This is a genomic window from Undibacterium pigrum, assembly GCF_003201815.1.
Classification (GTDB): domain Bacteria; phylum Pseudomonadota; class Gammaproteobacteria; order Burkholderiales; family Burkholderiaceae_D; genus Undibacterium; species Undibacterium pigrum.
Window position 1 is genome coordinate 634,386 of sequence record NZ_QJKB01000001.1, and the last position, 115,343, is coordinate 749,728.

Annotated in this window: 78 protein-coding genes and 4 pseudogenes (2 of these 82 cut by a window edge); 25 read left to right on the plus strand and 57 right to left on the minus strand. The window is 51.1% G+C overall.

What is annotated here, in order from left to right:
* Nucleotides 1-1,432 carry the 3' portion of a response regulator gene (locus DFR42_RS02855; RefSeq protein WP_170133398.1) on the plus strand. It extends 1,091 nt beyond the left edge of the window, so 1,432 of the gene's 2,523 nt are visible here — the last part of the coding sequence; the start codon falls outside the window, past its left edge; the stop codon is at nt 1,430-1,432.
* 50 nt (nt 1,433-1,482) lie between these two features.
* Here DFR42_RS02855 and DFR42_RS02860 read toward each other — a convergent pair whose 3' ends face one another.
* The 12 genes from DFR42_RS02860 to DFR42_RS02915 all read right to left on the minus strand — a co-directional run bounded on the left by DFR42_RS02860 (nt 1,483) and on the right by DFR42_RS02915 (nt 16,848).
* Nucleotides 1,483-3,048, minus strand: a complete 1,566-nt coding sequence (locus tag DFR42_RS02860; RefSeq protein WP_342766828.1) for a sensor domain-containing diguanylate cyclase — start codon at nt 3,046-3,048, stop codon at nt 1,483-1,485.
* Nucleotides 3,049-3,216: 168 nt separating this feature from the next.
* Entirely contained in the window at nt 3,217-5,052 is a 1,836-nt protein-coding gene (locus DFR42_RS02865) for a nickel-dependent hydrogenase large subunit (RefSeq protein ID WP_110253426.1), read from the minus strand.
* Nucleotides 5,053-5,091: 39 nt separating this feature from the next.
* On the minus strand, nt 5,092-5,886 hold the full coding sequence (locus DFR42_RS02870) for a M15 family metallopeptidase (protein WP_110253427.1): 795 nt from the start codon (nt 5,884-5,886) through the stop codon (nt 5,092-5,094).
* A gap of 14 nt (nt 5,887-5,900) precedes the next feature.
* On the minus strand, nt 5,901-6,806 hold the full coding sequence (locus DFR42_RS02875; RefSeq protein ID WP_110253428.1) for a phosphoribosyltransferase family protein: 906 nt from the start codon (nt 6,804-6,806) through the stop codon (nt 5,901-5,903).
* Nucleotides 6,806-7,417 (minus strand): hypothetical protein, encoded by a 612-nt coding sequence (locus DFR42_RS02880; protein WP_110253429.1) that lies wholly within the window; start codon nt 7,415-7,417, stop codon nt 6,806-6,808. The genes DFR42_RS02875 and DFR42_RS02880 overlap by 1 nt, the downstream gene beginning before the upstream one ends.
* A gap of 37 nt (nt 7,418-7,454) precedes the next feature.
* On the minus strand, nt 7,455-8,570 hold the full coding sequence (hypE, locus tag DFR42_RS02885) for a hydrogenase expression/formation protein HypE (protein ID WP_110253430.1): 1,116 nt from the start codon (nt 8,568-8,570) through the stop codon (nt 7,455-7,457).
* Nucleotides 8,567-9,721 (minus strand): hydrogenase formation protein HypD, encoded by a 1,155-nt coding sequence (gene hypD / locus DFR42_RS02890; protein WP_110253431.1) that lies wholly within the window; start codon nt 9,719-9,721, stop codon nt 8,567-8,569. The genes hypE and hypD overlap by 4 nt, the downstream gene beginning before the upstream one ends.
* A complete protein-coding gene (locus DFR42_RS02895; protein ID WP_110253432.1) occupies nt 9,708-10,439 on the minus strand; it encodes a D-sedoheptulose-7-phosphate isomerase in 732 nt (243 codons plus the stop codon). Before DFR42_RS02895 ends, hypD begins: the two co-directional genes overlap by 14 nt.
* Before the next feature lie 28 nt (nt 10,440-10,467).
* Nucleotides 10,468-10,746 carry a HypC/HybG/HupF family hydrogenase formation chaperone gene (locus DFR42_RS02900; RefSeq protein ID WP_110253433.1) on the minus strand — a complete coding sequence of 93 codons (279 nt, stop codon included), beginning with the start codon at nt 10,744-10,746 and terminating at the stop codon, nt 10,468-10,470.
* Nucleotides 10,737-13,214 (minus strand): carbamoyltransferase HypF, encoded by a 2,478-nt coding sequence (hypF, locus tag DFR42_RS02905; RefSeq protein WP_211324129.1) that lies wholly within the window; start codon nt 13,212-13,214, stop codon nt 10,737-10,739. Before hypF ends, DFR42_RS02900 begins: the two co-directional genes overlap by 10 nt.
* A 139-nt stretch (nt 13,215-13,353) precedes the next feature.
* Nucleotides 13,354-15,090 (minus strand): hypothetical protein, encoded by a 1,737-nt coding sequence (locus DFR42_RS02910; RefSeq protein ID WP_110253434.1) that lies wholly within the window; start codon nt 15,088-15,090, stop codon nt 13,354-13,356.
* 576 nt (nt 15,091-15,666) lie between these two features.
* Nucleotides 15,667-16,848 (minus strand): tyrosine-type recombinase/integrase, encoded by a 1,182-nt coding sequence (locus DFR42_RS02915; protein WP_110254209.1) that lies wholly within the window; start codon nt 16,846-16,848, stop codon nt 15,667-15,669.
* A 174-nt stretch (nt 16,849-17,022) separates the two neighbouring features.
* On the opposite strand from DFR42_RS02915, the gene DFR42_RS02920 reads away from it, so the two are divergent.
* The 6 genes from DFR42_RS02920 to DFR42_RS02945 all read left to right on the plus strand — a co-directional run bounded on the left by DFR42_RS02920 (nt 17,023) and on the right by DFR42_RS02945 (nt 25,530).
* Nucleotides 17,023-18,120, plus strand: a complete 1,098-nt coding sequence (locus tag DFR42_RS02920) for a DNA-binding protein (RefSeq protein WP_110253435.1) — start codon at nt 17,023-17,025, stop codon at nt 18,118-18,120.
* A gap of 184 nt (nt 18,121-18,304) precedes the next feature.
* Nucleotides 18,305-20,467 carry a S46 family peptidase gene (locus DFR42_RS02925; RefSeq protein ID WP_110254210.1) on the plus strand — a complete coding sequence of 721 codons (2,163 nt, stop codon included), beginning with the start codon at nt 18,305-18,307 and terminating at the stop codon, nt 20,465-20,467.
* A 651-nt stretch (nt 20,468-21,118) separates the two neighbouring features.
* Nucleotides 21,119-23,212 carry a TonB-dependent siderophore receptor gene (locus tag DFR42_RS02930; protein WP_425450868.1) on the plus strand — a complete coding sequence of 698 codons (2,094 nt, stop codon included), beginning with the start codon at nt 21,119-21,121 and terminating at the stop codon, nt 23,210-23,212.
* Between the two features lie 4 nt (nt 23,213-23,216).
* Complete coding sequence (locus DFR42_RS02935) at nt 23,217-23,513, plus strand: iron uptake protein (protein ID WP_110253436.1); 297 nt, start codon at nt 23,217-23,219, stop codon at nt 23,511-23,513.
* 15 nt (nt 23,514-23,528) lie between these two features.
* Nucleotides 23,529-25,220: a PepSY-associated TM helix domain-containing protein gene (locus DFR42_RS02940; protein WP_110253437.1), complete on the plus strand. Its 1,692-nt coding sequence runs from the start codon at nt 23,529-23,531 to the stop codon at nt 25,218-25,220.
* 4 nt (nt 25,221-25,224) lie between these two features.
* The gene (locus DFR42_RS02945) at nt 25,225-25,530 is read left to right on the plus strand and encodes a DUF3325 domain-containing protein (protein ID WP_110253438.1); all 306 of its coding nucleotides are present in this window, start codon (nt 25,225-25,227) and stop codon (nt 25,528-25,530) included.
* Nucleotides 25,531-25,582: 52 nt separating this feature from the next.
* Here the strand turns inward: DFR42_RS02945 and DFR42_RS02950 are convergent, their stop codons facing one another.
* From DFR42_RS02950 to metE, 3 genes are all read right to left on the minus strand, one after another.
* The gene (locus DFR42_RS02950; protein WP_110253439.1) at nt 25,583-26,200 is read right to left on the minus strand and encodes a phosphohydrolase; all 618 of its coding nucleotides are present in this window, start codon (nt 26,198-26,200) and stop codon (nt 25,583-25,585) included.
* A 62-nt stretch (nt 26,201-26,262) separates the two neighbouring features.
* Complete coding sequence (locus DFR42_RS02955) at nt 26,263-26,952, minus strand: epoxyqueuosine reductase QueH (protein WP_170133399.1); 690 nt, start codon at nt 26,950-26,952, stop codon at nt 26,263-26,265.
* A 113-nt stretch (nt 26,953-27,065) separates the two neighbouring features.
* The gene (gene metE, locus DFR42_RS02960; protein WP_110253441.1) at nt 27,066-29,375 is read right to left on the minus strand and encodes a 5-methyltetrahydropteroyltriglutamate--homocysteine S-methyltransferase; all 2,310 of its coding nucleotides are present in this window, start codon (nt 29,373-29,375) and stop codon (nt 27,066-27,068) included.
* Nucleotides 29,376-29,485: 110 nt separating this feature from the next.
* On the opposite strand from metE, the gene DFR42_RS02965 reads away from it, so the two are divergent.
* The 7 genes from DFR42_RS02965 (at nt 29,486) to DFR42_RS02995 (ending at nt 39,672) form a co-directional block, all read left to right on the plus strand.
* Complete coding sequence (locus DFR42_RS02965) at nt 29,486-30,406, plus strand: LysR family transcriptional regulator (RefSeq protein WP_110253442.1); 921 nt, start codon at nt 29,486-29,488, stop codon at nt 30,404-30,406.
* A 354-nt stretch (nt 30,407-30,760) separates the two neighbouring features.
* The gene (locus tag DFR42_RS02970; protein ID WP_110253443.1) at nt 30,761-32,197 is read left to right on the plus strand and encodes an MFS transporter; all 1,437 of its coding nucleotides are present in this window, start codon (nt 30,761-30,763) and stop codon (nt 32,195-32,197) included.
* A 369-nt stretch (nt 32,198-32,566) separates the two neighbouring features.
* Nucleotides 32,567-33,550, plus strand: a complete 984-nt coding sequence (locus DFR42_RS02975) for a LacI family DNA-binding transcriptional regulator (RefSeq protein ID WP_110253444.1) — start codon at nt 32,567-32,569, stop codon at nt 33,548-33,550.
* A 70-nt stretch (nt 33,551-33,620) separates the two neighbouring features.
* Nucleotides 33,621-34,850 (plus strand): AGE family epimerase/isomerase, encoded by a 1,230-nt coding sequence (locus DFR42_RS02980; RefSeq protein ID WP_110253445.1) that lies wholly within the window; start codon nt 33,621-33,623, stop codon nt 34,848-34,850.
* A complete protein-coding gene (locus DFR42_RS02985; protein WP_245936809.1) occupies nt 34,840-35,754 on the plus strand; it encodes a carbohydrate kinase family protein in 915 nt (304 codons plus the stop codon). Before DFR42_RS02980 ends, DFR42_RS02985 begins: the two co-directional genes overlap by 11 nt.
* Before the next feature lie 48 nt (nt 35,755-35,802).
* Entirely contained in the window at nt 35,803-37,179 is a 1,377-nt protein-coding gene (locus DFR42_RS02990; protein ID WP_110253446.1) for a glycoside hydrolase family 47 protein, read from the plus strand.
* A gap of 60 nt (nt 37,180-37,239) precedes the next feature.
* A complete protein-coding gene (locus tag DFR42_RS02995; RefSeq protein WP_245936810.1) occupies nt 37,240-39,672 on the plus strand; it encodes a GH92 family glycosyl hydrolase in 2,433 nt (810 codons plus the stop codon).
* 105 nt (nt 39,673-39,777) lie between these two features.
* Here the strand turns inward: DFR42_RS02995 and DFR42_RS03000 are convergent, their stop codons facing one another.
* From DFR42_RS03000 to DFR42_RS03020, 5 genes are all read right to left on the minus strand, one after another.
* Complete coding sequence (locus DFR42_RS03000) at nt 39,778-40,512, minus strand: copper homeostasis protein CutC (RefSeq protein ID WP_211324131.1); 735 nt, start codon at nt 40,510-40,512, stop codon at nt 39,778-39,780.
* A complete protein-coding gene (locus tag DFR42_RS03005) occupies nt 40,512-41,486 on the minus strand; it encodes a glucokinase (protein ID WP_110253447.1) in 975 nt (324 codons plus the stop codon). Before DFR42_RS03005 ends, DFR42_RS03000 begins: the two co-directional genes overlap by 1 nt.
* A 1-nt stretch (nt 41,487) precedes the next feature.
* The gene (locus tag DFR42_RS03010) at nt 41,488-43,920 is read right to left on the minus strand and encodes a glycoside hydrolase family 31 protein (RefSeq protein ID WP_110253448.1); all 2,433 of its coding nucleotides are present in this window, start codon (nt 43,918-43,920) and stop codon (nt 41,488-41,490) included.
* Nucleotides 43,921-43,943: 23 nt separating this feature from the next.
* On the minus strand, nt 43,944-46,580 hold the full coding sequence (locus DFR42_RS03015; protein WP_245936811.1) for a beta-mannosidase: 2,637 nt from the start codon (nt 46,578-46,580) through the stop codon (nt 43,944-43,946).
* Between the two features lie 144 nt (nt 46,581-46,724).
* The gene (locus DFR42_RS03020; RefSeq protein ID WP_110253449.1) at nt 46,725-48,617 is read right to left on the minus strand and encodes a beta-N-acetylhexosaminidase; all 1,893 of its coding nucleotides are present in this window, start codon (nt 48,615-48,617) and stop codon (nt 46,725-46,727) included.
* 849 nt (nt 48,618-49,466) lie between these two features.
* Here DFR42_RS03020 and DFR42_RS03025 point away from each other — a divergent pair.
* Both DFR42_RS03025 and DFR42_RS03030 read left to right on the plus strand, forming a co-directional pair.
* Nucleotides 49,467-52,589, plus strand: coding sequence for a TonB-dependent receptor (locus DFR42_RS03025; RefSeq protein WP_211324133.1), 3,123 nt, complete (start codon nt 49,467-49,469; stop codon nt 52,587-52,589).
* A gap of 205 nt (nt 52,590-52,794) precedes the next feature.
* A complete protein-coding gene (locus tag DFR42_RS03030; RefSeq protein WP_110253450.1) occupies nt 52,795-54,315 on the plus strand; it encodes a tryptophan halogenase family protein in 1,521 nt (506 codons plus the stop codon).
* 9 nt (nt 54,316-54,324) lie between these two features.
* Here DFR42_RS03030 and DFR42_RS03035 read toward each other — a convergent pair whose 3' ends face one another.
* Nucleotides 54,325-55,341: a sensor domain-containing diguanylate cyclase gene (locus DFR42_RS03035; protein ID WP_110253451.1), complete on the minus strand. Its 1,017-nt coding sequence runs from the start codon at nt 55,339-55,341 to the stop codon at nt 54,325-54,327.
* Nucleotides 55,342-55,792: 451 nt separating this feature from the next.
* Here DFR42_RS03035 and DFR42_RS03045 point away from each other — a divergent pair, with 451 nt between their 5' ends.
* Nucleotides 55,793-56,287, plus strand: a complete 495-nt coding sequence (locus DFR42_RS03045) for a hypothetical protein (protein WP_146218777.1) — start codon at nt 55,793-55,795, stop codon at nt 56,285-56,287.
* An 87-nt stretch (nt 56,288-56,374) separates the two neighbouring features.
* On the opposite strand, the gene DFR42_RS03050 is transcribed toward DFR42_RS03045, so the two are convergent.
* From DFR42_RS03050 to DFR42_RS03080, 7 genes are all read right to left on the minus strand, one after another.
* Complete coding sequence (locus tag DFR42_RS03050) at nt 56,375-66,838, minus strand: peptidoglycan-binding protein (protein WP_110253454.1); 10,464 nt, start codon at nt 66,836-66,838, stop codon at nt 56,375-56,377.
* Between the two features lie 67 nt (nt 66,839-66,905).
* Entirely contained in the window at nt 66,906-68,399 is a 1,494-nt protein-coding gene (locus tag DFR42_RS03055; protein WP_110253455.1) for a hypothetical protein, read from the minus strand.
* Nucleotides 68,400-68,435: 36 nt separating this feature from the next.
* Nucleotides 68,436-72,113, minus strand: a complete 3,678-nt coding sequence (locus DFR42_RS03060; protein ID WP_110253456.1) for a hypothetical protein — start codon at nt 72,111-72,113, stop codon at nt 68,436-68,438.
* A 224-nt stretch (nt 72,114-72,337) separates the two neighbouring features.
* Nucleotides 72,338-72,718 carry a hypothetical protein gene (locus tag DFR42_RS03065; RefSeq protein ID WP_110253457.1) on the minus strand — a complete coding sequence of 127 codons (381 nt, stop codon included), beginning with the start codon at nt 72,716-72,718 and terminating at the stop codon, nt 72,338-72,340.
* A 695-nt stretch (nt 72,719-73,413) separates the two neighbouring features.
* Nucleotides 73,414-73,848, minus strand: coding sequence for an EamA family transporter (locus DFR42_RS03070; protein WP_110253458.1), 435 nt, complete (start codon nt 73,846-73,848; stop codon nt 73,414-73,416).
* 703 nt (nt 73,849-74,551) lie between these two features.
* Nucleotides 74,552-74,908, minus strand: coding sequence for a hypothetical protein (locus DFR42_RS03075; protein ID WP_110253459.1), 357 nt, complete (start codon nt 74,906-74,908; stop codon nt 74,552-74,554).
* Between the two features lie 24 nt (nt 74,909-74,932).
* Nucleotides 74,933-75,949, minus strand: a complete 1,017-nt coding sequence (locus DFR42_RS03080) for a DNA-binding protein (protein ID WP_110253460.1) — start codon at nt 75,947-75,949, stop codon at nt 74,933-74,935.
* Between the two features lie 206 nt (nt 75,950-76,155).
* On the opposite strand from DFR42_RS03080, the gene DFR42_RS03085 reads away from it, so the two are divergent.
* The 3 genes from DFR42_RS03085 (at nt 76,156) to DFR42_RS03095 (ending at nt 79,157) form a co-directional block, all read left to right on the plus strand.
* On the plus strand, nt 76,156-77,142 hold the full coding sequence (locus DFR42_RS03085) for a site-specific integrase (RefSeq protein WP_110253461.1): 987 nt from the start codon (nt 76,156-76,158) through the stop codon (nt 77,140-77,142).
* Nucleotides 77,143-77,197: 55 nt separating this feature from the next.
* Nucleotides 77,198-77,650 carry an HAD domain-containing protein gene (locus DFR42_RS03090; protein WP_110253462.1) on the plus strand — a complete coding sequence of 151 codons (453 nt, stop codon included), beginning with the start codon at nt 77,198-77,200 and terminating at the stop codon, nt 77,648-77,650.
* A 256-nt stretch (nt 77,651-77,906) separates the two neighbouring features.
* On the plus strand, nt 77,907-79,157 hold the full coding sequence (locus DFR42_RS03095; RefSeq protein ID WP_110253463.1) for a hypothetical protein: 1,251 nt from the start codon (nt 77,907-77,909) through the stop codon (nt 79,155-79,157).
* Between the two features lie 19 nt (nt 79,158-79,176).
* Here the strand turns inward: DFR42_RS03095 and DFR42_RS03100 are convergent, their stop codons facing one another.
* From DFR42_RS03100 to DFR42_RS03210, 25 genes and pseudogenes are all read right to left on the minus strand, one after another.
* A complete protein-coding gene (locus DFR42_RS03100; protein WP_110253464.1) occupies nt 79,177-82,320 on the minus strand; it encodes an efflux RND transporter permease subunit in 3,144 nt (1,047 codons plus the stop codon).
* Nucleotides 82,317-83,897, minus strand: a complete 1,581-nt coding sequence (locus DFR42_RS03105) for an efflux RND transporter periplasmic adaptor subunit (RefSeq protein ID WP_110253465.1) — start codon at nt 83,895-83,897, stop codon at nt 82,317-82,319. The genes DFR42_RS03100 and DFR42_RS03105 overlap by 4 nt, the downstream gene beginning before the upstream one ends.
* The gene (locus DFR42_RS03110; RefSeq protein WP_245936812.1) at nt 83,894-85,240 is read right to left on the minus strand and encodes a TolC family protein; all 1,347 of its coding nucleotides are present in this window, start codon (nt 85,238-85,240) and stop codon (nt 83,894-83,896) included. The genes DFR42_RS03105 and DFR42_RS03110 overlap by 4 nt, the downstream gene beginning before the upstream one ends.
* 74 nt (nt 85,241-85,314) lie before the next feature.
* A complete protein-coding gene (locus DFR42_RS29620) occupies nt 85,315-85,551 on the minus strand; it encodes a hypothetical protein (RefSeq protein WP_245936813.1) in 237 nt (78 codons plus the stop codon).
* 294 nt (nt 85,552-85,845) lie between these two features.
* Nucleotides 85,846-88,182 (minus strand): heavy metal translocating P-type ATPase, encoded by a 2,337-nt coding sequence (locus tag DFR42_RS03120; RefSeq protein WP_110253468.1) that lies wholly within the window; start codon nt 88,180-88,182, stop codon nt 85,846-85,848.
* Nucleotides 88,183-88,198: 16 nt separating this feature from the next.
* The gene (locus DFR42_RS03125; RefSeq protein ID WP_110253469.1) at nt 88,199-88,852 is read right to left on the minus strand and encodes a methyltransferase family protein; all 654 of its coding nucleotides are present in this window, start codon (nt 88,850-88,852) and stop codon (nt 88,199-88,201) included.
* Nucleotides 88,839-89,126, minus strand: coding sequence for a DUF2933 domain-containing protein (locus tag DFR42_RS03130; RefSeq protein WP_110253470.1), 288 nt, complete (start codon nt 89,124-89,126; stop codon nt 88,839-88,841). Before DFR42_RS03130 ends, DFR42_RS03125 begins: the two co-directional genes overlap by 14 nt.
* Before the next feature lie 11 nt (nt 89,127-89,137).
* Nucleotides 89,138-89,575, minus strand: coding sequence for a hypothetical protein (locus DFR42_RS03135; protein ID WP_110253471.1), 438 nt, complete (start codon nt 89,573-89,575; stop codon nt 89,138-89,140).
* A gap of 254 nt (nt 89,576-89,829) precedes the next feature.
* Complete coding sequence (locus DFR42_RS03140; protein WP_110253472.1) at nt 89,830-90,420, minus strand: flagellar basal body rod protein FlgB; 591 nt, start codon at nt 90,418-90,420, stop codon at nt 89,830-89,832.
* Between the two features lie 90 nt (nt 90,421-90,510).
* Nucleotides 90,511-90,939, minus strand: coding sequence for a nuclear transport factor 2 family protein (locus DFR42_RS03145; protein WP_110253473.1), 429 nt, complete (start codon nt 90,937-90,939; stop codon nt 90,511-90,513).
* A gap of 83 nt (nt 90,940-91,022) precedes the next feature.
* A complete protein-coding gene (locus DFR42_RS03150; RefSeq protein WP_110253474.1) occupies nt 91,023-91,364 on the minus strand; it encodes a copper-binding protein in 342 nt (113 codons plus the stop codon).
* A gap of 68 nt (nt 91,365-91,432) precedes the next feature.
* A complete protein-coding gene (locus DFR42_RS03155; RefSeq protein ID WP_110253475.1) occupies nt 91,433-91,954 on the minus strand; it encodes a cupredoxin domain-containing protein in 522 nt (173 codons plus the stop codon).
* Between the two features lie 25 nt (nt 91,955-91,979).
* The gene (locus DFR42_RS03160; RefSeq protein WP_110253476.1) at nt 91,980-93,392 is read right to left on the minus strand and encodes a multicopper oxidase family protein; all 1,413 of its coding nucleotides are present in this window, start codon (nt 93,390-93,392) and stop codon (nt 91,980-91,982) included.
* A gap of 67 nt (nt 93,393-93,459) precedes the next feature.
* Entirely contained in the window at nt 93,460-94,860 is a 1,401-nt protein-coding gene (locus tag DFR42_RS03165; protein ID WP_110254217.1) for a TolC family protein, read from the minus strand.
* An 11-nt stretch (nt 94,861-94,871) separates the two neighbouring features.
* Nucleotides 94,872-95,240 (minus strand): hypothetical protein, encoded by a 369-nt coding sequence (locus tag DFR42_RS03170; protein ID WP_146218778.1) that lies wholly within the window; start codon nt 95,238-95,240, stop codon nt 94,872-94,874.
* 157 nt (nt 95,241-95,397) lie between these two features.
* Entirely contained in the window at nt 95,398-95,796 is a 399-nt protein-coding gene (locus tag DFR42_RS28940; protein WP_146218779.1) for a hypothetical protein, read from the minus strand.
* Between the two features lie 77 nt (nt 95,797-95,873).
* The gene (locus DFR42_RS29625; protein WP_110253478.1) at nt 95,874-96,329 is read right to left on the minus strand and encodes a DUF305 domain-containing protein; all 456 of its coding nucleotides are present in this window, start codon (nt 96,327-96,329) and stop codon (nt 95,874-95,876) included.
* A 12-nt stretch (nt 96,330-96,341) separates the two neighbouring features.
* Nucleotides 96,342-96,671: a four-helix bundle copper-binding protein gene (locus tag DFR42_RS29480; protein ID WP_110253479.1), complete on the minus strand. Its 330-nt coding sequence runs from the start codon at nt 96,669-96,671 to the stop codon at nt 96,342-96,344.
* A 251-nt stretch (nt 96,672-96,922) separates the two neighbouring features.
* Nucleotides 96,923-97,123 (minus strand): annotated as a pseudogene (locus tag DFR42_RS29985) (hypothetical protein); the annotation flags it as partial.
* Nucleotides 97,124-97,223: 100 nt separating this feature from the next.
* Nucleotides 97,224-97,709, minus strand: coding sequence for a MerR family DNA-binding protein (locus tag DFR42_RS03185; protein ID WP_170133400.1), 486 nt, complete (start codon nt 97,707-97,709; stop codon nt 97,224-97,226).
* 400 nt (nt 97,710-98,109) lie between these two features.
* Nucleotides 98,110-98,304: a heavy-metal-associated domain-containing protein gene (locus tag DFR42_RS03190; RefSeq protein ID WP_110253481.1), complete on the minus strand. Its 195-nt coding sequence runs from the start codon at nt 98,302-98,304 to the stop codon at nt 98,110-98,112.
* A 324-nt stretch (nt 98,305-98,628) separates the two neighbouring features.
* A pseudogene (cueR, locus tag DFR42_RS03195) lies at nt 98,629-99,009 on the minus strand (Cu(I)-responsive transcriptional regulator); the annotation flags it as partial.
* A 50-nt stretch (nt 99,010-99,059) separates the two neighbouring features.
* On the minus strand, nt 99,060-100,082 hold the full coding sequence (locus DFR42_RS03200; protein ID WP_110253483.1) for a 2Fe-2S iron-sulfur cluster-binding protein: 1,023 nt from the start codon (nt 100,080-100,082) through the stop codon (nt 99,060-99,062).
* A 9-nt stretch (nt 100,083-100,091) separates the two neighbouring features.
* The gene (locus tag DFR42_RS03205; protein ID WP_110254218.1) at nt 100,092-100,358 is read right to left on the minus strand and encodes a glutaredoxin family protein; all 267 of its coding nucleotides are present in this window, start codon (nt 100,356-100,358) and stop codon (nt 100,092-100,094) included.
* A gap of 55 nt (nt 100,359-100,413) precedes the next feature.
* On the minus strand, nt 100,414-102,969 hold the full coding sequence (locus tag DFR42_RS03210; protein ID WP_110253484.1) for a heavy metal translocating P-type ATPase: 2,556 nt from the start codon (nt 102,967-102,969) through the stop codon (nt 100,414-100,416).
* Nucleotides 102,970-103,809: 840 nt separating this feature from the next.
* Here DFR42_RS03210 and DFR42_RS03220 point away from each other — a divergent pair.
* Nucleotides 103,810-104,440: pseudogene (locus DFR42_RS03220) on the plus strand (efflux RND transporter permease subunit); the annotation flags it as partial.
* A gap of 45 nt (nt 104,441-104,485) precedes the next feature.
* Here DFR42_RS03220 and DFR42_RS29635 read toward each other — a convergent pair.
* A pseudogene (locus tag DFR42_RS29635) lies at nt 104,486-104,614 on the minus strand (arsenical resistance protein ArsH); the annotation flags it as partial.
* A gap of 39 nt (nt 104,615-104,653) precedes the next feature.
* On the minus strand, nt 104,654-105,094 hold the full coding sequence (cadR, locus tag DFR42_RS03230) for a Cd(II)/Pb(II)-responsive transcriptional regulator (RefSeq protein WP_110253485.1): 441 nt from the start codon (nt 105,092-105,094) through the stop codon (nt 104,654-104,656).
* An 84-nt stretch (nt 105,095-105,178) separates the two neighbouring features.
* On the opposite strand from cadR, the gene DFR42_RS03235 reads away from it, so the two are divergent.
* The 3 genes from DFR42_RS03235 to DFR42_RS03245 are packed head-to-tail and all read left to right on the plus strand — an operon-like array spanning nt 105,179 to nt 110,638.
* Entirely contained in the window at nt 105,179-107,584 is a 2,406-nt protein-coding gene (locus DFR42_RS03235; RefSeq protein ID WP_110253486.1) for a heavy metal translocating P-type ATPase, read from the plus strand.
* On the plus strand, nt 107,581-108,666 hold the full coding sequence (gene lspA / locus DFR42_RS03240; protein WP_110253487.1) for a signal peptidase II: 1,086 nt from the start codon (nt 107,581-107,583) through the stop codon (nt 108,664-108,666). The genes DFR42_RS03235 and lspA overlap by 4 nt, the downstream gene beginning before the upstream one ends.
* Nucleotides 108,667-108,721: 55 nt before the next feature.
* The gene (locus DFR42_RS03245) at nt 108,722-110,638 is read left to right on the plus strand and encodes an FTR1 family protein (RefSeq protein WP_110254219.1); all 1,917 of its coding nucleotides are present in this window, start codon (nt 108,722-108,724) and stop codon (nt 110,636-110,638) included.
* Between the two features lie 290 nt (nt 110,639-110,928).
* On the opposite strand, the gene DFR42_RS03250 is transcribed toward DFR42_RS03245, so the two are convergent.
* Together DFR42_RS03250 and DFR42_RS03255 are read right to left on the minus strand one after the other, a co-directional pair.
* Nucleotides 110,929-111,270 (minus strand): YnfA family protein, encoded by a 342-nt coding sequence (locus DFR42_RS03250; RefSeq protein WP_110253488.1) that lies wholly within the window; start codon nt 111,268-111,270, stop codon nt 110,929-110,931.
* A gap of 1 nt (nt 111,271) precedes the next feature.
* On the minus strand, nt 111,272-111,793 hold the full coding sequence (locus DFR42_RS03255) for a MerR family transcriptional regulator (RefSeq protein WP_110253489.1): 522 nt from the start codon (nt 111,791-111,793) through the stop codon (nt 111,272-111,274).
* A gap of 760 nt (nt 111,794-112,553) precedes the next feature.
* Between DFR42_RS03255 and DFR42_RS03265 the strand changes: the two genes are divergently transcribed.
* Nucleotides 112,554-115,343: the 5' portion of a Tn3 family transposase gene (locus DFR42_RS03265; protein WP_110253491.1), read on the plus strand. Its footprint extends 297 nt past the window's final position; the window shows 2,790 of its 3,087 coding nt (coding positions 1-2,790); its start codon is at nt 112,554-112,556; its stop codon lies beyond the right edge, outside the window.

A 115,343-nucleotide genomic window follows, 5' to 3' on the forward strand; every position in this document is an offset into this window, starting at 1 on the left:
TGGTGAACTTGTATATGAGGCGGATATCAGCAAGATTGATTTTCCTTTCCCGCAAAGAATGGCAAGCGGTGGTTTGCGTGCGCTGGTGATGGCCCCTTTGCGCGCGGAAAGCACCGTTTTTGGTGTGCTGGTTGTGGCAAAGCGACAAGCACACAGTTTTAATAGTGGCGAGTGTGAATTCTTGCGACAATTAAGTGAGCATGTCGCCCTCGCTGCCAATCAGGCACAACTGTATACTGCACTACAGCAAGCTTATGATGATTTGCGCCAGACTCAGCAATCCATCATGCAGCAGGAACGTTTGCGTGCGCTGGGGCAGATGGCGAGTGGTATTGCACATGACATCAATAACGCAATCTCTCCCGTTGCGCTTTATACCGAGTCCTTGCTCGAAACGGAAAAAAATCTCAGTACCAAGGGCCGCAATTATCTGGAAGTCATTTCACGTGCAATAGATGATGTGGCGGCTACCGTTGCCAGGATGCGAGAATTTTACCGCCAGCGCGCACCTCAGTTGACACTATCGCCTGTCAATGTCAATAGCCTGGTGCAGCAAGTCATCGACCTGACACGTGCAAGATGGAGTGATATGCCTCAGCAACGCGGCATCGTTATTAGCGTTCAGACTGAATTCGCGCTGGATTTGCCCGATATCATGGGCGTGCATGGCGAAATTCGCGAGGCTTTGACCAATTTGATTTTTAATGCAGTAGATGCAATGCCAGAGGGTGGCACCCTGACATTGCGTACCAGCGTGGTACAGGATCTGCTTAAATCAACAAAAGAAGTCATTTTGAAGCAGGTTTGCATTGACGTTTGCGACACTGGTATAGGCATGTCTGATGACACCCGGCGTCGTTGCCTTGAACCTTTTTTTACAACCAAAGGGGAACGTGGCACTGGCTTGGGTCTGGCCATGGTTTATGGCATGATAGAAAGACATAGTGCGCACATAGAAATACTGACTGAAATTGGCAAAGGCACGACCATGCGCATGAGTTTCCTGGTGCCGACTACGGCGAGCTCAGTATCGCATTCTCCTGCGCCGGATATTATTCCCACACAAAGGCGCATCCTGGTGGTTGATGATGATCCCATGGTACTTAAATCTCTGCGTGACATACTGGAAATTGATGGTCACAGCGTTATCTCGGCAGATGGTGGTCAGGCAGGGATAGATTCGTTCAAAGCCGCGCACGAGCAAGGGGATTCATTTGCGGTTGTCATCACTGATTTGGGTATGCCGTATGTAGATGGTCGCAAGCTCGCCAGTTCGATCAAGCAGCTATCGCCAGATACCCCCATTATCATGTTGACTGGTTGGGGGCAGCGTCTGGTTGAAGATGGTGACTCGCCATCGCAAGTGGATTGTGTCTTGAGCAAACCACCAAAATTGTCAGAGCTGAGAGAGGCGCTCAGGAAAATACTATAAAAACGCTGATTTACCGCTGGCTTTGATTTGTAGTAGTTTTGATTTGATTGTCAGGTTTTTCCATCGCTTGCACAAACGCGATTGCGGCCACTAGATTTCGCACGATACAAAGCCTGATCTGCGGCTTCTATTAATTCCAGCGCTTGATTATTTTCACGAACAGGCACAAAGGCATCCACGCCAGCACTGACTGTGACGACACCGCATGCATTTCCCGCGTGTTTCAAATCCATGCGGAATATGGCCTGCCTTATGCTTTCCGCAACCATCAATGCACCTGCCACATCGGTTCCTGGCAATAAAACGACAAGCTCTTCACCTCCATAGCGTGCGCTTAAATCACCTGGACGGTTTTTGCCTGCTGCAACGATCTTGCCTACCTCGCGCAAGCATTCATCCCCTGCTGCGTGGCCGTAAATGTCGTTGTACTGTTTGAAACAGTCAACATCAATCATGATCAGGGCCAGGGAGCTTCCGTTGCGCATCGCACGGGTAAACTCGTCTCTTAGCGTGGTATCAAATTGCCTGCGATTTGCAAGTCCGGTTAAGCCATCCTGCATGGCGAGTTTCTCCAGTGTACGGTTCATGGATTGCAAAGAATTGCGTGCCAGTAGCAATTCATTTTCTACTTGTGTCCGTAATCTAATTTGCCTGATCAGGCGCGATCCCATGAAGGCCAGGCCAAGTATGAGCAGCCCCACACCTATAGATTGTATGATTGCATTTGATCGCCAGTCTGCCAATACTTCATCTCGCGATAAGGCTGCAGAAACGACCAGGGGATATTTTTCCAGGTGCAGGTAGCTATTGATGCGCGTGATACCGTCCTGTCCTGAAGTAAAGGTTTGTGTACCCATCCTGGCATGGGGGAGGAAATCGCGAAATAAGGGCAACTGGGAAATATCCCTGCCTAACGATTTTTCCTCGAATGGTCTCCTCAATAAGAGTGTTCCATTATCCAAAGCGACAAAGATGGCACCGGTTTGGCCTATCTCAAATTGTTCATAATGTCTTTTGAAGTACTCCATCTTGATTGTTGAAAGCACGACTCCGGCAAAGCTGCCATCGCCGTCATTCAGACGCCGTGATACTGTCACTATCCATTCGCCTGTGGATTTACTTTTGATTGGTGGACCTATGTGTACGCTACGATCTGCATGTTCACGGTGAAAGATGAAATATTCCCTGTCCGAGTTATTTGCATTTTGCAGCATCTTCGATTGCGAATTAGCTACCCAGCGACCATTTTTGTCATAAATGAATAAGCCATGAAGTTGTGGTAGTTCCTGCGCACTCTTGACAAGTAATGTGTGCATGCGATCCATATTGGATTCGGTGATGCCATCCACTTCAACTCTCTCAACCAGACCAACAAGTATGGTGTCTGCAGCTTTGATGGTATCGTAGGCATGCTGTGCGACAGAGCGCGCCAGATTAGTTGATGCTCTTTCAGTTTCTGCCAACTGCACTTCCCTTGCATGCCAGGTAACCCAGGCTTGCATTACGATCAGGGAAGCACATACCAGGATTACAAACCCTATAGCAAGTGAGGTCAGGGGGAGTTTTCTTGGGGCCGGGTCAGGAAGGCCCGTAGAAACTGCACTCATGCTTGTCATGAAATATCCCTTCCTCTGCTAATTACGAGAATTAGAAGTACTATCGGTAAATTATCTAATGAGGTAGAAAATTAGATAATAATTATAGTCTTCAAGGATAAAATATGCCCAAATTCTTTTTTTGCTCATGGAATGAGCAAAAATTTATAAGCGACCTTTTACTGTTGATCAGTTAATAGCAGGAAATTGCGTATCCACTTCTCTGGTGATTACTTCATTTGTCTCGTCGATCAGGATATGTGAGCTACAGCTCATGCAGGGGTCAAAACTCTGTATGGTTCGCTGTATGTCTATGCCGCTAAAATCGCTGGCATTCGTGAAATGAGTTTCAATAATCGGTGTGTTCAGTAAAGCTAGTTCCAATGGCCCCAGTGTATTTGCCGACCTGCGGGTCCCTACGTTGATACGCGAGGGTATCGCGATCTGATAATTGTCAATAACATTATCTTTGATCACCGCCCAATGCGCTAAAAAACCACGACTGGCGCCCCATAGACCAACGCCTAATTGCAAACCAGAGTGCGCCTGTTCAAGCGGGACACAGGTTTTTGTATGGCCATCGCACAGCAACTGTTCTGCGATGTGGATGTTTTCCATGGTGACAGACAAGTTAAATGCCAGGGAATATGCGCGTGCACGATTGCGCTCGAAAGCATTCCAGATTGCTGGAATTTTCCATTCCATATCCAGCAATTTCTCATCGGATGAGGGCAGGCTGAATTCCACGCTGTGACCAGTAGCGGCAACGTAGGGGTTATCTGGTAACGCCCTTGCTTTTGCAGTCAGGTATAGGCGGGCATAGGCTCCGACCTCAAAATTATGTCCACGCCAGCTCAGGCTGGAACCCCAGCTATAAGCTTGCGCATGCGCGGACCTGGGGCTTTGCGTTCTTTTATTCCATGGGTGAAGAACTGAAATGGGATTGCCATTCGGGTCGGTCTTGATGATATCTTGCTGATGTTCACAACGCTCCTGGTATGAAAAGTCCAATGACTCTTCCATACCAGCGTTCAATTGGCTCAGGCAAGTATTCAACAATTCGCCTTCAATAATGACTCCAGGCGTGGACCAGCGTTTGCGCCCCCAAATATCTGAATTCAGGTAAGTCCCATCGTAATAGTCAGGATGGTCCCATTGACCAAAATCCAGCATAGACGCAGGTGCACGACCCAGTTCTTCATAAAAAGGATTGGCGTCAAGCATGAAATCAAAGACATCGTCCCAAACAGCCGCTGCCTTGTGGCTATATGCAATAAAGGGTTGCAGGATTTCCCTGAATTGTCCGATGACCTCAGTATTGGCTTGTATCGTCACACCGCCGGGTATGATGGACTCTGAATGCGGATACTTGCCACCTAGTAGGCTATAGGCACGACGCGCTCTGGCAACCATTTGCAAGGCTTCTTTGTATAGCGCACCACTTCCTTTATTTAATGCAAGAAGGATGTCGCTGATGCTGTGATACCCATGGATTTTTGTGTGACGGCAATGGCTTTGTCTTGCTGTGTTCCAGATTTCCGGATTACTTTGCTCTACGCGTTGTTGCGAATAATCAGGCCCAGCCAATACGAACAGATGCATGCAATTATCATTCAAGTATTGGCAGCTTAATAGCAGGTTGCGCAAGACGATGCCAAGAGGCGGAGGCTTAAGCCCCAGTGCCATTTCCAGGCAAAGTGCCGAGGCAGTTGCATGGACGCCTCCACATATGCCGGATGCAGTGGCGCTCACCATGCCGACTTGTTGCAAGTCGCGACCAGGCAATAAAGACTCATATCCCTTGAATAAGGTAGCCATTGCAGCGCTGGACAGCACCTTTCTATTGCTCAGATCAACACGGCAATGTACGGCTAAAGCACCTTCCAGGCGGCTCAATGGATCGGTTTTGGCATTCAGGCTGACTTTGTTTCTTTCTTTGATGAGATTGAGCAAGTCCTTGTCCAGGCCATTTGCGTCCGCAGTACCCGTAATTGTTTCCGGTATTTGTTCTTCAGCCAAATCCATATGAAGTCCTTGTGCATTTAAGAATGAAAATATCTGGTGCTATGCTGGCGCACCGACATAGCCATACCAGGCAGCGGTAGGAGATGAGCCATAGAGTGCCGTTTTTACCTTGATCCAGATTTGATTACCCCAGTCATGGTGCCAGTACAGGATAGGGTCATTGGTGATGTCTTCAGTATGCAAGGCCCAGTGTAATAAGCGTCGGTTCCACAGGCGCTCATCATCTTCACCAATTTCCCCCTGTTGTAATTGCCGCTCAAAATAATCAGTGACACTGACTTCGCTATACTCTTCAAACTTTGATCCCATATTTAGCCATTCCCCGGTTTGACGGTGCCGTAGAATCAGATCTGCAGAAGAGCCTGTGCTGTGTATGCCAAAACTACGCGCATTACCTGGGTCAAAATTGCGCGGGTCACGTACATAGCGCAAGGCATATCTTTGCAATTCTTCTTCGCTGGCCGCGGGATTTTCTCTCTTGCCCCGTTCCCAATAGTAGGCCCACAGGCCACGCTGACATGCTATGGAACGGTAAGCGTCGAGGATCAGTAACTCAACCGAAAAGTCTTTCAGCAAATGATTCACGCGTGCCAGTTTTTCGGCGAAGCTTTTTCTGAGCCAGCCCACATTGCTGCTGCCCTCGATAAATTGCCCGTATGGTGCATTGCTGCCATCTGTCATCGCATACCATGAACTGAATGCCAGACCATAGTCGCTGACGTTCACCATCGCCTCATCAAACAAGGCTGCTTGCCTGTCGACTGGAATTTGAAAATGGGGCTGCCTGATCAAATTGAAGTCAGCAACAGGTATCTGGTATCGAATATCGTACATGCTGTGTATTTAATTTAAGTAGCAATGGAAAGGGACTTGCTGGCCTGAGTTGCAGCCAGTATGCTTAATTTTTCGGCAAAAAACGCAGCCGTATAACGATCCTCAAGCTTGGCCAGTTGAATTATCTTTTTGATGGTGTCTGGTCGCAAAAAATTGATGACATGCTGGAAATTTTGTATATCTTCGCTAAACAAACGTGATAAGCAACGCGTGGTATGTACAGTGTGTTCATCGTTCATGATGGCGGCAAAATTATCAGCATTGCCCACCATGTGATTATTTATTTGGAATTCAATTTCCGGATGCTGCTGAGCCAATTGTTGTTTGACGTGGAAGATGTATACCCAGTGGACATCCTTGACTTCAAGCTGGTCCAGCATTTTTTGCATGAATGCTTGTTGCGTGCCAGTCACGTAAATATCATTGATGACTAAAAGTCTTTGTCCTTTAAGCGCCTGCATCTGCACATTGCTTTTTGCCAGGTCATAGATTCTTTGCCTCTCAGACTGTCGCTGCTGAACCTGGCTTTTGCTGTAGTCATTGGCTTTTTTAAACGCTTCCATACTATGGACCGCATTTTGCTCCTGGCTCAAGCGTGGTTCGTGGAGATGAATGCCGTATCCTTGCTTACGCAACAGGTTGTGCACACGCCGGGCCAGCAGGTTGGCAGCAGAGGGCAGGTAATAGAAGGCGGGGGCTGATACTATCCAGTCCTTGGCAGATGTATTGCTCTCCTGATTGAGGATACTTGTAACCAATGCTGACAACTTGTCGCCAAAGAAAACCAGGTCCCTGAAACTGCCCAGTTTCATGCCTGGATAATGAGAATATAAATCCCCATCAAGCCGCAAGGGCAGGGCATTGATCTGTTGCAGGCACCAGGTCTTGGCAGGATTGGCAATATCGGCAGAAATGAGCATCAGGCAGGTACTTTATTCCAGACATGATGCGATGGCAGTTCACCTTTACTCAATGGCGGAAGCATTTTCACTGTAAAGTTTTCCTCCAGAGCGGCAACCCAGATGCGTGAAGAGAGATTGACTTTATATAGCTCGAATAATTTATCGTCGTCTGCCCTGGTTTCGCTATATACCCGTCTGTCTATTAATTGGTAAAACTCATCCGGTACGAAATCTTCATTGAGCATGACGTGTGCAGTTTGTTTTTCATCGCTGACCCACCATTCGAATTTCATCTGGCTATTGCAGCGACTGACACAGTTGTCGTTTTCCATGACAGTCAAGCGGTCTCTGTCGGCACATTGTGTAACGTAATTCACTGAGTCCAGCACACCCGGACCTGGATGGGCGCTGACTACTACCAGGTTTTCTCTGTGCCAGAGCTGGTCTTTTGACAGGGCAATTGCTGCAACTTGCATGGCGCGGTAACCAACAGCGGTCCCCCACCACAAAGAGCGCTGGTGTTGAGCCGTTGCTTCTTGATAATCCAGTGTCAACACACGGTCCTTGTCGACGATGCGTATCAGCAGGCCTTGCGCAGGGATGTATTCTTTGGAAGAAAAGTAAGTCATGCTTATCCTTTAGATCATGGTCAGTTTTTGGTATTGATTAGCAGATGCGGGGTAATTGTTCGCCAACCAGCATGTCAACAATGCGTTTTCCACCAAAACTGGTTTGCATATGCACGCGCCCAGCACGGCCTCCTGGCAAAACGCTTCCTATATCTGCGGAGTATTTGCCCAGAGGGTGGTCGCGCATGGCAGACAGTGCCGCCTGTGATTCGTTGGCGGGTACAACGGCAACCAGCTTGCCTTCGTTTGCGAGGTACAGAGGATCAAGCCCCAGAATTTCGCAAAAACCTTTTACCTCCTGGCGTATAGGGGTTTTTGTTTCATGGATTTCAATGGCACATTTAGAGGCAGCGGCAATTTCATTGAGCACCGAGGCTATGCCGCCGCGCGTAGCATCGCGTATGAAGCGGGTATTTGGTGCTGCCGTCAGCAAAGTCTGAATCAGCTCATGTAGCGGGGCGCAGTCACTTTCTATAGGGCTGGTCAAGTGCATATCGCCACGGGCATTCAAAATGGCTGCGCCATGGTCACCCAGATAGCCATTCACAAGTATGTGATCTCCATCCTGAGCCTTATCGGCCCCCAGCTTGAAATCCTGATGTATGACACCTATGCCAGCCGTGTTGATAAAGATTTTGTCGCAACTGCTACGGCCAACTACTTTGGTATCACCTGTGACGATAAACACACCTGCAGCTTTTGCTGTATCTGCCATGGATTTTACAATTTGCCGCAAGGTGCTGACTTGCATGCCTTCTTCTATGATCATGGCGCAAGTCAGATACAAGGGCGTTGCTCCGCCTACAGCAAGATCATTTACCGTACCGCAAATTGCCAGTTTGCCTATATCACCACCAGGAAAAAAGATGGGGTCGATGACATAAGAATCCGTCGTCATGGCCAGCCGGTCACCATATCTGGCCAGATCACTTAACTGAAAACGCGCCTGGTCTTCCAGGGTATTCAAGGTTGGGTTGCTGAACGCTTCAATGAAAACATCATCAATCAGATCTCGCATGGCTTTGCCGCCACCACCATGGGCCAGGGTGATGACGGGGCTGACCAGCTTGCCATGGCGGGTGCGTGTATCCGGAGAATTAGCGGCCAGTTCATCACTGCCGACTCTGGCAAGGTTTTTATCTGCCACGTTCATACGCTGGTCTCCTCAAGCTGATGTATTTGTATGATGTCTTTAGGCGCACCACCGTATTGGTAATAGGCAGCACAAGCGCCTTCGCTTGATACCATCAAGGCACCCATCGGTGTTTCAGGTGTACAGGCTTTGCCATAGACCTTGCACTGCCAGGGTTTGATAGCACCTTTCAGCACTTCTCCACACTGACAAGATTTTGGGTCGGCGATAGAAATTGCAGGCAAAGCGAATTTTTTCTCGGCATCGTAGGCAGCATATTTTTGGTTCAATTGCACGCCTGAATTATCAATCGAGCCCAGACCGCGCCATTCAAAAAACTGGCGCAATTCAAACACTTTGCTGATCGCTTCCAGAGCCATGCGATTGCCATGTTCTGGTACGACGCGGTTGTACTGGTTTTCTATCCGTGCCTCGCCTGCATGCAATTGCTTCAAGACCATCCATAAGGACTGCAGTATGTCTAAAGGCTCAAATCCTGAAACCACAACTGGGCGCTGGTAATGTTCTGCAATAAAACCATAGGGCTGGTTGCCAATAACCATGCTGACATGGCCTGGCCCCAGAAAACCATCGAGCTGCAGATCGGGAGAATCCAGCACCGCCTTGATGGTGGGGATGATCGTGATGTGGTTGCAAAACAGCGAGAAATTTTTAATGCCATCGGCCTCAGCCTTCAATACCGTCAGTGCAGTGCTGGGCATGGTGGTTTCAAAACCCAGTCCAAAGAAAACCACTTCCTTGTCAGGATTTTTTCTTGCGATACTTAATGCATCCAGCGGTGAATACACCATGCGCACATCTGCTCCCAGGGCTTTTGCTTGCAGCAGACTGCGCTTGGAGCCCGGCACCCGCATGGCATCCCCAAAGGTGGTCATGATGGTATTGGCTTGTTCTGCGATGGCTACGCAGTCATCGACGCGTCCCATGGGAAGTACACAAACGGGGCAACCTGGGCCATGTATCAATTCCAGGCTGGATGGCAACATATTTTCTATGCCATAGCGAAATATCGAATGCGTATGTCCGCCACATACCTCCATGATATAGACAGGACGCTTGAGGTCTCTGGCAAGCTGATCAGATAATTTGGTGATTTCCCGTATCAGGGTCTTGGCCTTGTCAGGATCGCGAAATTCATCAACGTATTTCATGTTCGGCCTCTGTTCTTTCCTCGTATTGCTGGGTTTTACTACTCAAGTAACCACGTTCATCAGCTAATAAGGTATGCACCAGATCCCACAAGACGTGATAAATGGCGACATGGCATTCCTGAGTGCGGTGGATGCTGTCAGAGTCGACAACCAGGCAGTGATCAAGGTCGGTCCTGGCCATCTCACCACCATTGCCACCAGCCAGACCTATCGTGGTGGCACCTATTTTTTTTGCTTGCGCAAAGGCGCGAAGCAGATTGTCAGAGTTGCCACTGGTTGAGATCCCGAAAAGCACATCGTTTTTTTTCATCAGATTGGCTACCTGACGTGAATAGACATGCTGGTAACCGACGTCATTGGCAATCGCCGTCATGACGGTTTTATCGCAACTCAAATCATAGGCAGGCAGGGCAGGGCGCCCGGTCGTGACCGGATGCAAAAATTCGACGGCAACATGGGATGCATCTGAACTGGAGCCACCATTACCCATAGTGAATAATTGCCCATGCTTTCGATAAGAATCTGCGATGGCATTGGCACAGTCGACCACCGCCTGTTGATGCGTTGAAAAAAATTGGTCGACGATTTTGTGGTGCTGCGCCATTTTTTGTTCTATCGAATCAAGGAGTGCCTGATTGATGCTGACTGCATCAGATTTCTTCTTCGTCAGAAATGGATACAGTGCTTGCAGATGGCTGGTATTTTCAGTGTCGTTCATGGCTGTCTCTGTGGTTAGCGTAAATCATTCAGGAATCACCTTCCTGCATGGCGACCAGTTCTTCCTGCATTTGCCCCAGCTCATTCAATATGGCCAGCGTCGCCTGCGCCTCAGCCTCATCAATCACGCTCATGGCAAAGCCCACATGCACCAATACCCAGCTATCGATGAGGCCATGTAGCTCTTCGCCTTCCTGGGCCACGCAGCTGAGATCCACAGCACGCTGTATCCCGCCAACATCGACCATGCCTAGCTGTTGCTCAACATCGGTGATGCTGACTATCTTTCCTGGAATTCCTAAACACATACATTCTCCTTTGGGGTAAAGCGTAATTCATGGGATAGGTCGGATACGGTCGTTTTATCATTTACAATGATTCTGGCTGCCGCAATGGCAGCCTGTCCCAGCGCGATGCCACCATCGTTGGCAGGAATCAGGCTGTGACTCAAACAGTTCAGGCCCTTTTTATGCAGGCTGTGAATCAAGCCTTCCAGAAGCACAGCGTTTTGCATGCAGCCACCAGACAGTGCGACATCATTGAAGGTGTAGCTTTGCCTTAGCTGCAATAACATGGCGACAATGCCTTTAATCAGGCCGGCATGGAAACGGGTGGAAATCAGCGTGGTTGAGATTCCCTGCCTCACGTCATCCAGCAACTGTGGCCACATGCTGGCGGCATTTAGTTCGGGTAAACCAGATGAAGGAATATTGGGAATGTCGATAATCAGGGTGTAACTGAGGCTCAGGTCATCGTCGGCAAGATAGTGTGACAGCAGGTCTTTATCGACCAGCATTTCAAGTTCTATTGCTGCTTGCCCCTCGAATTGCACTTGCTCTGCATGAATGCCTATCGCTGCGGCAACTGCGTCAAATAAGCGACCTGCAGAACTGGCGAGCGGACAATTAAGCGCCCCTTTCATCATTTTTTGCAGAGTCGCGGTGGGATGACTGGCGAAGCAGGCAGCCAAAGCGGTTTCACCATAGTGTGTCTGGAAGCTTTCCCAATCCATGCTGTTTAAAATATGGGCATAGGCATTGCGCCAGGGTTGCTTGACGGCCTGGCCTGCGCCTGGCATGGCGACGGGTTTGAGACGGGCCACCCTTTGGTAAGTACGATAATCTGCCAGTAAAAACTCCCCGCCCCAGAGCGTGCCATCGTCACCGAAACCCAGACCATCCAGCGCCACACCAAGCACTGGCGAATGATCTATGGCTAACTGATTTTCTGCCATGACACAGGCAATGTGGGCATGATGATGTTGAATTCTGATGGCCGGCATGCCGTTAGCGCCAGAATCATTTTTAGCCAGTTTGCTGCTGATGTATTCCGGATGTTGGTCAAACGCCAGATAGCGTGGTGTAAATTCAAACAGGCGCTGATACAGCGCTAGATTATGTTCATAGTCATCAAAGGTGGAAACGTCTTCCAGGTCACCCTGATGTTGGGACAAAACAGCCGCCCCTTGTTTTACCAGACAAAATGTGGATTTAAGCTCTGCTCCATAAGCCTGTATGCCATCGGCTGTTTCAAATCCTGATGGCAGCCTGATTGATCTCGGCGCATAGCCACGTGCCCGTCTGAGTATGCGAACTTTGCCTGCCACGCAACGAACCACGCTATCATCAATGCGATTGGCAACCGCACGGTTATGACAAACCACCAAGTCAGCAATGCTGCTCAAATTTGCTATTGCTTCATCATTGTCTATGACTTGTGGCTCGCCAGATACGTTGCCACTGGTCATGACCAAGGGGCCGCCAAATTGCCTGCAAATCATATGATGCAAAGGTGTATAAGGCAGCATGAAGCCCAGTAAGCGACTGCCAGGGGCGATGGCTGCAGACAAGATAGTCGACTCTGGATTTATTACCTGCCTGGCTTCAAGCAAGACTATAGGGGCGATGCTGCTGCTCAATATGTCTTTTTCCAGCTCAGATACCAGGCAATAATTTTTAATTGTCGCAAGTTCGTGCGTCATGAGTGCGAACGGTTTTGCATATCTTTGCTTGCGTTCCCGCAGTGTTTCGACTGCCGCATGATTGGATGCGTCGCAGCACAAATGATATCCACCCAGTCCTTTTACCGCGACGATTTCCCCTGCCTTCAAAACCGTACAAATATGGCTTAACTGCGCCGCGACCTGCTTATAAGGGGAAGATGTAGCAGGGCAGGGATATATGGTTTGTCCTGCACTATATAAAATCAGACTGGGGCCGCAGGCATGACAGGCTATGGGTTGGGCATGAAAACGCCGGTCCAGCGGATTTGCATATTCAACCTTGCATTGTTCGCACAGATCGAAACTGGCCATGGTGGTAGTTTCCCTGTCATAGGGAATGCCCTGAATAATGGATAACCTGGGGCCACAATGCGTGCAATTGGTGAAAGGATATTGAAATCGTCGTTCTTCGGAATTGTTAATTTCAGCCAGGCAGGCTTTACAAGTGGCGGCATCCGGCACTACTTCTGTACTTCCCCGCAAGTGTGTAGAACCGGTGATACGAAAGCCGGAATAATCCCAGTTATCATCACCCTTAGTCATGCTGATGGAATCTATCTGCGCCAGAGGTGGTGCTTCTTGCTTCAATCTGGCCAAGAAATTTTGTATGCTCTGTGATGTGCCAGACAGACGTATCAACACACCATCGCTATCATTCGCTACTTCGCCACGTAGCAGGCATTCCATCGCCAGGCGGTAAACAGCAGGACGGAAACCGACACCCTGGACAGCTCCCCTGACACGTATTTCCTGGTTTTCCATCATGGCTGGCATGCTTTGTTCTCACGTTGAGACAAGGGCATTCACAAAGACATGCTTACCTGAAAATCTGGCAAACTGTCTGTGGGCTGGCTATCTAATGTAATCCGTGACTGTGCGGAGCTGGTTCGCCCCGCACAGTCACAGTGTCTATTTACTTGTTTTTTGGATACAAGGGAATCAAGGTGTTATAGATATGGCTGACAGAAGTATTGGCAGGCTGGTTGACTGGCTGACTGCCATTTGAGTGACAGCTAAAGCAATTCGAGCCTGAACTCTTCGTGCTACCTATGCCCTGGTCATAAGTTTCCATGGTCGTATTGTTGAGCAGGTTGGTGCCGACCTGGTTGGTAGCGGTAACGGTTTTGCCGCCTATGGTCCAGGTTGCACCTGTCAACATATAGTTGGCCCGTACATCACCTTTGATCAGTTGGTTCAGGACACTGCTGGTGGTGGAAATGACTTCAGTATTCTCCAGCAGTACATTGGCTGCATCCGAACCACTGCCCCAGGCTTTCCAGCGTAGAGTATCGCTTGGGCCTATAGGTGTGGATGTATTGGCAGTGATATTCGGCGAAGCTTTGAAGTTGGCCAGTTGTACATTTGGGGTAGCAGACTTCAGCGAAGAAAATAACCATGCGCCAGTCGTGTCTTGTGCAACATTGACAGTCGCACCAGTATTGCTGGTGTAGCTATAGGCTGCATTTGGTGTATTGCTCAGGTGCTCAAATGTTGCCCAGATCATTTCTGGATGGCCATTGGTGCTTCCCACTACATGCATGCCTACCAGTGCCAGCTTAACAGGTTTGTTTTGACCTGTAGGTATCCACAAAAGTGGGTTGGATTTATTGTAGAGTGGCACAGAGGTGTTCACTGTGATGTAGTTACTGGCCTTTAAACCAAGTGCATCAAGGCCGGTGGTATCTATCCATGCAGTTTTTACTTCCATGGTCAAGGCTTCCTGATCAGGGATCTTGACCCCTTTGGATGCAGCATAGTTAACTACAGCGTTAACTTCTGCCTGTGTCGTCGGGAACACATTATTGGGATTGGAAATATTGCCGTTGGCAACACCAGTCTGGAAGAAGGCAAACACATCGTTCACCATGGTGGCGTAGTATACCAGTGACTGATTTTGCCCCAGCAAAACGCCAGACAAGCTGCCAGCCTGACCCTGAGTAGGTTCTATGGTATTGCCCAGGCTATCAACAAAAACAGTTTTTCCGTTGGCCTGGAAAGCCTGCACCATATTTTTTGCCACTTTGGTATTCATGGTCAAAAGATGCGGTGCAACTTTCGCAGCGACTGTTGCATCCATGTTTTGCTGAGCAGGCACAGCGATTTTTTTGTTGGCAGAATCAAAGAAACTTGGTTTCTTGCCTTCTTGCGCTTCGATGCGATTAATTTCTACAAACTTGCCAGCGCTGTTTTTAATGAGGGATTGCCCTTTTTCTGTCTGCGGTGCTGGCAATACTTCAAACGAGTGACCGGTCTTGTCTGTAATACGTTGCAAGCCGTTCGGACCAACTTGTGCGCTGCGAATATTGAGTAGCGGTAGCGGAACATTAGGCAAGTTTTGACTATAGGTGCGTTTGTTCTCGGCGTTCAGGCCAGATACATTGTAGAAAACTGGCGAATTGAAGACCATTGAATTACCGCCGTATGTGCTGGGGGCAGGCGAAGTCAGCCACAAAAACATTTGCGCCGACCATTGATAAAAATCACAGTCTGTATTGTTGGTGGGGAAGGCAATGCTATTGGCAGGATTGACGACGCCATTCAAGCTGACATTGCCGCCAAACCATCCAGCAAATGTCTGTGGAGACACAGCACACAAAGCTTGAGCATTTGTTGGCACTACGGTCTGTGCCTGGGCTGTAGTCATCAGCATTGGAGCAACTGCGATAAGGCCACATGTCAGACATTTGCTGAGAGCTGAATTTTTTTGCCTGCTTCGATTAATTATTGCTGATCCGTTCATTGTATTTCTCCCTTTTATAAGCAAGGTCAGAAAATCTCTTCACCTGCTTGATTTGTCATGAGACTACCCGGCGACCAAGGTGTATCCAGTTCTATGCCAGAAATACCAAAGCCGTGTTTTTGTTGCATTTTCCACATCAATAAAGACAGCGAACTACAAAACAGAAAATGGTGTAATCAGCGTGGACAAGCTGAAAGGGAGTTTTGGAATTTCTAATTCCTCACGCCTGAAGTGTAAAAAAGACAATGAATTAATTGGGTATTAATTTAACATGCATTTTGCAAAAAAGAATAGATGAAATAATAATTAATGTGACTTTTTATCTACTATTTTTAAAAACATGTCAGAGGGGAAATGAACGCGTTGTTTTTTGCGTTGTTGACTTGCCTGGTGTTGTTGGCATGAAATTCAACTGAGCAAGTGCAATTTGATGGGAGGTGTATGATGCGGCGCAGATATGTCAGGCGAATGCATTCAGTGCGGGGGTTACCAGTCAATTTTATGTCCTGCCTCTGTCTCGCGATGGCGAGCATCGTCTGTTGAGTGCAGGTAATTGTTGGTGGTGCTCAGTGATTCATGACCTAAATTGTCACGGACATGACGCAGATCGATATCATTGTTTGCCATATGCGAGCCTGCGGTATGGCGTAACCAGTGGGCAGATGCTTGCTCGACCCGGTCGGCAAGAGGGATAAATTGCTCACCGCGTTGCCTTAATTGCTCAGCAGTTTGCTGGAATACTTTTTTTACTATGGCATGCAAGGCGCCGCGTGTCATGGCGTCGGTCCTGCTGCCTATGGGTAGTAGTAAGGGCAGGGTCTCTGCTGGCAGGGGCAGGGGAGTCAACCCCTTGGATTGACGGTAGCGACTCAGTTCTACCATCAACTCATTCGTTGCTGGCACGATTCTCAGTTTGTCACCTTTACCCAAAATTTCCAGCCACCAGCGCTCCTTCCCATCCTTGTCACGTCTGCAAAAAAAACTGCCCATAGTATTGCTGATCACTTCAGAGATCCTGAGGCCGCACAGATACAAGAGTGAAAAAAGCCAGCGCAGACGGTAATACTGCTCGAGATTGCGGGAGGTTTCCCTGGGCATGGATTCTATGGTCTGTTTGACCTCCAGCCACAAATCTTCTTCCAGATAGCGCGTAATGCGCGGCCGGGCTTTTCTGGCACGTTGACGTGACAAGGACAGTGGGTTGCCTGCCAGGTAGCCCGCATTTACCAGCCATGAAAACATCACATTCAATATGACCGCTGCCTGACGCTGGCTGCCAAGCGAGAGTGGCCCTGAAAATGGCCGCCATTCAGGATGATTGCGCGCGAATTTTCGCTTGTCGCGCATGATCCAGCGTGCTGCCGGCTGAGGATTGGTCAAAAACATTTGGTAACTGAGCCAGTCTTCATGTGTCAAAGAAGATAAAGGCTTGCCCAATTGCATGGTTGACCATAAAAGCAGGCGTTCAGCCTCTTTCCGATAATTGTCAAAAGTCGTCTTGGTATCCCAGAAGCGCGCCAACCATGCCTTGATGGCCTCAATATCGTTTGCCGCCTTGATTTGCGGCCGGTTTCCCATGGCACGGTTGCTACCTTGGCTGCCATCCATATTGGCTGGCAATAAGACATTTTCCAGAGTTGCCAGGGCGGGCGAATTATCGATATTCATTTGATTTTCTGCAAGGTATTTGATGAAACGCCTTGTCATTGCTCAAAAATTTGCGTTTCTATCTATGTGCGAAATTATAGTGACATTATAAAAGTAATGTCATATTTAATTTAATTGAAGTTGGATATTTAATGTAATACGTTGTATTATTAATTAAATTAAGAGAGGGATATTATGGATACGCCCGCACAGAACGAACGCATGCTTTTGGCTGATATTGAGACGCTGCGTGAGCAATTCCCGCAGACGCAAGATCTTTACAGAGAGGTATGTATCGCCATGTTCTTTCGCTATGGCATCACGCCAACGGCGAACAAGCTCTATCAATTGGTGCGAAAAGGCAGCATGTCGGCGCCAGCTGAAGCCTTGGGGCGCTTCTGGGAAGATTTGCGTGAAAAAAGCCGGGTCAGGATAGAGCACCCGGATTTACCTGAGGCCTTAAAACAGGCAACGGCAGAAATGGCAGTCAGCCTTTGGGCGACGGCCCTGGGGCAGGCACAAGAGTCGCTCACAACTTACCGATCAGAAGTTGCTGGGCAACTTGTTGAGGCGAATGCGGCAAAAGAAGCTGCTGAACTGGCTGAGCAGACTGCAAACACAGCTCTCGAGGCCATTTTGCTTAAACTGAAGTCGACCGAAGCCATTGTTCAGAGCCTGGAGCATCGCGTTACCGCGCTACAAACAAAAAATGAGGGGCTAGACTCACAATTAGCGGCAGGAAAAGCGGAAATAAGCAATTATCAATCGGAGTTAAAAGAACGCAGCCAGGAATTCACTTTGGAGCTGGAAAAGCAACGTCAGATAGCTGTGCTGACAGAGGAAAGATTCCATGCTTCAGAAAAGCGTGCCTTGATGGAGATTGACAGGGAAAGGCAGCATTCTGGAAAGTTGCAAAAAGAACTGGATCAAGCGCGAACTCAGCTAGCAGAACTGATTAAAAATCACCAAAAAGAATTACTCATCAAGCATGATGATATTGGTGGCTTGAGGCAAGAAATAGGTGCTTTGCAGGGTAATTTGTCTGCGCTGGCCGAGAGCCGGGACTTCATGCTTAAAGAATTGAGTTCAGAAAGAGGGCGCCTGGAATTATCACAAAACCAGCTTTCTTCCGTTACGGTGGAGATGGGGGAGTTGCAAAAGCAACTGCACCTGGCCGAAGGCCGGATTACCTCCTTACATGCTGAACTGGCTGAGGAGCGGGCCGCAAGGCAAGCAGAAAAGCAACTTGAATCGCAAATCAAACCTGCGACCGAGGGTGAGGGTGCTGCCTAATTTTATTTGCAAAGCCGCATGCGGCTCTTGGCGATAATTTTAAAATCGTGCAAATGGCAGATATTTGTACAAAATACTGAACTTTCACCTCAGTTTTCAGACTAAACTGGCCGCGCTTGAGGCTTGCCAAAAAGCACGTCGAGGGAACCCACCTATAATTTTCACATCTTTTTATAACAATATGATGAAAAAAACACTTACCACGCTGGCGGTCATGAGCCTTTGCCAGTTAGCTAGCGCAGATGAAGGCATGTGGATGCCACAGCAATTGCCACAAGTTGCCAAGCAACTTAAAGCTGCTGGCCTGAAACTGGATCCTGCAACTTTAACCAAACTGACAGAATTCCCCATGGGAGCCATCGTCAGCCTGGGCGGTTGTTCAGCTTCCTTTGTATCTCCACAAGGCCTGGTCGCGACCAACCATCACTGCGTCTACAATAGTGTTGCCCACAATTCAAAGCCGGAGCGTAACTTGCTGGCTAATGGCTTCCTGGCGAATAGTCTGGAAGAAGAATTGCCTGCTTCGCCAGGCTCACGCATTCTGGTCACTAAAGATGTGCTCAATGTCAGTGACAAAATTATCGACAAGAACACTGCTAAATTGCAGGGCAAGAGCCGCGTTGATGCGATTGAAAAGGCGTCCAAAGCCATCGTCGCCGAATGCGAAAAAGATGTTGGTCATCGCTGCAATGTCTATCCTTACTATGGCGGTCTGGAGTTTTACCTCATCAAGCAATTGGAAATCAAGGATGTGCGCCTGGTGCATGCGCCACCTGAAGGCGTAGGTAAATTTGGTGGTGACACTGATAACTGGATGTGGCCGCGCCACACAGGTGACTATGGTTTCTACCGCGCGTACGTGAGCAAAGACGGCAAATCTGCCGACTTCAGCAAAGACAATGTGCCTTATGTGCCCAAACATCACTTGAAATTGGCCAAAGATAATTTGAAAGAGGGCGATTTCATCATGGTGCTGGGTTACCCAGGCCGCACCAATCGTCACCGTTTGCCATCCGAGGTCGCCTATACTTTTGACTGGAATTATCCGGCATTTGTCAAAGGTTCTGGCGACATGTTGGCGATTATCGCAAAAGAAACCAGCGACAATCCCGATGCAAAACTCAAATATGCAGGCCAGGTTGCAGGCATCAATAATTACTATAAGAATCGTCAAGGCATGCTGGATAGTTATGCTGGCAGCGATTTCCTGGCACGCAAAACCAAAGAGCATGATGAGCTGAAAGCCTGGATCAACAGCAATCCTGCACGCAGCAAAGAATATGCTGCTGATATCGAGCAAGTTGAAAAATTGATCGCCGAACGCGATGCCATGGGCAAGCGTGATTTCTACTTGGGCAATTCTTCGCCACGCTTCCTGGGTACAGCGCGTAGTTTGTATCGCCTGGCAAATGAAACGACAAAAGCTGACGCAGAGCGCAAAGCCGGCTTCCAGGTACGTGATTTGCCGCGCTTCAAGGCAAGTATCGATGCAGTTGAGCGTAGCTATGATGAAAAAGTCGACAAGGCCCTGGTCTTATATAGTCTGGGCAAATATGCTGCGCAGCCCAAGGCTGAGCGCAATGCCAATTTTGATGCAGCTATCGGCATCAAGGATGGCATGACAGAAGCTGAATTGAAATTACTGCTCGACAATCTGTATGCCGGTAGCAAGCTTGGTGATAAAGCAGTGCGCAGCACCTGGTTGAATGCCAAGCCGGAAGACTTCAAGGCAAGCAAAGACAGCTTCATCAAAGCCGCAGTGGCTATGTATGAAGGTAGCCTGAAGCGTGAAGCTGATGACGAGGAACTGGCAGGTAAAATCCAACAAGCCTATGGCAATTACATGAAGGCAAAAATCGCTTTCATGAAGAGCAAAGGTCAGGCTGTTTACCCTGATGCCAATAGCACCCTGCGCGTCACTTTCGGCAAAGTTACTGGCCGTGACCATGGCACTGCAGATGGCCTGGCATGGAATGCCTTTACGACGATCAACGGCATCCCGCCTAAGGCAACCGGTACTGGTGATTTCAATGCTCCGGCAGCACAATTGGCGGCAATCAAGGCAAAAGACTTTGGAAAATTTGTAGATCCGCAACTCAAGACTGTACCTGTGAACTATCTGGCAACTATGGATATCACCGGTGGCAATTCTGGTTCGGCAGCATTGAATGCCAAGGGTGAGTTCATCGGCCTGGCTTTTGATGGCACTCTGGATTCCATCATCTCTGACTGGGATTACAACAAGGCCAATACCCGCTCCATTCAGGTTGACTGGCGTTACATGCTGTGGCAGATGAAACATGTGGATAAGGCAGATCGTCTTATCAAGGAAATGGGCGCTGAATAAGTTTTTAGCTTTGATCAGTTGCTATTGAAATGGGCCGCAAATTGCGGCCCATTTTTTTGTTCTGCCAAATTTCCTGGAGTCACTTGAGTTCAAGTTTGTCGATAAATTTGCTGGCAGCGCGACGGAACTAAGACTGTCGAGACAAATGGGGTGGAGCTACGGTGTCTGATAAACGCTAGCACCCAAAGACAGGTGTTATTTGTTTTGTATATTTGCTACTTCTGTTGACGTGTAGCTGATGCAATCTACATAGATTGTTAAATCTGAATAAATATTTCTTGTAATTAATATATAATACGAATAGTTCTCATTTGCATTCATTATATTTACACTTATATTAATTAAGCTGAGCTCATGCACCTCCTTACACCACGCCTTGTACCCATCTCGTTTTCCCTGACTATTTGTGCTGCCATGGTTGCCAGCACTTTCATAGCGCCCGCTGCCATGGCGCAGACATCGACTACGGCTGTCCGTCCCTACAATATTCCAGCGCAAGCCTTGGGTGGGGCCTTGAGCACCTGGGCAGCTCAGGCTGGCGTGCAACTAAAGTTGCAGCAATCCGTGGTGGCAGGCAAGACTGCGCCAGCAGTTCAGGGCAATTATTCTGATCGTGAAGCACTTGATTTGCTGTTGGCTGGCAGTGGTTTGATGGCTGCGCAAGATGGCAGTGCGGTGAGCATCCAGGCTGTAGCTCAGCCCGCGACTGTCACGATGCAGAACGTCAATGTCACAGCAAACCGGCTTGGTCGTATCACTGAAGGAAGTGATTCTTATACACCCGGCACCATCGCCACAGCGACCCGCATGGTGTTGACGCCGCGTGAAACTCCGCAATCGATCAGCGTAGTCACGCGACAAGAGATGGATGACTTCAATCTGAATTCCATCGATCAGGTAATGATGCATACACCCGCCATCAGCATCGTGACTTATGACAGCGAGCGTACTGAATACTACGCACGTGGTTTTGCCATCCAGAACTTCCAGTATGACGGTATCCCGATGACGCGCAATTCGTCTTACTCGGCGGGTAACACCCTGAGTGACATGGCGCTGTACGACCGTGTTGAAGTGCTCAAAGGTTCAACTGGTTTGTTGACAGGCAGCGGCATGCCTGGCGCGACAATCAATCTTATCCGCAAAAAACCTACACGCAAATTCAGTGGCAATGCTTCATTGTCGGCAGGTACATGGAACACTTATCGCGGCGACATCGATGTTGGCGGTACAGTGAACGATAGTGGTAGCGTGCGCATGCGCGGTGTGGCCGCCTATCAGGATAAACAGTCCAATCTTGACCGCTATTCTCGTTCTACATCGACACTGTACGGCATACTGGAAGCAGATGTTGCACCCAATACCTTGCTGACCGTTGGTGCTGATTTCCAGAACAATACGCCGAAGGCATCGACTTGGGGTGGCATCCCCTTGCTGAATGCAAAAGGCGAATTCAATGACATGCCGCGTTCCCACAATAATGGCACTAACTGGAGCCACTGGGATCAATACACCCGCACCGCCTTTGCAACGCTGGAGCATAAATTCGCCAATAGCTGGATCGCCAGATTGCAGTATAACCACCAAATTAATGGTTATGATGCCGCACTGGGTGCAGCTGCCAGTGGTTTTCCCAATCCTGCAGATGGTAAAGGTGTCTCCATGTGGGTGGGTAAATACGTAGGGCGCACAGTCAGTGATGCATTTGATGGCTATGTCAGCGGCCCGTTCAGTCTGGGCGGGCGTGAACATGAACTGGTGATAGGCGGCAGCTTGTCTAAATCCCGTTGGACCAATAACGGTTACAGCGCACCATCCAGCTATAGCACTACAGTGCCAGATTTTTACCACTGGCAGGGCAATGTCGCAGAACCGGCATGGCCTGCGACGCCAGGTTTTGGCAATGATGAAACTACCCGTGAACGTGGCTTGTATGCCGCTGCACGCTGGGATTTGCATGACAGCACAAAGCTGATCACCGGTGGCCGCTGGTCCAGTTACCGCAACCGTGAACAGAATATGGAAGAGTCTGGCGTATTCGTGCCTTATGTCGGTGCAGTCGTCGATATCAATAAAAACTACTCGGTCTATGCCAGTTATACCAATATCTTCAGCCCGCAATCCAATCAGGATGCGCAAGGCCGCACCTTGGCACCGGTTGAAGGCAAAAATTATGAAGTAGGCATGAAGGGCGCATTCTTTGATGGTCGCCTGAATGCTTCTGCCGCCATTTTTGAATTGGTGCAAGATAACTTCGCCATAGAAACCAGTGGCAAGACTCCTATGGGTGGCGTGGCCTATCGTGCTGCGCAAGGCGTCAAAACCAAAGGTTACGAACTGGAATTGTCTGGCCAACTGGCAGCAGGCTGGCAAATGCATGCGGGCTATTCACATAATGTCTCCCGCCAGCAGGGGGAGCAGGTTGCTACGCTGACGCCATCAAATCAGTTCAGTCTGTACACCAGCTATAAACAAAATGCCCTGACGCTGGGTGGTGGCGCACGCTGGCAAGACAAGACCTGGGGGGATATCAGCAAGCCTAATGGCGAAACCATACGCCATACGGTCGATAGTTACTGGCTGTTTGACGCCATGGCACGCTATGAGTTCAGCAAACAGCTGTCGGCCTCGGTTGGAGTGAAAAACCTGTTCGATAAAAAGTACTACACCATCTTTAACTGGTATAGCACTTATACCTGGGGTGAGCCGCGCAGCGTGAATATGAACGTCAACTACAAGTTCTGACGCCATGGCGAGCCACGCGCCTGCCAGGCTGGTTCTGGCACATCGCTTTGTAGCCGCCATTTTTGGCGCTTACATCTTCGCCTGGGGCTTTATTGCCCTGGGTACGGCTGGCTTGTTTGCGCTCGGCATGCCATTTCATGATGCCGAGCACCTCAGCAGCATGCTGGTTTTTCTTGTGTATCTGGGGGCCTTCCTGTGGGCCTTTATCGCAAAAAGCATGCTGCGACTGTGGTTGCTGCTAGCTGGGGGAGGGGGCTTGATGGCTGCAGGCGCCTCATTGTTGCAGCATTTCCTGGTTTAAAGAGAGTAGATCCTCATGTTCCAAAATTCCCGCCTTGCACTGGCATGGCTGCACACCTGGTTAGGCTTGTTGCTGGGTTTTGTCCTTATCGTGGTTTTCTTCTTCGGTGCACTCTCGGTATTTGATCGCGAGATAGACCGCTGGGCCATTCCGCAATCGCGTTTTGCACCTCAGCCCATGCCATCTTTTGACAAAGTGCTGCGCCCGGTGTTTGAAAGCATGCAGCCCACACCAGCCAGCGTTGACTCCATGCGCGAGCGCGTCAATGGTGCCATGCCTGAGCGTTTCGATACAGTGCGTCGCTGGGGAGCATACACCACCCATCGCGACCCGGTGCTGGGCATTTTTTCTGGCTATGAAATCCCCAATGCCAAAGACCCGGAAGACGCAGTCTGGGGTTCACGCACCATAGACCCACGTAATGGCAATCCACTGCCCGATGACCGCCTGAAAATCGGCAGCCAGTTTTTTTATCCGCTGCACTATAGCCTGCATCTGAACTGGCTGAGTCTGGGTTACTGGATAGTAGGATTCTCTGCCATGGTCATGTTGATTGCCTTGGTCAGCGGCATTGTCATGCACCGTAAAATATTCCGCGAGTTGTTCACGTTCCGGGCTAAAAAGCGCGGCCAGCGCCGGGTGCTAGATTTGCACAACCTGACTGGCGTTGTCGCATTGCCTTTCCATTTTTTCTTTGCATTGACGGGCCTGATTATCTTTGCCGGAATTTATTTTCCAGTCACTCACACCCAGCTTGAACCTTTGCATGAGTTGCACGAAAAACTTGAGGCCAAAGAAACAGGTTTGCCGCAGCATCGTTCAGGCACTGCTGCGCCCCTAGCATCGGTAGATGCCATGATGGCCGAGGCGCAAAGGCGCTGGGCAGCGCGTGGTATGGCAGGTGAAATCGGCTTTTTGGCCCTGCAGCATGTTGGTGACAGTAATGGCTATGTCAGCATCTACCGTGCGGGTACTGACCGTATTGCGCTCACTGGCGAGGGCATACATTTCAAGGCATCGACAGGCACGGTACTGCGCGAAGACCCGCCGCAAACTGCAGTTGCCAGTGTCAATGAATTTCTCACTGGCTTGCATCTACAACATTTTCGTCACTGGCTGCTGCGCTGGTTATATGTATTTGGCGGCCTGGCAGGTTGCGTCTGTATTGCTACGGGTTTCATCTTCTTTGTTGAAAAGCGCAAGCAGCAGCATGCCAAGCAAGCTAGCCAGGGCGTGCGCGTGGTTGATGCAATGGCGGTTACAACCGTCACAGGCACACTGATTGCTACACTAGGTATGCTGATAGCAAACCGCCTGTTGCCGGACCAGCTGCCTGTCAATTGGCCAGCACGTGGAGACCTCGAGCAATACCTGTTCTGGGCCACATGGTTATTAGCCATGATCCACGCATTCTGGCGTTCCGCACCAGTCGCCAAAGCCCGGCCATCGCCAGCATGGTTGGAGCAATGCTGGGCCATAGCCGCGATGGCGGTAGCTGCCGTTTTGCTGAACTGGATCACGACAGGCGATCACCTTGTGCAAACTCTCAGCAAAGCTTATTGGCCGGTGGCTGGCGTAGACCTGTTCATGCTGGCAAGTGCTGGAATGGCTGTGATTACCGCAAATAATCTCAGATACCGTGCAGGCGATACTTCTACGTCTCAAAATACTAAACCTGCTACAGACAAAGAGGTTAGCCGTGCTTGATTCTATGTTCTTAGCTGGAGCACTGATAGCAAGTGTGGCTGGCATGGGCTGGCTGGCGCTGGCAATGGAAACACACTGGGAGCAGGTGCGTGGAAGTGATCTCCGGTCTTTGCGCATCACTACCCAGTTGCGCTGCATGGGCGCTGCAGGTTTATTTGTGTCCTTGCTTTTTTGCCTGAAGGTCGACCATGCTTCCATGGCGGCCCTGGTATGGGTAATGACATTGGCCATCGCTGCAGTAAGTACGGCCTTCACATTGACCTGGCGTCCGCGCTGGTTGCGGATTCTGGTGTTTTGGGTTCGCCGCTGAAAAACTGCATGTCAGCATGCAGTTCGATAAAGTCCGTTCAGTCTTATATCGACTATGTTGACGAAGGCTTCAGCGATATTAGTTTTTCTAAAAATCGTTCGCAGGCAACATCTGGTGCCCATGGTTCCCAGGGCTGGCAATCATAGATTTCTGCGAGTGGATCTTCTTCCAGTATGGGCAGTTTGATTTGCAGCACATCCAGCACTTCGTTGCGCGGCCAGCCGGCACAATGCACGGCTTCTGAGGCGGCGATCAGTTCATCTGCAAGTTTGTGCAGGCGGTAATCCATATCATCCCAAGCCGGGAGCTGATAACGTTGAACGATGGCATCTGTCAATCTGTCGCTGACTGCCTTGAACGGTGCGCCCAGTACAGCCTTTAGCGGTGAAATGCAATCGAAGGCGAGCAAGCCTTCTTCTCCATCATGCAGGAGTTCGCGCAGCGCAGCCCCGTTGCTTAAGGCCGGGTCCGCCATGGTACTGCGCAAAGCCAGTACATTCAGGCTATGCTGCGCGACTGACAGTGGCCTTGCCCAGCAAGATTCACCACCCCAGCGGTAAGTGCGGGACAGCCTGTCGGCCAGGTCACTATCCAGCCATGCCTGGGGATCGGGATTAATCAGATCCAGGTGCTTGCCCGATGGCAGCCTGATCCATGCTCGTGTTTTCAATAGTGTGTCCTGACGCCACGCAAATGCGCAGCCCGAAAACTACTATCTTATCTTATTCAGGCTTACTGATCTTGAGGAAGATGAGAATCAGGCAAGCTGGAAAGCAGTTTTTCCTTGCCATAAAATTTCACGCCCATCTGTATCCTTTCCCTGCCGGTTTCGCGACGGTGGCGGTTGGTGTCTCGCAATGAGTAAACGCAACCACAATATTCCTGCTGGTAAAAATTCTCGCGCTTGCTGATCTCTATCATGCGTGATGAACCACCGCCCTTGCGCCAGTTGTAAGTCCAGTAGATCAGATCATCATAACGCGCTGCGGCACGCTCACCACAACCATTGATCTGATTCATGTCTTTCCAGCGTGAAATGCCGAGTGAGCTGGTGATGGTGTCAAAACCATGCTCATGCGCATACAGCGCCGTGCGCTCAAAACGCATGTCAAAGCAGGTGGTGCAACGCTCGCCACGTTCAGGTGAATTTTCCATGCCATTGACGCGTTCAAACCAGTTATCGAGGTCATAATCGGCATCAATGAACTCTATGCCATGTTGTTCGGCAAAGCGGATATTTTCCTGTTTGCGGATTTCATATTCACGTAGCGGATGAATATTCGGATTGTAAAAGTAAATCGCGTAGCTGATGCCGGAAGCCTGCATCGCTTCCATCACTTCACCTGAACAAGGTGCACAGCAAGAATGCAAAAGTACTTTGCTGCGGCCTTCTGGCAAAATCAGGGGAGGGCGCTCAGTCATGTTAATCCTGTCCGGAAAATGAAATGTCCCGGAGAAATTTCCGGGACGGTTTTAGTGCTTGAAGAATTGACATATTGACGAAACAAGTCAATTCTTACTCCTATACTGCGCTTTTACGCTGCATTACGCAGGGCTTTAGCCGCCGCCACCATATTGGTCAGCGCAGGAATTACTTCTTCCCATGCGCGTGTCTTCAAGCCGCAATCCGGATTGACCCACAGGCGTTCAGCCGGGATACGTTCAGCCGCTTTCTTCATCAATTGCTCAATATGCGCCTGGGTCGGGATATTCGGCGAATGGATGTCATACACACCAGGGCCGATTTCGTTAGGGTAATTAAAGTGATCGAAGGCATCCAGTAACTCCATGTCAGAGCGTGAAGTTTCTATGGTAATCACGTCAGCATCCATGCCAGCGATAGATTCAATGATGTCATTGAATTCTGAATAGCACATATGGGTATGAATCTGGGTTTCATCCTGCGCACCGTTGGCCGTGATGCGGAAAGATTCTACTGCCCAGCCCAGGTATTCCTGCCATTGTGCTTTACGCAGTGGCAGGCCTTCGCGCAATGCTGCCTCATCGATCTGGATTACGCGCACGCCTGCTTTTTCCAGGTCCAGCACTTCTTCGCGTATTGCCAGGGCAAGCTGGTAACAGGATACCGAGCGCGGCTGGTCATCACGCACGAAAGACCAGTTCAGGATAGTGACCGGGCCAGTCAGCATACCCTTCATCGGCTTTGCAGTCAGGGACTGGGCATAGCGGCTCCATTCCACCGTCATGGCTTTGGGGCGGGCAATGTCACCGAACAGGATTGGCGGTTTCACGCAACGTGAACCATACGACTGTACCCAGCCAAACTGGCTGAAGGTGTAACCGTCAAGCTGCTCACCAAAGTATTCAACCATGTCATTGCGCTCCGCTTCGCCGTGCACCAGCACGTCCAGGCCCAGTGCCTCCTGTTCACGCACACTGCGGGCAATCTCTGCCTGCATGGCGACTTTATAGCCAGCTTCATCCAGTCTGCCTGCCTTGAATTCACTGCGTGCATGGCGGATTTCTGCCGTCTGCGGGAAAGAACCGATAGTCGTCGTCGGATACGCGGGCAGCTTCAGCAATGTGGCCTGCTTGCTGGCGCGCTGCGCATAGGCGCTCTGACGTTGTCCCATGCCTGCAGTAATGGCGGCAACGGCGGCTTTGACGGCTGCATTGTTCGCCCGTGGTGAGGTGCGGCGTGCTGTAATCGCTGCCTGGTTGGCCTCCAGCTCATTTTTGACGGCGGCGCTACCCTGATTCAGAGCAGTTGCCAAGACCTTGAGTTCATCGAGCTTTTGGATCGCAAAAGCCAGCCATGAACGGATATCGGCGTCCAGTTTTTGTTCACTGTTCAGATCAACTGGTACATGCAGCAATGAACAGCTAGGCGCTATCCACAAACGGTCGCCCAGTTTTTTTGCTACCGGCGTAAGCCATTCCAGCACGGCGTTGAGATCAGTTTTCCAGATATTGCGGCCATTGATGACACCCAGTGACAATACGCGGTCTTGTGGCAATTGTTCTACGACAGCACTGACTTCTGCGCGTGCATTGATGGCATCCAGATGCAGGCCTTGTACAGGTAATTGGCATGCCAGCGCCAGGTTTTCTTGCAACTGACCAAAGTAAGTTGCCAGCAGCAGTTTGACTTTGCCAGTCGTCTGCTTGACCAATATGGTGTATGCAGTCTTGATCGCATGTTGCCATTCTGCGGTCAATTCGGTGACCAGTATGGGTTCATCGATTTGTACCCATTCAACGCCCTGTGCCGCAAGCTGGTTCAGCAATTCTGCATAGACTGGCAGCAGGCGCGGCAGCAGGGCCAGCTTGTCAGTATCGTCCTTGGCTTTTCCCAGGGACAGGTAAGTGACCGGGCCAATGATGACTGGCTTGGCTTTCACACCCAGGCGTTTGGCTTCTGCCAATTGTTCCAGCAGGCGTGTAGCATCCAGCGCAAACTTTGTTTCAGCGGTAAATTCTGGGACGATATAGTGATAATTGGTATCAAACCATTTGGTCATTTCGCCAGCCGCAACACCATCACCTGCGCCACAGCAGGCACTGTGGTCTTCCAGCCCTTTGGCAGAACGGCCACGGGCAACACGGAAATAATTATCCAGCACATCGCCATGAAAACCGCTGACACGTTCAGGCAAATTGCCGAGCGTGAAGCTCATGTCCAGCATCTGGTCGTAAAACGCAAAGTCGCCAACCGGTGTCAGGTCCAGTGCAGACTGGTGACTCCAGTGGCGCTGGCGCAATTCTGCACCCAGACCCTTCAGTGCATCGCGTGAAGATTCACCTTTCCAGTAAGATTCCAGCGCAAACTTGAGTTCGCGTTTGGCACCGATGCGGGGAAAGCCCAGATTATGTGTAATGACCATGATGTTGTCTTCATTCCATTGAGATTATTGAATGAGGCCTATGCTATAGTCAGCAAATCATGAAGTAAAATGATGTTTTCTCATTATTCGATTACTTTTATTCATGCATTATGCTCGAACGCATACATCTTTCCATCATCCAGGAAGTGGAAAAACAGGGCTCACTGACTGCTGCGGCGTCTGCCTTGTTCCTGACCCAGTCAGCGCTTAGTCATGCCATCAAAAAGCTGGAGCTGCAACTGGGCACCGATATCTGGCTGCGTGAAGGACGCAGCCTGCGACTGACACAGGCAGGTGAATATCTGCTGGCCGTCGCCAACCGCGTGCTGCCGCAGCTGGCAATGGCAGAAGAACGCATGAGCCAATATGCCTGCGGTGAACGCGGCACCTTGCGCATAGGCATGGAATGCCATCCCTGTTACCAGTGGCTCTTGAAGGTGGTGTCACCTTATCTGGCAAGCTGGCCCGATGTTGATGTCGATGTCAAACAAAAATTCCAGTTTGGCGGCATTGGTGCCTTGTTTGGTTATGAGATAGATTTGCTGGTGACGCCTGATCCGCTCTACAAACCTGGCCTGCATTTCGAACCTGTATTTGATTACGAGCAGGTGCTGGTTGTCAGCCGCAAACATGCGCTGGCCAAGGTTGCCTATGCGCAGCCAGCACAGCTGGGCGATGAAGTGCTCATCACTTATCCCGTAGCAATAGACCGGCTGGATATCTATAACCAGTTTTTGATGCCAGCCGGAATCAGCCCACAGCGGCACAAGACTATAGAGACTACCGACATCATGTTGCAGATGGTAGAAAGTGGCCGTGGCGTTGCCGCCTTGCCGCGCTGGCTGGCAGAAGAATATGCAGAGAAAATGGATGTAGTGGCGGTCCGCCTTGGCCGCGAGGGTATCGCCAAACAGATATTTTTAGGTGCGCGCGAAGCGGATGTCGATATCGATTATTTGAAAGCCTTCGTTGAACTGGCACGGCGCTTTGATGGCATCTATATTCAAGCTGGTCAATCGAATAAAAAATAAGCGTTATCCCGGCTACTTGAATTCTGCATTGACATCCTCTCCAGCATTGCCAACTGATCGCTGCTTTGGTTTCAGCGTTCGTTGTGTATGCCGCACTGCAAAATATTTGCTTGTTGCCACAAGTCTTACATAAACTTTATGTTTAGTAAAAACTATAAACATCATTCAAATATAAAACTGAAATTGCATGTCTGCTCATAGAGCGGTATATATGCAAAAGCAGTTTCCTAATCAAAGTGCTGATGATGGTAATTTTTATCATGGCACCGGGATAAAACCGCTCTTCCAAGAGAGAGACAAACCAAGCCTGGCAAGTGCAACATGTGCAGTCAAACCTAAACTACTTATATCACTATGCATGCGACAAATACAAAAACACAATGGGGACAATTTTTACCACTGGTGACGGTGTTCTTCTTCTGGGGCTTCGTTGCCGCCAGCAATGATATTCTCATCCCTGTCTTTAAAGAAGCATTTCATCTCAGCCAGGAACAAAGCCAACTTGTTTCCCTGGCTTTTTATGTAGCATATACCGTGGGATCGCTTATTTATCTGGCGGTTTCCCGCATCATTGGTGTCGATCTGGTCAATAAGCTGGGATACAAGAACGGGTTGGCGCTCGGGCTATTGATCTCTGCAGCGGGCACGCTGTTGTTTTTACCTGCGGCTAATACTGGCTCTTTCACTTTGATGCTGTCAGGATTGTTTATTGTCGGCCTGGGGTTTTCATTGCAACAGACAGCCGCCAACCCGCTTGCTATTGCCCTGGGATCATCGGAGACGGGTTCGCAACGACTGACTCTGGCAGGCGGAGTAAATAATTTTGGCACCACGATAGGCCCGCTTATCGTCAGTTTTGCCATCTTTGGAGCACCAACGAGCATGGACCGCCAGCTCAGTATAGAAAGTGTCAAGTTCCCTTATTTGATGCTGGGCGCAGCGTTCTTGCTGGTTGCCATCATGCTCAAGTTTTCATCACTGCCGGACCGCCCGGCCGTACAGGTCAATGAAGAAGCCGGGCATGGCTCTGAACGGCAATCGGCCTTGCAGTTCCCGCAACTGGTCATGGGCATGCTGGCAATTTTTGTGTATGTGGGAGTGGAAGTGTCCACGGCCAGCAATCTGCCTGCCTATATGGAGAGCAAGCTGGGCTTGCAAACCAAGGACGTCGCGCCGTTTATCTCGCTGTACTGGGCCAGTCTGATGATAGGGCGCTGGACTGGAGCAGTTGAGGCTTTTGATTTACGTGCTGGCCTGGGCAAGTTGCTTAAATTCCTGGCACCTTACCTGGCTTTTAGCGTGTTCCTGGTGGTGAATGCAATTGCCCAGCATGAGCTCAGTCATTTTTATGTGTATGCGGCCATCGTACTGATACTGATCGCCGCTGACATGCTAAGCCAGGGTAACCCCGCTAAAATGCTGGGCATTTTTTCTCTGCTGGGAGTTACTGGCCTGGTCATAGGTATGAGTACCACTGGTATGGTCAGTGTGTATGCTTTCACCAGCATAGGTCTGTTTTGCAGCACTCTCTGGCCTTGTATTTTTACCCTGGCGATCAGTGGCCTGGGCAAGCACACAGGGCAGGGCAGCAATTATCTGATCATGATGATCATGGGCGGCGGTATTGTCAGTTGGCTGCAGGGATTTGTAGCTGACAAAATAGGCATACAAATGAGTTATTTGGTGGGTGTGGTTTGCTTTGCGTATCTGGCATTCTACTCCTGGAAAGTGCAGGGCATCCTGCATACACAAGGTATTAAGCTGGGTAAAGCAAGCTCAGCCTCACACTAGACATGGTTTTATGAATTGCATGGCGCGCCTCATATGGCGCGCCATTTTTTTATCCGAATGAGATGCATTTTTTTGAGTCTGTTTACTAAAATTAATAAACTAAAACAGATTGCCAGCAGTTGATTGACCCTCGAATTTGCCACCTGTATAAAAGAGTTACTCTGTAAAACACGATATTTTCAAGTGATTTATAGCTTGTTGAAAAGGCAGATTCGTTTATTAAACCTCTCTTAAATGACAAGTGTGTAGCAGGTAGTCGAGGCCGGCATCTGATACTGATAAACGCAAAAACGAATTAAGCACAATGAACAAGATGAATGCCCGTTTTACAGATATTGAAACTGACTTAACCAGCAAGGAGTTCACAGTATGAGTGTAACCATACGCGACATTGCACAGGCGACCGGACTGTCGATTGGTACGGTATCACGCGCGTTGAAGAATCAGGGAGGGCTGACCGAAGCCACCCGTGTGCGTATCAGCAAAGTGGCACGTGAGCTGGGCTATGACTTCGGCAATCTCAAGCAAGGCCGTATCAGGCGCATTGTTTTCCTCTTGCATCGCCAACATAATACCTTGTCAAGCAGCCCGTTTTTTTCTCCCGTACTGCATGGTGCTGAAGAAGCCTGCCGCAGGGAAGGCATTGCACCCTCTTTCGTGGCAATAGGCCCCTCTGAACCAGTCATGGAACAGATACGCCTGCACCAGCCAGATGCGATTTTGTGCGCCGGTTTTTTTGAGCCAGAGTTACTGCAAGCACTGCTGCACACCAGTAAACCCATCGTACTGGTGGACATGCGTTTGCGCGGCTATACCTCAATCAATCCCGACAACCGGCTCGGTGGTTTTTTGGCGACCCGGCATCTGATACAGACCGGTCGCAAGCGCATCGCCATGATCTCAGGCTCGCTGGCACATTTCAGTATCCAGGAAAGGGCGCGTGGCTTCCGCCAGGCTCTGTATGAATCCAAGACATTGGCAGATCCCAGCCTGGAAGTCAGCATTCCCGACCCCAGTGATATTGAAGGTGGTGTGCGTGAAGCCATGCGCGAACTGCTGAGTCTGAGTCGTCCCCCTGATGCCGTATTTTGCTACAACGATAGCGCCGCCCTGGCAGCGCTGCATTATTGCCTTGACCTCGGTATGAAAGTGCCACATGACATTGCCATTGTGGGCTTTGATGATATCAGCGCCGCAGCCAAGTCGATTCCACCTCTCAGCAGCATCAGGGTGAACAAGGAAGCACTTGGTGCCACTGGTGTGGATTTACTGATACGCAAACAGACTGACGACATCATAGAAAAAATCCTGGCTGTTGAATTGATCGTGCGAGAAAGCAGTTGTGATGATTAGCTTTAACTCTTAGCTGTAAAGCCTGGCTGTAAAAAAATTTTGGCCCTTATTGACCACCACCCATACCCGTATGCATCCCTTTCCCGACTTCAAATCCATTTCTGTGCTGACTGAGCATATCAGTGACACGCTGAATTTTTACTATCCTCGCAGCATTGATGACAGTGGCGGTTTTTATCACTACTTCAAGGATGATGGCAGTATTTATGATCACCATAGCCGCCATCTGGTCAGCAGCACTCGCTTTGTTTTTGTGTATGCCATGGCCTATCGTCATTTTAACAATCCGGCTTATCTTGAGCAGGTCAGGCATGGCGTGGACTTTTTGCGACAGGTACACCGTGATCCTGTGACTGGTGGTTACGCCTGGCAATTGCGCTGGGAAAATGCCAGCAAGACCGTCATTGATGGCGACAATCACTGCTATGGACTGGCTTTCGTCATGCTGGCTTATGCCCATGCCTTGATGGCTGGCGTAACAGAAGCACGCGGCTATCTCGATGAAACCATGGAGTTGATGGAACGCCGCTTCTGGGAACCGGACCATGGCCTGTATGCCGACCAGGCCAGTGCGGACTGGCAGGTTTTGGACAACTATCGCGGCCAGAATGCCAATATGCACGCCTGCGAAGCGCTGCTGGCCGCTCATGAGGCAACGGGCGAGCTGCACTTTTTGCATCGCGCAGAAACCGTGGCACACAATATCACCCAGCGCCAGGCCGCTCTGGCCGATGGCATGGTCTGGGAGCACTATGATGCTAACTGGAACATAGACTGGAACTACAACCTGAATGATAAGGCCAATCTGTTCCGCCCCTGGGGATTCCAGCCGGGTCATTTTACTGAATGGTCCAAGTTATTGCTGCAACTGGAAATCCACGCCCAGCATCTGCAACACGACAAGGAATGGCTATTGCCTGCTGCCGAAGCCTTGTTCCAGAAAGCCCTGCAATTTGCCTGGGATGAGCAGTATGGCGGTATCTGCTATGGCTTTGCGCCCGACGGCAGCATCTGTGATGGCGACAAATATTTCTGGGTGCAAGCCGAATCCATGGCTGCCGCAGCCCTTCTAGCAAAACGTACAGGCAAGCAAAGCTATTGGGATAGTTACGAACATCTGTGGCAGTACAGCTGGCAGCATATGATAGATCATGAGTTTGGTGCCTGGTTCAGGATACTGTCGCGCGAAAATCACAAGCTTAGTGATGAAAAAAGCCCGGCTGGCAAAGTGGATTATCACACCATGGGTGCCTGCTATGAAATCCTGCGCGTCCTGAAGGAGGAAAAACATGAAAGCTGAATTTCCAGTCATGCTCAGTGCAGGCGAAGCCCTGACCGACATGATCACCTGTGGCCCTGGTCAATGGCGTAGCGTGGTCGGTGGCTCAACATGGAATGTCGCACGTAGTATGGCCAAGCTGGGCATGGCGACTGGTTTTGCAGGCGCAGTCAGCCAGGATCTGTTTGGTCAGGAACTGGTACGCGCCAGTGCCGATGCCGGGCTCGATCTGCGCTTGCTACAGCAATACGATCGCCCCCCATTACTGGCGATAGTCGGCGAAAGCACGCCCCCCAGTTACTTCTTTATTGGCAGTGATAGCGCAGACCTGCATTTTGACCCGTTACAGTTACCAGTTGGCTGGAGTGCGCGCCTGCAATGGGCGCACTTTGGCGGCATCAGCCTGGCCCGCCAGCCGCTGGCTGGCAAGCTCCTTGGTCTGGCACGGCAATTGAAGGCACAAGGTGTGCGGATCAGTTATGACCCCAATTTTCGCAACAATATGAACGCCGACTATGACGCCATCTTGCATGAAATGGGGCAACTGGCAGACCTGATCAAGGTGTCCGACGACGACTTGCGTGGCCTGTTCCGTTGCCAGGATGCTGAGTTGGCATTCACACAATTGCGCGCGATCAATCCTGCGGCCACCGTCTTGTATACCCGTGGTGAAGTGGGTGCATCACTGCATGTCGCAGAACAGACATGGCAGGCAGATGCCGTGAAGGTAACTGTGATCGACACCATAGGTGCCGGTGACGCCAGCATTGCAGGCCTGCTCTACAGCCTGAGCATGCATCCAGAAAGAGAACACGCCAGCCACCTGCAGTTTGCCCTTGCTGCGGGTGCCGCGGCCTGCCTTGCAGCAGGCGCACAAGCGCCCAGTCTGCAACAGATAGAGGCTTTGTTCAATGGCATTGAATAGCAGTTCTGACAAAAAATAATATCCATATCAGTGATTGAGGAGAACAACATGCGTATCAAACTATTGCCCGGCATATTGCTGGCTGCCGCCCTGGGTATCAGTAACCTTAGCCATGCCGCCAAACAGGAAGCCATTACCGAAAAAGAAGCTGCCCATCTGGCACTACAAGTAAAAAAAGAAACCCAGCATGCCTGGCAATCCTACAAGCGCTATGCCTGGGGCCAGGATGCTTTGAAGCCCTTGAGTAAATCTGGTCATAACTGGTATGCCCAGTCATTACTAATGACTCCAGTGGATGCGCTTGATACCCTGCTGCTGATGGGGCTGAAGAAAGAGGCTGACGAAGCGCGTGAGCTGATTGCCAGTAAGCTTTCTTTCGACCAGGACATGGAAGTCCAGAATTTTGAAATTACCATACGTTTGCTGGGCGGCTTGTTATCCGCCTATCAGATGACCGAAGACCCGAGATTGCTGAGCCTGGCAACCGACCTGGGTCAGCGTTTGTTGCCGGTGTTTGAATCACCCACAGGCATGCCTTATACCCATGTCAATCTGCGCACCGGCAAGGTGCGTGGCAAGGTCAGCAACCCGGCTGAAACAGGCACCTTGTTGCTGGAGTTTGGCATGCTGAGCAAGCTGACCGGCAATCCGGTTTTTTATGATAAGGCCAAACGGGCACTGGTGGCCACCTACGATCTGCGCTCCAAACTGGGCCTGGTTGGATCAGCCATTGATGTCGAAGCAGGCGTCTGGGTCAACAAGGACGCCCATATCGGCGGCGGCATCGATTCTTACTATGAGTATCTGTACAAATGCTGGAAGCTGTTTGGCGACCAGGATTGTAAAACCATGTGGGAGAAGAGTATTCCTGGCGTCAACCAGTATCTGGGCGACGAAGTCCGTGGTGAACTCTGGTACGGCCATGCTGACATGGAGACCGGCAGTCGCAAGGCCACACAATATGGCGCACTGGATGCCTTCATGCCAGCTTTGTTGGCCCTCGGCGGTGACATGGACAGGGCAAAACGCCTACAGGATTCGAATCTGAAAATGTGGCGTCTGTATGGCATAGAACCAGAAGCCCTGAACTACCAGACCATGCAAGTCACATCGCCAGAATATGCACTTCGACCTGAGATAGTTGAATCTGCCTATTACCTCTATTACTACACAGGTGACAACAAGTACCGCTCAATGGGCAAGGAATTTTTCCTCGACTTCGTCAAACGCTGCCGTAGCGAGGCGGGTTTTACTGCCTTGAAGGATGTCCGCAATACCAGCCGGGAAGACTCGATGGAAAGCTTTGTATTTGCCGAAACCTTTAAATACTTCTACTTGCTATTCGCCCATAAAAAGACTCTCAATTTTGATGCGATCACCTTCAATACAGAAGCTCATCCATTCAAGTTGAATCAAAAAAAATAAATCAAGAAGATAAAACTTGCCGCCTCTGTTGCGGTGTCAAGACAAAACACAGGAGACAAATTGAATACACTATCCACCTTCAGGTGCGTGGCTGTTGTGGGCATGATGGCGGTACTGGCCGGTGCAAACAACATCGCGCACGCAGACACGGCAAAAGACAAGAACTTCCCGGTCAATACCTTTATTGGCACCCAGGATGACGGCAATACCTTCCCTGGAGCCGTCGCCCCCTTTGGCATGATACAACTCAGTCCCGTCGGCGAGCACTATTCAGGCTGGCGCTATACCGATCAAAAAATTCGCGGCTTTGGTCATTCCTTTCTGTCTGGTGCAGGGTGCTGGGAGCAGGGTGGGCAACTCTCAGTTCTGCCTGTGACAGGAAGCATCAAGCCCGGCGGCAATTTTGATACGAGTAAGGCGGGCAGTTTTGATCATAAGGTATATGGGTCCCGCTACACTCATGATGGTGAGATAGGCCATGCAGGTTATTTCAAGGTCAGACTCACTGATTATGGCGGCATTACCGCCGAGACTACAGCGCTTACCAGGGCTGGAGCCGAGCGTTATACTTTTCATGAGACGACTGATACAGGTCATATTCTGGTCAATCTTGGTCAGGCAAATGAACGTCACTCGGTAGTCGGCAGCCATATACAAGTAGTAGACAGTCATACGCTGGAAGGCAAGATAGTTACGCGCAGCTTTTGTGGCGGCGCGCAATATACAACCTGGTTCAGGATGGAATTTGATCAGGCTTTCCGTACCCATGGCATCTGGGATGAGAGCGGCGGGACTGAAGCCAGCATGCAATTGAGTCAGCAAGGCGACAGCAAGCCACATGGGGCCTGGCTGAGCTTTGATCTGAAGGCGAACAAGGCGGTCACCGCCATCAGCGCCATTTCTCATGTTGACGCAGAAGGAGCAAGAAAAAATTTGCGGGCAGAAGGCAAAGCCAATGGCAAGCTACGTAGCTTTGACAGTATGCGCAAGCAGGCGCAGGACGAGTGGAACAAGGAACTCTCCAGCATACGAATAGAAGGTGCCAACACCGATGACCGCACTGTCTTCTATACCGCGCTTTACCATGCGCTGCTACAACCACTGACAGGTAATGATACTGATGGCCGTTATCGCGGTTATGACGATGTCATCCACAAAGTCGATAACGGTAACTACTACGAATTTTTTTCGCTCTGGGATACGTACCGCGCCCAGAATCAACTTATTGCCTTACTGCGTCCAGCCAGGGCGCGGGATATTGCCGAATCGGTTTTGAAAATACAAGAACAGGCTGGCTGGTTGCCACGCTGGGGTTATGCGAATTTTGAATCGAATGTCATGACGGGTGACCCAGTCACGCCTTTTCTGGTTGACCTGTGGCGCTATGGCGCTCTGGCTGGAAAGGAAAAAGCTGCCTATGCAGCATTGCGCCAGAATGCCTTTGAAGTACCCAGCTTTAAACTGCGCTCAGAGGGAAGGGCAGGCAATCCACAATACCTGCGCGATGGTTTCGTGCAATACGACAAGGGTTTCAGGGCAAAGGGCATGGACGTAGACCCGCATCATGGTGCTTCGGCAACGCTGGAATATGCTGCAGCTGATGGTGCGCTGTCCTACATGGCAGAGGCATTGGGTGAAAAAGCAGACGCTGCTGTATTGCGCCAGCGCGGCCAGAACTGGCGCAAGCTGTGGGACAAGGACGCTGCTGACAAAGAGCTGGGCTTTAAAGGCTTCCCCCGCCCACGACTGGAAAATGGTAACTGGTATACAGAGCTGCAAGGTCATTACAATCCACGCGCCGAGCATGGTTTTCATGAGGGTACGGCCTGGCAATATCAATGGCTGGTGCCGCAGGATGCGCAAGCCCTGTTCGCAGCTATGGGAGGGCGTGAGGCGGCAGCCAGGCGCCTCGATGCCTTCTTTGCCTTTGATGAAATTGAGAAAAACGATTACCAGGCTGTGCGCAAGGACTGGGTTGTAGGGCCATACAGTTACTATAACCAGTATCGCTACAATCCCAATAATGAACCGGATTTGCATGTGCCATGGATGTATACCCTGGCAGGCCAGCCCTGGAAAACCACGACAGTTCTGCGTGCTGCTGAAACCCTGTTCAGTAATGCTCCCAATGGCGTGACTGGCAACGATGATCTTGGCACTATGTCAGCCTGGTATATCTTCAGCAGTCTGGGTATTTACCCTTGGATGCCGGGCAGTGGTCAGTTCCTGCTGCATGCACCCAAGTTTTCCAGAATAGATATTGACCTGGGAAATGGCAAGACGCTCAGCATAGACAGCAAGGCTGCAGCACGTACCCCCATACGCTATATCCGCCAGGCACAGTGGCAGGGCAAGCCTTTGTCGCAAGTGTGGCTATCCTGGGAGCAGATACAGAGCGGTGGCAAACTCAGTCTGGATTTGAGTAGCGATGACAAGGCAAAGTCATGGGGTAGCAGTTTGCAGGCATTGCCTCCAGGTGCGCTGGATAAATAATAAGGATAGCTAAAATTTCTTTGACGCAGCAAGTTTAAAAGCAGGACAGCCCCCGGTTCTGCTTTCTTTTTTTGTTGCATGTGTATCAGCTTTTCTGCATATATATCAGCAATCCAGCTGATCCAGCACCTGGCGTAGTGCCCTGACGATACGGGTTTGTGTTTCCAGAAAATCCGGCGCAAGTCCGTGCAATTTTCTTTTGTGATGCATCGTCCCAAGATGCGGGCCGCTGGCTGAAGCATGTATCTCCTTGACACCACTTGCTGCCAATACGGCGGCGAGATTATCCGGCCTAATACCTGCACCAGCCATGATGCTTATGCGCTTGTCAGCCAGCGCTACCAGACTGGCGAGTTGGGCATGACCTGTTTGGGCGTTATCTGCCAGACCCGAACTCAAGATACGCGCAAAGCCAAGCGCGATAAGCTCTTCCAGGCTTTGCTCCGGTACAGCACAGAGATCAAAGGCGCGATGAAAAGTCACTGACATCTTGCCAGCCGCTGCGCACATGGCACGACAGAATTCTGTATCCACTCTCGCTTCTGAATTCAGCGCACCGACCACCACCGCATCGCAACCCAGACGCGCGCAGTGTTCTATGTCATAGAGCATGACTTCGCGTTCTGCCCCGGTATACAGAAAATCGCCATGGCGTGGCCGTATCAGGACATGGATCGGCATGCGCAAGCGTTCACGCGCAATGGCAATTGTCCCATGGGAAGGGGTCGTGCCACCTTGTTCCAGATTATTGCAAAGCTCTATGCGGTCTGCACCACCTGCCTCGGCGGCCAGGGCAGATTCTATAGAATTCGCAGCTATTTCCAGCAGGATGCCAGCCATCAGCTTACTCCTTGCATATACCAATGGGCTGCGCCCAGCAGGGCAAGCTGGCCAGGTTCTATCAGATAGACAGCACAATTTTCTACTACGGCACGCATCACACCCTTATTCAAAAAACGATTTCTGAATTCGCTTTTTTGTAGTAGTTCAGTGATTTGCATGGGTACACCGCCCGTCAGGTAGACTGCCTGTGCCCCGTAGTAAATCGCCATGTCGCCAAGCAGGCTGCCCAGCATGGCGCAAAATATCTCTACGGCTTCCTTGGCAATGGCATCTTGCCCTGCGATGGCGGCAGTCGTTACCTCAGCAGCTTGCTGCAGAATAGCTGCTTTACCCTGTATAAGCGCGATTGTGCGATACAGACGCAACAAGCCAGGACCAGACAAGAACATTTCATTATCAACGTGGGGCGTCGATTTCCAGCATTGCGCCAGCAACAAGGCCTCACGCGGATTGCCCGCCGCCAGTGCTGCATGTCCCGCTTCTGTCGCCAGTATGGAGGAGGGTGGCCCAGGCAGCCAGACTGCTGCACCCAGACCTGTTCCCGGACCCACCACAAGCACAGGGCCAGCAGGCCTTTCTGCATGGCCTTGATTGAGAATAATCGCATCCGCCGGTTTGATGAGCGGTACTGACCAGGCGAGTGCCGCAAAATCATTGAGGAAGCGCAGTTGCGCAAGCCCACTATCCTGCATGGTTTGCTTGTAAGAGACTGGCCAGGGCAAATTGCTATTACGCACATGGTCTGCTTCTATCACACCGGCAATGGCGATGCTGGCATGGCTGAATGACTGTCGCGTTATTTCACGATAGGTGCAAATAATCTCTGCCAGACTGGCAAAATCTGTACAGGCAAAGCGATGATAGTCCCTGAGTTCCACTTCACCATGGACATTCAGCACGGTGATGGCAAAACGCGCATGAGTGCCCCCTATATCAGCGACAAGCAATTGACTGTATGACAGACCAGTCATCTCAATACCTGAGCGTGATTTTTTCGGCACTGTTGGCGATCGTCACAGCGGGTAAATTCAGATCTTTGTATCCCTTGCCGAGAAAGCCAACAGTATGCACTTGTACGGGTAGGGGCTTGCCATTCAACTCTACATTGTTGATATCATGAAATCCGTGCAAGAGGATTTGCAGCTTACGGAATTTGGATACATATTTTCCATCTACGGCATCGAATTGTATTTCCTTGCGCTGAGGTATAAAGCTGATCTGACGTTTGTAGTAATCGCCGTTCTGGTAAGCATAGGTTTTACCGTCATCTTCGTAATAGCTGATGCTGTTTCCCTGTTGTCCGTGATACACGTGGATGAACAAAGTGTCCTCTGGTTGTTGTGCCGTGCTTTGCACCAGTGACTGCATTGGTACGATGCTGCCTGCCTTGACATAGACTGGTAAGCGCTCCAGTTGCAACTCCAGGGCCTTGGCTTGTTTGCCATGTTCCAGCTTATCGCTATACAAATCGTACCAGTCGCCCTGAGGCAGGTAGAGGCGGCCAAATTCCTTGTTGCTGGTGAAAGGCGCAATCAGGAAAGCATCGCCAAACATATACTGGTTTTGATAATGCCTGCTGTAGACCTGTTCATCATGGGTGTAATCTATCGCCAGTGAGCGCATGACGGGTAAGCCAGAGGTGCTGGCCTGGTAAAAACTTGAATACAGATAAGGCATGAGGCGGTAGCGCAAATTAATGTAATTGCGGCTGATGTTGAGCACACCCTCGCCATAAGTCCATGGCTCGGAAGAGCGGCTGTCACTGGCTGCATGATTGCGGAAGTAGGGCGTGAAAGCACCTATCTGCATCCAGCGTGCATACAGACCAGGTGTGGGCGTGCCGGTGAAGCCACCGATGTCCATGCCGGTAAATGGCATGCCACTCAGACCCAGGCTATTGAGCAGGCGTACCCCGAGCAGCATATGATCCTCATCTGCTGTATTGTCGCCAGTCCAGATCGCCGCATAGCGCTGCAAGCCCGCATATCCTGAGCGTGACAAGGTGAAGGGGCGTTCTCCCGTCGCCAGCTTCATGCCTTCATGACTGGCCCTGGCCATTTCCAATGCATATACATTGCGACCCTGCTTGTGGGTGGTGAGGTGTCCATCATAATCGAAGAGTATATTATTGGGCATTTTCTGGCCCCAGGTGGATATCTCATTCATGTCATTCCATATGCCCGCAACACCTTGCTTGACATAACTGGCGACTTCAGCCTGCCACCAGGCACGGGTCGCAGGGCGGGTAAAGTCAGGGAAATACACCCAGCCAGGCCATACTTCGCCAGAATACGGCGTGCCATCGGCATAACGCAAATATACATTTTGCTGTAGACCACGCGCATAGGTGGCATAGCCTGGATCTATCTTGATGCCAGGATCAACTATCACGGTGGTTTTAAAGCCCAGTGCGGCCAGCTTGTCTGTCATCGCCCTGGGGTTGGGGAATGCCTGTTTGTCCCAACTGAATACCCGGTAGCCATCCATGTAGTGGATGTCAAGGGTGATGCCGTCTGCCGGGATTTTCTTTTCGCGCAGGGTATTTGCTATCCGCATCACTTCTGCTTCTGGATAATAAGACCAGCGGTTTTGTTGATAGCCCAGGCTCCATAAAGGGGGCAAAGGCATACGTCCGGTCAGGTCTGTATAGGCACTGATAATGTCGGTCACGCTGGGCTGGAAAATAAAATAATAATTAAGCTCACCACCCTGAGCAGAGAACGAAGAAAAACGCCGGTTGCTGGCCCCAAAATTGAAATCAGTCTGGTAGCTGTTATCGAAAAATATTCCATAACTTAGGCCATGATGTATGCCGATGTAAAAAGGAATACTCGCATACAAGGGATCGGTATCTCCAGTATAGCGAAACGCATCGGTATTCCAGTTGGTGTAGGCACTGCCACGCCTGTCGAGATTGCCGGTTTTTTCACCCAGTCCGATAAAACGCTCACCCTCTTGCAAACTCTTGTAGCTGCTGACTTCATCACCTATCCATGCATTCGACAAGCCAGCTTCATCCTGGTTGATGAGCATGCCATCCGGTGTTTCAAAGCGCACAGAAAATGGCCGCTTCTGTATCTGTACCTGTAATGCGGCTGTCTTCAGGAGCAACTTGTCTTCCAGTTCGGTGAGCTGAAAATCCGTTTCGCCAGGCTTGCCTATGACGGCATAAGAAAAATCCGGCCCCAAGGCTTTCTTGTCCATACGCACCCGTATCACGCCTGGTGAAAATACCGTCAGCGCGACATGGGCATGCTCGGTTGCTATGCTCACACCGTCGACATTGCGCGTGAAAGATGTCAGCTTGCCTGCCTGTATGACGGGCTGGGCAGAGGCCTGATTCAAATCCAGCAACAGGCAGGCACTGCATAGCAGGATAGACAAGGCAGTTTTTAGATGGAGCATTTTTCCTTGCATATGATTTCTCTTTAATGGGACGTAGCTAATTGGGCCAGATGACGTATGCGCAGGCTGGCACGCAGAATAGCCAGGCTTTGCTTGCTATCCAGGCGCAGGGAGATGCTTTCACCAGGCAGCAAGCTCAGAGCATTGTCCGACAAGTGGTGTTGATGGCCGCCAAAATCCAGCCAGACAGCACGGGCCAGCTTGTCAGTCTGCAAGTCCAGGCGATAATGATCGGCTTCGGCAACTATGGTCGCTACCAGCCCCGGGTCGGGCAATTGCATGAGTTTGGATGGCAGCAGATAGGCAATGCTGCGGGCGATGCTTTTGCCATCTTTCATTAACTCGACCACGACATAGGTAGTTTTCGCATCTGTTGCGGCTGGCAAATCTGCATCCTTGATTTGCGCCAGCTCCATGGCGCAGTTGGCAGGCAGCTTGAGTGGCTGGGTTTCATCACGCAAGACCTTGCCATGCACGTCCATGATGCGCATTCGCCATGCCAGGTTTTGCTCATGCTGCAAATCGGATATCGCACTCAGGCGGGTGATGCCCTTGTCATGCAAAGCGGCAATGGTCAGGGGAGCGAAGAATCGCCTGGCATGAAAATGCAAAGCCTTCCAGTGGCCAAAATAATCGATGCTGGACCATGAGGCACCGGGCCATACGTCATTCAACTGCCAGTACAGCGAACCCATGGTGCGAGGCATGCTGCTGCGGTGATGCAGGGATGCCATCTCTATACCTTCTGCCTGCATCAACTGGCTCAGGTAAATAAAGTCAGCAAAATCTTTTGGTTCGTGATAATTAGCGCGTATGTAGAGCAGCAAACGCTGATTGCCATCACCGGCCAGAAACTTTTGGTGGGCGCGGATCAGCGGACCATCTATTTTTTGTTCACTACGTGGCGCAAAGGCATCGACCGTGCTTTGTACCGGCCAGGCTTGCAAGCCAAATTCCGACATGAACCTGGGTGTTTCGGATAGGTAAGCTTCGACTGGCTGCGAACCGGCCCATACATCCCAGTAGTGCTTGTCACCATTGTTACTATCATTCGCCTTGTCAGCAAAGTCGTTGCTGGGTGAGCTGGACCAGTAAGGGACACCTGCACCATACAGCGCGACCTGTTCACGCAAATCCTTGCCAAACAGAGCGACATAGCCTGCCCAGACATGCTCGGCAAAAATCGGATTTTCTTCCCTGAGTTTTTTGCCTATTCCCCAATCCTTCCAGGCGGTTTCTTCTTCATTATTGCCGCACCATAGCACGATACTGGGGTGGGAACGCAAGCGCAATAACTGGTCCTTAGCCTCGGCGACGACATTCTCACGGAATTTTTTATCGTAGGCAGGGACTACGCCACCACCAAACATGAAATCTTGCCAGAGCATCAGGCCCATTTCATCTGCCATGTCGTAAAATGCATCGCTTTCATAGTAACCGCCACCCCATAGCCGTAACATATTCATGTTGGCGTCTTTGGCTGACTGCAAAATCGCGCGCATCTGTTCAGGCTTGACGCGGTTGGGAAGCATATCGAAAGGGATCAAATTGGCCCCTTTGGCGAATACAGGAATTCCATTGATGACAAAGCCAAATGATTGCCCCCATTGATCTTTGTTGCGGCGCAATTCAATCTCGCGCAAGCCCGTGCGTTTTTTTACTTCAGCTATCAGTTGCTTGTTCTTTTTCAGGCTAAGGTCGAAACTGTACAGAGCTTGCTCACCCATGCCATGTGGATACCAGCGACGTGGATTTTCTATCTGTAGTGGCAGCGAAATCTGGTTCTGGCCCTTTTTGACGCTGGCCTGCAAGCTTTTCGATACAAGCAGCTTACCGTCCGGGTCTGAGATGTGCAGTTCCAGATCAAGTTGCGCATCTTTATCGGCTTGCACTTCAAGCCGTGCTTGCAACTCTGCACTTTGTGCATGCAGTCGGTCTTGCTGTATATGGAAATCCCGTAGCAGGATATCGTCATAGCTGATAATTTTTACGCTGCGCCAGATACCGGCAGTGACATAGCGTGGTCCCCAGTCCCAGCCATAATGATAACCAGGCTTGCGGGCAAAATTGCCTGTCATGGCATCGCGTGGCTCATCACCAAAAGGGGATGGGTAGTTGCCCGCCAGTTTGATGGGCATGGCTTGTACTTGTGGCAGCAGCCTTTGTATGGGGGAATGCAGAATGATTTTCAATTCATTCTGGCGCTTTTTTAGCAGGTTTTTTGCAGGTAATACCCAGCGCCGGAAGGCATTGTCTGTCGCAGCAATCTTCTTGCCATTCAAGTAGATATCTGCAAAAGTATCCAGTCCTTCAAATACCAGATCCTGGTGTTTTGATTTCAGTACTTTTTTATCCAGATCAAATTCAAGCTTGTATTCCCAGCCTGCATTGCCTATCCATTGCAAAGCCGCTTCGGCATCGCCAACATATGGGTCGTCAATCAATTGATGCGCCAGTAACTCCGTGTGGACATGGCCTGGCACTTGTGCTGCATGCCATTGAGTGGCCTTGGCTTGCTGAGCGGCGGCGGGGTCGCCGGGAAGCAGGCGAAAATTCCAGTTGCCGGATAATTCCTCAATGCGTGTGGTGACGGCCTCGGCTTGTGCGGGCATGAACAGGCTGGACGAGGCCGCCAGTAAGGCCAGACAAGTGTTGTGCATAAATCGCCTGAAGGAATAGCCGGATGTGTTCATATTGAAATCCAATGATGAAAGGAGTGAGGGAGGATTGGCCCGGTTAAATAGACGCCTGCCACGTGAAAATGGCAGGCGTTACCGCGAGTCCATGCGCTTACATTGCTCAGCTTACTTTTGCACTGCGCCTGAAGCTCGGATGATACTGCGCTGTATGGCGCTATGCCTGCCGTCAGGGCTGACCGTAAGCACTTGTAAGAGCCTATCCTGGCCTGGCTTGACCTTTACCACTAGCGGTCGAAGATACCGAGCCGAGCTGGTATTGGGGACTGTGCCGTCAAGGGTGTAATACATTTTGCTGCCCGCCACAGGCGAGTCCAGGCTCAGGGTATGTGTTTTATCTGTCGCATTGATTTGTTCCGGCAGGCCAGTTGGGCGGGGTATGCGGTATGCCAGCCCGGCTTGTTGCAATCTGGGATAGTGGGCGCCCAGCCTCTTTGTAAAGCTGGCATATTCCTTCCCTTGTTGTGCAGTCCATGCGACTTCTGACATTGCCAACAGACGGGGAAATGTCATGTATTCAATCATCTCGGGCTTGCTCAGGTATTCAGTCCAGATATTGGCTTGTAGGCCCTTGATATGACGCTGTTCTTCGCTGTTGAGTATGGCAGGTATGGGATTGTAGGCATACACTTTTTCTATACCCAGTTCACCGCTCAACTCCCATGACTCTTGTTCTTTTGGCCCTTGACCCGCATCAAAATAGCAGTGACTGGTTGGACTCATTATCACATCATGGCCTTGCCTGGCTGCCGCGATGCCTCCATCTTCGCCACGCCAGGACATGACGGTGGCGTTGGGTGCCAGACCACCTTCCAGTATTTCATCCCAGCCTATCAGGCGCTTGCCTTTGCTGTTGATGAATTTTTCTATCCGGCGTATGAACCAGCTTTGTAATTCTTCTTCATTTTTCAAACCTTCGCGGCGCATGACATCCTGCGCAAGTGCACTGTTTTTCCAGCGTGTCTTGGGGACTTCATCTCCACCTATATGCAGGTACTGACCAGGGAACAAGGCCATGACTTCGGTCAGCACGTTTTCAAGGAAATGAAAGGTCGCTTCACTTGGACAATAAATATCGTCAAATATCCCCCAATTTGTCGCTACCTCGAATGGCCCGGGTGTGCAGGCCAGCTCAGGGTAGGCCGCCAGGGCCGCCTGGGCATGGCCGGGTAATTCTATTTCTGGCACCACCGTTGTATGGCGGGCGGCAGCATAGGAAACGACTTCCTTGATCTGTTCCTGGGTATAAAAACCGCCATAGGGCTTGCCATCACCAATATAAGGTTCTACATGGCGTTTTAGCGTGCTTTCCTTACGCCAGCCACCTACCTCGGTTAGTTTGGGATAGGTTTTGATTTCTATGCGCCATCCCTGATCTTCAGTCAGATGCCAGTGGAAAGTATTCATTTTGTAGAACGCCATCTGATCGAGGAATTTCTTGATAAATTCTACCGATACCATATGCCGCCCGACATCCAGATGCATGCCTCGCCAGGAAAATCGGGGGCTGTCTGTAATGTTGACCGTGCGTAAATGCGTAAGCGCACCTGCCTTGACAGGCAGCATCTGCAACAAGGTTTGCATGCCATAAAATTGACCAGTGATTGAGCCTGTTAACGCTATGGAACGTGGATTGATCGCCAGGGTATAGGTTTCATCCTGATTTTTCAGGTTTGCTGCAGGAGCTTCAGTTTTTAACTGCAGATAGTTGCTATCGGACTTATCTGGCGATCTTGCCAGTACGGGCAGTCTAAAACCCAGCGTCTGCTGCAGTCTGTCATTCAATAGACTTGCGTTCGACAAGGTTGCTGTGTCACTGGCGAACAGGCGGGTTTTATTAGACAGGCTAAAACTGCCTTGCCCCATTTGTTGATTGGCCGGTTTGGGAATAATTGCCAGTTCGACGGACTTGTTAACTGTTTTTTTTGCCTCACCTGCAAATGAGTTGGCACAGAAGATACCACCGCAAAGTGCCAGAACTGCCAAAACCTGGTAGGACATTATGGGACTCCAATCAAGCTGAAAGATCAGGTCCTTGATATTGAAATCACATCAAGGACTCATACTCAAAATAAATATGCCGGGGCTAGATGTGTTTGTGCATGGAAAAATGCAGAGCAAGATTTTTATGCATCCTCATGGTCTCTGTGGCCTGGTTTAGTCATGGTTTAATCATGGTTTAATAAACGCAAAGGTGCTGTTTTTTGCCATCTTTTGCGTGCATCTGGCTTTTTTCTTGATGATATTTATATCGTGACAAATTATTTACTTCAATTAAATCCCCAAAAAGCGTGTTTGTTTATAAAGTTCACTAAACAAAGAGCGGCTCATTCGATAGGTTTACTGACTTGCAGTATTTTTGGTGTCGTGCAGGCTTGTCCAAGGCTGCATGATTCAAGTCTGTCGTGCGGATAAAACAGTAAAGACACGATTTCTTGCTATTTCTTTTCCAAAAAAGCGTATCGCGCGTCTCGGCTTGATACCTGTCTATGGGGCGCAAGCTGAGCCTGAGGATTTGAGCTTTTTGTGTCCGGTAAATGTGGCGGAATCGCCACACGCCTCTTGTGAGTTTCGTTTACTAATCAAACTAAACTTCAGCCTAATTTTGAAATCTTGTTTCAGTGCCGTATTTTCTTTTGTATAAACATCTCTGGGTGCAATGCGCTGCCCAACGACATACGGAATCGTTTTATGTCGTTTAGTAAATCGTCGGGACTCTCACTAATTTGCGTTGCAGGCAAATTGGGAAAGCGAACAGTTGCGAAAGGTAACCGCCTGTTCCACGAATGAAGAGAACCCTGCCAGCGCCATATAAAAAGCCCGTCGTTGGGCACAAACCAGGAGACATACATGAGCTTCAGCAAACATCTCGCTTCACACCAGCGCCGCTACCGCGCAACACCTATTGCCATGGCCGTGGGTGCAGCACTACTGGCTCTTTCAACTGCGCACGCGCAAACTGTGCTCGTTGAAAAAACTGCCGAAAAATCAACAGAGACTCCAGCAGAAGCGAAGCAGCCTGCATCGGTGGTCGTTACTGGCTACCGCTATGCCATCGAGAAAAGTCTTGATCAAAAGCGTTCAGCCAACGCCATTGTTGAAGTCGTCACTGCTGAAGATGTCGGTAAATTCCCCGATAAAAACGTGGCCGATGCATTGCAGCGCGTACCGGGCGTGATCGTTAACCGCAGCGGTGGTGAAGGTAAAAATGTCAGTGTTCGCGGTTTGTCGTCTGAGTTGACACTGACCCAGTTGAACGGCAATTACATCGCCACAGCTGAATCCAACGGCGACCCGACCCGCTCATTCAACTATATGTTGATGCCGTCGAATATGCTTTCAAGTGCCGAGCTGTACAAGACACCGGAAGCGCGCCTTGATGAAGGTGGCATAGGTGGCACGGTGATCCTGCGCACGCGCCGCCCGCTGGAAGTCAAATCCAACAGTGGTTTTGTTTCAGCTGAAGGCACCTGGGCTGATACCAGCAAGAAAGTTGATGGCCAGTTCTCTGGCCAGTATGCCTGGCATGATGAAGATAATCGCCTGGGCGTGTTGTTTGGCTATACCCAGCAAAAACGTACCACGCGTACAATGGGAGCCAGTACAGAAAACTGGCAATGGTACGCAGATAATTACAAGACCCATCCCGCAGTTGATGTCAATGGCGGACCATCGGGCTTGAATTCGCGCTGGTGGGGGCAGTCTGGTTTTTACGACCAGAGTGGCAAGTACTACAGCAATTTCATGATGCCGACCTCGGTCAATCTTGACGTCAAGAGCGAGGACCGTGAACGCAAAGGTGGGCAATTGACGCTGCAATTCAAACCTGTGCGTAACCTGAATCTGACGGCTAACTACTTCCGTTTCGATCTGTCGCAAAACTCGCAGACCAATACCTTAAAGATTCCAGAATGGAACATCGCTCGCTATGACGGTGATGGCAACTGGCCCGGTGGTCGCATGCTTGATAGCCTGACTTTTGACCGTAGTGGCACCATCGTCACAGGTGCCCAATATAGCGCACGCCCTGGCAAGACCTATTATTGCAGCGGCGATGCGGCAGCAGCAGGTGGCATTAAAAACACCGGTGGTTTTGGTCCTGATGACTGCACCATACCAACACCGCAAATCACAGGCAGCTATAACCGTGAACGTTCTTTGTCGCAAACTGCCGATTTTGAAGCGGAATGGCGCGGCACATCTGTCGACGCTACTTTCAAGGGCGGTCGTACCTGGGCCAGTGGTGGCCCTGAGATGCAATTCACCATGCCGATCAAACCACGTATGCAAAATGCCGACAACAGCTGGACGCTGGGGAACTATGCCAGTTCATGGAGCACGGTCGGCACACCAAGCATGGTGTTTTCGCCGCAACTGATGGCCAACCTGCAAAAAGGCATAGGTGAAATCGACCTGGGCTCAACCTCGTCATCATGGACCAAGAACAGTACCGAACAAAAATATGCACAGGCCGACTTTACCTGGCATACCGACGGCAACTGGCTGGATTCCTTGCAGTTCGGTGTTAAATACCGTGATGGCGGCACTCACCGTAGTACCGGCAACAACTACTGGGCCTGCAAGGGCACTGATGGGAGCAACTACGACAATCGTTATCAGGCAGGCTGTGATTCGAGTGCATCCAAGTTCCAGCCTGGTTTCCTCTACCCGACATCGCTGGACAATATTGCAGGCGGCTTTAATGCCAGCGCATTCCCGGCCATCAATTTTCCTGCGTATATAGCTCACCTGAACCAGACTTATGGTGAAATGCGGACGCGTAACGAAGATAATTTTGTCTATAACGTCAATGAAAAGATTACAGCGGCTTATCTGCAGGCCAATATCAAGACCGATCGCCTGCGTGGCAATGTCGGCCTGCGACTTGTGCAGACAAAACAACATGCCGATTCGACCGATCAGGTAGATTACTACAACGATTACTTCTTCAATGGTGCCAATGGTACACCAGCACCTTGCCGCGCAGGCGGCTTGCCTGCCACCGGTGCTCCGGCTGGATCTGGTTGCATTAGCGGCTATACCACGCTGCCGGAAAGTACGGGACGAAAATCCTCATTTGTAGTCAGTTCGCTTGATCGTAGCTACACTGATGTATTGCCAAGCTTTAATCTGGCCTATGATCTCCGTGACAATCTGGTGTTGCGCGCAGCCGCGTCCAAGGTTGTGGCAAGGCCAGGCTATGGCGACATCGCATCTCCTGGTAGCCTGAATTATTATAGCCAGGAGTATGTTAATGACCGTCGATTGATCGGTGGTGCCGACCAGCAGGGCTGGTTCGGCCAGGGTAGCAATAAGGCGCTGGAACCGTACAAGGCTACCCAGTTTGACCTGGGACTGGAGTGGTATTTCCATCGTGGTTCTGTGCTTGGTGCTGGCGTATTCCGCAAGAATGTCAGCAACTTCGCAGTGCCTGTCGTGTTGAGCATGCCCATGGTCGTCGGTGGTAGCACTGTGACGGTGCAAAACTACTCAACCAGTGCTGGCGGCCGCGATGCAGTCTCGCAAGGTATCGAATTGTATGCGCAGCATACGCTGAAATCCGGGCTGGGCTTCCAGTTTAACTATACCTACAACAATACCAACCAGGCTGCGATCACGCTGGCGGATGGCAAGGAAATTGGCAAGTCACCATTGGTTGGCAGCGCTAAAAACCAGACCAACCTCACCGTGTTTTACAGCAACGACCAATACCTGGTGCGTGCTTCGTACAACCGTCGTGGCGAAGTAGTAGGCGGCCTGGTCAATGGCTTGAATGTGTATCAGGACCCTTACGCTCAACTGGACCTGAACGCAGCGTATAACTTTAACGCGCAGTTGAGTCTGACCGCTTCGGTGCTGAACCTGACCCAGGCAGAGTCCAGTTCCCACCTCGGCAACGACACCAAGGACCGCTTCTACTCCAATGGCTATGCTGGTCGTGTTATATACGTAGGCCTGAATTATAAGTTCTAAGAACCTGTCTACGATCTTACTGCGCGGGTGTGATCGAGGCTCATGCGCTGCTCTTCACCCCGCTGACGCCCGCTCGCTACAGATCGTAAACAGGTTCAACTTTATAAGTTCCAACCCGCTACCTCCCCGCGCCGCAAGGCCGGGGAGTGTCTTTACAGGCAGTGGTCGACCAAGCGGCCACTGCCGTTTTTTTCTGGGAGATGCAATGACCATGAACAAACGCATCAGCAAGATCACTATCGTCGGTGGCGGCAGCGCTGGCTGGATGGCAGCTACAGCCCTGGTCACTTATCTGGGCAAGGGAAGCATCATACGCCTGATCGAGTCAGAAGAGATAGGCATCGTCGGCGTTGGTGAGGCCAGCGTCCCGCACATCAGATTATTCAACGGGCAATGGCTGGGTATAGACGAAGCGGAGTTCGTCAAGCGTACCCAGGGCACCGTCAAGCTAGGCATACAATTTAATGACTGGGGCCGCATAGGTGACAGCTATATTCACGGCTTTGGGGCTATCGGTCGTTCACTGGGGCCGCTGCCGTTTCATCAGTTTTGGCTCAAGCTGTTTCTATCTGGCCGCGCGGCACCGATAGGCGATTATTCACCACAAACGGTGATGGCACCACTCGGCAAGTTCGCGCCTGGCGACCAGAATGCAGCACCCAATTCACCGCTGGCCGACATCGCCTATGCCTATCATTTTGACGCCACTCTGTATGCACGTTATTTGCGCGAGCTGGCAGAAGGCCGCGGCGTGCAACGCATAGAGGGCAAGATAGTCGGTGTCAATCAGCGCGCCAGCGACGGCTTTATCGAGTCAGTGAGGATGGAAAACGAGGCAGTCGTCGATGGCGAACTGTTCATTGATTGTTCAGGATTCAGTGCCTTGCTGATTGAGCAAACACTAAAGACCGGCTATGTCGACTGGTCACACTGCTTACCCTGTGATCGCGCCCTGGCAGTGCCTAGCGAGAGTGTCGATCCCATCACACCGTATACGCGCGCTACCGCACGTGCGGCGGGTTGGCAATGGCGCATACCGCTGCAACACCGGGTCGGCAATGGCTATGTATATTCCAGCCAGCATCTCAGTGACGACGAAGCCGCTGCGACCCTGCTGGCCAATCTGGATGGCAAGGCGCTGGCTGATCCGCGCCAATTGCGCTTTACAACCGGTATGCGTAAAAAGTTCTGGAACAAGAATGTAGTGGCACTGGGGTTGGCCAGTGGCTTCCTCGAACCGTTGGAGTCGACCAGTATCTACCTGGCTCAGTCAGGTGTCACCCGCTTGCTGAGTCTGTTTCCGAAGAGCGATTTCAATCCGCTGCTGGCGGAACGCTATAATCGCGAATCGGTGGCCGAATATGAACGTATCCGCGATTTCCTTGTCCTTCACTACCATGCCACTGAACGCGAGGACACGCCATTCTGGAAGCATTGCCGCAGCATGGAAATCCCCGACAGCTTGCGCGAGGCGATAGAACTGTTCCGCTACGATGGCCGTTACTTCCGCAACGGCGAAGATTTTTTTGCGCTACCGAGCTGGGTTCAGATCATGCTGGGCCAACGCATCACGCCGCTAGGCTACCACTCCATCGTCGATGACATGCCCGAAGACAAGCTGCTCGATTACGTCGAAGGCATGCGTACCACATTCATGCATGCCGTAGCCGCGATGCCTACGCATCAGCAATGGATAGATCGATACTGGAAGGCGACAGCGAAATGAATATACCATTCACCCAAGTACGGTTTTATTACGACCAGCATGCTTGGCTTGATAAAGTGCCTCGTCGGCAGCGTTAAGAATTTGTAGGGCACCTTTGCAGTTGGTTTGCATTGTTGTCACGCCTATGCTGGCAGTTACCGTAATCGTCTTGCCATCGATAGAAATCATGCTTTCCTCGATTTGTTTGCGCAGCGATTCAGCCAGGGCGTATGCACCTTCAGCTGTGGTTTGAGGTAGTACCACGCACAATTCTTCGCCACCGTAGCGGCCAGCTATGTCACTGGAACGTATGCTTGTCTTTACAATTTCACCGACACTGCTCAGAACAGCGTCACCCGCTGCGTGGCCAAATGTATCATTAATCGACTTGAAGTGATCCAGGTCTATCAATGCCATTGATAATGGCGTGCTATAACGGCGGCTACGGTCAATCTCGGCGTCAAAACGCTCGAAAAGCACACGCCTGTTGAGTAAACCGGTCAACATGTCGACCGAGGCCAGATATTGTTCCCGGACTAATGCTTCCATCAACATCTGTTCATGAGCGCGCAGATCAAGCAATGCCATCACCTGGCGCGCCAGACCGGAAAGAAGTTCGCGCTGATGATTATTCAAGGAGTGTGGCTTCTTATCCAAAACACATAAGGTGCCGATATGAAAACCATCTTTTGTGCTTAAGCTGGTGCCTGCATACATATGCATACCAGTTTCAGTCATCAAGCGTAGCCTGGCCGTTCTTTGGTCGCGACTCAAATCGGGAATTTCGAGGAGGCCGTCTTGTAAGATGGCCCAGGAGCAGCAAGCTTCATCTCGTGCCAGAACAGCGTTTGGCATACCTATGCTGGCTACGCTTGTGACGTGATCGTCATCGATCAAGGAGATGAGCGCAAAAGGCACATCACAAATCTCGGCTGCAACCTTGGTTAACAGCTCAAAATCTTTCTCCGCCACTCTATCCAGTTGGCGGTAGCGACGTAAAGCGGCGAGCCGTTCTGACTCATTTTTGGGACGAGGGACGGATATCATTGCTTCCACAGCCACCTCCTGTTTGCCTTGGCGAGTACATGGTAGCAGTTTGCAATCCAGTGGACAAGTTGATCACAAGCAAGTGCGCGAAGCAATCTGGAAAAGTGATTTGATAGGCCAGGAGTCTGGATCCCAGGCCCCGCTGGCCAGCAAAAAATACCTGCAAAAATCATTGATCAACGTGAAATGCGTCCATGGGAGATTGATACTTGCCGGGGAGGGGGAAGAGTAGAGGGGCAACAATTTTGCTTGCTGCCGCGCACGTTCATGACTTATATGTACTTGCAACGACAATGTGGTCGTCCTGAGCTAAAGCCATGTTGACATCGATGAGTATCATTTTGAAAATTTGACAACAACGCCACAAAAAGATGATTTTTCTTTTAGTCTGATTATGAAATTGTTAATATCTGGCTTGAGTGCGTTCTTGCACTCTCTATCCGGTGATGTCATGCGATTGCGATTAACAACAAACTGCTCCAACCAATTGCGGCTGTGCCTGCTGGTTTTTTTTGTGCTGGCGAGCAGCTTCGCTACGCCCGGCTGGGCGCAGACAGGTAGTGGTTGTGTTGGTACTACGCAAAATATGCCCTTGTCACCGAATAGCCGTTCCAGTACGACGGCTTCTGGTGATATCAACAGCGACACACAGGTGACCTTGCAAATTAATGGGCAGTCCTATTGGTTTGCGCTTTTGTCGAGTGCCAATATTGCGCTGCTACTGGGCAAGGATGCTGGCAATGCTGTTGTCACCTTCAAGAAGGGGCTAAGTCTGAACATGGTCATGAACAGCCCGTCTGAATATCTGGTTTTGCTCAGCGGTACCATCATGGATGACATGACAGAATACAATCTGACTGGCAAAGTCATTGCTGTATTTCATTGCACCCAGGTTTCGCAACTGATGCTCGACGACTTCATGGCACCTCCGGGCGGAATGTTTTGATTGCTGGCAGGCTTGCTTCCTTGGCTTTACTGATCAAGCTAATGACGTTGGATGAATGGACCAGGCAGCGAACCATTCATCCAGCGTTCAATTACTCACGACCTTCCAGTGCAGGCGATCTATCGCCAGCAATAATTGCTCAGGCTCACCCGCACTGAAAAACTTAAGGCCAAAGTCCATCGAGGCTGCGCCTGTCGTTGTCGGTTGATTGTCTGCGTACCACTTAGCCACTTGTTCAGTCAGGGCCATGGCAAGGGCTGGTGGTTTTGCCGGGTCTATCTGTATCGTGGTCGATGGCAAGAGATTGATGGGCAGGCTGGTGCGTGCCATGTCGGGCATGGATGGCACCAGGCTATATGAATAACTGCCTGTCATGGTCAATTTCATTTGCCCGCTTGCGCCATAGAATAACTCTTCAAAGAAGTTGCTGACATAGGATTTGATGTCATTGCCTCCGGGAGGAGTGAGCTGGCGCAAATCATATTGCTGATAGCTGAGTAGCGGCAAGATGGGGTCGGTGAATTTGACTTCCGGTGTCTGATACAAAAACTCTGGCATGGTTTGTACCGTAGCCGCCTGTTCCAGCGGGAACAGAAACTTGTTGCGCTGTATGTACATGGATGACTGCGCATTTTGATACATCATCACATTCAAGCCCGGCACGGACACTGCCCAGTTGCTGAGATCTTTGGCCTCGTCATAAGACAGAGGATCACCGCTGGCTGGTGGTATGGGTTGATAGGTATAGGCAAACAAGGCACCCGGTGGCACTGGTGATACTGGTGTGGCCTGGTATTGCTGGGGCAGGATTTCCATTACTGGTGCGGGCAGGGTGACGAAGCCATTGCTGACGGTATGGCTGTTGCTGTCATAGGTAGCCGCAACACCGCTGATGCTGAGCTTGACGATTTCGTATTGCGCATTGCCATTGGCGTCGCTGTTTAACAGGGCATCAAATGTGATGGGTGTACTGCCGACACCGGTAGCCTGGGCAGCCTTGAATAGGCCAAATTGTCCGGCATACACATCGGCCACCTGGTTTACCAGAGCCTGGAAGGCATTGGTGGCCTGGGTGGCTTTTTTGACCTGTGCTTCGTCATCAGTTTGCCCATCGATCTTGACGAGGTAATTGTCAAGATCGGCTGAAATGGCGGGGTAATTTGTGACAAACTCTGCCAGCGCACCAAACAAATCTGTCTTCTTGACGGCGGTTTTGTTTTGTACTGCGCCAGGTACATTCAGCACGACGTTGATATGAATGGCATCCTGTGCAGCTTGCTGGTAAATGTAGTTGAAGCCATAGTCCCACATCGCCAGATCTGCTGGCGCGAGCGTGCCAGAGTTGTTGGTGGACGCGACCGCAGTCTGGTTGTTTGCCGTAGGCGGCACCGGCAAAGCACGGTTCATGACAGGGATATATTGTGTATCTTTGCCCAGAGCAAATACCAGCGGGCCATTGATGAAGCCCAGCCATTGGCTGGCAACATAATTCTTGATGCCGGGTATGCTGCTGCGGTCAAATTCCATGTGCGTGATCTGGTAGTTCATATCCAGGGCAACATACGCCTGGTCAGCCACATTTTTTGACACAAAATTGAAGGCCAGCCTTGGCAGCACACCAGCATTGCTGGCGAGCGGAATACGGGCTGGTGTCAAACTGTAATTCTGGTTTTTGCCAGCACTACCACTGGTGCCAGCACCGTCTGCTGCCGTAGGCTGGCCATACAGGGCAGGTGGGCCAGATGGGCCGTTGCCATCGGCTCCGCCAACCTGTTCCAGGCCATAGACCACGACTGCACCTGCACTAAAGGCAGTTCCCAGAGTATTGAGCAATTGCTGGCGCATGGTTTCTTTTGCGCTGGCAAGCGTGGAGCTGTCTCCAGCAGATGTGCTCAAGATAGGGCTGACCGTGGTGCTGATGGCATCTGCCAGTTTTTGCTTGGCTGCCAGCACCTTGCCGAGATCACCGTCCTTGAGCGGATCTTTGCTCTGATTGATTTTGTCGAGGATGAAAGCGGCAGGCGCAAAACCAGGGGACAGGAATTTATCAATTGCATTCAGGCAGTTCTCAAACCAGAGGTTCTGGTCTATGCCATTGAAACTCAGGGTCTGTTCTTCATTGTCAGGATAGGTGTTGATGCTGACGGTATTGCTGCTCAGTGACTTGGCAATAGGCAGCGGTGCATAATAGCCAGCTTTTTCTGCGATCTGGAAGTAAATACCTTTACCGGCACTGCGGCCAAATCTGACTGCAAAAATTTGCTGAGTCTGCTGGCGTTCTGTATTGCCAGCCTGGGTCAGGCCATTGCCGGCTTTCATATACCAGTCTGCCGTTTGCAGGCAGGTTTCCAGCGCCGTGGCAAACTGGGTGTAGCTGGAAGTGTCAGCTTTGTTATCAGCTTGCGGCAGGATGGCGCTGCTGACGGAAACGCCGTCGACCAGTGCGGCAATTTGGGGTGTCACCAATTCTGCCTTGCGGGTAAATACCAATGCCACGTCAAGGGCAATCAGATTCTCATTGACGATGGCGGCAAGCGAGATAGGCAAGCTCAGACTGCTGATCGGCGCCAGTGCCAGTGGTGCATTTGCCTGCGGTTCTGCATCCAGCAGTGCTTGCAAATAAGCTGTACAGGCGGCCACATAATCCCGGATGATCTGGGCTTGCGACGGGTTGAGTTCTGTTACCGGTGAGCTCAGCAAAGAGTTGACCAGGCTCATGCTGACCGCATTGCCGCTGAGGCCGGGTACGCCGAGACCAGTGTAATCCTGGTTCAGCTGGAAATAGATGCTTTGGTAGCTGGCCAGGTCATTGAGGATATCCTGGCGTTCAGTATATGGGTTGCCATCCATGCGCAGCAGGATTTGCAGGGCAGGGCTAGTGGCTGTGCCGCTGAAGGTATAAGTGGTCTGGGTTTTTGGCCAGGACGAGATGCCTATCAGGCGATCTGTGTATTGCAAGGGGATAGGCATATTGTTGAGAGCTCCGTTATAGCCGGATGGTACCAGCTCAAACGGTGTTATCGTGGTATTGCCAAACAGATCTTGCCAGCGCAGGGCAATCGACGTGTAGGTACCCACGCCGACATAAGGGTTGGCATCTGCTGAAGGCAGCCCTGGCCCGCCGACTGAAGGAGCAGGATTGATGCGGGCAAACATTTCCCCTTTGCTGTTTTTTCCATTGTAACCAAGCGCCTGACGATATTCGAAATCATTTTCTGCTGCCTGGGCCATACGCGCACTACGGGCATGCATCGCAGTCCGGTGGCTGGCATGGCGATCAGTTTGGCTGTCATCATCATCGCCATAGTCCTGCGGCCCGAAAGGCAGGCTATACGGGCTGGACAGGAAATACGGGTTAGTCTGCAAACCGGCAGAGAGCGTATTGTAGAGTCCGTACAGCAAGCTGGCAGGGGTATCGTCGGCATTGGCATTGGCCCTGGCTTTCAGGCGAGATTGCTGGCTGTCAGGATTCTCGCGTTCCAGTACAAAGGCAACATTGCCCGGGTCCTGGTTCGCTTGTATGGTGAGTACCTGGGTTTCTATATCAAGCACAGTGCCATCGGGGAATATACCTTTCATTTGTGCTGCGCCAGCTGCGAGTGCTTCAGGTGACAGGCGATAATAGGCTGCCATACTGGCAAAGGTATTGCCAGGGCCGCTAGCGCCGACCAGGTAGGTGAAAGCCGGTATCACAAAACTATTGCCAACCGCTACACTGACGCCAGGATTGTAGCTGGCGATGTTTGCACCTGTCATCAATGGTGGCTGCATGCCCGTGGCATAGTAGGCTGCCAGCCTGTCGAGTGCGGTGGCTGGATTTGCAGCATCGGCCTGGCTCAATTGATGGACGATGCCTGTCACCGGAATCGCGCTATCCTGGCTCAGGAGCTTGTCATCATTGGCGGCAGCCAGCCTGCCAGGGGACACGCCATACAAGAGGCCCAGGCTGCTCAGGCTTTGCTTTGCAGCCTGTTTCAAGGCCAGGCTGTCGCCACTGGCAAGCTGGGATTCCAGTACCACGACATCCTGTTGCAAATCGATGTTCTGATTGCTGACAAAGGCGTTCACAAAGTTAGGCACTACCCTGCCGCCGGCAGGCAGGGTATTGTGAGCAATGGTAACCAGCAGTGACAAGGTGGCGGTGCCTGTTGCATCGAAGATGGATGCAGGCAAGCCAGTGCCAGATGCACGTTCTTGCCAGTACAAATAATAACCGCCACCACGAACCACAGACTGCTCCCACAATAATTTAATGAATTGTGAAGGCGTGTTGGCTATGCCCTGTGGCACATCATCAACCGCGCGGAGCAAAGCTTGCGAGCTGGGAGGAGGATTGCTTTCTGTCGACAGATTGGTTTGCGTCAGGAAGGCAAGGAATTCGCTGTCTGCCTGGCTCGTCAGGCTGGGCTCACTGGTGCCGCCCTGGTTATATAACAAGAATAAGCCAGATACCAGATTTTCACCCAGTGCTGCGATGGCAGTCAGCAAGAATTGCAGGCGCTGTGCATCTGCTGCCGATGGGCCCAGTACCTGATATACCGTAGCCATGCTGGTGGCTGCTTCCAGCGTGGCGCTATTGTCATGGCTAGGAGCTGTGCTTGAAGGCAGGCGGGTGATCTGGAAATCGACACGGCTGGCGTAAGCATAGCTGTGCATGTCCGTGTACACAGTCTTGCTGCTGTTGGGTGGTGTGTTGCCTATGCGTGGCAGGTAGGCAGGCAGGAGCGGAAGCAGGCTGGCATACTGGTCTTCATCAAACACTGTTTCCAGCGTGGCCTGGCGCTCCTGTATCGAAGCCAGCATGGCTTGCGGCAAACTCCAGAGGTAAGGCGTTGCGCTGCCTGATTGCGTGTTTGCAAGATCGATCACCTGTCCATTTGGACTGGTGATCTCATTGATACGGTTTTGATCCGAACTGTTCCAGACGGCATGAGAACTGCTGACAAACTGCTTGGGTTTGAAATCAACTGGCGGCAGAGCCTGGCAACTTGGTGATGGCAGGAACTTGCCTGACCTGGCATAGCTGAGCACACTGCTGAGCAAAGTGTAGGCATCGTCCAGTTTGACATCAATTTTTGTTTCGTTGCTGTTGTTGAATTTTATGAAGTCGAGATTGATATCATGTGATTCATCAGCGCGTGACAGCGTGATGGAATAAGCGCTGGCTGCATCAGGCACAGGGAATTGCTGGCCAGTTAATTGGTAGAGAGCGTATTCCTGTTGCTGCGCTGGATACAAAAATTCGTTTGACAGATCAAGACCGTCTGCCTTGGGCAGACGCAAACCGTAAGTCACAAAGCGCGCGACCTGGGCGGCAACCTGGCCTACTGCACCTGTTGTTTGTATTGCATCCCATATCTGACTGACTGGCAGGGCGTCGAGATTGGCAACCGCCAGATGGCTGTTTTCTTCATCCCTGGCAAACAGATCAGGGACACTTCTATTGCTTTGGGCGATGCTGCTGACACTGATGGCAAAGGCAGCGGCAATGCTATTGAGGGTGTCGCTTGCAGTTTTATAGCGTAAATCAGGTATGGCAATTTGCCCTGTCGGCAGCAACAAGTCAGCCAGACTGTACAGTACTGATTGGGTTGACAGCGTCGTCAGGCTTATTTGCAAGACTGAGGCGATGTTGCCAAAACTGTCGCCAGGTGTCGTAGTGTAAGGCTCAACAACGTTGCCAATAACTACTGTGAAGCTGATGTTGGGCCGCAGGATGCGGGCATCAGGATTGGCAATGATCAGTTGTGCGGGCGTCGTGGCCCAGCGCTGCGTGGTGCTGTCTGTGTAGCGTGCTGCTACGGTGTTCAAATCATCCCGGCTCTGTATGGTCGCGCTGAGCTGGCTCAGGGTGATGGGCAGGTCTGTTGTCAGTTTGTAGTCTGCATTGGGCAAGGCAATATCATCTACATCAAGCAGATTGCCATAACCATTGAGAGTAGTGAGTATGTCATTGATGGATTGTGCACTGGTGAGAGGGTAGGCATAATTATTGAATGCATCGATACCCGCTTGTAGCAGCGCACGGCCTATCAGTGTGAAGACATCCACAAATATAAAGGCGGCCATGGATTCTGCTGTTTCGTCCTGCAGCAGCTTTTGTTCAGGTGCACCTTGCCTGGATGCGACATTCGCGGCAACTTCGCGCAGGCTGTCTGCGACCAGTTTGCGATATGTGGCATTGGCCGTTGCATAGGTTTCCAGCGTGATGGTTTTGCGGGCGCTGCCGCCATCAGGGGCGGGCACGCTTAATATCAAGCCATCAAAGCCCGGGAACAGCGTGGCATTGGCCAATTGCGTCGCTGGCTGGATATCAATATCAAAACCATCGCGCAGGAATTGCAGCAATTCCTTGATGGTAAATGCGACGTTGGCAGAGTTGCCCAGCCAGTTCATGTCAGATTCCAGCTTGTCCCTGCTCACTGTGCTTGCCAATGCATCCGGCAATTGTAGTGGCTGATCCGGGAAGACATTTTCACTCTGTAAAAGATTCAGTAACCACGGAAAGTAAGTCTTGCAGAGCAATTCAAAAGAGCTGGTGCCAGATCCACCATCTGGCGAGGTAGAATCGGGAGCATCCATCGCCAGCAGGCAGACAAAAGCGCCTTGCTGTTGCTGGTAAGTAGTTGCCTTCTCAGGGGCAAGTATGGTGAATTGCGGTGAGACATATAAATTTAACTTCGGCTTGACTGGCACAGGTGCCAGTCTCATAGGCATTGAATAACTGCCAGTATCGGCCGCATGCGTGAAGCTGGCAGGCAAGGCATGGCTGCGCTGGCCTTTCAGTGGCCTGGCCTTGTCCCACGGCGCACGCGAGTCCGAACCTATGACAAACTTGGCACTGACTGTTGCCGAGAAACTCACCGAGATAGAGAAAGAGAAGATGCCGAGATCTATCTTCACCTTGAGGCTGATCTTGACTGAAGCTGTCACCGACAAGGGGATGGCACGGTAGGATTCATACACAATCTGTACTGACACGGTGATATTCACCAGCAAGGATGCCGAGATGATCTTCAGATCGACTTCACCATAGAGCAGGCCGATGACACCCACCGTACCCTTGAGCTTGAAGTAATGCGATTCTTGTACGCTGGCCGTATTGCCTGTGACGGCAGGCAGGTTGTCGCTGCTGTCGTACGGCCTGTAGGTGGCAATCACACCTTCGATAATGCCAAAGACGGTCAGTGCAAAGCCAGCCTTGAGCGGGCCCTTGACGAAGTTATACCCAAGCCCGATTTGCAGGCCAAGACCAAAAATGATGACAGGATTGAAGCTGCCCAGCTCGGTTTTTGGCACCTGGGTTGCGGTGGCGCTCGACAATTTACCAAAGTATACGCCGCCCGAACCCAGTACCGGCACACCATACACAATGGCACTGAAACTGAATGAACGGGAAAAATCAAGATTGTAGGGAAAACCTATGTCAATGACGAAGTCGCCATTGGTATAAATCTTGATGCCTATCATGGGCAAGACCACGCTGACAGCACCAAAATTGAGATTGCGTATGCTGTCAGGGAAGGTGAAATCAATCTGGAACAAGCCGATGTCATCGGTAATTTTTTTGTAGAGGATATCCACAATCAAACCTGCCAGGCCACCCATTTTTGGACTGCCAAGGGCCAAGCGCATGCCATACAGATTGGGATCGTTGAACACCAGTTGCAGGTCTACCGCCCAGACACCGGCCGTTTGTAAAACCCCCAGATGCGCGGCGATCAGCCAGTTGCTGTTGGCGTTGTAGTATGGCTGCCCAGGCTGGGTAGTGCCTGGATTGACCGGGTTATCCTTGCCCGTTGTCGATGGCACGTTTTGCAGGGCCTTGATGACTGCTGCTGTCGAGTCAAAACCCGGCGAACCATAGATACTGACACGTTGTCCCAGGACCAGCAAAAAGACCTTGAAATAGCTGGAACCCTGGCCTGGTACCTGTGGCATATTCTGCACGTTCTGGCCTTTGCTGGGGTCTATCAATGGCCCCATGGTGCCCGCCAGCAAAGGAGGAACCGTGGCATCAAGCGCCAACATGACCTTGCCATCTGTGTCGCGCGTCAGTATCAATTTGTTGATGATGATAAAGCCAAGATTCAGCGGTTTGCTGAGAGTGTAACTGCCGGACAGGCGGTTTTGCACACCATCCTTGAGCGAGACATTGATGGCCAGGCCATCAAGTGAAATCTGGTTCAGCAAATCCCAGGGAGAGGGCAGGGTAAAGTAAGGATCGCCCAGAGTGCGTACCAGTGACTGTATCAGTGTACCCAGTGACCAGCCTTTCATAGTGAAGCTCAGCATCTGGGTGTTGGTAGTATAGCTGGCTGTAAAACCTTCCCAGGTGACAAACAGGATATTGTTAGGACCTTCCGCCGTAGGCTGAAAGCTGTAACCGAAAGTCAGCTTCAGGTTGATGGCGCTGTAAATCCAGGTTGTCGTGGCTGAACCGGAAAATTGCTGTGTAGGCGGTTTGCTGCCATCATATTTGACGCCGATGGTGGCTTTGTCGAGGCCAAATACTTGTTGCTCGCCGAACTTGAATTTCCAGGAAAAGCTGGTATCTATGCTGTAGCTGGTTGCCAGGGCTTGTGAAGGCTTGCCTGTCGGTATGGTGGATGCAATGGCAAAGCTCAGGATACGCAAATCACCCGGCAAGAAGTCTGGGAAGTCATAGATGCCGCCCGCTGCAAAAAATTGTTTGATGACCTCCTGTACTTCCAGTGGCTGGCTTAATTCTGCCGAGAGGTTCCAGCGTGCCGGTGTTTGCTGTCCGTCATAGGCCACCACGCAATTGGCCTGTAAAGGCCCTATCCCCAGCAAACCTGATACTTGTCCCGCCCATGCTGTACCGCTTCCAGTGGTCACTGGCACATTGCTATTGCCTGGAGGTGCTGTGGCGCTCAGCCCCGACAGGCTGACAGCCCCACCTGAGATTTTTAGTATAGGGTAGTTGCCAACGGTCAGGAAAGAAAGTTCTATTTCAAAGTCGCTGGAAAACTCAAAGCTTTGTGCAGTGCCATCCAGCGCCAGTTTGATATTCGATAATTCTGCCTGTATCGTCGATGGCAGGCTGACCGCACCATTCGATACCACATTCAAAAAATCACTAAGACTGGCCTTGCCATCAAAACCTGCCTCAAACAGCAAAGCGGAATTGAACTGGATCTGGAATTGGCCGCCATCAGTGCCATCCATGTTTTTGAAAACCGTGGGCAGGAGCTTGAAGGTAGAGCCAAACTGGTAAGTAAACCTGGGATTTTTGAATGGCTGGCTGACTGCCCAGTTCAGGAAAAAAGAAGTAATGGTGAATGACAATGCCGGTGTTGGTGCCGGTATGGGCTGCCAGTTCAGGCCTGGCACTGAACCCAGTTGCAGTGTGATGTCGGTGATGCTCGGTGGTGCAGTTAATGCCCCACTGATGGACATGCCATCCAGACCGAATGAACTCAGGAATTGTTGCAGCACTGCCGGTGTCGCACGGAAATAACTGCCACCGCCGCCAATCAGGCTGATGGCGACTGCGGGGCTTAGTGGTGGGCCATCTTCACCCGCAGTCAGTGCTACTGAATAGCTTGCTGATTGACCTTCATTGGGGAACAGCATGACCGCGAGCTGGTAAGTGCTGATATCCACGCCTTCAATTTTCAGATCACATGTCAGGGCCAGGGTGGGGGCAAGGTCAACATCTACGGATGAATCTGCATCATTATCAGCATCGGCCAGCAGGGCTTGTGTCTCGGCATCCCATAGCAGGCGTTCTGTTTGTCCGGCTTCTGGCTTGGCAGCAGGTTCGGGTATGCTCAGTGTCAGTGACGGATTGCTGACTTTCAGGTAACCGGCGAAATCAAATTCTGCATTGCTGAGGCTGGCTGAGATATTCCCGCTGGGCATTAGCGTGCCGGTTTCAAATGTGGTGCCGTCATACAGGCCCAGGTTCAATGCACCTGTCAGTGTCAGGTTGCCAGTCGGCGCAGATAGTCCTGGAAAAAGGGCCAGCATGGGCACAGCCAGTGCAGGCAAGGGAACTTGTGCAATCAGGTTTTGCCGTGCACCGCCAAACACTTTGGTGCCACCGTTCTGTGCCCAGGGGTAGACACCATCGGCAGTGGAAAAGATGAACTGGACTGCAGACAAATCCAGTTGGTCAAATGGCCAGCCACCCATGAAGGGGAAGCTGCTACCCCAGCTCCAGTTGGCGGGGATTGACAGTATCTGCACTACCAGTACGCTGTCGCCCGTAGCATTGGCGGTGCTGGAAAACACCAGTGTCGCTGCAGTATTGAGCAAGTTGCCGATGAAGGGCAGTTGTGCACTGCTGATGGTAAAACTGCCATCCGTCACTGGGCCTACTGCCTCGGGCTGGCAGGCAATCAAAAAGGAGGCTGCCTTGATCTGGAAAGCCTGGCCTATGATGTCATCGTACTTCTCTGGCAGTTTGACGTCAGGATCAGCCAGGCCTTTATTGAGGAAGTTGGCATCGAGTGCAAATGTTCCCAGGCCAGCGGCGGTTTTGATGGCTGTCTGTAAATTATTAAGTGCTTGATCAATATTGGCCATGGAGAACTTCTTCCTTGTAAACTAAGTATGCTGTTGCCAGTCGAATGAATGTCGATTCAAATGCGATTCAGATACTGGCAAACAGTGCGAGGTGATCGCTGGTGCCTCGCAGGTTGCCGTAATTGCTCCAGCCATTGAGCGAACGCGCCAGCCCTGCTGCGTAGTTGGGGGCGGGGGCCTGTGGCCAGGCTATGGGCAGGGGACCAGCAGGTGGGATTGCTGGTGCGAGTGGCAGATTGGTCAAACCATGCGGCATAATCCGTGTGCCTGTTGGTACTCCTACAGGCAAGCCACCAACCAGATTGAACGGCGTGCCTGTGACTTGATTCATGATGGTGAATTGCGGCGCGCCTGGCGCTGGCTGTACCAGGATATTGTCAATGGAAAAGAAATTATTGACGATATCGCTGCCTATGTAGCGGTATCCTGGATAATGCGAGGGTACTGGCGCACCTGCAGTATTGTCCGACCACAGGAAACGGGAATTTTTTGTTCTTTGCGCATTTTTGCGGGCTGGCTTGATATGCGTCGCCAAATAACCTTGATAAGACTCAAGGGCGATACCACCAGGCAGGGCAGGGGGAGGATAAAGCAGGGCCGTATAATTGAGGCCGACCAGGGAATTGTAGGCGTTGGTTCTGGCACCCAGAGCTGTGATGGTATTGAGATTAAAGTCGCCGCAGACTATCTTGACTTCATTGTGGAGCGCAGCGGGTGGAGTAGCCACATCAGCCGCACCAGACAACAAGACATTCATGTAATTGGTGGCGCCGATAAAGTTGGGCGGTGAATGAACGGCAATGATAGTCAGGTTGCGGGTGATTGCTCCGGTATTGTCTTCTTCAACAAAACTCACCATATACGGCTGGCGCAAGCCATTGTAATTTATGAGGCCGCCGATAACGGGTGGTGCAGCAGCGGCACCAGGATCTGCCACGAAACTGATGCGGGCAGCCACGGTGCTTTCAGCCAGTGTGCCATTGTATTGCGCCCCCGCAGGTATGGCACGGGCGACCACCCCGGGCGGATCAAGAAATTCCAGGATGTTGGGCCAGCCAACTGCGACGCCCGGATAAGGTGCAGGGGCGCCAGCTGCAACTGAGACATTGGCGCCTGTCCAGATATTTGGTCCAGTAAAATAGCGTTGCACCTCCGTAGGAGTTCCTACCGTACCTGATACACCGCGATAAAACACGGCCACCGACTCGGTCAACCCGCCAGCACCAACTTTCAAGGGCGGCACTAGCCGCCATTCCGCATTATTGGGGTCAAGCGGGTTCGCACGTAGCAAATCGAGAATATAGGATGCCCCATTCAGACCGCCAGTGTTGGTGGCCAAATCGCCACCGCCACCTGCACCGCTGGAAACTTCAACGACGACGATGATGTCAGGCTGGGTTGCATTCAGAATCGCCGCCAGATTAGTGCGTCGCTGGGCAGAAGCTACAGCCGGGCTGTTGCCGCCATTTTTGCCCTGCCCGTAGCGGGGACGCTTGCGGCTGGGGTCATTGAACTTGTTGATGCCAAAGTTTTCAATATTCCAGTACACGATGTTGGTCATGGCCTTTATCCTTATCTATTACTGTATCTATTACTATTAGTTAATAGTCGCCTTCTGTGGGCTTGACTGCTCGATTGCGTGCAGATTTGTCAGTTTGGCGTAGTCAGGAATTTCAGAAATTGGTAGCAATTGCGACTGCTCTGTCAGTACCTGATTATTCTTGCTCTTGTCTGCAACATAGGCGGCATACCATCCCAGGCTACCTGTATTGTCAGGGTCGCCAAACAGGAAAAACTGAATATTCGCATCTGGTGGGAGCTTGGCGATGCCAAAAATCTTGATGGCAATATTGTCCAGACGCAGGCAGTAATAAAAGGCATCATTGCTGGACCCCGGTACTTTCTGGCGCATCAGACTGATATTGTCGATAGCGACTTTGAAGATACCTTGCAGGCTGATCAGTTTTGCACCCGGGGCTGCGCCTGGCAGCGATAAACCGACAAATAGCGCATGGCTGTCTTCACCGGCCTTGCTGACAGGGCTCCAGGCAAGCAGCAAACGCGAACTGAAACCGGCTGCAGACGCCAGTGCGCCCGGGCCACCCATGGTGACGTTGTACACCACGCCATACCAGGGGCCTTCCAGTGTCGTCAGGTTAAGTGCTGTAGTAACGGGCAAGAAACCAAAATCGGCTGGTAGCTGGCCATCACTGGCCGCGATGAAGCTATTGAGTTGCAGACCAAAACCCTGGAACAGGCTGGCCTCGCGTATGCTGCTGCCTTGTAGATCGTAAGCCAAGTTGGTAGTGACCTCGGTGAAAACCACGGCATTGGGTGTGGTTTGCGGATAACGCATGTCTATCACCAGATTGGAAAAGGAGAGACCCTGGCCCTGAGGCTGTGCTGTAATTTCCGTGGCACCAAAAGAGAGTACATCCAGCGTCGTTTTGTTGATATCCTTGAGCGCCGCAAAATTCAGTGTACCCAGGGCGATGAAGCGATTCAGTACAGTAGCACCGCCATCGACATTGCCCAGGCAATTGAATTGTATGCGGTTGATGGCAACCGCATTGAGAACATTGCTATCGAGCGCAAAGATGGTGGGTGATGACTGTTCGAAGATGTAGACACCAGTACCATTCTGGTCAATATAACTGCCATTCAACACCACTCCATTGAATGGCGCTTTTTGTCCTGCAAAGCTGGTCAGCGTGACATTTGAATTAAGCAGGCGATTGACACCAAGCTGCACATAACTCTTGAAGGTCTTGATGGCTGCATTGTCAAACAAGACCTGCAATTGCAAGACACGGAAGGCATAATTGCCGGTCTGTGGCAGAGCAATCGGCGTATCAGCAGGCAGACCGGCAAGCTGGTTGACTGCAAATTGCGGGTCCAGATAATCAATCAGGCCAAAGCTGCTTGAATCACCGTTGAAGGTCAGGCTACCATCTGTCTGCAAATTCACGCGGCTGGCCGTAAAGCCAAAATGATGTGCTGTGAAGCGTTGTAAATCCAGCCCTGCGACTATGCCTTGCAAGCCGGCTGGCAGGCTGGATGGTTCAAGATCTGCCCGCAAGACCAGCACCCCGTTCCAGGCCGGATCATTGACCAGTTCAACAAAATGGCGGTAAGGCGAGTTTTTATTGTTGGCCACCATCAATTCAGCAGCGCTGACATAGTCTTGCAGCCATTGCGACAAACCAGTATAGGCAACGCCTTGCATGCCAGTATCGGTATTGGCTGGCAACGAAAATTCAGCAGCACTGGACCATGCATTCGGGTTCTTGATACGGTCCTTAAAACTACCACTACAGTATTTAAGCAGCATCACATTGCGATAGACAGTAGGCGTGACTCCCTGGCCTACTTCGGCAGACATGCTCCAGCCAGCAATATTGATCTTGTTCCTGAAGACGGAAGGCGCGGTCGACAGATTGGCAGGATTAACGGCAACCAGGAATAACTGGTTGGTTTGCAGTGCATCCTGCAAGGCAATATCTGGCAGTTCGAAACCAAAAGGCAGTGAGCCGCCAGTTTGCCCCAGTGTGACTGATAAAAATGCACCGTGATCTGCTGGCACCGTGGAGACGGTAGCAATCGCCCCCTGTGGTGTCGTGCGATAAGCGGTATTGCCGTCTGCTGTCAGCAGACCCTGCTTTGCTAGTTTGCGCACCAGGCTTCTCGCCTGCCACAAGCTGCTTGCACCTTGCGAGATGATGCGCTTGCGCGTCGCGGCCAATATGCTGCTTTCAAACGCGGCCAGAGTTTGCCCGTCAGCAGTAGTCGATGACATTGCCGCATATGGCACCAAGGGAAATGCCAGGGCAGCTCCATGTGGTAGCGGCATTTCAGGGGGAGCCGATGGCAGCAGGGGGCTGGCGGACTGACTCATGCGCTGATGTCCATATAGCGGGCTGCCACCGGGTTCAGCATGGTAAACCACGGCAGATTTGCTGCCTTGCAATATGGTCGCCCAAGAAGTCTGGCGAGTTGCATTCAGTACGGTGCTCACCGCGCCTGAATTGGGTTGATCCAGTGTTGCATCGACAAATGGAAAGCTTGGCGCATACGCAGCCGAACCGGTGCGATAGAGCAGATAGTCATTATCTGTTGCCTCGGTATTGGCATCATAATTGCTGAAGCTGATGCGCTCTGAGCCAAAAATGCCACATAGCAGTTTTGCCGGTGCCCCCGCTGCCAGCCCGGCAACGTTCATGCCAAAGCGTCCTGCCAGGGTAAGGAGGGCATTGGCAAGCAAAGGGTCGGCAGGCGCTGCCGCATCAGTGCTCAGGGCCAGCGCGCCAGATTGTAGACCGGCGAAAGGCGGTTGGCCATCGCTGGCACCAAGTGCAATCAGGTTGATCTGGTTGCCATAATCATTCACAAAGGCAGATGGCAGGGCAGGGGTGCTGGTAGGCAGAAAACCTGTGCGTAAAACACCTGCCAATTGCGCCGCTGCAGTCAGTTTTTGGTTATAGGGGTCCAGTGGGTCAACAGTGCCCATCCAGGTGATGCTGTTTGGCAGCTGCGCAGGAGCAGTCAAAATGGGATAGCGGAATTGCCGCTGGCCCCCTTTGCCATCGGCAGTGTATACAAGACTCACAGGCAAACCGCTTGCACCGAAGGCGGCACGCGCATCAATGCTGGCGGTGAAGGTACAGCAACCGGTATTGCTACCGATAAAAGGAATAAAGTTACGTATGAATCCATTGGTACCAGTGACGCGGATGCCAAGATTGCCTGATCCGCGCTGGAAAGCAATCGCAGGCGGTGTGGCAACGGGTGCCGACAGCCTCAGCATGCCGTTATCCTGGTCTATATATATCCCAGTGCCGAGCAAAATATTAAACAGCAAATTTTGCCCCAGCCGGACATTGAGGTTGGAATTGGTGGTGAAAGACTGGTCTACCGAGTTATACAGTATGCTTATCCCATAGTTATTGAAGGGGCCAAATTCCAGCGGATCGACACTTTTGAGCCAGAGTATGGTTGAGGAGGAACCTGTATTCATCGCCAGGTACTGGCTGACGGCATTGATGAAACTGCCTGGATCAGTATCGAGTGCCAGCGGACGTGTCTGCGCAAACAGATAAGACGCTTTATTGTCTGGTGATAGAGAGTCACCGAAAGAAATGCAGTCAGGCGGCGTCTGTCCATTTGCTGGTAGCAGGTAGCCCGACCATGCTCCCATTGCTGCACGGGGCGCTTCATACAGACTCGCTTGAGAGGCTGGATCAGTGCATAAGAAGTTGAATGCAGGGGAATCGATCATCAGGAACTCCGCTCTTTGCAAGTGTTTGATTTTTTGCGCAGCCGTATGCTGCGAAGCTCATAGACCTGGGTGCAAAATGGCAGCGCAAGACCCATGCGTGCCAAATCAGCTTTGATCTGGTGCTATTGGCACTACCCGTATTTTGCTGGCGACAATAAGCCAAACGGGCTGTTCCACATAGGTGGAACAGCCTGACTCCCGACTTGGGTCGCTTAGCGTTTTGCTCAGGTATCTTTACGTGCGAAGGTACCCAGAACTGCGCCAGTAAAGTTGTAGAGTGTGCCGCTGTCAACCACCTGACCGTCCAGAAGGACGTTATAGAAAGCGGTTTGGAGTGGTTGATAAGTGACGGTCAAACCCTTTTTGTAGGTAACTACGCCGTTACCGATATCATTGGCCAGTGTTGCAGTTGTGGCACTGGTGGAAACGCTAGGATTCCAATAAGTAACACGGCCCTGGAACTGGAAAGCAACACCAGTCTGGTTGTTGATATCACCACTGGCGATAGCAACGGAGTTGCTGTTTGGTGTCAGGTTGGTAGTGATAGTTTGTGCAGCGACCAGATTTGCTTTTGTGAGTTCAACTACGTGATGTTGTGCAGACATGAAAGTAACTCCTGATAAGAAAAGCCGGCATTTGTATCTGTCACCCCATAGCCGACAATCTGGGACGATATAACTATCCCCACATTTACCATGTGGAAACTGATAAATCTTGACGTGATTGTTCTTTCAGACAATTGAAGGCAGGTGCGGGTTTTGCTTCACTTTGCTGCGCGCAAACTGATGATGCCTTCAATACACTTTGTGCCTACTTTGTAACGCCTTGATGACTATCCATGCCTGGATGCCATATTTATTACTCATCTGTTGCAGGTGTTACTGTTTTGGTGACGAATTGATTAATTCTTCAAAATGTCAGAACAATGCCACTTTGGCCGCTCTTTAAAACATTTCTGTACGTCTATAAAATGCTTCAAAAAAGACAACTAATGAAACAATTTTAGTTGCTATCTTATGGAAAAGTCAATGAATTTGAATGACTTATTATAAATATATATATGCAATATTTGATATGAGCTTAGCAAGCAGATTTTTACCTGGACAGATCATCTGGTAGAGGATATAGGAAGGAGAGGGCGGGGCCAGAAGAGCAGTTAGGGCAGGTCAGGCAATAGCAACTCATTGCAAGCAATATTGCTGTGCCGCTAGCGAGTATAAAAATTCAGAGAGCAAGTTAACTGAGAAGGTTTTTAAAAGCGCTTTATTTCTTCAACACGATTCCGCGCCAGTTTATTAAATCATCGCTTCGAAGCTAATACCAATACTCCTGCTGAGACCAAAACTATTCCCAACCATTCTTGTGATGAAGGGCGTTCTTCCAAAAAGACGAAGGCGAATATGGCGACAAAAACCAGGCTCATTTTATCGACGGGGGCAACTTTTGAGGCATCACCTATTTGCAGTGCCCGAAAATAGCACACCCAGGATGCGCCTGTAGCCAGGCCTGACAAAATAAGGAACAGCCATGTTTTTGCCGGAAGCGTGGCCGGGTTACTCATTTTGCCGGCGAATGATACAAAGCCAATTAAAACGACAAGAATGATGGCAGTTCTTATCAGGGTGGCGAAGTCAGAATCGACATTTCTGATACCGATTTTAGCGAAAATTGCCGTGAACGCGGCAAATATCGCTGACAGGCATGCCCAATAAAACCAACTATTTGAAGTACCCATTTTTTGCTCCAGATGATTATGGCAGTGCTGATGTGTCCTGTGCGATGAGACGGAACTTGTTCAAATCCCCCCAGTTTTGAGCTTGCTGCTTGCGCAGAGCTGACAAAATACTCCGTGTGAGTAAGTGGGCCCGAAGCCAGAACAGTAATATGCATATTGTCACGAATGGCGCGTTATTACATATAATAAATGCCATTCTATTTTCGTAAGTATTTGATTTTATTGGAAATATTTTCGATGTCATCACATTGATCGTTATCTCTATTTACAACAATTTGATGCCATCATGGAACGGCAGACGTTGGTTCTATTGATTTGCACTGAAAATTGCCCAATTTTGCTGGATAAATTGCATCCATTGTGACTCACGCTTAACACACTATCGTATCTATCTTAATGAGTAGGGCGCTGGGAGTGATTAATGGGACATTACTAATGTTATTCGACTCTGACACTTCGCAGCCTGAAGTCATTGCACGAGATTGGTTAAATTTGCCCATCCCCCAAAAATGTAAAATTAGCCTAAAAACCCATCGGCGCACAGTCCGCTGATTGCTATTTTTCGGCATTTTAAGGCCACCCTAAGACGCTCCTTTTACATTTTTGGGGAAATTGCAAAACATGGTTGTGGCGTATTGAAAATATAACATTGTGCTCTAGCGCAACATGTAGATATCTCAATCTTAAGATTCATCACTTCCGCTCAACTCTCGTTTCGATCCGCATACTGAACCTGGTCATCACACCAACTGCAACAGCCAAGTTTCGCAGTCGCGTGATTCTTGGCTAGCTGGTTGTCCAACTGTTCTGCTGCGCGTCGTAGCGCAAATGATGCCGCCTGCAACTCTTTGGTCATGCAGCCAACCTGCTCCACCTCAGAAAACTGCACAAAATCATCCAGTAGAGTTTGCAGCGGCACGCTCACAATGTCGTACAACCTTTCCTCAAAGGTTGTTTGAAGATGGATCATCAATTCTTGGTGCATTGGTGCCGCATGCAGGCGGAACGCTTGATGCCAGCTAAAGGCCGATTTAAATAGATTTTTGTCGTCAAAATTCATTAAATCATGGTGCCTTAGGGTAATTTAATGCGTTTTCGCATTCAAGAGAGTTTTAAATTCATCCATCACGTGTTGCTGAGCTTCAAGCTTGGCACTGGTCGTGGCCAACTCCAATTGCAAACTGTTTATCTGCGTATCTAATGCCTTATTTTTTGCCAGGGCGTCGGCATGCTGCTCCTGTAAGTTAGCCACCCGGACACCTTCTTTAATTAATTGGGCTTCCAACTGCGCTGCACGTTGAGCGATCGCACGCTGCGCCTCCAGGTCATTCTGCGTCTTGCGACTTTGATTTTTCTCTTCATATAACGACTTCTGCGCCTGGGAAAGCTCTGCAACCAGCCTTGCCCCATCCTGGTTGAGTTGAGTCACTTCGTTCTGCTTCAGCATCAGGCTCTGTTGCAAATGACGCAGCTCAGCCTGCAATTGCTGAACTTGTTGTTCATGACGCCGGATATCCTGATCACGTTGCTCTTTGACAGATGATCTGTAATGTTCCAGGGCATCCCGTACATGATTGTGCTTTTCTTCCAATGATTGCCGGTGCTTTTCATTCTCCTCCAAGCGGTCCTTAAGATCCGTCACTTGTTGCGCCAAAGTATGCCTAGCGATGGATTCGCTCTGCAATGCTTCCCTGGTTTGCTCATGGGATTGGATTTCATGCTTGATCGCGGCTATGGTGAGGTCGAGTTTTTCTTGGATGGCAGCACTTTTTGCTGTCAGTGCTCCAATTTCTGCCTCATGCAGGTGATCTTTTTCGCTATGCCGCGATTCCAGTTCAGCAACGCGATTATTTGTTTCAGCCTCTAGCTGGACAGCCAGGCGCGCCACCAAATCCTGCAGCGCTTCACTGATGGTGGTTTTACGGTCAACGTTTCCGCCATTCTCCTCTTCCAATTCCTTCAGGTATTTGTGTATGGTGGTCTTAGAGCCGGTATTGCCCAAAGCAATTCTCACCGCATCAACTGATGGATGGCGACCCAAAGCAATGAGTGAATTGCGTGCTTTTTCGACTTCCGATTTATATAATCCGGTTCTGGCCATTATCTACTCCGTTGAATATCATAATGTATTACGTATCATGTAATTACATACTATATTTCATTTAAATTCAAGTAAATGTAATAGGTTATTTAATACAGGATAAAGTAAATTTATCCAGTGTTAGAGTCAAAAAAACGCTAAAATTGGTAGAATATTTGATACAAGCCCAATTTACCCAATGATCTCAAAATCTTGGGATGAATAGCATGAGCAAAATCGATCACTATCTACATGCTGGCACGCGTGACAATACTCGTGTCGCTTACCAATCAGCCGTTCGGCACTACGAAATCGAATGGGGCGGCTTCTTGCCTGCCACCAGCGAAAACATTGCTCAGTACCTGGTTGATCATGCAGAAAAGCTCGCCGTCAACACATTGCGCCAGCGTCTGGCCGCTTTGGCGCAGTGGCACATTGATCAGGGATTCCCAGACCCAACCAAAGCTCCGTTGATCAAAAAAGTGCTGCGAGGTATACAAAGAGAGCATCCGGCCCAGGAAAAACAAGCGAAGCCATTTCAGCTTGAGCAGCTTGGAATTGTCGATCGTTGGCTAGATCAGGCGATTACCACTGCGAATGCGTCAGGTGACCGAGCGGCAGAACTGAGGCACACCAGGAATCGGGCATTGCTGCTCCTGGGCTTTTGGCGAGGATTTCGCGGAGATGAGCTAACGCGTCTGCAGGTTGAGTACATCGAAGCCACCCCAGGACAAGGTATGAACTTCTTTTTGCCACATACAAAAGCTGATCGTCAAAATAAAGGCGTGACATTTAAAGCGCCTGCACTGAATCAGTTCTGTCCAGTTGCCGCCTATACCGCCTGGAAGGATTTGGCTGGAATTGAATCCGGGCCTGTATTCAGATCAGTCAACAGGTGGGGGCAAATCAGGAATGTGGGACTGCATATGGACAGCTTGATACCTCTGCTGCGCACCATATTCAAGGATGCTGGCGTTGCTGATTCTGATGATTACTCGGCTCATTCACTCAGGCGCGGGTTCGCCAACTGGGCAACGGGCAATGGCTGGGATCTCAAAACCCTCATGGAATACGTGGGTTGGAAAAGCGTGCAAAGTGCAATGCGCTACGTTGATGCCGTTGATCCGTTTGCCCGACACAGAATAGCACCCGGCCTGCCAACCTCAGATCCTCCAGAAACGCTAAAGATTGAAAACAATTCTGAACCCTCTTGAAGTACATTTTAAGCAAACCTTCCAATCTGCGTTTTTATAGGACACCGACTCAGCGATGATCTTGTTTTTGGATTTTGACGGAGTTTTACACCCAGAGCCTTGCTATGACAACGGGCAGCTGTTCTCTTGTTTGCCGCGTCTGGAAAGTGTCTTGCGAGATTTTCCTGCAGTACAAATCGTGATCTCCAGCACCTGGAGGGAGAAATACTCCCTTGTAGAACTCAAGACTTTTTTCTCCTCAGACATAGCAGCCAGGATCATAGGCATCACGCCAGCCTGGCAAGAAATTCCTGAAATTGTTGATGCAGTCGGTTATCAACGACATGCGGAGATTGAAGGCTGGTTAAGACAGTCAGGAGAGCCATGGCGCTCCTGGTTAGCCATTGACGATAAATCATACCTCTTTAAGCCATTTTTGAAGAATCTGATCAAAACGAATTCTTTGAACGGGATTGATGCGGATGCTGAAAATCGACTACGGCAAAGCTTGAGTTTCACTTCAAAATAGTTCGTTCTGCCAATAATGCGACTTAGCCATCAAATAGGCATGTACATTTTAAAAAAATAATTGCTCATTTCTGGTCAAGAAGATATTCTAGCGTTGTAGCCCAATGTGATCCCACTCCCGCTCCTTTCGAGGAACCTAAGCCGGTGATGCCATCTTGGTAAAAGAGTCAAAAGCCACCGTAAGGTGGCTTTTGACTTTGACAACGCTTGGCAGACAAATTACACGCTCTGCAAGCCACACTTTTTGGGATTTTCTTGTGACTGCAAACCTGATAGCTCTCTATAAAACCGACCCCGAATCTGTCTACAACACCTGGTTCATTGGAGGTGAACAAAGGATGAAGGCTTTTCGGGCGATACGCCGGGGAGTGAAAGATACTGTTGACGCCATTGCAGCTGGTAGCTTTGGAAATGATTTTAAGGGTTCTCCTTTAGAAATCGTTCTGGCCGCCATTACCGAGCAAAAACAGGTATTTGAAGGGGCTGCCCATCCTTTTTACTGGAAGCCCAAACTTCGGATCCCAGATATTTACGAAAATGTGCAGAATCAGCAAAAGTTTGGCGCTTTTTTGAATGCCTGCCTGAATGCGACGCGTGAAGATCAGGTTTTGGACGAAATGAGCCGCCTGGCAGAGGCAAATATTAAAGGCTTAGGTCCGTCAGTAGCAACCATCGTTTATTTTTTACATCCGACACTGGTGCCGCCTTTCAATACAGCCATCGTGAATGGTTTTAATGCATTGTTCAACACCAAACAAAAATTAGGGTCCTGGCAAAGTTATTTATCGATGCGTGAGACGATAGTACAAGCCAATGCGAGACACCGGAGTTTGCTGTCCAAAGACTTGGGTGCGTTTGCCGGATTGCTGTTTGAACTGGGCAGCGGAAGGCTGATTATTCAGAATAATGCAGACGATGTACTGAAAGACTTACAGGAAAAAGCAGAGAAAGCTGCTGCTCGTCGCCATAGCCAGGTCATAGAAGAACAAAAGGAAGAATCCGAGCACACGCAAGTGCAACACATGTTGATCAAAATCGGTCGGGCATTGAAGTATCAGGTGTTTGTAGCACGCAATGACCGCCATCGTTCATGTCACGATGAAGCTTTTTCTCAACTGACGATTGAACAACTTCCAGCATTGGATGTGCCGTCAGAGGTGATGGATACAATTAGTTTAATTGATGTTTTGTGGATAGATCCGCAAACCTCCACCATCGCCTGTGCTTTTGAAGTAGAAAAAAGTACTTCCATTTATTCCGGTATCTTGCGTATGAAGGATCTGGCCCGATCAATCCCTTCGCAAAGTTGCCACTACTACCTGGTGGCACCAAATAAACGCCAGCAGGAAGTAATGGCACAGATCAGTCGCCCCGCCTTTCGCGGTGACGCGGCAGATCTGTCTTTGGGTTACTTACCATTTGATATTCTTAGACAACATTGCGATGCGCTATGCATGTTGGGAGAAAATCATTCCGTCCTCAAAAAGATTGCCCAATTCAGCACGTAAATCATGCCAGGAATTATGATTAACTTTCCACTTCTACGCGACGCAATTGCCGTCGGCGCAACAGCAAATACACTGCTGGCACAACAAACATAGACAGCAATGGTGCGGTGATCATGCCACCCACCATTGGTGCTGCGATACGCTTCATGACTTCCGAGCCTGTACCCGCACCGAGCATGATGGGAACCAGGCCAGCAATGATGACGGCTACTGTCATGGCCTTTGGTCTCACCCGCAGCACGGCTCCCTCACGAATGGCATCCAGCAAATCTTTCTCACTGGCTGCTCCTGCCTTCAGCCTGTCATCCCAGGCGTGCTTCAGGTACAACAGCATGATCACGCCAAATTCAGCCGAAACACCCGCTAGAGCAATAAACCCAACCCCACTAGCGACCGACAGATTATGCCCCAGCGCCCATAGCAACCATATACCACCAGCCAAGGCAAATGGCAAAGTCGCCATGATCAGCGCCGCTTCATCGACGCGCTTGAAGGTCATATACAACAGCACAAAGATAATCAGCAAAGTCGCTGGCACGACAATTTTCAGTTTGGCGGTTGCCCGTTCCAGATATTCAAACTGGCCGGACCAGGCAATCGAGTAACCAGCAGGTAATTTCACTTCCCTGGCAACGACTTCCTGCATTTCATGTACCGCTGAGCTGAGGTCACGGTCACGGATATCGACATACACCCATCCTGACAAGCGTGCATTCTCACTCTTGAGCATGGGTGGCCCGTCATTGATGCGAATTTCTGCAATATCCCCCAGCCGAATTTGAGCCCCACGCTCGGTCAGCACCGGCAGTTGCCGCAGCTTTTCGACTGAGTCACGTACTTCTCGCGGATAACGTACATTGATCGGAAACCGTTGCAAGCCCTCGATGGTTTCGCCGATATTGTCCCCGCCAATCGCTGCGGACACGATGCTTTGTACATCTGCGATATTGAGACCGTAACGCGCCGCTGCATCCCGGTTGATATCGACATCGACATAACGTCCGCCGTTCAGTCTTTCCGCCAGGGCCGACGACACCCCAGGGACGTTTTTGATGACGCGCTCGATATCGCTTGTAATCAGGTCTATTTCTTTCAGATCGGTTCCAGCCACCTTCACGCCAACCGGGCTCTTGATACCGGTTGCCAGCATATCGATGCGATTCCGGATAGGTGGTACCCAGATATTGGATAGTCCAGGGACTTTGACTATGCGATCCAGCTCTTCCACCAGTTTATCGGTCGTCATGCCAGGCCGCCATTGGTCTCGGGGTTTGAATTGTATTGTTGTTTCGAACATTTCCAGGGGAGCCGGATCAGTCGCGCTTTCTGCACGTCCAGCTTTGCCAAATACGCTTTTCACCTCTGGGACAGTCTTGATCAATCGATCTGTCTGCTGGAGTAATTCTGAAACTTTACCAGCACCTATGCCCGGGAGTGCAGATGGCATATAGAGCAAGTCACCTTCATCCAGTGGTGGCATAAACTCACCACCGAGACGGGATAGAGGCCAGACGGTGAGGATTGCTACTATCGCAGCAAGCACCAAGGTCAGTTTCGGAAAGCGCAATACGACATCGAGCAAGGGCCGATACAAGGCAATCAAAAGGCGATTCAGCGGGTTCTTTTGTTCATCTGGTATTTTCCCACGTATAAGGTAACCCATTAATACCGGTATCAAGGTCACTGCCAGACCGGCTGCTGCTGCCATGGCATAGGTCTTGGTAAAGGCGAGTGGAGAGAACAATCGTCCCTCCTGTGCTTCCAGGGTAAAGACCGGGATAAAGGACAAGACAATGATCAGCAATGAGAAAAACAACGCTGGCCCGACTTCGGCAGCGGCATCGCCAATCACCCGCCAATGCGTTTCTCCCTGGAGTTTTTTATCCGGATTTGCATGGTTCCATGCTTCAATATGCTTGTGGGCGTTCTCTATCATCACCACAGCGGCATCGACCATCGCTCCCACTGCAATGGCAATCCCGCCCAGCGACATGATATTGGCATTCACTCCCTGGTAATGCATGACGATGAAGGCGATCAGGATGCCAATTGGTAAGGTGACGATGGCAACCAGTGCAGAGCGCAAATGAAACAGGAAGATGGCACAGACAATAGCGACAACAATGAATTCCTCGACCAATTTCTCTTGCAGGTTCTTGACAGCACGGTTGATCAGATTAGAGCGGTCATAGGTCGTCACCACTTCCACACCAGGAGGTAAGCTGGCCTTCAGCTTCTCCAGTTTGGCTTTGACTGCATCTATGGTTTCCAGTGCGTTCTTGCCAGACCGCATGACAATCACGCCACCAGCAACTTCACCTTCACCGTTCAAGTCGGCAATACCACGCCGCATTTCAGGCCCGATCTGTATCCGAGCCACGTCTCCCAGGCGCACGGACACTCCAGCATCTGTCGTCATCAACGGTATTTTACGGAAGTCGTCCAAAGACTTCAGGTAACCAGACGCTCGTACCATGTACTCGGCTTCCCCCAGCTCCAGTACTGAGCCCCCAGTTTCCTGATTGGCCTTTTGTACGGCTTCAATAATTTTCCCATGCGGGATGTTATAAGCACGCATCTTGTCTGGATCAAGCTGTATCTGGTACTGGCGTACCATGCCGCCTATGCTTGCCACCTCTGACACATTCGGTACTGACTTTAATTCGTACTTCAGGAACCAGTCTTGAAATGCCCGCAGTTGCGACAAGTCCATCTTGCCACTGCGATCCACCAGGGCATATTCATAGACCCAGCCAACACCCGTCGCATCGGGGCCAAGTGAAGCTTTGGCCTGGGGCGGCAAGCGTGACTGCACTTGATTCAGGTATTCCAGCACGCGAGACCGTGCCCAATACATATCAGTCCCATCTTCAAACAAGACATAGACAAAGGAATCACCAAAGAAAGAATAGCCGCGCACCGTCTTGGCACCGGGTACTGACAACATGGTGGTGGTCAGGGGATAGGTGATCTGGTTTTCTACAATTTGTGGTGCCTGACCAGGGTAGCTGGTACGGATAATGACTTGCACATCTGACAGGTCAGGAATCGCATCCAGCGGGGTACGAGACAAGGACCAGATGCCCCATGCCGTCATCATCAGGGTAGCCAGCAGCACCAGGAAGCGGTTGGCGATTGACCAGCGTATTAGTTTGGCCATCATTTTTTTGCTCCTGCAGACGACGAAGGCATCGTCATCGTTTCATTCATCGCTTTAGCTGGTAAGGTGGACTTGGGTATTTCTGCCGTTGGTGAGATCGAAGTAACCTGGTACATGCCATCCTTGGTTTGACGAATGTCAAAGGTCACCATGTCGCCAACGACAACATTGGCAGGTAAGCCATTCACTGGCAATTGGAATCCCATCGTCATTGCACCCCATTGCAGGGATGGAATAGGACCGTGGGATAGCGTGATTTCATTTTTGTCTATCTTTTCGACTTTGCCATTACCATGGTGTGTCGTTCCAGTAGCTTTGCTGGTACTTGCCGCTGGTGCATCGCCCATACGCGTCGTTGTGCCTTTCAGGCTGGCTTCAGAGTCGATCAGGAATTGACCGGAGACCACGACCTTTTGCCCAACTTCCAAACCTTTGCGGATTTCAGTCTGCCCATTTGCCTCTGTACCGATTTCTACATCAACTGGCATGAATTTACCGTCGTTTTGCGCAACCATCACCACAGCGCGTGTACCAGTCTGGATAACTGCCTCAGTGGGTACCTGCAGGATATCTTTGCGTGCTTCAGAACTGAAACTCAGATTAGTAAACATGCCAGGCACCAATTGACCAGATGGATTCGCCAGTTCGATACGGGCTTTCAGGGTACGCGTAGCTACGTCAATCTGAGGGAGAATGGCACTTACCTTGCCTTTGAAGACCATGCCTGGCAAAGATGGAGTTCGTGCTTCGACAGCATTACCTGTGTGTACCTGGGCAGCCAGGCTTTCAGGGATATCGGCATTGACCCAAATGGTGCCAAGACCATTGATACGAAATAAAGGCGCACCAGTCATGACGCTCATACCTTCACGCGCAGATAATTCTGCGACTACACCGCTAACTGGAGCCGTAATAGTGATGCGTGAATGCACCTTACCGCTCGCCTCAACGGTGCGTATTTGATCGTCGCTCATGCCCGCGAGGCGCATGCGTTGCTTCGCCCCATCCAGCAATCCTGCAATACCACTAGCCTGCATGCGCTTCACAGTCAGGTATTCTTCCTGCGCAGCGACCCAATCCGGCACATATAACTCAGCCAGTGCCTGCCCCTTCTTTACCATATCAAGGGGAGCGCGCACATAGAGTTTTTCGACAAAGCCATTGCTACGTGCCTGCACCAGAGCGACATCGCGTTCGTTGTAAGCCACACTACCGACTGCCACCAGAGTTGATGCGAAACTGCTGCGCGTTACCTCTGCTGTGCGTATGCCAAGGTTTTGCTGTACGCGTGGGCTGATGCTGACTGAACCTTCATCTGCGCCATCGGCATAGACTGGCACCAATTGCATGTCCATGAAAGGAGATTTGCCCGGTTTATCAAATTTTTGAGCAGGAACCATAGGGTCATGCCAGTAAAGTACCTTTTTGTCGCCAGTTACTGTGCTTGGTGCCGAGGCACTTGCTTGCGACTCGTCAGGCCTTTTCAATCCCTGGTTGAGACCAAGACGATAAAGACCATATCCACTTCCAGCCAGTACGCCAGCAGCAACCAGAGCTACGATGATTTTTCTGTTATTCATTGCATATCCTTGTTCATGGATTGGGCAGGATGTGTACCTGGTACATCCGCAGGAAACAGGAAATTGAGTTGTGCCCATAAACGGGCAGTATCGGCTTGTAGTTGCAAGGCTTGCAGTCGCACATCAATCTCATTGCGGCGTGCCGCCAGCAAATCAGTCAAATTGGCTTTGCCACCGCGATAGGCACCCAAGATGGCTTGAGTACGCTCTTTCGCTAGCGGTATCAATTCGCGTTCATAGCGGACACTGCGTTCAAGGTCACTTTGCCATTCGCCTACCATTGCCCTGGTTTCAGCGACGTGGGCGCGTAATGTCTCTTCTCGCTCGGCTTTTGCCTGTTCGACCATCGCCAGTTTGGACGACAGCTCACGATCTTGCCGGTTCTTTTGATCCCATTGAAAAGGAAGTGATATGCCGACCGATACCATGTTGGAATAGGCGGAGCCACGCTGCTGGAACGCGACTTCGATGCTCCAGTCTGGCTTTTTATTGGCTTCCGCCAATTTGGCATCTGTGTCGGCAATCTCTGTTTGCCTGGTCATTACTGCAATCTGGGGATGGTGCGCAAGCGATTTGTCTAGTGCTGATAAGTCCAGGCGGATATTGCCGATACTGGGTTCGCCAGCCAATGGGAGTTCTGGGTCACCTCCAGTCCAACGGCTTAACATCGTCTTGGCAGTACGCACTTTGCGTAAGATTTCACTGTGACGGTCATCGACCACACCGAGTGCACTGCGGGCAGCGAAGATATCTGCCTGGTTGCCACGACCGGCGCGGTAACTACTTTCGGCCGCCTCAATTTCAAGTTTGGCCTGGATGGATTGATCTGTGACTACAGCAGCCATGCGTTCTGCGTAGTATCGATCTAGCCAGGCGACCGCGGTGTCGCGCTGGATAGCGGCAATCGCGCTGCTTTTCTCTGCCAGGGACTTGTCTGCCAGACGGTCAAAACGCTCTGCCCGTAATTGACGTTTGTCGTTTCTGGTCAATTCCTGCATGATACCGATGCGACGCATGGTCATGAAATCGCCAGTCAGACTGCCACGGTCAGGGCCGCTGACTGGCAGATTATCGATTCCAGCCTTCAATATTGGATCAGGTAACTGACCGGCAGCGACTGCCATTTCGCGGGAAGCATTGACAGCCATATCTTGCGCGATTAATTGACGGGAACGGATAACTGCAAGTTGTTGGGCATTGCCCAAAGTCAGTAAAGACTCTGTAGCGAGAACATTGAGCGGAGTAAGCCCAAAAGCAACTGCTACAGGAATCAGCACCAGGAACTGAGAATAAAGTTTTGTTTTTTGGTGCGCAAACATGAGCGCACGGAATGAGAATGACATGAAACCTCCAGATAGCAAAAAATGGCACTTCCGTCGACAAGACGTATGAGTGACAGACTAGGTAATCTGGAAATTTAAATGCGGAAACAGCAGTTGCGTATAGCGATGGGGGGGGCGCTGGAACGTGCCAGATAGGAGATCTGCGGTTGATGCCCTTGTGGAAGACCGGCAATGTCAATCGGTTGCAAGATCAGCGTCAATCCAGCCAATACAAAGGATTGCACATCTGGAGTTTGCGGCTTATCCAATGATTGTTTTGCATAAGGATCCTCTGCATGTGCATGACACAATGCAGGTTGCTCCTTGTCCATGCCAGCACAATCGGCCATTGTGACAGAGCTGATATCTCCGGATAAAGTAGGGATTTCGCTATCCGTCTTATGGCCCGGGCAGACGTATGACGCCACAGCAAGCTGCATAAATAGCATGCTGAAGAGTACGATCAACGCAGTGAATAGGCGATGTGGACGAGATAATTTCACGTAATTATTGCATTTAATTAACATTAAAAACAAAATGGAATAGGAAGTCAGTGAACAACGTCAATTCCCTTTGTCAGATTATAGTTGCCTTTTCGAGATATTTCCTTGATCAGCCTCAAATAGTCAGGTGTCCACACCATGCTTTCTCAACCGTAGCGCGTTGCCTATGACGGAAGCTGAACTCAAACTCATGGCCAAAGCGGCAATCAGCGGTGAAAGCAACCAGCCTGTCATCGGATATAAGACACCGGCAGCGACGGGAATACCCAAACCGTTATACAGGAAGGCAAACAGTAAATTTTGCTTCATATTGCCGACGGTGGCGTCTGACAATAAGCGCGCCACAGAAATACCGCGTAAGTCACCTTTGACCAGGGTAATCTGGGCACTGTTCATGGCAACATCGGTTCCTGTTCCCATGGCGATACCGACATTGGCTTTTGCCAGAGCGGGCGCGTCGTTAATCCCGTCGCCTGCCATGGCGACGATGCGGCCTTCTTTTTGCAGACGTTCAACAAGTAACAGTTTGTCTTGCGGCTTTACCTCACCAAACACTTCATCCAGACCAAGCCGGTTACCTACGGCCTTGGCAGTGGTCAGACCGTCACCTGTTGCCATGATGATGCGTATTCCTGATGCTTTAAGTGCGGCCAATGCCTCTGGGGTGCTTTTTTTGATCGGGTCAGATACCGCAAGCAAACCGGCCAACTGTTTGTCTACAGCCAGATACATGACGCTCGCACCTTCGGCACGGAGCTCTTCTGCTTGCGTAAGCAATCCTTGCACTTGTACTCCCAACTGCTCCATGAGTGTAGTATTGCCCAGAGCGACATCACGCTGATTGATAGTGCCTCGCACGCCAATACCTGAACCAGACTCAAAATTTTCTGGCTTATCCAGAGTCAATCCCCGTTCGCGTGCTGCCCGCACAATGGCATCTGCCAATGGATGTTCGCTACCCTGATCGAGACTGGCCGCCAAGCGCAGCACTTCCTCTTCCTGATAGCCAGAAGATGGAATCACTTTATCGAATGCAGGACGGCCTTCTGTCAGCGTACCGGTCTTGTCAACAATGAGCGTATCGACCTTGCGTAAATTTTCTATGGCAGCTGCATCCCTGAACAACACACCTTGTGTGGCACCTCGGCCAGTAGCAACCATGATGGACATCGGCGTAGCAAGACCAAGGGCGCAGGGACAGGCAATGATCAGTACCGAGACGGCATTGATCAATCCAAAGACCCAGCGTGGTTCAGGCCCCCACAGTCCCCAGGCAAAGAAAGTGAGGATGGCAATGCCGATCACCGTCATCACAAAATACCCGGCCACCACGTCCGCCATTCTCTGCATCGGTGCTTTTGAGCGTTGTGCCTGCGCGACCATCTGGACAATTTGTGCCAGCATGGTGGCAGACCCAACCCGTTCGGAACGCATGACGAGCGCACCATTGGTATTTAAGGTGGCACCAATGACTTTATCACCAACCCTTTTAGTCACAGGGACAGGTTCTCCGGTGAGCATCGATTCGTCCACAGCGCTACTACCCTCGGTTACGCTACCGTCAACCGGCACTTTTTCACCTGGACGTATGCGCAAGAGATCACCGACATGGACATTGGTAAGTGGTATATCTTCTTCTTTTCCATCCGCATTCATGCGCCGCGCAGTTTTTGGAGAAAGACCCAGCAAGGATTTGATCGCAGCCGAAGTCTGCGATCGGGCTTTAAGTTCGAGCACTTGTCCCAGTAAAGTCAGCGAAATAATGACGGCTGCCGCTTCAAAATACACCGCCACCCGTCCCATTGAGATAAATGAATCTGGGAATACTTGAGGTATTAACGTCGCAACCACGCTATAGATGAAAGCTGCACCAGTTCCTAAGCTGATCAATGTCCACATATTGGGACTACGGTGCAATACGGATTGCCAACCTCTTGTGAAGAAAGGCCATCCAGCCCACAACACGATAGGTGACGCAATGGCCATTTCCACCCAACTTTGCACAGACATCTGCATCAAATGTAGCGACTCACCAGACATGGCAAGTACAAAAACAATCACGGTGAGAGGTAAAGTCCACCAGAAGCGATGCTGAAAGTCCTTCAGTTCGGGATTATCATCTGCCTCAAGTTCGGGAATCACCGGCTCCAGCGTCATGCCACACTTAGGACAGCTACCTGGATGATCTTGCCGTATTTCGGGATGCATGGGGCAAGTATAGATAGCGGAGGAAGGTGTTTCTTCCGCCTTGGCTGGAGTAGTCTTGGACAATATGTACTTGCCAGGTTCTGCATTAAATTTAGTGTGGCATTTGCTGCTGCAAAAGTAATACATTTTTGAGTCTAGTAACTCTTTATGTTCGGACTGTTCGGTGACTGTCATTCCACATACAGGATCTTTTAGTTTCGTATCTTTCGTTGAGGCAGGTGCAGTCACTGTAGCGTTCATGGTTGCTTCCATTTAAGGTGTTGCTGAATCAATGACAAGCCGGGCTGGCAGACGACAGGTGTGGAAAAAATCGTGGAGTGCGCTTTGTGTAACGGGCAAATTCATCGCCAAATTGAGCCAGCATCTCTTTCTCTTCAGTCACGGCCAGGCGACCATACATGATCAGCAAGATGGGAAACATTGCCAATGTTAACACTGTAGGCCATTGCAATAAGAATCCCAAGAGAATTAAAACAAAGGCAACGTATTGTGGGTGGCGTATTTTGGCGTAGGGACCACTAATCGCCAGGGTATGTTGCCGTTGTGCATGGTAGAGCACGTTCCAGGCGCTGGATAACAAGTAGAAACCAAATCCCAGAAAGACATAACTCGCGATATGCAGCACACCAAAATGCGGATCACCTTTTTCTCCAAGCAAGGTCGACCATAAATGACCAGCGTCATGCGACAAAATATCCAGATTGGGATAATGCGTCTGTAACCAGCCTGACATCAGGTAGATGGTCAGTGGGAAGCCATACATCTCTACAAACAAGGCAACGATGAATGCAGAAAATGCGCTGAAGCTGCGCCAGTCACGTGCCGTATGCGGCTTAAAAAAACTGAAAGCGAACATGATGAAAATGGCCGAATTGAGTATCACCAGAGACCAAAGCCCATAAGCGCTTTCACCGTGGTTCATGGCGGTTCTCCTTATTCGCGCTGGCATCCTTGTCTTGGTCGCTTGGCGACTCTACATCTTGATGATGGCTATGATGTCCATGTCCGTGATGCATAAAAACGTGCATCAGCGGACAGGCCAGTAACAACAAAAATGGCAATGCGCCGATCACGTGCGCCAGATGTTCTGTCAATAGAAAGTAGGCAGCAACCGCACCAATGACAAGATATCCAAGGGCGTATCTGGAGCGCCAGAAACTACCTGGTTCATTTTGATTTTCGTGTTCGTGATTCATGGCGCATCCTCTTATTTGGCAATGGCTGTCGAAGCAGGCATTCTGTCCATCATCATTTGCATCATGCCCTCCATCATTTCCATGCGTTTTTCCATCATGCCGTGCATGGCCATGTCTTTTTGCATGCCATCCTTCATGTTGGTTTTTTTATCGCCAGCCATCTTGCCCATCATTGCCATGCCATCCTGCATCGCTTTCATGTGATCCGCCATTAAGGCGCTGCGCTCTTCCGGGCTCTTTGCATTCATCATTTTTTCATGCATGTCATGCATCATCTGGATTTGATCATCCATTTTTTGCATGGACGATTTGGCTGCACTGCCAGAAGGTGCTGTGACTATGGCAGAAGCGGGATGATGGTCTTTGTGATCCACCGGCTCAGCCGCCCACACACTGGAAGCAATGATCAACGAACTTGTCAGACATAAGACTGGGCGAAGTAATTTCATGATGGACTCCTAAATAGACGACTGATTGAGAAAAAATGGCTTACACCTTGATCTGGCAAATATGGCAGGGATGACTTCTGAAAATGTATTTACCTGAATTCACTATAGGTGCTGTACCCGGGTACGGAGTCAATCATCATTCATGCAGACTGCCGCCTGTTTGATCTACGTCAAGCGCCTGCCTTTGCATCATCAAAATAGTCGCCCCCAAGCTACATTCGAATTAAGAAGTTCGACATAAGCTCGCTTGGTTCTTAGTAAGGCGTATTTTTGAGTAACTCTTCCATATCTTTATAATGTCCTCGTACACGATCGACGTGATATTCATACATCAGTGCATTCTGGGTAAACTTGACCCGCTCGACATCCATTTCTACCGTGTTGCCATCAATCGATCCCTGGCCAGGTGTCACATACTGAGGTGTTACCGTTTTTGAGGTCTTTCCGTCTCTCAATGCCGCTTCAATATCAATGTCCATGGCCTTATATCCAGGGGTGTCGGCATTAGCGATATTAGAGGCCAACAATGTCTGGCGATAGACACGTAAATCCAATGCACGCTCATTGAATCCATGTTCCAAGGTTTTATTAGACAACCCAGGTAAGGGCAAATGGGTGGGGACGACGTTGGACAAAGAGAATGGCACTGCTCCTGTAACCGCAAGTTGGCTGGGGCCATCTATCGACTTTTGTTCAGTACCAGTTAATGTCGCTTTATCTTTTATACGCACCAAGGCTTCCGCAAAAGATCCCTGAGTCAGAAGATTTGATTTTGCTTGTACTGGTGTAGCAGACGTAACGTTGGAGGTGGCCAACGGCCCTAAAGATTCTGAGATACTTTTCATATAAACTTCTCCATTTATCAGGTCTGCTACCGCGATTCTTAGCCACAATTGTCGGGTGCTTCCTGTACTAAAACTGGGATTTGGTCATTACTATTTAGATTTTCGGGAAGACCAATGGACATGCACGATTTGCCAGTCGTTGCCAGATTTTTGCAGTAAGGCAGTTTCAGTTCCAAAGAGTTGTACGTCCTTACCCTTTACTTTAGCCTTGGTCTCTGTTTCCGCCCAAATCACCGCCAGATTTCCGTCAATTCGCTGGCTTTGCTGCAATACCGTACGCGTTGATGTCTTGGCAAAAGCCATATCTTCTGGCAGGTGATGTCCGGCATAGTCTGCCCTTGACCGCTCGACATAGCCGGACTCATAGATAGTGACATCAGGCGCAAGCAGTTCAGTCGCCTTTGCTTTATCACCTGCTGCCACAGCCGCATAGAAGGCAGCCAGTGCATCTTTGGGCTCACCGGCATAGGTGAAGCTTGTCAACGTGCTTAGTGCCAGAAGTGTCAATATTTTGATCATCGTAGTGCTCTCCCATTCTTATTTAATCGTGGTCATGTTCCAGTCAGCATCATGGTCCGACTGGAACGTGTAGCTCACAGAGTTTATTTTGCGATTTGTATTTCCGTTACCACGATTGCGCCGTCCGCTTTTTCTGCTCTGAATTTCACCTTGTCACCGGCCTTTAGTGTGTCGAGTGCAGCAGGATCTTTGATCTTGAACACCATGGTCATGCCAGGCATATCCAGGTTCTTGATATCGCCGTGCTTCAGCGTGATCTTGTTGGTACTCTTATCAATTTTTTTGACTTCCCCATCCGTCATGTCGCTACTGGCATTACTCGTGGAAGCGGATGCTGTTGCGGACATTGAGTGATCTGCAGCAAGGGCTGTATGAAATGTGACGGCAGCAAGAACGCCCAAGGTCAGAGATTTAATAATGGTCATGATATTTCCTATTTTTAAATGAATAAATCAAATTACCGTGTAATCAGTTGACTACACGGTCTGCATCTTTAGTGTTTGTGTTCGTGGGTTTCAGGTTCAGCACTAGCCACGGCCTTGCCTTTTGCAACGGCGACCTTACCCTTCATACCGGCGTCATAGTGGCCAGGCTGCAGGCAGGCGAAATCAATCTTGCCCGCCTTGGTGAACTGCCAGACAACTTCACCAGTCTGACCACCAGCCAGGGTGATCATGTTGGGATCGCTGTGTTCCATTTCTGGGTTTTTCTTCATGACTTCGTAGTGTTCTTTCAGTTCCTTTTCTGTTCCCAGGACGAATTCGTGCTTGATGCCGCCAGAATTCTTAATCACGAAACGGATAGTCTCACCTTGCTTGGCGACGATATTGGATGGTGTAAAACGCATGTTGTCAGTCATGTTGACATTGACCGTACGGGTGGTTGCCGTGGCGGTGCCTGGCTTGCCGATGGCTTCGTTATCGTGACCATGTGCATGATCATCATGGGCAAAACTGGCTTGGGCTGCCAATGCGAGGGCCAAAGTGACTGTGATGGTGGTGAGGCGAGTTTTCATGGGAATGATCCTTTCAATTTAAAAATTAGTGTTCCATCTTGCCGACAGGCTTGCGGACTTGTACTTCTACTTCTTGCTGATTCTTCTGTTTCAGGGGCATGGATTTACCACCTACGGTCTTCGCACGCGCTGGTTCAGCTACGTTGCCAGTCCATTCCTGAGCGACTGTTCCCGGAGGGTGCTTGTACCATCCGTGATCCTTGTAGTCGCCTGGCTTCTGGTCCTTCCTGACCTTTAACACGCTGAACATGCCCCCCATCTCGACACCACCAAATGGGCCTTCACCCGTCATCATCGGTAGCGTATTATCAGGAAGAGGCATTTCCATTTCTCCCATATCCGCCATGCCACGCTCGCCCATGGCCATATACTCAGGAATGAGGCTGGTGATTTTTTTAGCGACACCAGTGTGGTCAACACCAATCAAGTTGGGAGTGTCGTGGCCCATCGCGTTCATGGTGTGATGTGACTTGTGGCAATGGAAAGCCCAGTCGCCTTCTTCGTCAGCAAGAAACTCGATCTGGCGCATTTGCCCTACTGCGATATCCGTGGTGACTTCTGGCCAGCGCGCAGAATGAGGAACTGGACCGCCATCAGTGCCTGTGACCTGGAATTCATGACCATGAATATGGATAGGATGATTTGTCATCGTCAGATTACCGATACGGATGCGAACCTTGTCATTCTTACGAACCACAAACGGGTCAATACCGGGGAAGACGCGGCTATTCCAGCTCCACAGATTAAAGTTGAGCATGGTAGACGTTTTAGGAGTGAAGGCACCAGGATCAATATCGTAGGCATTAAGCAGGAACACAAAATCACGATCCACTTCGGCAATCTGCGGATGTTTGGCTTTGGGATGTGTCACCCAAAAGCCCATCATTCCCATCGCCATTTGTGTCATTTCATCTGCGTGCGGGTGATACATGAAGGTGCCTGGTCTGCGGGCAACAAATTCATACATGAATGTCTTCCCAGGCTGTATCGACTTTTGGGTCAGTCCTGACACGCCATCCATACCGCTGGGCAAGCGCTGCCCATGCCAGTGCACACTGGTATGCTCGGGTAATTTATTGGTAACAAAGATGCGGACACGGTCACCTTCGACAACCTCTATGGTTGGTCCTGGGGATTGACCGTTATAACCCCAAAGGTGTGCCTTCATGCCAGGAGCCATCTCACGCACTACCGGTTCAGCCACCAGATGGAACTCCTTGACACCATTGTTCATCCTCCATGGCAAGGTCCAGCCATTCAGGGTCACCACCGGGTTATAGGGGCGTCCTGTATTGGGTGCCAGCGGTGCCATGGTATCCGGCGAGGTCTGGGTGGCTGGTTCTGGCAATGCTGCCATGGCGACTTTGCTAACTGAGGCAGCGGAAGCCGCCGCAGTGATTGCACCTAGTCCACTTAAAAAATTTCTTCTTGAGTTCATATCATTTCCTTTGTTTGATGAGCTTGAGGCGCCCTCAATTTCCCGCAACTTTTGGTTCACGGCCGTTCTAATTCGCTACGGCTGCAGCGCTTATATTTGGGCGTCCCATTAAGCTCATTTCCAGATCAGCCTGCGCAATCCAGAAATCACGACTGGCCTCGATCGCACTATTCACACTGGCGATTTGGGAGCGCGCATCTGCAAGTAGATCAAATACGCCAATTAACATACCGTTGTAGTAAAGCTGATTTTCTTCGGAAACACGTTTCTTCAAAGGCACAATTTCATTCTGATAATGCATGGCGATGTCGTAGCTTGAGCGGTAGCCCAGATAGGCTTCCCTGACTTCAGAACGGGCATTGATGGCAATCTCAGCAGTACGATTGAGCGCTTGCATATACAGCGCTTCTGCCTTGGCTACTTTGGCACCGCTCCAGTCAAACAGAGGTAGCTCCAGTGTTACCGAGTAACCCCGTTGCACAGGCTGATCATTAAAGGTATTGCGGATAGCCCCCACTTCCAGGACATTGATGAACCGGGTAGCCTTGCTCAAGCCCAGATTTTTCGCTAATTGCTCTGTACTGAGGCGGGCAGCCTGCACATCCAGCCGTTGCGCCATCGCCATCTGTTCAACATTGGGCATGTCATTCGGTTTCTTAGGCAGATCAGGTAATCTGAGCGGCAGAGTAAAGGTTATTTGAAGCCCCCATAGCCCCATCAGGCGCGTCAACTTCTCTTTGCTACGAGTCTGCGCCTGCTCTGCACGCGCCAGATTGAGGGCAGCTTCAGCAAAAAAACCCTGCTCGCGGGCTTGTTGCAGTTTGTTGTAGTTACCCGCCTTTGCAAGCCGTCCCGCCAACTCTGCGCCTGCATCAGCAGCTTTTTTGACCTGTTGCATGTACAGCATGGTCTGGTCTGCAGCCACAGCCATGTAGTAGGCTTTGCGCGTTTCCGCAGCCAAAGACAACATTTGCATAGTCACTTCTCGCTTGGTTTGCTCGAAGCGACGTTGTTCCATCTGCCTGGTTAAAGGCATCGTCAACAAGTGGGCAATATTAAAAGTCAGGCTCCGGTCGATTTCAACTTCACTACCTTGCCGGGTACGGCTGAATGAAAACCCAGGATTGGGTAGGCGACCGGCCTGTACAAAATCAGACTCGGAAATGCCCAGTTCATAGAACGAAGCCTGTAGCCCGCGATTATTAAGCAAGGCGATTTGCACGGCATCATCGACAGTCAAAGGAGATGCAAGTAATTCCTTTACCCTTTGTGCTGCGGTATCACTCGCGTTATCAGAACGCTGCCAGGTAACTTCCTTGCCAAGGCGCTCTTTTGCTACTTGCTCTACCGTTGAAAATCCACCATCGGTACTAAAACTGGCGCAGCCGCCCAGCATCAATGGGAGACTTATCAGGGCGGCGAGCTTGCTTGGCCGGTGGAAAAACTTGCCATTTGAAGGTGTTCGCATGGTGGTTTCCTTCATTTTGTATGACTGCTGTGATCCATCGACTTGGCCTTGTCCGATGTGGGAGTCTCTTTTTCTTTCGCGGCAGGCTTAGTGTCGGTGGTGTCTGGCTCTCTCGCCTGTTTGGCATAAACTCGCCATCCGCCAATGCGCGCAGTTGTGTCATTCAACTCCTTCCATGAACCAACTTCCTGATCGGTAAAGGGACGATAATTTTGTAAAGTGGAGAGATAGATCACCGGTGGCACAATGGCCTGGGCTTCTACGGGATTTGGTCGTTGGCTGCGGTTCGCTTCTTGGGCAAGGACGTTCTGACCCACGATAAGCATGACGAGCATAGCTAGTGCCAACCGTAGCCTTGACGGAAAAATAGATGGATTCATGAAATCCTCGGTGAGTAATAGGTAGTGTGACCAAGGCGAACCGTGCAGATATAGACGCGGCAACGCAATGGCGGATATCAACGCAAGGCTAAGCTGATTGAAACAGACGATCAGCGTCTCTATAGCTTCAAATAGCTACTGGCGTTGCAGATGAAAATTAAGCGCGGGGAGGTCGTTCGAGGCCATCACTGATATGGCCGAAATGAGAAGAAAAAACCAGACTGATTTTTTCTGATGAAGGAGTGGAAACGAGGGGAATTGCAGAATTAGTCACAAGTGCGGCACCAACGCAGCATGAAGCACAAGCACTGCACTTGTCTTTCATCACTTTGGTGACAGGTGACGCTTTGGATACAGAGTGGTTAGAGACTTTATCATTACTACTGTGCTGATGTTCATGTTGCCCAACTTGAGCATGATCGTGATCATGCTGCTCACCGGGCAGTACATGGTGATGTTCCGTGTTGCAGTTCACCATAGCTGCTGCTGCGAAGCCCTGGAAGGGTATCGCCACAAACATGATGCACAGCAGAAATAGTCGGAACAGCTTTTTCATGTGAATGATTATAGCTCAAATTATTCTAGGTGTTACTCCCCATCAAAATGGGGAGCAAATACATAGATTTGAATCCGTTATTTACCTAGCTGACTGGAGCTCATGCTGGCCTCATGTTTTTTGAGCCAGGTATCGAATTCGGCCATTTCCTTCTTTTGCGCGGCGATGATTTTAGACGCCATTTTTTTCAACTGAGGGTCTTTCCCTTGCTTGAGTTCGATTTCGGCCATATCAATCGCTCCTTGATGATGTTCTTTCATCATCATGGCGAAATCATGGTCGGTATTACCAGACATACTCATGGAAGACATTTTTTGTTGCATTCCTTCCATCGATTTCTTGATCGCCATGTCTTTGTTTTCAGCCATGGCATTACTATGCATGGAGGCATTGCCTGCTGGTTTGGAATCGGAGGAATTCATCTGTGCGCTGGCGATCAAAGGCATACTGATGCTGGAAACGACGCAGGCCAAAATGAAACTACGTACGTGAGGTGATTTCTTAGCCGGGGCTGGCTGACGATTTTGTGTCATGGTGTGTTCCTTTTATTGGTTGGCCATTGCGCGACAGCTATTTGCGCAATCACGGCAGACTTTTTCGCAATCACCCATTTGGTCCAACTCGGCGCAACTATCAGCGCACGCTTCGCAAATTTCAGCACAAAGTGCACAATATTTTGCGCAAAATGCAGAACCTGACAATTGCAAATCAACTGAGGTTTGGCATATCTGAGCACAATTCATCATTAACCGGAAATGCGCAGGTTCGACATGCCTGCCGCCAGTATCAAGGCAATGGTTCATGGCGGTCTGTAGGCAGGTCTGATAGCATTTGTTGCAGGCATCAATGCAGGATTGCATGTCGTTCATATTCATCGTTTTCTCCTGGCGGTACCCAACAACTTGCTCTCTCCTAATTGGATCAAAATAAAGATGTTGAGGATTCATGATAAAACGGTGACAACATTTATACTGTACGTTAGTACACATAGCGTTTTGCTGCTGTCGGGAGTATCTAGACGATCAAATGGTGAAGTGAGTATGTCAGCAAGTCGTTTCAGGAGCAGCTTGTTTAGAACGTGGCGTTATCTGTTCTATGAACGCTAACGGTAGAGTTATCCATATAATTAATCAGTTACGGGAAATCTTACCTTGTCTACCACTGGCGTTGTGTATATCTGGAAACAAAGTCGATAGCGGACACTAATGATTAAAGCGGCCTGCGATTTTTGATTGAAATTTTCAGCAAACAAGGCAGGTGAAACATAGCCTAGACGTGAGTGACGTCGCTGGCGATTATAAAAGCTTTCGATGTATTCTTGAAAAGCAGTCTATGCATCAGCACGGCTTGGATATTGTTTGTGATATATCCATCACCTCGCTCGGATAAGGTCTGCATTTTCCTATCCGATTCAGCCTATTGATTCGCTAAAGGTGCATAACACGCGCTCTAAGCTCTATCAACCCTTCCATGATTGGGCATGTAGGCTGATGCTCAACTGAGAACAAGTTCGCCAGGCGCTCCAGGACGCGCTCCATTGCCTGAATTCCATCGGTGCGTGATGTCAGTTCTTTGGGTTGAGCCAGGGCAATGCTGTTTACCTCCACGCTCACGCGATGCATATCTTGCCACAGGGAGAGCAGTCTGGCGACCTCGTTCATGCCGAAGCCCAGGACGTGCGCTCGCCGAGCAAAACGCAGTACGATGACATCCTCCTGCGTATAGCGACGCGAGGAAGCGTTGGCTACTTCTGCACCCCGAATCAGACCACGTCCCTCGCAATGACGCACAAGTCTTTCCGAGACACCAGCGCGTGCTGTGATCTCGTCGATTGCCAATCCTTGCTCATTGCCGGCAATCATCGGTCGGGGCTTGACAGCACTCTTGTGCGGCGCGTGAATACGGTTGTTCATGTGACCTCTTTCCTGTTGAACTGACTTGAAATTTCTTGTATACCATGCTGTCAAGGTCAAGCGCCTGAGAGCAGTCATGCGGCAATGAGTCCTTGTCGTACGTAGACCCATCGCATCAGGGAGTCGTGGAATCTATGCCGGAACGTCCACGTGGCACCGCTCGCAGCTGCCCGACATTGCGTAATACCGAAATCTCGGGCAAGGCTGTCAATGTGAATCGTCGGAAGTTACGGCGCTGCCAGAACAGTTAGGACGAATTGCACAGGTCGCACTTGGCCACGATCCATAGCGCATACCGACCCGGATGAAAGGAGCGTTGTGCGGAGTATCGGTTTGGATGGGATACCGGCCTTTGGTTCGTGATGTGACCCGTGCCCGTTAAGTCGGTCATCGCTTGGGATCACTGCTTGTCCGGGTACCCGGCCTCAATAAGTACCGCGAGGAAAGCGCTCTCATTTACGGCGCTATCGACCCGAACTTCACGCGCTGGCGGGTCAGTTTCGATGCGGGCTTGCGGGTCGACGCTCAACAGCGCCTTGGTGACGGACTTTGCGCAGCCGCCGCAGGTCATGTTTGGAATGTAGAAACGATGCATCTTGATCTCCTAGTTGGTTACTGTGTCTGACTAATATGAGGCTTGACAGTGTGGTAAGGTCAAACGCTTTTTAGCGAAATTTTTTAATTCGACTTCAATGGCGAAATTCTAGCCCCCGCGTTTGAGCAAACCAGAGAAGGGATGACCATCGAAGAATGCTGACTGGGCTGGACAACAACCATGCTGAAAAAGCTTGTGCGCGTTCACCTCAGCTCACGAATCAGTCACCATAGCGGCTCGATGGCGTGACGAGGCGGGTGTATCGCCCCCAAATCGAGGCGTTCTATGTGGAGCCTGTTCCGCCGCCGCTGCGGTGGTCGGTTCAGCCAAATCCGCAATGATCGGGCAATCAGGGCGGTCGTCACCGTGGCAGTTATTCGCAAGGTGTTCTAGCGTTTGCGCCATCGCTTGCAATTCGGCAATCTTCGCCTTCAGCCCGGCGACATGGGAAAGCGCCATTGCTTTGACGTCGGAGCTCGCACGATCACGGTCGCGCCACAACACCAGTAGTTCCGAGATCTGTTCGACAGAAAAGCCAAGGTCACGTGCGCGACGGATGTAGCGAAAGCAGTGCACGTCTGCCGAGCTATAATGTCGGTATCCTGCATCAGAGCGACTAACTTGCGGAATCAAACCAATCTGTTCATAGTAGCGAATCATCTTCGCCGAGACACCGGATAACTTGGCTGCTTGACCGATATTCATCATTCTCTCCTTTTAGGGAACAAATCAAATACTACCCGGAAAACCGGGGGTTACCTACGTACCGATGCTTCTCCGGGCGTAAAGCACGCATCGGCATGCAGGTTCTCAGACCGCAGCCCGCGTGCCGTAAAGATCTGCATAGCTTTTTCGACCATCGGTGGTGGCCCTGCGACATATGCTTTCCAGCCATCAAGATCCTGCAGATCCTTGGCGACGGCATCTGTCACGAAGCCGGTGCGCCAGCGCGCGCCCACAGGAGCATCGGAGAGGACGGGCGTGAAGGTCAGGTTGGAGTGGCGTTGTGCCAGGCCCTCGAAATGGTTGATGAGATAGAGATCGCGCTCGCTGCGTGCGCCGAAATAGACATGGATCGGCTGCTTCATACTGCGTGCAATGGCCGTCTCGACGATCCCTTTGATCGGTGCAAGACCCGAGCCGCCGGCAACGCATAGGATCGGCCCAGTATGCTGCTCGCGCAGATAGGAAGAGCCGAATGGCCCTTCGACCATCACCGGATCGCCGAGCTTCAACTGCGTGTGGATGCGCTGGGTCGCGGCCCCACTGGGCACTCGGCGGATGTAGAATTCGAGCGCTCGCTCGCCAGACCCGCTTGCCATTGAATAGTCGCGTGTGGGAGTGCCCGGAAACGTGAGCCGAGCGTATTGGCCCGCCGTAAAGGCCATCGGATCGGCTCCGTCAATGAAGAGCTGGATATGGTTGATGTCGTGTGTAGCGTCTGCTATCGCTGTCACACGGCCTTTTAGACGGCGGCGCGGATGGGATGGAGTCCCTTCGTCGCCGTCAAGCCAGGCGACAATCGCATTCGTTGTAGGGATCGCGCGGCAGGCGAGGATCAGCCCCTGCTCCTTCTCCTCATTCGAGAGCGCGAAACGGCTGTGTTCGAGAAGATCGACCGCTCCGCTGACGAGGCGCGACTTACAGGACCCGCACCTCCCGGAGCGGCAGCCATGCGGATAGGCGATGCCGTCAGCGAGTGCCGCTTCCAGGATTGTGACGCCCTCCGGAATCGAGATGGTGCGTCCGGCCTGGCGTATATCGACATGTTTCGTCATGGTTCTCTCTCAGGCGGCATGGGACAGACCAAGCGCCACAGCCAGGCCCGGTTTTTGCGACGGGAACGTGCCGTAGAAGACCTTCTCACCCACCAAGGTGATCGGTGCGACACGTAGACCAGTGCACGCTTTGGCTTTTGCCATTATCTTGCGGTCGGAGAGGTCGTATTCTTCGAACTCTATCTCCTCTCTCTTAAGCCAAGCCTTCAACACCCAGTCGTCAGGGCAAGTCGGTGTCGTGTAGATAATTACTTGTTGATGAGATGCGCTAGCCATTACGGCCTCCTCAATCTTGTATTGGTGTTCAGTTAGGTGGTACATCGACCCAGGATCAATGCTCGTTCACCAGGCGTGGCTTGGGCGCCTGCGTCTCCGTGCGGGTTTCGACCGTCATCGGTGTCCGAAAGCGCCTTAGTCGGAGCGCGTTGCCGAGCACGAAGACACTGGAGAGCGCCATCGCGGCGGCAGCGAAGATCGGTGAAAGCAAGGTTCCGTTCAATGGGTACATTGCGCCGGCAGCTACAGGGATCAGCACGGCGTTGTAGGCGAAGGCCCAGAATAGGTTTTGCTTGATGTTGCGGATCGTCGCCTTGCTGATCGCGATCGCATTCGGAACTCCACGCAGGTCGCCCGACATCAGCACCACGTCAGCCGCCTCGATCGCCACATCGGTTCCCGTTCCGATCGCGAGCCCAACGTCTGCTTCGGCGAGGGCCGGCGCGTCGTTGATGCCGTCGCCCACGAAGGCGACTCGCGCGCCATTAATTCGGAACTTCTTCAGCGCCTCGACCTTTCCGTTGGGCAAGACCTCGGCTGAGACTTCATCGATGTCGAGTTGCCTAGCGATCGCCGCGGCAGTGGCTGCGTTGTCGCCGGTGATCATCGCGACCTTGAGTCCGAGCGCGTGCAGCGCTTTGATCGCCGCCGGCGTCGTCTCCCTGATCGGATCCGCGACCGCTATCACCGCTGCCAGACGGCCGTCGATCGCGGCGTAGAGCGGACTCTTTCCTTGCTCGCCGAGAAGCTGCGCGGTTGGCAGGAAGCTCGCCACGTCAAGACCGAGCTGCGTCATGAACCGATCCGCGCCGACGGCGACAGTCAGACCGGCGACGTTGGCTGACACGCCGAAGCCCGGCGTTGCGTCGAACCCATCGATGGGTGCGACCGTGATGTCCCGCTGCTTTGCGGCTGCGACGATTGCTTCGGCGATCGGATGCTCGGATCTGGTCTCGACCGCCGCAACGAGAGCCAGAACTTCGTTGTATTCGAAGCCCACAGCGGGAACGAGGTCAGTCAGCTCGGGGCGTCCTTTCGTCAGTGTACCTGTCTTGTCGAGCGCGATGACGCTCACGTCGCGCAGCGCCTGCAAGGCTTCGCCCTTACGAAAGAGAATGCCGATCTCGGCCGCGCGGCCCGTACCGACCATGATAGAGGTCGGCGTGGCCAGCCCCATGGCGCACGGACAGGCTATGATGAGAACCGCGACCGCATTCACGAGCGCGAATGTCAGCGCTGGGTCAGGACCGAAGATCAGCCAGACCAGGAAGGTCAGCGCGGCGGCCGCCATCACCGCCGGAACGAACCACATCGTCACTTTGTCGACCAGCGCCTGGATCGGCAGCTTGGAACCCTGAGCTTCTTCAACGAGGCGGATGATCTGCGCGAGCACCGTGTTCGCGCCGACCTTGGTGACACGGAAACTGAAAGCGCCCGTCTTGTTGATCGTGCCGCCGACGACTTCGGTGCCCACCCCCTTCGACACCGGCACCGGCTCGCCCGTGATCATGCTCTCGTCAACATAAGAGGAGCCCTCCACGACCTCGCCGTCGACCGGGATCTTCTCGCCCGGACGAACGAGCACGACGTCACCGGTCGTGACCTGATCGAGCGCAATCTCCACCGTCTCGCCGTTGCGCTCGACGCGAGCGGTCTTGGCTTGAAGTCCGACCAGCCGCTTGATAGCCTGCGAGGTTCGCCCTTTGGCGCGCGCCTCCAGAGTACGTCCGAGCAGGATCAAGGTCACGATGACCACGGCGGCCTCGAAATAGACGTTGGCGGTGCCCGGTGGAAGCACGTCGGGGACGAAGGTCGCGACCATCGAATAGCCGTAAGCCGCCGCCGTGCCGAGCGAGACCAGCGAGTTCATATCGGGTGCACCGCGAAGCAACGCCGGTACGCCCTTGCGGAAGAAGCGCAGACCCGGACCGAACAGCACAAGGGTGGCGAGTGCAAACTGGATATACCAACTCGTCTGCTCACCCAGGATCCCCATCACCCAATGGTGAATGGCGGGAATGAGGTGAGAGCCCATCTCGAGGATGAACACTGGCAAGGTGAGGATGGAGGCAATGAGCAAAGCGCGCCGCAGCGCCCGTGACTCGCTCTCACGACGCTCGGCATCCTGATCGCCCGCAGTCGCTGTTTGGGCGGACAAGCGGCGGGACTTGTACCCAGCGTATTCGACCGCCGCTTCAAGGTCGGCCGTGGAGACGACCCCAGCAAGATGGCGCACCTGCGCACGCTCGGTCGCCAGGTTGACAGTGGCTTCGAGCACTCCCGGAATTTTTGCGAGCGCCTTCTCAACCCGACCCACACACGATGCGCAGGTCATGTCCTCGATCGCGAGCTCGGTGGTCTCTTCGCGAACGGTGTAGCCGACGCTCTCGATGGCGCGGACAGCCGCCTGCGGATCGGCCAAGCGGGTGAAGGTAATGTCGGCGCGCTCGGTTGCGAGATTTACCGCAGCCGTTTGCACGCCGGGGACCTCTTTCAGCACGCGCTCGACACGACCGACACACGATGCACACGTCATGCCTTCAACCGGCAGACTCAGACGAGTGACTGAGGAGATGGATGGATTGACGCCTTGTTGGGCAACGGAAACCATTGAACTACCCCTTAAATGTTTTGGTTGAAGAGAAGCTTAGACCTTCCCACGATAGGAAGGTCAAGGCCTATGTATGATTTATTTCATGACAAGCAAGTTCGAATTGCCGTCAGCGCCATTACAGTAGTGATCCTTCTGCGCGCAAATCTCCCATCCCCGCACAGCGCCTTGTAGATGCGGACAACGGCAAGCCGTTGGAGCGTGCGAGAGACTACCAACGCACGCCGACTTGCAAAGTCGGACTGTTCGGCTTCGAGCACCTCCAGGTAGATGCCTTCACCTGCTGACAATCGCACGCGGGCAAGACGAGCCGCCTCACAATTTGCCGCTGACTCAAGCAGACGCAGCCCAAGCGTGCTGCCCGCGGCGCCATAGGCTTTGAAGGCATCGTCGGTTTCCTACAGTGCGGGCAACACGGTACCCATCTTCAAAACGGGACGGTTATCCGGTTTGCTGCGAATCTTTGCGTAGTCATCGAAATTCGTGGGCGGACATGATCAGAGTTAGAGCTTTGAAGCAAACCACAGGTGGCTTTTTTCATGCGACTGGGTGGCACAGGTGAAATGCGAATGACTGGCTTTTATGTGCGCGATTAAATGGTTTTATTTATGCGAATATGCAGGAAGTGGAAGGTGGATCAAATTACAGGGGGAATTTTGCAAGAAAACGAACACATAAATGCCTAAAAGTACGAAATCTAGAAAATCTCATTTTATCTGACAGAAATGAAGAAAATCTCAACTATTGCGACAATCAATCTCAAGTTACGTGACAATTTTCTGTTAATCAGTGCGTTCTTTACCAATTTCAGTCTCAACTTCCGTGGCACTTTATGCCAGGGAGGTCAAGTTGCCGGCAGCGTATTCGGTTACCTGGTCAGGTCAGTTTGAATACCTGGAACGCGCCACTGAAAAACTGAAGATCGTGGTGCCAGCGACCTTACTGATTATCTTCGTTTTGCTCTATCTGATATTCAAACGTTTTGATGAAGCTGCGCTGATCATGGCGACCTTGCCCTTTGCTTTAGCGGGTGGAATTTGGCTGTTGTGGGCGCTTGGTCATAATCTGTCGGTCGCCAGTGGCGTCGGGTTTATCGCGCTCGCTGGAGTTTCGGCTGAATTCGGTGTGATCATGCTGCTGTATCTGAAACAGTCCTGGGAAAGCCGCGTCAGGGCAGGCAATGATACTCAGGAGGATTTGCTCGATGCCATCCGTGAAGCTGCGGTAATGCGGGTGCGGCCAAAGGCGATGACGGTTGCCGTCATCATCGCCGGGCTGGTGCCGATCATGTTTGGTACCGGAACCGGATCAGAAGTGATGCAAAGAATTGCTGCACCTATGGTCGGGGGGATGATCACAGCGCCCTTGTTGTCGATGTTTGTAGTGCCTGCTGTTTATTTATTATTAAGGCGGCAGAGGGACAAGAGTACTTAAGAGTTCTGAAGAGGGCCAAGAGCAATTCTCTCGATGAAGGAGATTTTGCTCTTGCCCAGACTTCTCGACTACGGCATCCAAATCAAATGGATCTTTGATTTACACGTTTGGACAATTCTTCAGCGATTTCTTTGCGTTCTCTATACCGAACCACGAGATAAGATGTAATGGCACACATCAGCAAGGTGAATTTCATCAGTTCTCCCATGACAGCGCTGAAAGCGGAAAATAAAGCATGCCAAGCCATGACTCATCCGGGTGTTTGATTGTTTATGGTATTTTTAACATGACAATCGCAATTGACCAACCCCTGCAAAATGCCGCAAGCCTGTACAGGTCGAGCACCTGAGCATTGCTCGCGCAGAGTATGCAGGTATTGCCTTAACTGCAACAGCGCTTCTACACGCACTTCCACTTGTCGGATATGAGTGTCCAGCAAGAGGTTGACATCTCCACAATCCTGCGTTGGATTGTCTCTCAGCGCTAACAATGCCCTAATCTCGTTCAATGCCATATCAAGCGAACGACAATGGCGGATAAATTGCAAACGCTCAACATGCGCGTCACCGTACAGGCGGAAGTTTCCTCCGCTACGTGCTGGTTTCGGTAGTAGCCCCTCCTTTTCATAATAGCGGATGGTCACAACCTCGCACTGAGAGCGCTTGGCCAGGTCGCCAATTCTGATTTCCATGCTTAATCTCCAATTATCACTTGACTCTATAGCGACTATAGGGATTTTAATGGAGGTTGTATAGAATATTTTCAGGAGTTACTCATGAGCGAATGCACTTCAAAGGGATGTGGCTGCACGACTGAGTCGATCATCCAACCCATAGCATCAACCTCGCTGGCAAGCGGATCGGCTCAAACAAGTTACCGGATTGAGAACATGGATTGTCCGACCGAAGAGGCGCTGATCCGAAACAAACTGGCTACCCTTGCGGGAGTGGTTGGTCTTGAATTCAACTTGATGCAGCGTACCTTGGTCATTCAGCACGACCTGCCTTCGTTGTCTCCCGTTGAACAGGCACTAACTGCCATCGGCATGCAAGCGGTGCGCATGGACGGTGCATCGGTCGGACAGACAACCAAGTTGTCTATTGCCAAGATGGATTGCCCGACCGAAGAGACGTTGATCCGCAACAAAATAGGCTCGCTCGCCGGGGTCTCTGGACTGGACTTCAACCTGATGCAACGCACTTTGTCTGTGCACCATACTGACCAGGTTCTGCCAGACGTACTTGTAGCTCTGCAAGCGCTTGGATTCGAGGCTCAGGTGATGGACACTGTAGAGGCCGCATCGCCATCCGCTTCCCCTGTGACAACGAGGACTAACTGGTGGCCGCTGGGCGTTTCCTTGGTCACGGCATCGGCGGCTGAGGCAGTCTACTGGCTTAACAACGGCAATCATTGGTCGGTCGTTGCTCTGGCGCTCGTCGCAGTCTTCACGGGTGGCCTCTCCACCTACAAGAAGGGGTGGATCGCGCTCAAGAACCGTAATCTGAACATGAACGCCCTGATGTCAATTGCGGTCACGGGTGCCATGTTGATCGGACATTGGCCTGAAGCAGCGATGGTCATGGTGCTATTCGCGCTAGCCGAGGTGATCGAAGCCAAATCGCTGGATCGCGCCCGCAACGCCATTCGTGGCCTGCTCGATCTGACGCCGGAACTGGCAACGGTGCAACAGGCTGACGGCACATGGCGCGAGACGAGTGCCAAGCAAATCGCCATTGGCAGCCGCGTCCGGGTAAAACCGGGAGAGAGGATTGCTCTTGATGGAGAGGTGCTGGAAGGTCGCTCTACCATCAATCAAGCCCCGATCACGGGCGAAAGCCTACCGGTAGAGAAATCCCCTGGTGATCCGGTGTTCGCAGGCACGATTAACGAATCGGGTTCGTTCGAGTACCGCGTCACCGCCGTTGCCAGCAATTCCACACTGGCCCGTATCATTCATGCGGTAGAGGCAGCGCAGGGGAGCCGTGCACCGACCCAACGGTTTGTTGATCAGTTCGCTCTCTGGTATACGCCTATCGTCTTCAGTGTTGCGGTCGCTGTCGCGTTGGTACCACCGCTGTTTATGGGGGCAGCCTGGCTAGACTGGATTTACCGTGCACTGGTTCTTCTGGTGGTCGCTTGCCCGTGCGCACTGGTGATTTCTACGCCGGTCAGCATCGTCAGCGGCTTAGCAGCTGCCGCCCGCCACGGCATTCTCATCAAGGGTGGCGTGTATCTGGAAGAAGGCCGCAAGTTGCGCTGGCTGGCTCTGGACAAGACCGGCACAATCACGCACGGCAAGCCTGCGCAGACCGATTTTGTTGCTTGGGGCAATGTACTTGCTTCGGACAGCCGCAGCATCGCTGCCAGTCTGGCGGCCCGCTCCGACCACCCAGTATCCAGAGCGGTGGCATTGGCGGCGCAGACTGATGCGATTGCCCTACGTGACGTGGCTGAGTTCAGCGCTCTGCCTGGTCGGGGTGTGCAAGGCCAAATCAACGGCGAGATCTACCATCTGGGCAACCACAGGATGCTCGAAGAGCTTGGGCAGTGCACGCCAGAACTGGAACAGCGTATCGCTGCACTGGAAACCGCAGGTAAGACCGTCGTGATGTTGGTAGGCGCAAATGGGGTGCAAGCATTATTCGCCGTAGCGGACACCATCAAGGACAGCAGCAGGAACGCCATCGCCGAGCTGCATGCACTGGGCATCAAAACCATGATGCTGACCGGCGACAATCCCCATACGGCACAAGCCATTGCCGCACAAGCCGGAATCGACCGTGCACAAGGCAACTTGCTGCCAGACGACAAACTGCGGGAAGTGGAGCAACTTGCACAAAGCGGCAAGGTTGGCATGGTCGGTGATGGTATCAACGATGCCCCAGCCTTGGCACGTGCGGACATTGGCTTTGCGATGGGAGCGGCTGGCACAGATACCGCCATCGAAACAGCTGACGTAGCCTTGATGGACGATGATCTGAGAAAGATTCCGACGTTCGTGCGCCTTTCGCGTGCGACAGCGCAGGTGCTGATGCAAAACATCGTGCTGGCTCTTGGCATCAAGGCAGTGTTTCTTGTGCTGACTTTCACGGGACACGCGACCATGTGGATGGCCGTGTTCGCGGACATGGGAGCCAGCCTGCTCGTTGTCGGCAACGGTTTGAGGCTGTTGCGTCGATGAACTGGACATTCTTTCTCTATGACAGGGGTGGTCTGAATATCGCACTGTTTCAAGCGATCAATACGGGCACTCCAGCCACTCTGGAACCGCTGGTGTGGTTCTTCAGCATTGTAGGCAGTTACTGGACCGCGCCGCTGATGCTGCTGGGTCTTTGGTGCTGGTTGAAGTTGGCCACTGGTACAGCGCGTGGTACGGTCATTCGAAGTCGCCTTATTGGCTTTAGCGTGGCCTTCCTACTGGCGTTACTGACCACCGCTATTTTGAAGCTGTGGCTGGACTTTCCCCGCCCACCTGCCGTCCTTGGCGACATGGTGCGCGTCATCGGGGAAATCGAGCTTCACTACAGCCTGCCCAGCGGGCATGCCACCTATGCCGGGCTAGTGGTCGGCACGCTCTGGCCCTTGCTGAGCCGCCGTGGTCGCATCGTCTTGACGCTATATCTTATATTGGTAGGTTGGTCGCGTATCGCTGCAGGAATGCACTTTCCTACCGATGTGCTGGCGGGATGGCTTCTTGGATTGAGCTGTACGGCACTCTCCGGATGGTCTTTGTCGCTGACCGATCCTATTCGACAATTGACTCGCCGTACATCGACTTGGGTTTGGTTCGCAGTGGCTGCCAGCGTTGTTGCAGTTGATCAACTCGCGAAACTCGCCATCACCCGCAAATTTGCTTATGGAGAACAAGTCGACATCACCCCGTTTTTCAAGCTCGTGCATGTCCTCAATCCCGGCGCAGCATTTAGCTTTCTGGCGAACGCTGGAGGTTGGCAACGTTACTTCTTTATCCTCATAGGTCTGATCGTTTCAGCCTGGCTGGGACGCATGCTAGTCCAGCAGCCCCCCCGCATCGAAGCAGTGGGCTACAGTCTGATCCTTGGTGGTGCTCTCGGTAATGTGGCGGACCGTATGCTGCGTGAGAGTGTTGTTGACTTCCTAGACTTTCATTGGCGACACGTACACTGGCCCGCCTTCAATTTTGCTGATATAGCAATCATTTCTGGCACTGCTCTACTCGTTGTGCATATGTTGACCCAGCACAATAGGATAGACACAGATGCAATTGAGAATTACAATCATTAACAATAACACGCCTATGAAATTTCCCATGATACGACAAGCATACTTTCGCTGGCTGATGACTTTGCTGTTGACTATTAGTGCGTTAATCAGCGGGTCGAGCTACGCCGTTGACACCACCGAACTCAAAGCTAAGCAGATTTGGCAGCTTCTGGACTATGTCGCTGTAGATTACGGTGGTGCCGTCGCCAACGGTACGGTGCTGAAAGCATCGGAATACGCTGAAATGGAAGAATTTGTTGCTGCAGCTGAACGTCAGCTCGGAGAAATGCCTGATCAGGATGATAGAGGTATCTTGTTACAACAAGCTATTGCACTGCGTGCCGCAGTAGCTGCTAAGACCGATCCGGTCAGCGTGGCGAAATTGGCACGTGCATTGTCTAATGCAGTGCAAAAGACATATCCGTTTCCAGTCGCGCCTACTGCTATGCCTGTCCTGACGAAGGGCGGACAGTTGTTTCAAGCGCAATGTTCAGCCTGTCATGGTCTGCAAGGGCGCGGTGACGGCCAACTGGCCGCCTCCCTGAACCCAAAGCCAACCGCTTTGGCTGATCACGAGCGCGCGCGCGAACGTAGTTTGTTTGCTCTTCACCAAATCATCAGTAGCGGTGTTCAAGGCACTGCTATGCGAGGTTTTGGCAACTTGTCGGATGAAGACCGGTGGGCCCTGGCGTTTTTTGTTGGCACATTGCCTTATTCGCAAAGAGACAAGGACGAAGGGGCCAAGCTTTGGCAAACCAACAAGCCAGTTCACGCGACGATCACCAGTCTGGAAACGTTGACGCAAACATCGGAGCATATCTTGGCAGACAAGCTGGATGAGCCCTCGGCCAAAGCGTTGATCGCCTTTTTGCGCAGTAACCCAAGCGTGCTGAGCGCCAATAGCTCGAAAGGTACAGCGATTGCCAAAGCCAAACTCAACGAAAGCGTGGCAGCATTGCTGGCTGGTGACCGGGCGGGCGCGACGAAGTTGGCCTTGTCCGCTTACCTCGACGGCTTCGAGCCAGTTGAGCCTGCGCTTGCCACTCGCAACCGGCCGCTGTTTGAGAAGATAGAAGCCGCTATGGTGTCCTACCGGGCCCTGATAGCCAATGGCACTCCTGCCGATGTGCAAACAGCACAACAGCGTTTGCACAGCTTGTTGGATGAAGCAGATAAAGCGCTTGCACCTTCAGATAACGATGCCTTTGCGGCATTCATTGGGGCACTGACCATTTTGCTGCGAGAAGGTTTGGAAGCCCTGCTCGTGGTTGTGGCCATGCTCGCATTTCTCAAAAAGGCAGAACGGCAGGATGTTGTGGCCTACGTGCATGCGGGTTGGATAGCTGCGCTCACTGCAGGCGGCATTACGTGGGTTGTAGCGACCTACTTGGTTGGCGTTAGCGGGGCAAGCCGGGAACTGACGGAAGGATTCTCATCACTGTTTGCTGCCGTGGTTTTGTTGGGGGTTGGCATGTGGATGCATCAGAAGAGCGTGGCTGGCCGCTGGCAGGTCTATCTCAAGGAAAAACTGTCCTCGGCACTCAACAAACGCACGGCATGGTTCTTGTTCTCTCTGGCCTTCGTTGCCGTTTATCGCGAGGTATTTGAGACAGTGCTGTTCTTTGCCGCGCTTTGGACTGAAGGAAATGGTTGGCCTTTGCTCGCTGGCTTGGGTACCGGCATTGGAATTTTAGCCTTGCTTGCTATTGTGCTGCTGCGCACCAGTACTCGCCTGCCAATTGGTCAGTTTTTCGCAGCTAGCTCACTGCTTGTGGCTGTGCTTGCCGTGATCTTGGCAGGAAAGGGTATTGCAGGACTGCAAGAAGCAGGATTGATTCATACCAGTCCTATTGCAATTCCACGCATTGACCTTTTGGGCGTCTATCCATCGTGGCAGACACTCTCAGTACAGTTTGCTGTTTTACTCGTCGTTGTGGTGGCCTTCACGATCAATTTGCGTGCGTCGCGTCAAATGACAGAACAACAAAGTTGATTCGCAGGTGCGAGTAGCGGACTATTCGAGCGATACGATCCGCATACGGTGCCCCATATTTGCCTGATCGGCCCGGCAGGGAGACTGGAATATGCGGACGAGATGAACAGTGAGGCGAGCCCCAATTCAGTCGATATCGCAGGAACTACAAATGACGTCATTCAAGCGATAGACGAAGTTGATGCGGGAAAGCCAGTCAGCAAATCAATCACTCAGCCTTACGGCTACTCAGTAAAATACAGTACGACGGGCTGATCACAATTCCAGATGCTTCCTCGCACCGGTTTACACTAGGCAGTCCGATGACCGAGTGCGATGGAGCCTGCACCAGCAAGTGCCAGGCCTACGCCGAGATAGTCATTCCATGTCGGCGTAACGCCGTCGACGAAATGCAACCAGCCTATGGCTGTGGCGATATAGATTGCGCCATAGGTGGCATACACACGGCCACTGGCGGCCGGATGCAGAGTCAACAACCATACAAACGCCACCAGGCTTAGTGTCGCTGGCAGCAATAGCCAAGGCGACCCTTTACCAGTGAGCCATAACAAGGGCAGATAGCAGCCCAGCAGTTCGGCAATGGCGGTGGCAAAAAACAGGCCGAATGTGCGTGTCAGGGCGATAGTGTCCATGTTAGAGGCGTTTCAGTTCGGTGATTGTTGTGGACAGAGTCGACGTCGCTTGTGCAGCCAAAGGCGGAGTGCAGCACCCGCCATCGGCCTTGCCCTGTGGCTCGCCTTCAAGCAAGGACAAGTCGTCAATGATGACACAATCTCTGGTCTGACCGCCCCCACACGCCTCATTACAGCTACACACAAAAGAGGCCAGACTCGCTTCGAGCTGTTTCATCTCCTCCAGCTTTGCGCGGATGTCATCGAGACGTGCCTGCGCCATGTCGCGCACCTCCAGGCAGGCGCGATCGCCATCTTCGAACAAATCCACCAATTCCCGGACTTCGTCGATAGGAAAGCCGAAATCCCGGCAGCGCCGGATAAAAGTCAAGCGCTTGAGATCGTCGTCGCGATAATAGCGATGGCCATTCGTGGCACGGCCTGGACTTGGCAGCAGGCCGATTTTTTCATAATAACGAATCGTAGGGACGCTGCAGTCGGTTTGAGATGACAGCATGCCAATGGTGAGGTTGGGGTTGGTCATAAAGGTCTTCTTAAAAAACGCTTGCACCTGAAGTTACTTGAGGTTGTACTGTACAGGCAAACGCTATTTCAGCCAAGCGACTGGGCACACATATGAAAAACACAGCACGCTGCGCCAGTAAAACCAGTTACAAGCAGTAGAAACTTTTTCCTTAGGAGCTCAATTTGATCCCAATTGCACCCGCGCCAATCGCTTGCACACTCTCGGCTGCCAGCTTTAAAGAGCGAGCCCAATGGCTGCACGAACTGACCGCCCGCGCACTGCTTAGTCATCGCATTGAAGGGCAACGGCTGCATCTAAGTTATCGGCCAGACGCCAGGGCTGACGTCGAAAAAATGGTTCAGCGAGAACGGCAATGCTGTGGATTTCTAAAGTACGAATTGCAGTCGGGTACCGAGTCAATTGAAGTTGTCGTGTCAGCGCCCACCGAGGCATGTGACGATGCGCAAGCTTCGTTTGCTCACTTGATACCGCCAACCACATCAGCGATCACTTGAAGCTCAAAGCCAAAAGCCACCTTTTGGTGGCCCTGAGATAGCTACGTAATCAAAAATGAGCAATTATTTTTATAAGAATCTTTTTGGCCGGGATATGACCTTACTTCTCATGCACGAATGGATTTCTACAAACTGCAGTGTTTTATTTCACAATATCCAGACTATCGCTGAATGAAGCATTTTCGTTTCATCATTGACAAACTATTCGAGGAAAGGCACTGTTGCATATTCCCCAACTATGTCATCTGTTCACCTTTACATAAATGGCTTCCGAATCCCATCGCCTATCGATCTTAAGCGACGACGAGATCGAGGATCTATATGGTCTACCGCGCTTTACCGATGATGACCGCCAACTCTATTTCGATTTAAGCCCTGCTGAAAAAGCAGCGGCGGGAGATATCCGTACAGCGTCAGTAGCGGCGTACCTGATACTCGAGCTCGGCTACTTCAAGGCCAGGCGCCAGTTTTTTGCGTTTGAAGCCCACGAAGTCGAGAATGACCTCCTATATATTCTCGCTGCGTATTTTCCAGGGCGGACGCTAGTCGATATTCGCTTTCCGTCACGACCCACAAGGGGCTCACTGCAAAAGACAGTCTTAGAGCTATTTGATTATCGGCTGTTTGGCGCTCAGGAAAGAGGCGAAATCGAAGCTAGAGCGGAGCGTTTTGCGATGCTCTCAACTCAACCGATTTTCATTCTGCGGGAAATCCTTCAACAATTGTCGATCAACCGCGTCGTACCGCCTTCGTATTCATCACTACAAGATATTGTCGGCAAGGCAGTATCAGGAGAACGTGTCCGTATCTCCGGCTTACTAACTGAAGCGCTAACACCTGAAATTCTTCAAAGTCTGACCTCTCTCCTGGAAGCAGACGAACAAATCTATACCATCACTGCATTGCGGCGGGAGGCAAAAGATTTTTCCTATGGCGAGTTGCGCAGGGAAGTCGCACGCCGCGAATTCTTCGAGCCCTTGCACGAGTTCGCAGCGACCTTCCTTTCTTCTGCCGGCTTGTCGCAAGAGAGCAGCAGATACTATGCATCACTGGTCAATTTCTACACGGTCTATAAATTGCAGCGAATGCACAAACAGACGGCACAACTCTTTCTCTTATGCTTTGCGTACCAGCGCTTTCGTCAGATCAATGACAATTTGACAGATGCCTTTATCCATTTGGTGCACCAATATGAGAAACAAGCCAAATCGCATGCGGAGATAGCAATGCAACAGGCGTTAGAAGATGCTCTGAAAAATCTACAAGCTGCAGGGAAGGTCCTTGGACTTTTTATTGACGAATCAATATCGTCTGACCTGCCATTTTCAGAAATTAAAGAGAAAGCCTTTTCTTTGCTAGACCGTGAGCAGTTTCCTATCGTCTCTGACTACATGCGCCGTATCGCCTTCGATAAATCTGCCTTTGAATGGGCGTACTACGGAACGCTGTCTCGGACGTTCAAGCAGAATCTGCGTCATTTATTTGCCGCGCTTGACTTCGCCGGACGCGTTGAGAACGCTCCACTGATACAAGCTGTCGTCTTCCTTCAAGACCTGTTCAGAAGTGATAAGTATCCGCGCAAGATCGATACGGCGGTTCTTCCATCAGATCTAATCCCTAAACATCTTCAGAAATATCTGTACGTTCCCTCTGAAGTGGATCGACGCCGTAAAGTGATTCAACCAGACCGCTTCGAATTTCTGGTCTACAGGATGCTCCGTAATGCACTGGAAGCTGGCGACGTGTTTGTACAAAAAAGTACCGAATACCGACGTTTTGAAGACGATTTGATCAACGAAGAAAAATGGAAACGCAGCAGGCAAATTATTGAAGAGCTGAATTTACCATTATTGTCAGCACCTATTGAAGATACCCTGGCGGCTTTCCAAGAATCGATCGAGTCTCTTCTGGAAAGGGTAAACCAGCGAATCGACGAAGGCGAGAACAAACATATCAAATTTCGTGGCAATGGTGAAAAGCGCCGTTGGCGACTTCTCTATCCCACATCAGAAGAGCCAGTCAATAGCCCGTTTTTTAGCCAACTTCCTGGCATCGGGATTGCAGATCTGCTGTGGTTCGTCGCTGGAGAAACATTATTTCTGCAGGGCTTTACTCATGTACTGGACCGGTATGTCAAACATGATCCAGATCCCAAGGAAATACTTGCCTGTGTAGTGGCAATGGGCACTAATATGGGACTTGGAAAAATGGCTGAGGTCTCAGGTTTGTCTTATTCCTCGTTGGCGTCGAGTTCACGAAATTTCCTGCGGCAAGAAACGCTGCGCGCCGCCAATGATGCCATCATCAATGCAATTGCCCAATTGCCAGCATTCCATCTATTTGACATTGAGGATGCAATGCATTCCAGCTCGGATGGCCAGCGCATGGAGACGCAGATTGATACGCTTAATTCGCGGCATTCCCCCAAATATTTTGGACTGCAAAAAGGAGTAAGTAGCCTGACATTGGTTGCCAACCATGTGCCAGTTAACGCTAAGGTCATAGGTACCCATGAGCATGAAAGCCATTACGTATTTGATTTGCTTTACAATAACACTTCCGATATCAGACCGGAGCGTCATTCCACAGATACACATGGGACAAACCAAGTCAATTTCATCGTCTTGAGAACCTTCAACCATGAGTTTGCACCCAGATATAAGAATTTCCCAAAAAAAGCCGAATCAATCATTGGTTTTCAACAACCAAACCAATACGGAAACGTGTGGATCAAACCTTGCCGGCGGGTAAATGACGAACTGATCGTCAAAGAGTGGCCCAACATCCAGCGCATCTTGGTTTCGCTGGCGCAAAAGGACGTCACCCAGTCAACGATCGTGAGGAAGCTATCAAGCTATGCCCGGCAGAATTCGACCAAGAGGGCATTGTGGGAACTTGATCACCTGTGTTTTACGGAATATGTGTTGAAATACATCGATGACCCGAAGTTACGGCAAGGAGTGCAAAAGGCGCTAAACCGGGGAGAGGCCTATCATAAGTTCAGGCGAGCAGTCGCGTTCGTGAATGGGGGAAAATTTCGGGTTAGGACAGAA

Excerpts from the sequence above, each read along its gene's own strand:
- DFR42_RS02900 (WP_110253433.1), bottom strand. The coding sequence starts at position 10,746 with ATGTGTTTAGGAATTCCAGGAAAGATAGTCAGCATCACCGATGTTGAG.
- DFR42_RS29620 (WP_245936813.1), bottom strand. The coding sequence starts at position 85,551 with ATGGACAAGGAGCAACCTGCATTGTGTCATGCACATGCAGAGGATCCT.
- DFR42_RS03160 (WP_110253476.1), bottom strand. The coding sequence starts at position 93,392 with ATGAACTCAAGAAGAAATTTTTTAAGTGGACTAGGTGCAATCACTGCG.
- hypE (WP_110253430.1), bottom strand. The coding sequence starts at position 8,570 with ATGAACGTGGCAGATAAAAACCTTGCCAGAGTCGGCAGTGATGAACTG.
- DFR42_RS03080 (WP_110253460.1), bottom strand. The coding sequence starts at position 75,949 with ATGGCCAGAACCGGATTATATAAATCGGAAGTCGAAAAAGCACGCAAT.
- DFR42_RS03185 (WP_170133400.1), bottom strand. The coding sequence starts at position 97,709 with ATGAACAACCGTATTCACGCGCCGCACAAGAGTGCTGTCAAGCCCCGA.
- DFR42_RS03090 (WP_110253462.1), top strand. The coding sequence starts at position 77,198 with ATGATCTTGTTTTTGGATTTTGACGGAGTTTTACACCCAGAGCCTTGC.
- DFR42_RS02865 (WP_110253426.1), bottom strand. The coding sequence starts at position 5,052 with ATGGATTTGGCTGAAGAACAAATACCGGAAACAATTACGGGTACTGCG.
- DFR42_RS03205 (WP_110254218.1), bottom strand. The coding sequence starts at position 100,358 with ATGGCTAGCGCATCTCATCAACAAGTAATTATCTACACGACACCGACT.
- DFR42_RS02915 (WP_110254209.1), bottom strand. The coding sequence starts at position 16,848 with ATGAATATCGATAATTCGCCCGCCCTGGCAACTCTGGAAAATGTCTTA.
- DFR42_RS03005 (WP_110253447.1), bottom strand. The coding sequence starts at position 41,486 with ATGACTGGTCTGTCATACAGTCAATTGCTTGTCGCTGATATAGGGGGC.
- DFR42_RS02860 (WP_342766828.1), bottom strand. The coding sequence starts at position 3,048 with ATGACAAGCATGAGTGCAGTTTCTACGGGCCTTCCTGACCCGGCCCCA.
- DFR42_RS03135 (WP_110253471.1), bottom strand. The coding sequence starts at position 89,575 with ATGAAATTACTTCGCCCAGTCTTATGTCTGACAAGTTCGTTGATCATT.
- DFR42_RS29480 (WP_110253479.1), bottom strand. The coding sequence starts at position 96,671 with ATGAATATGAACGACATGCAATCCTGCATTGATGCCTGCAACAAATGC.
- DFR42_RS03070 (WP_110253458.1), bottom strand. The coding sequence starts at position 73,848 with ATGGGTACTTCAAATAGTTGGTTTTATTGGGCATGCCTGTCAGCGATA.
- DFR42_RS03200 (WP_110253483.1), bottom strand. The coding sequence starts at position 100,082 with ATGACGAAACATGTCGATATACGCCAGGCCGGACGCACCATCTCGATT.
- DFR42_RS02985 (WP_245936809.1), top strand. The coding sequence starts at position 34,840 with ATGAAAGCTGAATTTCCAGTCATGCTCAGTGCAGGCGAAGCCCTGACC.
- DFR42_RS29625 (WP_110253478.1), bottom strand. The coding sequence starts at position 96,329 with ATGACACAAAATCGTCAGCCAGCCCCGGCTAAGAAATCACCTCACGTA.
- lspA (WP_110253487.1), top strand. The coding sequence starts at position 107,581 with ATGAACTGGACATTCTTTCTCTATGACAGGGGTGGTCTGAATATCGCA.
- DFR42_RS03045 (WP_146218777.1), top strand. The coding sequence starts at position 55,793 with ATGCGATTGCGATTAACAACAAACTGCTCCAACCAATTGCGGCTGTGC.
- DFR42_RS03030 (WP_110253450.1), top strand. The coding sequence starts at position 52,795 with ATGACCATGAACAAACGCATCAGCAAGATCACTATCGTCGGTGGCGGC.
- DFR42_RS02930 (WP_425450868.1), top strand. The coding sequence starts at position 21,119 with ATGGCTGCGCAAGATGGCAGTGCGGTGAGCATCCAGGCTGTAGCTCAG.
- cadR (WP_110253485.1), bottom strand. The coding sequence starts at position 105,094 with ATGGAAATCAGAATTGGCGACCTGGCCAAGCGCTCTCAGTGCGAGGTT.
- DFR42_RS03255 (WP_110253489.1), bottom strand. The coding sequence starts at position 111,793 with ATGACCAACCCCAACCTCACCATTGGCATGCTGTCATCTCAAACCGAC.
- DFR42_RS28940 (WP_146218779.1), bottom strand. The coding sequence starts at position 95,796 with ATGAAAAAGCTGTTCCGACTATTTCTGCTGTGCATCATGTTTGTGGCG.
- DFR42_RS03170 (WP_146218778.1), bottom strand. The coding sequence starts at position 95,240 with ATGAATCCATCTATTTTTCCGTCAAGGCTACGGTTGGCACTAGCTATG.
- DFR42_RS03100 (WP_110253464.1), bottom strand. The coding sequence starts at position 82,320 with ATGATGGCCAAACTAATACGCTGGTCAATCGCCAACCGCTTCCTGGTG.
- DFR42_RS02920 (WP_110253435.1), top strand. The coding sequence starts at position 17,023 with ATGGATACGCCCGCACAGAACGAACGCATGCTTTTGGCTGATATTGAG.
- metE (WP_110253441.1), bottom strand. The coding sequence starts at position 29,375 with ATGGTCATTACACATAATCTGGGCTTTCCCCGCATCGGTGCCAAACGC.
- DFR42_RS02975 (WP_110253444.1), top strand. The coding sequence starts at position 32,567 with ATGAGTGTAACCATACGCGACATTGCACAGGCGACCGGACTGTCGATT.
- DFR42_RS02955 (WP_170133399.1), bottom strand. The coding sequence starts at position 26,952 with ATGACTGAGCGCCCTCCCCTGATTTTGCCAGAAGGCCGCAGCAAAGTA.
- DFR42_RS03155 (WP_110253475.1), bottom strand. The coding sequence starts at position 91,954 with ATGAAAACTCGCCTCACCACCATCACAGTCACTTTGGCCCTCGCATTG.
- DFR42_RS03065 (WP_110253457.1), bottom strand. The coding sequence starts at position 72,718 with ATGTCTGCACAACATCACGTAGTTGAACTCACAAAAGCAAATCTGGTC.
- DFR42_RS02940 (WP_110253437.1), top strand. The coding sequence starts at position 23,529 with ATGTTCCAAAATTCCCGCCTTGCACTGGCATGGCTGCACACCTGGTTA.
- DFR42_RS03145 (WP_110253473.1), bottom strand. The coding sequence starts at position 90,939 with ATGATCAAAATATTGACACTTCTGGCACTAAGCACGTTGACAAGCTTC.
- DFR42_RS03140 (WP_110253472.1), bottom strand. The coding sequence starts at position 90,420 with ATGAAAAGTATCTCAGAATCTTTAGGGCCGTTGGCCACCTCCAACGTT.
- DFR42_RS03150 (WP_110253474.1), bottom strand. The coding sequence starts at position 91,364 with ATGACCATTATTAAATCTCTGACCTTGGGCGTTCTTGCTGCCGTCACA.
- DFR42_RS03060 (WP_110253456.1), bottom strand. The coding sequence starts at position 72,113 with ATGATCGATTCCCCTGCATTCAACTTCTTATGCACTGATCCAGCCTCT.
- DFR42_RS02945 (WP_110253438.1), top strand. The coding sequence starts at position 25,225 with ATGTTCTTAGCTGGAGCACTGATAGCAAGTGTGGCTGGCATGGGCTGG.
- DFR42_RS02880 (WP_110253429.1), bottom strand. The coding sequence starts at position 7,417 with ATGACTTACTTTTCTTCCAAAGAATACATCCCTGCGCAAGGCCTGCTG.
- DFR42_RS03190 (WP_110253481.1), bottom strand. The coding sequence starts at position 98,304 with ATGCATCGTTTCTACATTCCAAACATGACCTGCGGCGGCTGCGCAAAG.
- DFR42_RS02875 (WP_110253428.1), bottom strand. The coding sequence starts at position 6,806 with ATGCTCATTTCTGCCGATATTGCCAATCCTGCCAAGACCTGGTGCCTG.
- DFR42_RS03050 (WP_110253454.1), bottom strand. The coding sequence starts at position 66,838 with ATGGCCAATATTGATCAAGCACTTAATAATTTACAGACAGCCATCAAA.
- DFR42_RS02925 (WP_110254210.1), top strand. The coding sequence starts at position 18,305 with ATGAAAAAAACACTTACCACGCTGGCGGTCATGAGCCTTTGCCAGTTA.
- DFR42_RS03165 (WP_110254217.1), bottom strand. The coding sequence starts at position 94,860 with ATGCGAACACCTTCAAATGGCAAGTTTTTCCACCGGCCAAGCAAGCTC.
- DFR42_RS02970 (WP_110253443.1), top strand. The coding sequence starts at position 30,761 with ATGCATGCGACAAATACAAAAACACAATGGGGACAATTTTTACCACTG.
- DFR42_RS03235 (WP_110253486.1), top strand. The coding sequence starts at position 105,179 with ATGAGCGAATGCACTTCAAAGGGATGTGGCTGCACGACTGAGTCGATC.
- DFR42_RS03085 (WP_110253461.1), top strand. The coding sequence starts at position 76,156 with ATGAGCAAAATCGATCACTATCTACATGCTGGCACGCGTGACAATACT.
- DFR42_RS03010 (WP_110253448.1), bottom strand. The coding sequence starts at position 43,920 with ATGCTCCATCTAAAAACTGCCTTGTCTATCCTGCTATGCAGTGCCTGC.
- DFR42_RS03125 (WP_110253469.1), bottom strand. The coding sequence starts at position 88,852 with ATGAACCACGGTGAAAGCGCTTATGGGCTTTGGTCTCTGGTGATACTC.
- DFR42_RS02980 (WP_110253445.1), top strand. The coding sequence starts at position 33,621 with ATGCATCCCTTTCCCGACTTCAAATCCATTTCTGTGCTGACTGAGCAT.
- DFR42_RS02990 (WP_110253446.1), top strand. The coding sequence starts at position 35,803 with ATGCGTATCAAACTATTGCCCGGCATATTGCTGGCTGCCGCCCTGGGT.
- DFR42_RS03245 (WP_110254219.1), top strand. The coding sequence starts at position 108,722 with ATGACTTTGCTGTTGACTATTAGTGCGTTAATCAGCGGGTCGAGCTAC.
- DFR42_RS02965 (WP_110253442.1), top strand. The coding sequence starts at position 29,486 with ATGCTCGAACGCATACATCTTTCCATCATCCAGGAAGTGGAAAAACAG.
- DFR42_RS03055 (WP_110253455.1), bottom strand. The coding sequence starts at position 68,399 with ATGACCAACATCGTGTACTGGAATATTGAAAACTTTGGCATCAACAAG.
- DFR42_RS03120 (WP_110253468.1), bottom strand. The coding sequence starts at position 88,182 with ATGGAAGCAACCATGAACGCTACAGTGACTGCACCTGCCTCAACGAAA.
- DFR42_RS02910 (WP_110253434.1), bottom strand. The coding sequence starts at position 15,090 with ATGCTGATGACTACAGCCCAGGCACAGACCGTAGTGCCAACAAATGCT.
- hypF (WP_211324129.1), bottom strand. The coding sequence starts at position 13,214 with ATGCCAGCCATGATGGAAAACCAGGAAATACGTGTCAGGGGAGCTGTC.
- DFR42_RS03020 (WP_110253449.1), bottom strand. The coding sequence starts at position 48,617 with ATGTCCTACCAGGTTTTGGCAGTTCTGGCACTTTGCGGTGGTATCTTC.
- DFR42_RS03025 (WP_211324133.1), top strand. The coding sequence starts at position 49,467 with ATGAGCTTCAGCAAACATCTCGCTTCACACCAGCGCCGCTACCGCGCA.
- DFR42_RS03250 (WP_110253488.1), bottom strand. The coding sequence starts at position 111,270 with ATGGACACTATCGCCCTGACACGCACATTCGGCCTGTTTTTTGCCACC.
- DFR42_RS03105 (WP_110253465.1), bottom strand. The coding sequence starts at position 83,897 with ATGAATAACAGAAAAATCATCGTAGCTCTGGTTGCTGCTGGCGTACTG.
- DFR42_RS02895 (WP_110253432.1), bottom strand. The coding sequence starts at position 10,439 with ATGAACGACACTGAAAATACCAGCCATCTGCAAGCACTGTATCCATTT.
- DFR42_RS03210 (WP_110253484.1), bottom strand. The coding sequence starts at position 102,969 with ATGGTTTCCGTTGCCCAACAAGGCGTCAATCCATCCATCTCCTCAGTC.
- DFR42_RS02935 (WP_110253436.1), top strand. The coding sequence starts at position 23,217 with ATGGCGAGCCACGCGCCTGCCAGGCTGGTTCTGGCACATCGCTTTGTA.
- DFR42_RS03015 (WP_245936811.1), bottom strand. The coding sequence starts at position 46,580 with ATGCACAACACTTGTCTGGCCTTACTGGCGGCCTCGTCCAGCCTGTTC.
- DFR42_RS03000 (WP_211324131.1), bottom strand. The coding sequence starts at position 40,512 with ATGGCTGGCATCCTGCTGGAAATAGCTGCGAATTCTATAGAATCTGCC.
- DFR42_RS03075 (WP_110253459.1), bottom strand. The coding sequence starts at position 74,908 with ATGAATTTTGACGACAAAAATCTATTTAAATCGGCCTTTAGCTGGCAT.
- DFR42_RS02870 (WP_110253427.1), bottom strand. The coding sequence starts at position 5,886 with ATGTACGATATTCGATACCAGATACCTGTTGCTGACTTCAATTTGATC.
- DFR42_RS03130 (WP_110253470.1), bottom strand. The coding sequence starts at position 89,126 with ATGAATCACGAACACGAAAATCAAAATGAACCAGGTAGTTTCTGGCGC.
- DFR42_RS03110 (WP_245936812.1), bottom strand. The coding sequence starts at position 85,240 with ATGTCATTCTCATTCCGTGCGCTCATGTTTGCGCACCAAAAAACAAAA.
- DFR42_RS03035 (WP_110253451.1), bottom strand. The coding sequence starts at position 55,341 with ATGATATCCGTCCCTCGTCCCAAAAATGAGTCAGAACGGCTCGCCGCT.
- hypD (WP_110253431.1), bottom strand. The coding sequence starts at position 9,721 with ATGAAATACGTTGATGAATTTCGCGATCCTGACAAGGCCAAGACCCTG.